We start from the raw sequence: 112,026 nt of genomic DNA, 5'->3' as shown, positions 1-112,026 counted from the left end.
GGCCTCGAAGGCGCCCTCGACGATCAGGGCGAACACGGCGACGAGGAGCGCGCCCGCGACCACCTGGGGTGTGCTGGCCAGGTTGAAGCCCGCGGTGATGATCCGGCCGAGGCCGCCGCCGCCCGCGAGCGCGGCGATGGTGGCGGTGGCGACGAGCTGGACGGCGGCGATCCGGACTCCGTTGAGCAGCAGGGGCAGCGCGAGGGGCAGTTCGACGCGGAACAGCAGCTGCCGGCCGGTCATGCCCATCCCCCGGGCGGCCTGGACGACGCTGCGGTCCACCTCGCGCATGCCGACGTAGGCGTTGGTGAGCAGGGGCGGTACGGCGAACAGGACCAGGGCGACCACCGTGGGGCCCTCGCCCCACTTCCCTACGGGGGTCAGCAGCAGGAGGACCAGGACGGCGAACGTGGGGACGGCGCGGCCGACGTTGGAGATGTTCACGGCGAGCGCGCCGCCCTTGCCGAGGTGGCCGAGGACGAGGGCGACGGGCAGGGCGATCAGACAGCTGAGGAACAGACAGACGACGGTGAGCAGGAGGTGCTGGAACAGGCGGTGCCGGATGCCGTCGTCGCCCGACCAGTGCGCGGGATCGGTGAGCCAGTCCCAGCTGGCGGCGAGGGTGCTCATACGCGGCCCGCCCTGGCCCAGGGCGTGATCAGCCGTTGCACGCCCAGCAGGAACAGGTCCGCGGCGACGGCGATCAGCACGCACAGCACGGACGCGGTGAGCACCTGGGCCTTGAAATAGGTGTTCATGCCGGCGTAGATGAGGTTGCCGAGCCCGCCGAAGCCGACGACCGCGCCGACCGTCACCAGGGAGACCGCCGAGACGGTGGCGATGCGCAGGCCGGCCATCGCGGCGGGCAGGGCGAGGGGCAGCTCCACGGTGAGCAGGAGACGGACGGGACCGTAGCCGAGGCCGCGCGCGGCCTGCCGGGTCTCCTGCGGGACCGCGCGCAGACCCGCGAGGATGTTCCGCACGAGCAGGGTGAGCGAGTACAGCACCAGCCCGGCGACGACCAGGGTGGCCGAGAGACCGTACAGGGGCAGGAGCAGGGAGAACATCGCCAGCGACGGGATCGTGTAGAGGATCGTCGTCACGGCCAGGACCGGGCCGGCCGCCCAGCCCCAGCGACGGGCCAGTACCGCGAGCGGCAGGGCGATGACCAGACCGATCAGGACCGACGGAAGAGTCAGCTGGAGGTGCTGGGCCACCGCGTCGAGCAGGATCTGCCGACGCGTGCTCAGATAGGCGCCGCAGATCCATTCGTTGCGCGCGAGGCAGTCGTCCAGAGGCGCGGTCACGGGTCCATTGCACCGGGCGGGCGAGCGCAACGGCGCGTTGTGGTGGCCCGTACGGGGGGGCGGCGGCACACGGCGGGTGGTGACCGGTGCCCCGGTACCCGAGGCGGCGCAGCCGGTGCCCCGGTCCGCGGCTAGCGCAGGCCGGCCGCGTCCAGCAGCGCGGTCACCGTCGCCGTGACCAGTCCGTCGTCCAGGCGCTCCACCCCGGCGCCGGCCCGGGCGCTGGCCCCGTCGAAGATCAGCACGAGCTGGCGGGCGAGCAGCCCGGGGTCGCGGGCGCCGCCCTGCTTCGCCTCGGCGTGGAAGCGTGCCGTCAGACGCTCCTTGACCTCGCGGGCGACCACGCTGGCCGGGTGCGCCGGGTCCTTCAGTTCGACCAGCGCGGCCAGGTAGGGGCAGCCGTGGTAGTCGGCGTCCCGGGAGGCGCGCGTCAGCCGGTCGAAGACGTACAGGATGCGCTCGCGCGGGGTCGAGGAGTCGGGGTCGGGGTGGGTGAGCTGGGCCTCGTACCAGGGGATGCGCCGTTCCAGGCTCGCGGCCAGCATCGCGTCCTTGCTGTCGAACAGCTGGTACATCGACCGCTTGGACACGCCCGCCGACCGGCACAGCGCCTCGATGCCGACGGAGACGCCGTCCCGGTAGGAAAGCCGGGCTGCGGCGTCGAGCAGCCGGTCGCGCGGGGACGCCTTCCCTGACGCCTGCTCTGTGGTGGCCATACAGCGAGGTTACCGCGGGACGGCCGAATGGAAACCGATCGGTGTCTACCGTGGCGCGGGTCCTGAACAAGCGCTTAGATAGAACCCCGGATCCGCTGCCCCTCAGGACTCTGCTCCCCGACCCGCCGGAGGCCCCGTTGTTCACATCCGTCGACGACGTCTCCGCCCGTCTCGCCGAGACCGGCTACCTCGCCTCCCCCGCCGTCGCCACGACCGTCTTCCTCGCCGCCCGGCTGGGCAAGCCGCTGCTGGTGGAGGGCCCCGCCGGAGTCGGCAAGACCGAGCTGGCCAAGGCCGTCGCCCAGGTGGCGGAGGCCCGGCTGGTGCGGCTCCAGTGCTACGAGGGCGTGGACGAGTCCCGGGCCCTGTACGAGTGGAACCACGCCAAGCAGTTGCTGCGCATCAGCGCCGGCCGCGACGAGAGCTGGGACGACACCCGCACCGACATCTTCAGCGAGGAGTTCCTGCTCCCCCGCCCGCTGCTGACCGCCATCCGCGGTGACGAGCCGACGGTGCTGCTCATCGACGAGACCGACAAGGCCGACGTCGAGATGGAGGGACTGCTGCTGGAGGTGCTCAGCGACTTCCAGGTCACGGTCCCCGAGCTGGGCACGATCACCGCCACCCGCCGCCCGTTCGTCGTGCTCACCTCCAACGCCGGCCGGGAGCTGTCCGAGGCACTGCGCCGCCGCTGTCTGTTCCTGCACATCGGGTTCCCGGACGCGGAGCTGGAGCGGCGCATCGTGGGGCTGAAGGTGCCGGGCCTCGGCCAGGCGCTGACCGAGTCGGTGGTCCGGGTGGCCGGGGCGCTGCGCGCGATGGACCTGCGCAAGGTGCCGTCCGTCGCCGAGACCATCGACTGGGCGCGCACGCTGCTGGCCCTGGGCGCCGACACCCTGGACGAGACCGTCGTCCGGGACACCCTCGGAGTGATCCTCAAGCACCAGGACGACATCCAGAAGGCGGCGGCCAAGCTCGACCTGGACGCGCTGTGACCGCCGTCGCCGACCGGGTCGCGGGTCTGGCCGGTGCGCTGCGCGCGCACGGCGTGCGGATCGGCACCGGCGAGACCGTGGACGCGGCCCGCGCGGTGGAGGCGCTGGGCCTCGCGGACCGGGAACTGCTGCGCGAGGGCCTGGCCGCGACGTTGCTGCACGGCCCCGGCCAACGTGCCCTGTTCGACTCCGTCTTCGACCTGTACTTCCCGCGCGGGGTGGGCGGCCCGCAGGACGCACCCCGGGACCGGGAGACCCTGCGCGACCGGCTCGCCGAGGCGCTCGCCGACGACGACCGGGCGCTGCTGGCCCGGTTGGCGGCGGAAGCGGTCGACGGTATGGGCGGATACGGGGACTCATCGGGCTCGGACGGCTGGTCGGCGTACCAGACCCTCGAACGGCTGCGTCCGCAGACCCTGTTGGCCCGGGTACGGGCCGACATGCGGGGCCGCGACGGCAGCGGCGCGGGGTTCGCGGACCGGCTGCTGGACGACGAGATCCGGGGCCGGATCGAGGCGTTCCGGCGGATGGTCGGGGCGGAGGCGCGGCGCCGGGTCGCGGAGCGGCGTGGCCGGGACGAGATCGCGCGGCGGGGTGTCCGGCCGACCGCCGACCGGGTCGACTTCCTGTTCGCGAACCGGGACCAGCTGGCCGAACTGCGCCGCACGGTGGCACCGCTGGCCCGCAAGCTGGCCACCCGGCTCGCCGCGCGCCGCCGCCGGGCCGCACGCGGCACGATCGACCTCCGCCGCACGCTTCGCTCCTCGCTGTCCACGGGCGGCGTGCCGATGCGGCCGGTGCTGCGCCGGCGGCGCCCGGTCCGCCCCGAACTCGTGCTGCTGTGCGATGTGTCCGGCTCGGTGTCCGGCTTCTCGGACTTCACCATGCTCCTCGTACAGGCCCTGCACGACCAGTTCAGCAAGGTCCGCGTGTTCGCCTTCGTCAACAGGCTCGACGAGGTGACCCGCCTGCTCGACCACGGCCGCGCCGACCCCGACGGGCTCAGCGCCCGGATCCGCGCCGAGGCCACGCTCACCGGCTGGCACGGCAGCAGCGACTACGGCGTGGCACTGGGCGAGTTCGCCGAGCGGTACGCCGGTGCGGTCGGCCCGCGAACGACGGTGTTCGTCCTCGGAGACGCGCGGACGAACATGAGCGACCCGAACCTCTCCGCCGTGCGCGAGGTCGCCGGGCGGGCCCGGCGCGTCTACTGGCTGAACCCCGAGCCACGCGACCGGTGGGGCACCGGCGACTCGGCCGCGCCCGCCTACGCCGACCTCGTCGAGATGCACGAGTGCCGCACGGCCCGCCAGCTCGGCGCACTGATCACCCGCCTGCTGCCGGTGTGACGCGGTGGCGTGGTGGCCGGGGTGGCGCGGGCACCCCGGTGGCGTGGATGGGACCTGAGGCCGTGGCACGGGGGTGCTTCGGTGGCGTGGATGGGGCAGGCCGTGGCGCGGGCTGCTCCGGTGGCGTAGGAGCCATGACCCGGTGGTGGGTGGCGCGGTGACGCGGGTGACGCCAGGCGCCCGGCCGTGATCGACTGGCCACAACGCCGGACACCCTCCCAGCCGTGCTCGACCGACCACAACGCGGGAGACCCGGCCGGCCGTGCTCGATCGGCCACGGCGCCGGACACCCGGTGGTGATCGGCCGGTCACAAAGCCGGACGCCTCAGGTCGGCCGCCACCACCGACCGCCGACCACCGACCACCGACCCTAGGACCTCGTCATGAGCCACTACCCGCCCGTGCCGCTGGGCACTTTCCCCACTCCCGTCGAACCGGCGCCCCGGCTGGCCACCGCGCTCGGGCTCGGACCGGACGACCTGTGGGTGAAACGGGATGACCTGACCGGCCTGGGCGGCGGCGGGAACAAGATCCGCAAGCTGGAGTGGACGGTGGGCGCGGCCCTCGCCGAGGGCGCGGACACGCTCGTGACGACCGGGGCGCCGCAGAGCAACCATGCCCGGCTCACCGCCGCTGCGGGCGCCCGGCTCGGGCTGGACGTCGTCCTCGTCCTGCGGGGCTCCCCGGGCGCCTCGCGCTCGGGGAACCTGGCCCTGGACGGGCTGTTCGGGGCCCGGCTCGCCTGGGCCGGCGAGGTGGACCAGGCCGGACTGGACCGGGCGGCGGCCGACGTCCGCGCGCGCCTGCGGGCGGCCGGTGCCCGTCCGGCGCCGATCCCATTCGGCGGTTCCAGCGTGCTGGGCGCCAGGGGCTACGCACGCTGCGGCACGGAACTGCGCGAGCAGCTTCCCGGCCTGCGTACGGCGGTGGTCGCGCTCGGTTCGGGCGGCACCATGGCCGGTCTGGTCGCGGCCCTGGGCAGCGGGTCGGTGCTCGGCGTCGACGTGGGCGCGCTGGCCGACCCGGCCGCGGCGGTGGCGGAGTTCGCCGCACCGCTCACGACGGAGGAGGTCGCGCCGGAGGGCCTGCGGGTCCGCCGGGACCAGGTGGGCGCCGGGTATGCGGCCCTGACCGGTCCGGTGAGGGAGGCGCTCCGCCTGGCCGCCCGCACCGAGGGCCTGGTCCTGGACCCGACCTACACGGGCCGGGCCCTGGCCGGTCTCCGCGCGGCGGTCCGGGACGGCGAGATCCGCCCGGGCGAGAAGACGGTCTTCGTCCACACCGGCGGACTGCCGGGCCTGTTCGGCCACCCGGACGCGATCGCGTTCGCGCAGGAGGGGGCGCGGGTCCTCGGCGAGTGAGGGGAGGCGGCGGCGTTCCCGGACGTCACCGGCCTTCGCCAACCGCTGCCGGATCGGCCCCAGCGAACCGCTGCCGGCCAGGGAGAGGCGCGGCCCCCGCGGGCCGCGCGACGAACCCCGGACGGGCCGTCGGGTCGCGGTCCGTACGGCCCGCGACCCTGTGAGGGGCCCGTGCGGCCCGGTGAGGGGACAGGCGGACCGGCCCGCCTTACATACGGCTAACCCCTTGCGTACTCGTTCGCCATGGTCCCGGCGAAGTCGTAGACCACGACCTGTTCGTCTCCGACCACCCAGGCGTCGTGGCCGGGCGAGCACACGAAGACGTCACCCGGGCCGACCTCGCTCTCTCCGCCGTCGTCCATACGGAGGTGCATGCGTCCCTGCGCGACGAAGCCGTTGTGGTGGACCATGCAGCTCGGGGTCCCCGCGATCGGTGCCACGGACTCCGACCAGCGCCAGCCCGGTTCGAACGTGGCCACCGCGAAGTCGAGCCCGGTCAGATGGAGCGCTTCGAGGTGGCCGCGGGGGAAGTCGCGCCGCTCATCCGGCTTCTCGACCGTCTTCACTTCCAGCATGACGGTGTTCTCCCTTCCGGCCGCCGACCGCGGCCGGGGCCGGTCTCCGTCCCCCGGCGGCCTCGGACGGCACCGGCGCTGCGGCGGCGGCCGTACCCCACGAGACCATCGTCAACCCCGCGCTCCTCTCCTGCCATCCAGCGGCGAGCGCGGACATCGATGTCAGTGACGGGCGGCCCGGCGTAGGGTCCACAGGGCGCACAGATAGGCGAGGTCGAGCACGAAGCAGCCGACGTAGAGGTAGCGCATGAGGGCACTGTCGTAGCGTGGCGCCGGGTCGGGGTCGGTGAGCATCGCGAGGGAGGCGCAGGCCGTGCCGAGCAGCTTGGCCAGCGCGATACCGAGGGACTGGCCGCGCGCGCCCCGGCGGGCCGCGAGCATCGCGAGGAACATCGCGGACATCGCCAGGTTGCTGCCGCAAGCGGTGATCGTACCGGCGCCCTCGTCGAATTGCTCGGAGGTGAAGTTCATGCCGGGGTACGCCAGGGCGAGCAGCGCGGTGAGCGCGGGCAGATACAACCGGCCGGACAGGTAGGGGAATTCGGACCGGCCGTGACGTACGACGGTGTAGCCGATGGCGAGATCGAAGCAGAACCAGACGATGTTGATGACATGCATGACACCGGACGCGGGGCGCACGAACGCGAACATGAACTCCCAGCTGATGTTGGTGGCGAAGGCGACGACGGGCATGCCGAAGGTGTGCTCCCGCAGCCCCGTGCGGATGAGCAGCACATAGGCAGCCGTCCAGAACACGCCCGTACCGAGCAGGAACACCGTGTTCACCGTCTGCATCCCTGCCCCCGCCCCGGTCAGCCCTCCCTCGGGTCCGCTCCGGTGCTTACTCTGGCACGGTGACCGCTGCAGACACACCGTCGATCGCGACGGACGACATCGAGGATCCGCCCCTGCGCCCCCTGCCCGAACGGGCCGCTCTGCTGCTGGGACAGGTCGAGGCCCCGCCCCGGCTGGTGGCCCACCTCAGGGCGGTGCACGACGTCGCGGCACAGCTCGTGGACTGGCTGCGCCGCCACTGCCCCGAGTTGGAGTTCGACGCCGAGGCGGTGCTGTTCGGTGCCGCCACGCACGACATCGGCAAGGCACTGCACCCGGCCGAGCTGTCCGGCCCCGGTGCGCAACACGAGGCCGCGGGCCGGGAGTTGCTGCTGGATCACGGCGTGCCGCCCTCACTCGCCCGTTTCGCCGGCACACACGCGTCCTGGGCGACGCCCGGGATCGGCGTGGAGGACCTGCTGGTGAGCCTCGCCGACAAGGTCTGGAAGAACAAACGGGTTCCGGAGCTGGAGGATCTGGTGGTCGCCCGGCTGGTCGGTGCCGGCGGGCGGCCGCCCTGGGAATGGTTCATGGAGCTGGACGAGGCCCTCACGGCCATCGGGGAGGGCGCCGACCGTAGGCTGGCGTACCAGGTGTCCCACCCCCTCACCCGAAGGTGACCGTCCGCGCGCCGTTGAGGAGGCGGCCGACACCGGACTCATCCGGCTATCCGTCTCGACAGCACCCTGGTGGGCGCGGTGGTCCGGCGCCGGCTGACGTGCCGCGGGTACGGCGGAGGCGGGCTGCCGGCCGGAACCGGCCGCGGTGGGCCGGGAGGGAGCAGATCACGCCGAGGTGGGAGCAGGGCCCTCAGCAAGGAAGCCGCTGGTGTGACAGAGTCACTGCTCTTTGGGGATCTATTGGGCGCGGTGGGTCTGATTCCGCGGCGCCGAGGAGAGAGAGTCGTATGGGCCACCCGGTGGATGTGAAGATCGATCTGGACCGTGACGTGTTCCTGCGGACGCTGGTGCGGGAGCTGGCGACGTCGTTGGAGTCGGTGATCGGCCTCGAAGAGGCGTCCGGCTACATCAGCCTGGTGGGCCAGGCGGTGGGTACGCAGATCGACGAGATGTATCTCGAGGCCCTCGGCGTGGACCGGCTGTCCCCGGAGCAGGTCGCGGCGACTCTGGTGGATCTCAAGCGGCGCATCAAGGGAGACTTCTTCGTCATCGAACAGGACGACACGAAGATCGTGCTCGGCAACCGGGCCTGCCCCTTCGCGGAGAAGGTGCTGGGTCGTGAGTCGATGTGCATGATGACGTCGAACGTCTTCGGGACGATCGCCGCCCGCCACCTCGGCTATGCCAGCGTCGAACTGCAGGAGACCATCGCCCGCGGTGATGCCGGCTGCCGTGTCGTGGTCCACCTGGTGCCCGGCGCCGGGCCGGTGACCGGCCGTGAGTACTTCGCCGACGCGGAACCGTCTGACGGCGGCGCGGCCACCGGTAGGGTTCCTGCGTGAACCTTGGCCTGTTCGAGGCCATCACCAGACCACTGCCGCACCCGGTCGTCCTGTGCGCCGGGGACGGCACGATCCTGGCGGCCAACCCCGCCGCTGCCACCTCGATCCCGCAGATGTGCGCGGGATCCAGCCTGTATGCCCTCATCCAGGACGATGCCGCTGTCCTGCGGACGCATCTGCGCAATTGGCTGCGTACCGGCAGTCCGCTGCCCGGCGCGCTCGCTCTGAAGGACGGTGACGGCAGCAGGGTGCGTTTCCGCTGCCACGGCGTCCGCGCCACCTGGTGGCAGGGCCCCGGAACGGCGGTGCAACTGCACCTGCACCGCTTGGACCACGCCGACCGGTTCACCGTCCTCAGCCGGCAAGTCCTCGCACTCAACCGGGAAGTCGCCATCCGGCGGACCGCGGAGGCCCAACGCGAGCAGCTGCTGCTCGCCGAGCAGGTCGCCCGCGCCCGCCTGCAGCGCCTGTACCAGCTGACGGCGGCTCTGGCGTCGTCGGCGACGCTGGCCCAGGTCGCCGAGGCCGTGACGGCCACCGCGGCGCGGGTGCTGGACGTCGAGGGCGTGACCTTGGAGCTGCACTCCCGGCGCCTGGTGCCCGCCCTGGGACCGGGCGAGGACCTCCGCGTCCTGTCGGACACCGCCTGGAAGGACCTCGACCGGCAAGAGTGCAGGGCACGCCCCGGTGATTCCGACACAACGGTACGCATCGCGCTGGAGGCCGACGGTGTGGTGCTGGGCGCCCTGGCGGTACGGCCCGGGGCGGCGGGAGCACCCGAGGCGGAACACCTGACCGCCGTGAGCCAGCAGATCGCCCAGGCGGTACGCCGCGCCGGACTGTACGAGCACGAACACCGGGTCGCCGAACGCCTCCAGCTCAGCCTCCTGCCCCGACTGCCGGACATCGCCGGGCTGAAAGTGGCGACCTGCTACGCGCCCGGCAGCGACATGGTCCTGGTCGGCGGCGACTGGTACGACCTCTACACCCTCGACGACGACCACATCGGCCTGTCGATCGGCGACGTCGCCGGCCACGGCCTGCCCCAGGCGGCCGTCATGGCCCAGGTCATCGCCGCTCTGCGCGGCATCGTCGTACGCTGCGGCGACCGACCGGCGGAGGTGCTCTCCGAACTGAATGAGTACCTGCACCGTTACCACCGCGGTCAGATGGCCACCGCCTGCTACCTGCTCTACCACCGGCCCACACGTACCCTGACCTACGTCAAAGCCGGACACCCGCCGCCGCTCGCCGTCTCCCCCGACGGCTCCAGTCGCTACCTCGACGGCCCTATCTCACCCCCGGTGGGGCCCATACCCGGCGCCGCATACCGCCAGGGCGAAACCACGCTGGCCCGGGACGAAGCGGTCCTGCTCTACACCGACGGCCTGATCGAACGGCGGGCAGAGAACCTGGACACCGGCCTGGCCCGTCTCACCGAGACGGCCCGCCGGGGCGCCGGCCTCAACGTGCACGACCTGTGCCGGCTGTTCCTCAACCATCAGCCCGGCGCCACCTACCTCGACGACCGCGCCCTGCTTCTCGTCCAGCCCGACTGACCGAACGTTCCAGGATGCCGCCGACGAATGCCGCCGACGAAGACGAGCCGCCCGTGCGGCGGTGGTCGACCGGTGCGGGCGGGGCGAGGGGCGCGTCGCGCGTTGACCAGCACAGGTCTCCAGCGCGCCCCGGTGGGTGCGGCCCCCCGGGTCGGACCAGGGCCGGAGTCAAGCGGCGGACGCGAAGGGCCGCATACGTGCGATGAGGATGGCGACATCGTCCGGGTCGGCGGGCCGCCGGAGTTCGCGAAGGAGCCGGTCGCAGGTTTCCTCCAGGGTGCGGTCGGGTGCGTCAAGCAGGTCCAGGAGGGTGTCGAGGCGTTCGTCGATGGGGTGATGACGGACCTCGACGAGTCCGTCGGTGTACAGGACCAGCCGATCGCCGGAGCAGACCGGGAAGGTCGTGGTCATGAAGGGGACGCCGCCGACCCCGAGCGGGGTGCCGGTCGGCAGGTCGAGCAGTTCCGGGTGCTTGCCGCAGCGGACCAGGACGGGGGGCAGATGACCGGCGACGGCGATGTGGCACTCCGCGCGGTGAGGGTCGTAGACGGCGTAGACGCAGGTGGCTATGTACTGCTCAAGCCCTGAGGTGATCTTGTCGAGGTGTCGCAGGACCTGGGCAGGGTCGAGGTCGAGGTCGGCGAAGTCACTGGTGCCGGTGCGCAGCCGGCCCATGGTGACCGCGGCGTCGATGCCACTGCCCATGACGTCGCCCACGACCAGTGCGGTCTTGTCGCCGTCGAGCGGCAGGACGTCGTACCAGTCGCCGCCGACCTCGTAGGCGGCCTGTGCGGGCCGGTAGCGGGAGGCGACCTCCAGGCCGGGGAGGTGGGGCGGGTGGTCCGGGAGCAGGCTGCGCTGAAGGATCTCGGAGGCGTTGCGCACGCTCTGGTGTGAGCGGGCGTTGTCGATGCACACGGCGGCGCGGGAGGCCAGCTCACCGGCGAGGGCGAGGTCGTCCTCGCTGAAGGGCTGCTGGTTGCGGGCGCGGCTCAGCCCCAGGAAGCCGAGGATCTGGCCGCGGGCGGTGAGCGGGAGCAGCATGTGGGAATGCACGCCGGCACGGGCCAGCAGCGTGGCGGCGCGGTCGTCGCGGCCGATGCGGGCCAGGTCGGTGTCATCGGTGTGGGAGATCAGGATCGGGCGGCCGGTGCGCACGCATTCGGTGGGCAGGCTGTCGGCGTCGTAGGCGGCGGTCCGGCCGGTCGGACCGGCGGCCTGGACGGCCTCGGTGGCATAGGCGGCCTGCACCGCGAGGGCGCGGAAGAGCGCGGGCCCGTCGCCCAGGGGCACGTGGTGCTCGTCGAGGACGGAGTCGAGGACGTCGACCGTCGCGATGTCGGCGAGTTCGGGAACGGTGACGCCGGCCAGCTCGCGGGCGGTCTGCTCGACCTCCAGGGTGGTGCCGATGCGCGCGGAGCCGTCGGCGATCAGCGCCAGACGCCGGCGGGCCTCGGCGGCCTCCGTGGCCGCCTGATAACGGTCGGTGACATCCACCACCAGGTCGGCCACCCCGAGGACACGCCCTTGGGGGTCCTCCAGCCGGTACAGCGAGATCGACCAGGCGTGCAGCTGCGGGTCGGCGGGACTGTGGCCGACGATGGTGTACTCGTCGACCATCGGAGTCCCCGTCTCGAGGACCTGGCGCATCCCGGCCTCCGGCCCCTCGAACTTCGCCGAGGTCATGATCTCGCGGTAGTGCCTACCCAGATGCTCTTCCGCGGGAATGCCGTGCATCCGCTCCAGGGCGGGGTTCACCGCCACGTACCGCAGATCGGTGTCGAGGGTCGCCAGCCCGATGGGCGACTGGGAGATCAGCCGGGTGGACAGGGCGAGGTCCCGTTCGACCTCCCGGAGCCGTGACCCGTCGGTGGCCAGGCCCAGGGCGTAGAAGTCGCCGCGGTCGTCCAGCAGCCGCATGTTGCGGAACTCCACCAGCCGGGCGCTGCCGTCCTTGTGCCGGATGGGGAACGCCCCGGCCCACCTCTCCCCGGTGCCCATGACCTCGGCGAACAGCTTGACGATCAGCTCCCAGTGCTGTTCGTGGACGAGCAGCGGCGCCGCGTACTGCCCGAGGGCCTCCTCAGCGGTATGGCCGAACAGGTCCTCGGCTTCCGGGCTCCACAAGACGATCCGCCCCTCGGCATCCAGCAGCACCGCGGCGACGCCGAGCAGGTCCATCAGCCCACTCGGCTGCGGCGACCGCTCCTCCGGCTGGCCGGGGTCAGCCGGACGCCCATCGGCTGCGCTCACACGGCACTCCTTCCATGTGCCGGACCACAGGGGCCTTCGTTCGGACCGGCCCGTGGCCTGCCGGGTACCTATGGAGTGCTTCGGCTCCCATGGTCCCCCTGGAGCGGCCTTCCGCGCACGTACAGGAGCAGAATGCCCCCCGCCGCCCCCAGGGAGACAGGCCCGCGGCATCGTGGCAGGACCGCTGCGGCCGGCGGCGATCGGCGCGGTCCGCGCGACCGGTTCACCGGTGCTCTCCGGCACTCTGCGGGTACGGCTTGACGCTGCACGCTCGTGCTGCCGGAGAGTTGATCCGCAGACCGGCGGGGTCGGTGGCGGTGCGGGGTGGCGCCACCGGTGGGCGTGTCAGGCGGGCAGGGCGGCGAGCCAGTCGGTCAGGAGGCGGTTGACTTCGGCGGGGCGTTCTTGCTGGATCCAGTGGCCGCAGCCGTCAAGGAGGTGGGAGGAGACCAGACCCGGCAGCGTGACCGGGTACGCCTTGATCGCGTCGGCCAGCCAGGTCGTGGAAGCGTCCATGCTGCCGCCGATGAACAGGGAGGGCTGGGTGATGGGGGCGCCGTCGAAGGCTGCGAGGTCCTCCCAGTCGCGATCCATGTTCCGGTAGCGGTTGAGCGCTCCGGTGAAGCCGGTACGTTCGAACTCCCCGGCGTGGACGTCAAGCTCTCGCTCGCTGAGCCAGGCGGGCAGCCGGCCGCTGGGGAACCTGTCACGCAGCGCCCCGGCCGGGCTGACGAAGTGCGGATCGGGAGCGCCGGGTCGGGGCATGCTGTCGCCGGACAGGGCCGCGTAGAAGCCGGCGAGCCAGCCGCGTACATCGGGTTCGATCTCGGCCTCGGCGCGGCCCGGCTCCTGGAAGTAGGAGACGTAGAACTCCTCGTCCCCGCCCATCCGGGCGAAGACGTCGCTGGGCCGGGGGCCGCCGGGCGGGGTGTAGGGGACGCTCAGCAGTCCGACCGCGCGGAAGACCTCCGGCCTGAGCAGGGCGGAGGTCGCGGCGATGGTCGCGCCCCAGTCGTGGCCGATGACCACCGCCGACTCCTCGCCCAGGGCCTGCACCACCGCGACGTTGTCCGCCACGAGGTCGAGCATCCGGTAGGCATCCGTCGCGGCCGGCTTGGAGGAGCGGCCGTAACCGCGGACGTCGACGGCGACCGCTCGGTGTCCCGCCGCCGCGAGTACCGGCAGCTGGTGACGCCAGGAGTACCAGGACTCCGGGAAGCCGTGGACGAGCAGCACCAGCGGCCCGGTCCCCTGCTCCACGAGGTGGATCCGGCCTCCGGGCGACGGGACAGACCGGTGTGTGGCTTCCGTGACGTGCTGCGACATGCGTGTCCTCCAGAACCGTCGGTCTGCCGGGCGCCGGAACGGACTGCCTGCCGCCGTTCCCCTGGCTCAACGCCGATCATGCGGAAAGTCCTGCCGCCGGACATGATTGTTTGCGGTTTCGGCAAGTTCGGTCCGAGGCCCTCACGGAACAGCCGACTGCACGTCTTCCGCAATCACGCCGCTCACCGAGCCCTTCCACGGTCAGGCGGCTCACCGAGCCGCCCGCACCGGTCACGGCCGGGCGCCCGTTCATCTGGGACGGGGTCGCGAGGGCCGCCGGCCGGTGGCGGAGGGCCGGCAGGGCGGCGCGGCGCCGCGACCGGTCCCCTGTTCCGGTCGCGGCCCCCGCCCTGGCGGGTGTCGAGGTCGGTCACGAGCCGCAGCAGCCGCCTGCCGGAGCCTCCTCGGCCTGGCCCCCGGCGGTCACGGTGGCCGGTGCGGCGAGCTGGAGGAGCCGGGGCGCCGGGGCGCAGCAGCCGTCGGTCTGTTCGGCTTCCGGGGTGTCGAAGAGGCCGGCGCCGCCGCACACTCCGGAGTCGGGGAGGGTGAGTTCGACACGGTCAGCGGATTCGAGGTCGCCGGCGATGGCGGCGGTGACGGAGCGGACCTGCTCGTATCCCGTCATCGCGAGGAACGTCGGGGCGCGGCCGTAGGACTTCATGCCGACCAGGTGGATGCCCTGTTCGGGGTGGGCGAGCTCCCGGTGGCCGTGCGGGGGGACGGTGCCGCAGGAGTGCTGGTTGGGGTCGATCAGCGGCGCGAGTTCGACCGGGGCCTGCAGGCGCTCGTCCAGGCCGAGGCGGATCTCGGAGAGGAAGGACAGGTCGGGGCGGAAGCCGGTCAGCACGATGACCTCGTCGACCGGGCCGAGGCGGCGGCCGTCCTCACCGGCCAGCAGCAGACAGCCGTCGCTGTCGCGCTCGGTCGCCTCGGTGCGGAACCCGGTGACCGCGTCCGCGTAGCCGTTGTCGACGGCGGCCTTGGCCGCGAGTCCGAGGGCGCCGCGGGCGGGCAGCTGATCGGCTTCGCCGCCGCCGAAGGTGGCGCCGGAGATGCCCCGGCGCAGGATCCACACGGCCTTCGTGCCGAGCCCGTCGTCGGACACCGCCAGGTCGGCGAGGCAGGCGAGGGCGGTGAAGGCGGAGGCGCCGGAGCCGACGACGGCGGTGCGCTTGCCCGCGTACCGGGCGCGGACGGCGGGGTCGTTCAGGTCCGGGACACGGTAGGCGATCCGGTCCGCAGCCGCCTTCTCGCCGAGACAGGGCAGGCCGCTGCCGCCGGCCGGGGACGGGGTGGTCCAGGTGCCGGAGGCGTCGATGACGGCACGGGCGAGGATCCGCTCCTCGCGGTCGTCGGCGTGGGTGATGTGCACGACGAACGGCTGGGTCTCGCGGCCGGCGTCGACGACCCGGTCCCGCCCTGCCCGGGAGACGCCGGTGACGGTGGCGCCGAGGCGGACGCGGTCGCCGAGGACGTCGGCCAGCGGCTGGAGGTAGAGCTCGGCCCAGTCGCCGCCGGAGGGACAGGTGGCCGGGTCGGGCCGGGTCCAGCCGGTGGGGGCGAGGAGTTTCTCGGCGGTCGGGTCGACGAGCTCGCCCCACGTGGAGAAGAGCCGTACGTGGGCCCACTCGCGCACCGCGGCGCCGGCGGTGAGCCCGGCCTCCAGGACCAGGGGTTCGATGCCCCGGTCGACCAGGTGGACGGCGGCGGCCAGGCCGATCGGTCCGGCCCCGATCACGATGACGGGCAGCTCGGTGGTGGCGGGCGCGTTCACGGCGGCTCCTAGCGGTGTTTCGACATCTGTCGATGGCTTGCGCGGCCAGCATGGCAGCTGTATTGATGAGCGTCAACATAGACATGCATCGAAGTCATAGCCGCGATCGCCGATGGAGCGGACCGCTCGTCGTCGTCATCGGCGGCGGCAGTCCGGGCTCACCACCGCTCACACCTTGCCGCGCCAGGGGCTGCGGCCGGTGACACTGGGGGCTGTGGCCGGTGGCACTGGAGGCGTCCGGCCACATGGCCGTGCCGTGGCCCCGGCACCACGACGGCCTCACGCTGCGGCCGGGGCGCGGATCGCGTCGCCCGATGCCTGGCGGCCGCGTCGCACGCCGGTGACGGGCCTCGCCGCACTGGTTCGACGTGTGTCAACATAGACGTATGTCGAACGCGAAGGTGCTGCCGCTGCTCGAACCCGCTGACAGCCAGGGTGCGGTGGCGTGCTGTCCGCCGTTGGCCGAGCGTCCGATGACCGCCGAGGAGGCCGAGACGGCCGCGCGGATGTTCAAGGCGCTCGGCGACCCGGTGCGGCTGCGGCTGTTCTCCGCCGTGGCCTCGCACGACGGCGGGGAGGCGTGCGTGTGCGACATCTCCGACGTCGGCGTCTCCCAGCCCACCGTCTCCCACCACCTGAAGAAGCTCAAGGAGGCCGGACTGCTCAGCTCCGAGCGGCGTGGCACCTGGGTCTACTACCGGGTCGAGCCATCCGTGCTCGGCGCGATGGGCAAGCTGCTGACGCCGCCCACCGCTGCCTGACGAGCAACGAACAGCGGGGGCGGCGGTGGCGAGCGGAGCGGTGGGCGCGGTGATCGTGCCGTTGACGGCGGAACACGCCGAACAGGTGCTGGCGATCTACCAGGCGGGCATCGACGAGGGCAACGCCACCTTCGAGACCAGCCCACCCTCCTGGGAGGCGTTCGACGCCGCGAAGCTGCCCGAGCACCGCTTCGCCGCGCTCGACCAGAGCGAGGCGGTGCTGGGCTGGGTAGCCGTGAGCGGCGTCTCCGAACGGTGCGCCTACGCGGGCGTGGTCGAGCACTCCGTCTACGTCCACCCCACGGCCCGTGGCCGAGGCGTCGCCTCCGCCCTGCTCAAGGCGCTGATCCACTCGACCGAGCGGGCCGGGATCTGGACCGTCCAGTCCGGGATCTTCCCCGAGAACACCGCAAGCCTCGCCGTCCACCGGCGTGCCGGGTTCCGGGTCATCGGCACGCGGGAGCGCATCGGGCGCCATCACGGCGTCTGGCGCGACGTCGTCCTCGTCGAGCGCCGCAGCCCCGTCATCAGCTGAGGGGCGACCTCTTGGCCGCCCTGGCCCACGGCTGATCCGGTCGCGCCCGACGACGCGGAGGGCTTGAGGCGCCCGCGGGCCGGCGCTCGGCGGCCGTGGCCGAGCAGGTGCGGGCACGGCCCGTCAAGGGCAGGGGTGCCGTCGGCAGGGATGCGCCTGTGCCGCGTCACGCGGCCGTCGTCACCGCGTCGGCGGCGAACTTCCTGCGCCAGGCAAGGGCGACGTGGACCAGGCCGATCAGCACCGGCACCTCGATGAGCGGGCCGACGACGCCGGACAGGGCCTGGCCGGAGGTGACGCCGAAGGTGGCGATGGCGACCGCGATGGCCAGTTCGAAGTTGTTGCCCGCCGCGGTGAAGGCGAGGGTCGCGGTGCGGTCGTATGCCAGCCCCAGGCCCTTGCCGAGGAGGAAGGTGCCGAAGAACATGACCGCGAAGTAGGCCAGCAGCGGCAGCGCGATCCGGGCGACGTCCAGCGGCTGGGAGGTGATGGTCTTCCCCTGGAGGGCGAAGAGGACGACGATCGTGAACAGCAGCCCGTACAGCGCCCACGGGCCGATCCTCGGCAGGAACCTCTGCTCGTAGCCGGCGCGGCCCAGCTTCCGCTCGCCGATGCGGCGGGTGAGGAAGCCGGCCAGCAGCGGGATGCCGAGGAAGACGACGACGTTCAGCGCGATGTGCCACACGGACACCTCCAGGCCCTGGCCGTCACCGAGGTTCATCCAGCGCGGCAGCAGGTCGAGGTAGAACCAGCCGAGCAGGCCGAACGCGAGCACCTGGAACACGGAGTTCAGGGCGACCAGGACGGCGGCCGCCTCACGGTCGCCGCAGGCCAGGTCGTTCCAGATGATGACCATGGCGATGCAGCGGGCCAGGCCGACGATGATCAGGCCGGTGCGGTACTCGGGCAGGTCCGGCAGGAAGATCCACGCCAGGGCGAACATCACCGCCGGACCGACGATCCAGTTGATGACCAGCGAGGAGACCATCAGCTTGCGGTCGCCGGTCACGCGGTCGAGCCTGTCGTAGCGGACCTTGGCGAGGACCGGATACATCATCACCAGCAGACCGAGCGCGATCGGCAGGGAGATCCCGCCGGTCTCGATCTTCGCCAGCACGTCGTTCATGCCCGGGACGATGCGCCCCAGGCCCAGGCCGACGGCCATGGCGAGGAGGATCCACAGCGCCAGGTAGCGGTCGAGAGTGGAGAGCTTCTTGACGATCGAGTCGTCCCCGGCCGGGTCGGCGCCCCGGGTGGCGGCGGGGGTGGGCTCGGTGGCGGTCACGGGCAGGCCCTCTTGTTCCCGGCGGCGGTGCGGGCGGAGGCGGCGAGCTCGGCGAACCGCTCGGACAGGCCGGCCAGCACGTCGGGCTTGAGCTTGTAGTACGTGAAGCGGCCGCACGGCTCGGTCTCCACGATCCCGGCCTCGCGCAGCACCTTCATGTGGTTGGAGAGGTTGGTCTGCTTGGCTCCGGTCTCCTCGACCAGGTGGGTCGTGCACAGCGTCTCGCGCGCCAGCAGGGTCACGATCTGGAGGCGGAGCGGATCGCCCAGCACCCGGATCACATCAGGATCGACTGAAGTCAGCATGCGCTGATATTGTCACACCCTTCCTCGCTGATACCAGCGGGAGCTGAAGTCATTGGCGGCCGGGGTCCGCAATGCGACGAGAAAGAGCGATCACCATGGCCGACAAGCCGTCCGTCCTGTTCGTCTGCGTCCACAACGCCGGCCGCTCCCAGATGGCCGCCGCCTGGCTGACCCACCTGGCCGGAGACCGCGTCGAGGTCCGCTCCGCCGGCTCCGACCCGGGCAGTGCCGTCAACCCGGCCGCCGTCCAGGCCATGGCCGAGGTCGGCATCGACATCTCCGCCGAGACGCCGAAGATCCTCACCGTCGACGCGGTCCGCGAGTCGGACGTCTGCATCACCATGGGCTGCGGCGACACCTGCCCCGTCTTCCCCGGCAAGCGCTACCTGGACTGGAAGCTGGAGGACCCGGCCGGCCAGGGCGTCGAGGCCGTGCGTCCGATCCGCGACGAGATCAAGACCCTGGTCGAGGGCCTGATCACCGAGATCGCCCCGGAGAGGACCGCGTAAGTTCACGGCCGCTCGCCGAGGCCGAGCCGACCCCATCTCAAGGAGCCACGCCGACTCGCCCCGATGGTGACACTCAGAGCGATCGCACTGTTACTTTACGTAGCCATGGGGTGGAGTTCTGGAGTCCGCGCTGAGGGTTGGCGGCTGCTCCGGCGCGTTACCTGTCCCTGCACATGTGGTCGCGATGAGCCCCGTGCCCGTCCAGTGGCACGGCCATGAGAAGTACCCGAGCGAAGGCGGTAGTCGTGGCGCAGGAAGCTCGCATCGATGTCGAGTTGACAGCGAAGCAGGAAGAAGGAAAGCCCCCGGCCGATGCGCGGGCGACGCTTGCCGGGGCGCTGGAGCCGGGCGTCTGGTTCGCAAGCCCGGCTCGGGCAGCCCGCACCGAGGACCGGAAGCCAAGGACCTGGGAGCTGCGGTCCTCGCGGCCCTACCGGGGTGAGGTGGCGACCGGCACGGCGGCGGTCTATCTGGCCGAGGGGCGCAAGAACCTGGAGCGGCCGTTCATCTTCGCGGACGGCTTCAACTACGGCCTCAGCGATCTGCCGGGCCTGTGGAACCACTTCAACGCCCCCTACAAGAAGGGCAAGCCGGGTCTTCTCGACCAGTTGCTCGCCGCGGGGCTTGATGTCGTTCTGGTCGGCTTCGAGCAGCGTCACACCTACATCCAGGCGAACGCCGGTGTGGTGATCAGCGCCATCCAGCAGGCCATCAGCGAGCGGCAGGGCGATGCCCCCCTCATCGTGGGCGGAGTGAGCATGGGCGGCATGATCACCCGCTATGCCCTCGCCGAGATGGAAGCCCACAGCATGGACCACCAGACCGAGACCTACCTCTCGTGGGACACCCCGCACAACGGGGCGTGGATCCCGCTGGTACTCCAGCAGATGGCCTACTTCTTCGAGTCCTTCCCCACCGGCAACCCCGACGCGCCCAAGCAGGCCGACCTCATCAGGAGCCCCGCAGCCCAGCAACTGCTGTGGGCCTGGGTCGAGGACGCCAAGTACTCCGGCGCGGTCGCCACCTCCAGCGAGCTGCGCAAGCAGTTCCTGGCGGAGTTGCAGGAGTACGGCCAGTTCCCGGTGCGCCCCCGCAAGCTCGGCGTGTCGAACGGCATGGGGAACGGCACAGGCCGTGACCTGCCGCCCGGTGAGACGGTGTTCGACTGGCGGCTGCCACTGGTCGCCGCCGCGTCGGCCCGCATCCAACCCGACAACGGCGAGCACCAGCCGATCGGCGAGATGAAGGCCCTGGGCCAGGTGCGCCGCGGCAGCACTTCCCACGTCCCGGCCCTTGACGGCGCTCCCGGTGGCAGCCTCGCCTCCTTCGGCATGATCGCGGACGCGCTCAAGGCGGAAATCCGGCAGGAGCACCGCAGCGGCTGCTTCGTCCCGGCGGTGAGCGCGGTCGCGCTGGACTTCGACCCCGTCGCATGGGACGTGAACCCCTACGAGGACATCGAGTCGCTGCCGGCCGAGAAGAGCATGCTCGACGAGTTCAAGTGCGACTCGAAGAACACCGAGCACAGCCAGGTCACCGAGACCCTGGCCGACTGGATCCTGGAGCGGATCACCCGCTGAACCGACGATCAGCCCCGCGGCCGGCGGCCCCTGAGAAGGGGGCACACCAGGTCCCGCCGGCCGCCCCCGTGCTCCTCACCGATCGGTAGGAGACGGTTCCGGCCGGCGCGGCACATCGGGTACGGGCTGCCGTTGCAGGAGTGAGCGAGTCCGAGGACGTGCTGTCAGGGTGTCGTCCCGCCGGACTTCCGTCCTCGCCCCGTGCCGGACTACGGTGCGGTGCGCCACGCGCTCGGAGTGCGGTCGGCGTCCCCGGCGTTCCAGTCCATCCGCAGGACAGCCAGATCGTCGGTGTGCCGGTCGGCGTTCAACGCGCGGGTACGGGCGATGAGCTGGTCGAGGTGCAGGCCGGGGTCGGGCGCGTGGCTGGTGTCGATGATGCGCAGCAGGCCGTCCGCCCCGAGCCGGGCGCCCGTGCCGTCCGCGAAGCCCTCGATGAGACCGTCCGTGTAGGCGATGAGCGCCCCACAGACAGGCAGGGCGACCGTGGTGGGCAGCCACTCGCCCCCTCCGGGAAGGATGCGGCAGGGCGTCTCCGTCGTCGTCCTCCACCAGCAGAACGCCGTACCGCTCGACGCGGCCCGGGACTGGGACGGTCACGGCCGGGCCTCTCTTTCCGGACTCACGGGCGAGGTCACGGCGACGGGAAGGGTGAAGACGACGCGGGTGCCGAGCTTGTAGTCGGCGTCGATCCCGATGGTGCCGCCGTGGAACTCCACGACCTTCTTGCACATCGCCAGGCCGATGCCGGTGCCCGGATAGGCGTCCTTGGTGTGCAGGCGCTGGAAGAGGACGAAGACCCTCTCCTGGAATTCGGACGCGATGCCGATGCCGTTGTCGGTCACGGAGAACTCGCACACTCCGCCGTCGGACACGGCACCGAAGTGGATGCGGGGCAGCCGGTCGGGACTGCGGAACTTGACGGCGTTCGACAACAGGTTCTGCCACAGCATCCCCAGTTGTGTGGTGTCGCCGACAACGGTGGGCAGCGGATCGTGGGTGATCTCCGCGCCGGCCTCTTCGACGACCACGCTGAGGTTGTCCAGGGCCGTTGCCATCACCGCGTTCAGGTCGACGGTCTGATGGTCGTTGTGGACGCGACCGACGCGGGAGAAGGCCAGCAGGTCGTTGATGAGGGTCTGCATGCGATTGGCGCCGTCGACGGCGAAGGCGATGTACTGGTCGGCCTTCGCGTCCAGCTGCCCCCCGTACCGCCGTTGCAGGAGCTGGGTGAAGCTGGACACCTTGCGCAGCGGTTCCTGCAGATCGTGCGAGGCGACGTAGGCGAACTGCTCCAGCTCGGTGTTCGAGCGCCTCAGGTCCTCCGCCTGTTCGTCCATCTGGTGGCGGGCGGCCTCGCTGAACTGCAGCTCCTCCACCAGACGCCGGCGCATCGACTCGACGTCCGAGGCGAGCTGCCGCAGGTCGGCGGGGCCCGTGCCGGTGAGGGAGCGGCCGAAACTGCCCTGGGCGACCTCACGTGCGTCCGAGCCGAGCCGGGTGAGGGGGCCGGTGACGCCACGGCGCAGTCCCTCGAAGACCAGCACCGCGACCGAGACGATGACGACGGCGATGACGGCGAACATCCAGTTGCGCAGAGTCTCCGACGCCCGCAGTTCCCGCGCGGACGCCGCGCGGACGCTCTGCAGATGAGCCTGCTGCCGCGCCATTGCCCGCCGTAGCGAGTCGAACGCGGACTTGCCCTCCGCGGCTCGTTGCGCGGAGAGCTTCATCGCCTCCTCGGGGGAGGCGGCCGAGATGGGGCGGGCTATGCGCTCCTGCCAGGTGCCGGCCAGTCGCTCGACATCGGCCAAGTCACCGGCGGCCCGGGGGTCGTCCCCGACCAGGGGCCGCAACTCCCGCAGGGAGGTCCTCTCGGCGGTCACGCCCTGGGCGTACGGCTGGAGGAAGTCCGATCGGCCGGAGAGACCGTACCCACGGATTCCGGTCTCCTGGTTGACCAGCGCCTGCTCCACCCGCATGGCGCCGATGAGGGCCGGGGAGCGTCGGTCCACCAGCGCGGCCGTGAGGTGCGATGTACGCCACATCGCCCAGCCACCCAGTGAGCCGAGCACGGCCAGGACGACCAGGGTGGTGGCCACCCCGGTTCGCAGCCAGCGCCGAGTGGTCCAGCCGGAGAGCGCGCTCTTGTGGGGCGGCTCGGTCGTGATCGCGGGCTGCATGTCTTTCCTCGCCGAGTGGGCAGCTGGGGTCGTGGGGTAAGCACACTGTACCCGCGCCCCGACAACGCATGTTGTCCGAGCCGAGATCGAAACCCCCGGCAGTAGACCGGGGCCCCCGGCGGCGATGAGAAGGGGAGCAGCCGCAGCCCGGGCGTCGCACGGATGAGTCGAGCCCGATGACATCTCCCTGCGGCTCACCGCCCACGGCCGGCCCAGTACCCGGGTGCCTCCGGTGTGCTGCAACTCGACGGCACCAACACACACCCGCCCGGCAAGGCCGTCTTCATCCGCGAGATCACCCAGCCGGACGGTGTCACCGCCATGCTGCTCAGCCGCGGCATACTGACCGACCGGCAAAACCCCGTGAAGTGGGGCATTCCGCCCGGCCCCTTTGCCTGCCCGCGGGACAGCGCCCGGTGATCACCGGGCGCCGGGCCCCCGGCCCCCTCACTTCGGGTGGAGATGCGAAAGGCCGACTAGCGCCCGAAGGCACCTTTCGAGCGTTCCTTGATGTGGCGGGCCCTGCCCCGGGCCTCGAGTGCGGCACCCTTGACTTCCGTCGTCCTGTCACCGAGCGCGTGGGCCACTTTCCGCACGGCCTTCCCGACCACCTGCTCGGCCTTGGCCTTGGCCTTCTCTCCGGCACTCATGTCGATCCCTTCGCCGGTCCTCACTGGATTCTCTGCCCGGCCCCCGGTGCGAAAAACTCGGGCGGTGCGACAGGCCGCGCGAGGAGGGTGCGGCAGCGTTGCCCTCAGCCGCCTCCGGTGCGGGCCCCTCGCCCGGGGCTGTGGCGGGCGCGCGCAGGTATGCGGCCAGGCTTCCGCGTGCCATGCTTGCTACTCGTCAGTAGCCCTCTGGATCCGCCCGTGGGAGGCCGCCCCGTGCCCCGCTCCTTCACCGTGTCCCGCAGCATCGTCATCGACGTGTCGCCGCAGACGGCTTATCAGGCGGTCAGCCGTCCCGCCGACATGGGCCGCTGGAGTCCCGAGAACCTGGGGACCACGGAGGCGACGTCGCAGGGCCCGGCGGCTGCGGGAACGACGTTCGTGGGGCGCAACAAGCGGGGGGCCTTCCGCTGGGTGACGCGGTGCACGGTCACCGCAACCGATCCCGGACGGCGCTTCGCCTTCCGCGTCCACGCGATCGGGGTCAAGCGTCCGCGCCTGCGGGGTCCGATCGCGAGCTGGGAGTACACCTTCGAGTCCGAAGGCGGGTCCACGAAGGTGACGGAGACATGGACCGACGACCGGCGGGCATGGCCCGCGTTCGCCGCCCACCTCTTCGACCGGGTCGTCACCGGGGGCAGGACCTTCGCCGAGTTCCAGGTCGGCAACATCGACGCCACACTGCGCAATCTCAAGCGGGAACTGGAGGCTGTGCGCCCGGATCAGGTCACCGACGGCACGACCCGGCCTTGAGGCGACCGACGCCCCGCTCCCCGGCCTTCCGGCCGAAGCTCGTCACGCGGCAGGGCTCAGTTCGGGTTGCGGTTCCGGTTGGCGCCCTGGTCCGGCCTTCGGATCCCACAGCCTGGTGGTCCGGACATAGCCGTAGACCACTGAGCTCATCGCCAGAAGGAGAAGGGGTCCGCATATCCACGGATGCTCGGCCATTTCCACCGGCAGGAAGCGGTAGGACACCAGGAGCGCGGTGAAGACCGCTGCGCCGTGAGCGACCAGCTGGGTCCCCGACCGGTCCCAGCCCCGGTCCAGCGAGCGCAGCGCTGCCTCGATCGTGAGCGCGAACACCACGCCGGCGACGAGATCCGCGCCGTAGTGGTAGCCGAAGCCCAGTGTGGCGCCGAGCGTGGCGATCAGCCAGAACGTGCCCGCGTATCGCAGAACCCGTGGTCCCTTGCGGGAGTGAACGAAGATCGCGGTGGCCCACGCCGTGTGCAGGCTGGGCATGCAGTTGCGGGGGGTGATCGCGTCGTACGGCACCGGGTGCGGCAGGTGGACCGGCGGTGGCGTGTTCGGCCACAGGTTGGCCACTGCCCACTGCACTCCGCCGGTGCCGGAGGCGCCCGGGCCGTAGGCGAAGACCGGTCCGACCACCGGGAAGATCATGTAGATGCCCGGCCCGAGGAGGCCGATCACCAGAAAGGTGCGCACCAGGTGGTGGCTCGGGAAGCGGCGCTCGACCGCCACGTTCCGCAGCTGGTACAGGGCGACGACGACCGCGGCCACCGCGAGCTGCGCGTAGACCAAGTGAAGGACATGGGGGCCGATCGGGTCCGTGGCCCTGAGGATCCGGCCTGCCAGCCATGACGGGTTGCCCAGCGCGTGATCGGCGGTCGCCACGTACGGGTCGAGCACGGTCGGGCGGGTCTTCGACGTGATGAGCAGCCAGGTGTCGCCGGTCTTGCGGCCGGCCACCAGCAGCAGGCCCAGGCCGACGCCCTTCAGCAGCAGGACACGTTCCTGGCCGGTGCGGCGCGTGACGGCGATGACCGCACATCCCAGCATCACCCACAACGCGCCGTTGCCGAAGAGATGACCGTCGGCCGTCCTCGCGTGGACCGCCCACCGCACCAGCACGAAGACGATGTCGATGCCGATCGCGACACCTGCCGCGATGAACCGTTGCCGCCAGGTGAGCACCACCATCATCAACGCCATGCCGGCGTACAGCGGCCCCGGTTTGGGGGCGAGCACCACCTCTGCCAGCTGGTTGGTCATCGGCCCCGGTACGCCGGCGCAGCGGCGCGCGGCGATCTCCAGCGTGATGAGGAAACCGAGGGTCGCCACACCCACGGTGGCCCACAGCATCGCACGCGGTTGACGCCACGCGGCGAACGTGATCCTGCTGAGCAATCGCGAAAACGCGAGCGAGACTATGGATTTCAACTTCTTGGCCGATTTGTTAGTTGTTGATCGGGAAAGTCGCCCGTCCCGCACCGGAGAGCCCATGCTCCGCGGTGCGGGACGCGCGACGAGAGGACTCGTCGAGAGTGTGATCCTGCCATTGGCGCCGCGCCGGTGGCTGCGCGGGTCACGGGCGGCACCGGACACGGCCGGGCCCGGCCGTGTCCGCGGGCCGGCGATGCACTGTCCTGACGCGGCCAGGGCGACCGACGGCCGGCGGCCGCCCTCGCTCGCCAGGTGCATGGTGGGTCGGCCCCGACGCCGCGTCGCCGGGGCGCGCACCCCCTTACAGGACGACGACGGCGTCCTCGTGGGCGTAGCTGAACCCGTCGTTGTCGAAGTAGAAGACGGTGACCTTGGTCTTGTCTCCCTTGACGAAGGACGAGCCCTGGGCCGGGCGCATGGTCACCTGGGCGATGTGGCTGCCGCTGTCACAGACGAGCTTGTCCCTTTTGATGGTGCCGGCGGCGATGTCCTCCTGATGAGTACCCGTGCCGATCTTGCTGGCGTTGGCCACGAGCTCGTGGTCCAGGCCGGGGTCACAGGAGTACGTGACCTTCACCTGGATGTTCGGCTTGTGGAGTTCCACCTTGTCGATGGTCAGCACGTTGGCCTTCGCCGTTGCCAAGGGAGCGGCCAGCAGGACGCCCGCGCCGGCCATCAGGGCGGCAGCCGCGACTCCGGCAAGGCGGCGTCGGGTACTGGTTGACTTCATCGTGTGTGTTCCTTCCCCCCTGCGCGGTCACCCTTGGTCGATGCCGGAGAGCCCTCCAGCGGGCGGATGACCGCAACAGATGATCGATTCGCAAGGTGAGACGTCAGTGACCAGGCCGGCGTTCCAGCCGGTGCGCGTGTTCTCCCGTACCGACCGGCGCCGTTTCCACCGGACACCTCCGGGCTGTGGCGGCACGTCGTCCGGCGGGCATTACCGTCCTGTCCGACGTGAACGTCCCGACCGTCCCGACCGACGTGACGTCCCGGGCGACGAGACCGTGCTGACCGACGTGCCCGACGTGCCCGTCCCGACCGACCGCGAGACCGGAACGCGCCACGGCCGCCCCGGCTCACCCGAACGCCGTAAGGGCCGGATGCCGCACGGAACGATTGACGAAGGGCCCGGGCCCCGGTTCCCGCGGAGGAAACCGGTTCGCGGCCCGGAGCGTTTGTTCTGCGGGAGCGGCCGGAGTACCGCATATTGAACGAGGTGACCGGCGTCTGGGCGACGTCGTCCGGTGTGCCATCTCCCCGTCGGCATCGACTTCCACGGCTGCTTGAGACAACACCAGCCCATGCGGGCCGCCGCACCGACGCTGCGCACAAAGGAGGCTGTATGTCGTTCCACGACCCCGCAGTGCCCCACTGCCCCTTCGACTTCGCCGACGAGCTGGAGTTCGACCCGTCACTGGCGTCGCTGGCGCAGCGCGGCCCGGTCAGCCGGATCCGGTTGCCCTACGGCGAGGCCGAGGCGTGGCTGGTGACCAGCTTCGCCGGGGTGCGCCAGGTGACGTGCGACCCGAAGTTCAGCCGGGCGGCGATCGTCGGACGCGACTATCCGAGGATGACGCCCGAGCCCATCGTGTCGCCGGAGTCGATCAACGTGACCGACCCGCCGCACGCCACCCGGCTGCGGCACGTCGCGGCCCAGGCGTTCACCCGGGAGCGGGTGGCAGGTATGCGGCCGGCGGTGGACAAGGTGGTGGCCGGGCTGCTCACGACGATGGCCGAGGCGGGGCCGCCGGCGGATCTGGTGACCCATCTGTCGGTTCCCCTTCCCCACCTGACGATCTGCGAGCTGCTCGCCGTCCCCGAGACCGACCGCGACCATCTGCGCACGCTCACCATGCGGCTCCTGGCCACCTCGCCGGACGCCCGGCAGGACGCTGCCGACGCCAAGGCCGACCTGCGGGCGTACTTCGCCAAGCTGGTCCCGGACCGGCGCAGCACGCCGGGCGAGGACCTCCTCAGCACGATGGCCACGGCGCCGGTACCGGCGGGCGAAGCTCCCCTGAGCGACGACGAGTTGGCGGTCCTCGCCGTGACGCTCATCCTCAGCGGCAACGACACGGCGACCTGCCAGATCAGCAACATCGCCTATCTGCTGCTCACCCGGCCCGAGGAGTGCGCCGCGCTCGCGCGCGAGCCCGGCCGGCTCCCCGGCGCGCTGGAGGAGCTGCTGCGCTTCATCCCCTTCCGCAAAGGGGTGGGCATCCCGCGGATCGCGCTGGAGGACACGGAGATCGAGGGCACCGCCATCAGCGCCGGCGACTACGTGCACGTGTCCTACCTGGCGGCCAACCGGGACCCGGACGTCTTCCCCGACCCGCACACGCTCGACCTGGAACGGCCGGTGCACCCGCACATGACGTTCGGCTGGGGCGGCCACCACTGCCTCGCCGCACCGCTCGCGCGGGCGGAGCTGGACAGCGCGGTCACCGGCTTGCTGACCCGCTTCCCCGACCTGCGCCTCGCCGTCGCCCCCGAGGACATCGAGTGGGACACCGGAACCATCCGCCGCTTCCCCCTTCGCCTGCCGGTCCTCTGGTGACTCCAGGGGCACCCATGTGCCGGACGGGACGTGCAGGTTCCCGTTCCCACCGCCGCACCGGCATGTGACGTACGCCACCGCCCACGGATGTCACACCGCCACGGGGACCGGCATCCCGTGGGTGTGGCAGGGTCGATGACGAACAGGCGGGAGCCGGATATGAGCGAGTGCGGGACGAACGTGGCCGAACCTCCCGGGAGCCTCGCGGACGCGGCCACCGAGGCGTTCGTCGCCCATCGCAACCTGCTGTTCACCGTGGCCTACGAGATGCTCGGTTCGGCCGCCGACGCCGAGGACGTCCTGCAGGAGACCTGGCTGCGGTGGGCGGACGTCGACCAGGAGACCGTGCGCAACCAGCGGGCGTACCTGGTCCGTGTCACCACGCGCCAGGCGCTGACCCGGCTGCGTACGCTCGCTCGGCGCAGGGAGTCCTACGTCGGCCCCTGGCTGCCGGAGCCGCTGCTGACCGCGCCCGACGTGGCCGAGGACATCGAGCTGGCCGACAGCGTCTCGATGGCGATGCTGCTGGTGCTGGAGACGCTCACGCCCACCGAGCGGGCGGTGTTCGTGCTGCGCGAGGTGTTCGGCCTCGAGTACGCGGAGATCGCGGAAGCCGTCGGCAAGAGCCGTGCCGCGGTCCGCCAGATCACCCACCGGGCCCGCGCCCACGTCGCCGCGCGCCGGCCGCGCGGCGCCGTCTCCGCCGCCGAGACCCGCGCCGTGCTGGGGGCGTTCCACGAGGCGGTCGAGACGGGCGACCTGCGGGGTCTGCTCGACATCCTCGCGCCCGACGTGGTCTTCCTGGGCGACGGCGGCGGGGTCGCCCAGGCCGCGCCGGAGCCCATCACGGGGGCCGGGCGCGTGGCCCCGCTGGCCGCCGGGCTGAGCAGGTTCGGCGCGGCGGCACTGCGGCCGGCCCAGGTCAACGGCTACCCGGCGCTGGTCCTCCGGCTCGACGGCAAGGTCGACACCGTCCTGGCGGTCCACATCGCCGACGGCCGGATCAGCGGCCTCTACGCCGTCCGCAACCCCGAGAAGCTGTCGCGCATGGAGCGCGTGACCGCCCTGCGCCGCTGAGTTCACCGCCACCCGCGATGCCGTCCCCGCCGGCCCGGGACACGGCACGGCGGCCGGGTCTTACGGAGTCGTGACGTCCGGGCGCGCCCTGCCGGCCCACCGTCGAGGCGGCCCTAGCGTGGGCGCATGCGTGTACTGGTCACCGGCGGTGCCGGGTTCATCGGCTCTCATGTCGTCGAGGCGCTGACGGCGCGCGGGCACGAGGCGATCGTGTTCGACGTGCGTGCCGATCCGGCCGCCGACGTACGCGATCCGGCCGCCGTCGCGCGGGCCGTGGCCGGCGTGGACGCCGTCTGCCATCAGGCCGCGATGGTCGGGCTCGGCGTGGGCTTCGGGGACGCGGCGGAGTACGTCTCCCGCAATGACCTGGGGACGGCCGTACTGCTCGCCGGCATGGCCGAGGCGGGCGTACGGAACCTCGTGCTGGCCGGGTCGATGGTCGTGTACGGGGAGGGCCGGTACACGTGTCCGCGCGACGGGGTCGTGCGGCCGGGGCCGCGGGCGGTCGCCGATCTGGAGGCGGGGCGGTTCGAGCCGAGGTGCCCCGCGTGCGGCGCCGAACTCACGCCCGGGCTGGTCGGCGAGGACGCGCCGGCCGATCCGCGCAACGTGTACGCCACGACCAAGCTCGCACAGGAGCACCTGGCCGCCGCCTGGGCCCGCTCGACGGGCGGCTCCGCCGTCTCGCTGCGCTACCACAACGTGTACGGACCCCGGATGCCCCGCGACACCCCCTACGCCGGCGTCGCCTCCTTCTTCCGGTCCGCGCTCGCCCGGGGTGAGGCGCCCCGCGTGTTCGAGGACGGGCGGCAGCGCCGGGACTTCGTGCATGTGCGGGACGTGGCCGCGGCCAACGTCGTGGCGCTTCAGGCGCGGTCCGAGCCGGGTGCGCTCACCACGTACAACACCGGCAGCGGCGAGCCGCACACGGTCGGGGAGATGGCGCACGCGCTGGCCGGCGCCCACGGCGGGCCCGCACCCGTCGTCACCGCGGAGTACCGGCTGGGGGACGTACGGCACATCACGGCCGACTCCTCGCGGCTGCGGGCGGAGCTGGGCTGGAAGCCGGAGGTCGGGTTCGCCGAGGGGATGCGGGAGTTCGCGGCCTGCCGCTGACCGGTCTACGGTGCCGCGGGCAGCGTGACCTCGAAGCGGCAGCCGCCGGGGATGTTGCGTACGCTCGCCCGGCCCTGGTGGGCCTCGACGATCCCGCGCACGATGGCGAGGCCCAGGCCCGCGCCGGCCGGCGGAGTCCGGGCGTCGGTGCCGCGCCAGCCGGTGTCGAAGACGCGGGGCAGATCCTCCTCCGGGATGCCGCCGCAGCCGTCCGTCACGGAGAGGACGACACCGTCGGGCGAGCACTCGGCGGCGACGGCGACCGTCCCGTCGGCGGGTGTCCGGCGGATCGCGTTGACCAGCAGGTTGCCCAGGACGCGGCTCATCTCCTTGGCGTCGACCTCGACCGGTACCGGCGCCACCCCGTCGCCGACCAGCCGCACGCCGTGGGCGTGGGCGAGCGGGCCGGCTCCGGCGAGGGCGTCGCCGACGAGGTCGTACAGGGAGATCCGGGACGGCGCCAGGGGGAGCGTGCCGGCGTGGATGCGGGAGAGTTCGAAGAGGTCCCCGACCATGTCGTTGAGGCGTTCCACCTCGGTGCGGATCTGTTTCAGATAGCGGGCGGGGTCGCCGGCGACGCCGTCCTCCAGGGCTTCGGACATCGCGCGCAGACCGGCGAGCGGGGTGCGCAGGTCGTGGGAGATCCAGGCGACGAGTTCCCGGCGCGAGGTCTCCAGCATGCGTTCCCGCTCCCGGGATTCGGCGAGCCTGGCGCTGGTGGCGGCCAACTCGCGGCTCACCGCGGCCAGTTCGGCGGTGGCCGGGGCCTCGGGTGCGGCGAAGTCGCCGCCCTCGCCGAACGAGCGCGCGGCCATGGCGAGGTCGCGGCTGCGCGCGACGACCCAGCGGCCCAGTACCGACGCGGTCACCAGCGAGACCACGGCCGCCATCGCGACGACCGTCGTCACCACTGTCAGGTCGTGCGGGGACAGGAACATCGCCCAGGCGACGGCGAGGGTGCCCGCGAGCACACCGCAGACACCGACGGCCGCGACCACGGCGAGGGACACGGTGAGCGAGCGGCGCCGCAGCAGTCGCAGCGCGGTGGCTCCCGCCAGGCCGGTGACGGCGGCCCCGGCGAAGGCGTAGAGGGCGATGAGCAGGGTGTCACGCATGTCGGTCCGTCTCTTCCCGGCCGCTCGGGTCGAAGCGGTAGCCGACGCCCCACACCGTCTGGATCAGGCGCGGCCGGGCCGGGTCGTCCTCGACCTTGCCGCGCAGCCGGCGGACGTGGACCGTGACGGTGGAGAGGTCGCCGAAGTCCCAGCCCCACACCTCGCGCATCAGGTCCTCCCGGCTGTACGCCCGCCCCGGGTGCCGCAGGAAGAAGGCGAGGAGGTCGAACTCGCGCAGGGTCAGGGCGAGTTCGGCGCCGTTCCGGGTGGCACGGCGGGCGGCGGGGTCGACGGTGAGTCCGGCCGCGGCCAGCCGGCGGGTGTCCACGGCAGGGAGCGTGCGGCGGAGCACCGACCGCACCCGCAGGATCAGTTCGCGGGGGCTGAACGGCTTGGTCACGTAGTCGTCGGCACCGACCTCCAGGCCCAGGATGCGGTCGTCCTCGTCACCGCGGGCGGTGAGCATGACCACGGGGACGGGGGCCCGGGCGCGCAGCCGACGGCACACCTCCAGGCCGTCCATGCCGGGCAGCATCAGGTCGAGCACCACCAGGTCCGGCCAGTGGGCGGCGGCGCGGGCCAGGGCGGTGGGGCCGTCGTCGGCCCGGTCGACGACATAGCCGGCGCGGCCGAGATACCCGGCGACGACCTCGGCGACCGTGACGTCGTCGTCGACGACCAGGACCCGGGCGCCCGCGGGGGCGGGCGGCTCACCGGGTTCCGCGGTGGCGGGCACGGTTGCGTCCATGGCTCTGCCCGGCGTGGGCACGTGCGGCTGCTGCATGGTTCCAGCCTCGCACCGGGCCGCCGCGGGTGTCGCACCCTGGACCGGGCCCCGGCACCGACGTCCGCGTTTCGTAAGGAGCGGGAGCCCGATATGCCCGCTTGTCGTTCGTAGGGTGAACGCCGTGATCCCCTCGACACCATCATCACCGACGAGCGTGGATGTGGTGCTGCCCTGCCTCGACGAGGCCGAGGCCCTGCCCTGGGTACTCGACCGGATCCCGGCGGGCTGGCGCGCTCTCGTGGTCGACAACGGCTCCACGGACGGCTCGGCCGACATCGCCCGGTCCCTGGGCGCGACCGTCGTCCACGAGCCGCACCGCGGTTTCGGTGCCGCCTGCCACGCCGGGCTGACCGCCGCCACCGCCGACGTCGTCTGCTTCTGCGACTGTGACGCCTCGCTCGACCCCGCGCTCCTCGTCCCCTTCGTCCGGGAAGTCCTCGACGGCCAGGCCGACTTGGTGCTGGGACGGCGGCGGGCCCGCGGCCTCGGGGCCTGGCCCGCGCACGCCCGGGCCGGCAACTTCGCGCTCGCGCGGCTGCTGCGCCGCCGTACCGGACTGCGCCTGCACGACCTCGGCCCGCTGCGCGCCGCCCGCCGGGAGCCGCTGCTCGCGCTCGGTCTCAGCGACCGGCGCAGCGGCTACCCGCTCCAGATGGTGGTGCGCGCGGCCGACGCCGGCTGGCGGATCACCGAGCACGACGTGCCGTATCTGCCGCGTACCGGCGCCTCCAAGGTGACGGGCACCTGGCGCGGCACCTGGCAGGCGGTGCGGGACATGAGCCACGTCCTGGCCGAGCCCCCGGCCGACGGGAGGGCCGTACGGTGACCACGCTGCTCGTCATCGCCAAGGAACCGCTGCCGGGGCGGGTCAAGACACGGCTCACCCCGCCGTTCACCCCCGCCGAGGCAGCCGCGCTCGCCGAGGCGGCGCTCGCCGACACCCTGCACGCCGTGGCCGCCGCCCCCGCCACCCGGCGCGTCCTGGTGCTCGACGGCACCCCCGGCCCCTGGCTGCCGCCCGGCTTCGAGGTCGTACCGCAGTGTGCGGGCGGTCTGGATCTGCGGCTGGCCGACGCGTTCGCGCGGTGCGACGGGCCCGCCCTGCTCATCGGCATGGACACCCCGCAGGTGACCCCGGAGCTGCTGACGGTGGATCTCACCGGGTACGACGCCTGTCTCGGCCAGGCGGAGGACGGCGGCTTCTGGGCGCTGGGGCTGGCCCGGCCCGACCCGGCGCTGCTGCGGGGCGTGCCCATGTCCACCCCCCGGACGGGCGCCGTCCAGCGGCGGCGGCTGGTGGCCGCGGGGCTGCGGGTGCGCGACCTGCCCCGGCTGCGGGACGTGGACACCGCGGCCGACGCGGCGGCGGTCGCGGCTCTGGCGCCGCACGGCCGGTTCGCCGCCCGGCTGGCCGAGTGCATCGCGCACAGCGGGAACGGGACCGGGCGATGAGCGTGTCGCCGGCCGTCGCCTGGGCCACGGCCGACCCGTACGCCACCGCGCTGCGCACCGGGCGGGGCCCGCTGTTCCTGCGCCGCAGCGACGGATGGCTGCTGCCCCTGGAGGTCGAGCGGTGGTGCGCGCGGGCGGACCCGGTCGACCAGGCGGTGCTGGACCGGTGCGAGGGCGCCGTGCTCGACGTCGGCTGCGGGCCGGGCCGGCTGGTGGCGGAACTCGCCGCCCGGGGCCGGCCGGTCCTCGGGATCGACGTCAGCGAGGCGGCCGTCGACCACACCGGACGGCTCGGTGGCCAGGCCCTGCGGCGCTCGGTGTTCGAGCCGCTGCCCGGCGAGGGGCGCTGGGGCACCGTCCTGCTCATGGACGGCAACGTCGGCATCGGCGGCGACCCGCGCGCCCTGCTGGACCGGGTGGCCCGGCTCCTGTGCCCGGGCGGCCTGTTGATCGCCGAGACGGCCGCGGTGGACGTCGACGAGTGGTCCGAGGTGCAGGTCGTCGACAGCGCCGACGGGCGGACGGACAGCGGCGGCGCCTTCCCGTGGGCGCGCCTGGGCACCCCGGCCCTGCTGCGGTACGCCCGGGGCTGGTACCGGGCCGGTCAGTGGACGGCCGACGGGCGCCGTTTCGTCGCCCTGCGCAGCCGCGGCGCCGGCCACGGCACCGAACCGCCGACGGGCAGCGCGGTGATCAGCAGCCAGCGGGCGAGGACGTCGGCCGCGGGCAGACCGGTGGCGGACCGGTAGCACCGGCCCACCATCCCGCTGCCCGAGGAAACCCCTGGACGAGCGCGCCGGCAGCCCGGAGCAGGCGCGCAAGGCGCGAGCGTGCCGGGAGAGGGTGGGCGACGCATGACGAAAGTCTGACGTGAGGCCGCTGATCCGTCCTTTCGCCCGGTCGCCGACCTAGCGTTCCGGTGTGACCCGCCGTAGTCGATATGCCGATCTCAGTGCCGCCTCGGCGGCCGCCCTCCTCGTCCTCACCGCCGTGCTCGTCGGCCGGCACATCCAGGACACCTATCGCACCCTGTTCGTCCACTGGCCACCGCTGTTCGCCGACTGGGACCCGCACCTGGGGCCGGGCACACCGGCCGCCGTGCTGGTGGCGGTCGCCGCGGTGGCCTACGGGCCGTCCGTCGCCGCCCGGCTGCCGTGGCGGCGCCTGCTGCTCGCCGCCTGGGCGACGGCACTGGCCTGGACGTGGTCCCTGGCGCTGGCCGACGGCTGGCAGCGGGGCGTGGCCGGCCGGCTCACCACCCGCAACGAGTACCTCTCCGTCATCGGCCGCTTCCACGACATCCCGGCCGCGCTGCGCGACTTCACCCACCACATCGTGAGCGGCACCCCCGCCCCCTGGCCCGCCCACATCGCCGGGCACCCGCCGGCGGCCACCGTCACCTTCGTGCTCCTGGACCGCATCGGTCTGCGCGGCGGCGGCTGGGCCGGTGCCTGGTGCGTCACCATCGGGGCGACCGCCTGCGTGGCGGTGCTGGTGGGGGTGCGGGCACTGGCCGACGAGGGTCTGGCCCGGCGGGCGGCGCCGTTCCTGGTGCTGGCCCCGGCCGCCGTGTGGGTGGGCGCCTCGGCCGACGGGTATTTCGCCGCGGTCGCCGCCTGGTCCGTGGCGCTGCTGGCTCTCGCGGTCACCGGGCGCTCCGTGGCCTGGGCCGCGGGCAGCGGGCTGCTGTTCGGCCTGACCTGCTACCTCTCGTACGGCCTCACGCTCTTCGCGCTGATCGGTGCGGCGGTGCTGGTGATCGGGCGGCGCCGGGTCCGCGAGCGACCGCTGCTGCCGGTCCTGTTCCTGGCCGGTGCGGCGGTCGTCCCGGTGGCGTTCACGCTCACCGGGTTCGACTGGTGGGAGGCGTACCGGCTGCTGGTCACGCGCTACTACCAGGGCGTCGGCGGCATCCGCCCCTACGGCTACTGGGTGTGGGCCAACCTGGCCTGCACGGTACTGATCACCGGCGTGGCCACGGCGGCGGGGCTGCGGCGGGCGGGCGCGGTGCTCGGCCGCCGCCGCACATCCCCCCCGGCCGACGCCCGGCTAGCCCTCCTCGTGACGGCGGCGCTGATCGCCCTGCTGGCCGCCGACCTGTCGGGGATGAGCAAGGCGGAGACGGAGCGCATCTGGCTGCCGTTCGCGATGTGGCTGCTCCCGGCGTGCGCGCTCCTGCCACGACCGCGAGCCTGGCTCGTCGCCCAGGCGACGCTGGCCCTGGCACTGAACCATCTGCTGTTCACCGGGTGGTGAGCCGCGCTCCCGGCCGGCCCGCCCCGCGGGGCCCCGCCGGTGGGCCGCGCCGTCCCGCGGGGCCCGGCCGGTGGTCTCTCGTCGAGACCCGGCCGGCCGGGCCGCCGTGCGCCGTTCCGGATCAGCGGTCCCGGCCGGCCGGCCGGGCGCGGAAGCGGCGGTACAGCACCGTTCCACCCATCAGCGACGCCAGGCTCGCGAGCGCCGCTGGCCAGGCGTTGTCCGGGCCGGTGTGGGCGAGTGTCCCGGTCGCGCGCTGCCGTACGACGACGGGTGACGGTTTCGGCGTGGGCCGGACCGCGGGCGGGCGGTGACGGACCGGTGGCGTGACCCGCGTGGGCGGTTCCGACACGGGGGGTTGCTTCACCGGGGGCGTGGTCCGGCCGGGCTCGGCGGGGTGGTCCGAGGTGTTCACGGACTCGTTGTCGATGACGGGGTTGCCCACGCCCACGACGTTCACGCTGTTGCCGCTGACGTTCACGGGCAGATCGACCGGAAGCTGGATCCCGTTGCCGGAGACGACGCCCGGCGAGTCCTGCGCGCTGCCCTCCGCCGTCGCCCCGCCCGGCGCCGTGGACGCTTCCTGCCCGGCGGCGGTGTCGCTCACGTTGGCGCAGCGGTTGCCCACGGCCGGATTGAGCAGCCCGGCCACGTTCGCGGTGTTCCCGCATGCGCTCACCGGCACGTGCACCGGCAACTGGATGCCGTTGCCGGAGATCAGCCCGGGCGAGCCGGCCGCGGAACCGCTCGCGGCGGAGTCGGCGTACACCGGCCCCGCGACTGCCATCGCCCCGGAGGCGGCGGCGATGGCGAACACACTGTTTCGGGTAGCCCGTTTCATGGGGTTCCCTGCCCTTCCAGACACGGTCGCGGGCACTCACCCGCGCCCGGTGAAACGCATGTGAAACCAAACAAGTTATGGCTTTTCAATCTTTTGCCAGCCAAGAAGGGTGCTTTCGTGCGCCGTATGGCGCCGATCCGGTCCGCGCAGATGGCCGAGCGTGCCGCAGCGGCGGAGCCGGGTAACTGGTAGCTCTCTGTAGGGCGATGCCGCCGGAACCGATCGATACGGAACCGACCGAGACGAGGAGCGATGGCAACCACCGTACGAGACACCGGGGCCGACGCCGCGCCCGCCAGTCTGCAACTGCCCGGGATCCTCCTGGGCGTGGGACTCGGCGGGTTCGTCGACGGCATCCTCCTGCACCAGCTCCTGCAGTGGCACCACATGCTCACCAGCACCGATCACGACCGCATCGGGGTGAAGTACTACGACCCGCACACCGTCTCCGGGCTGCGCATGAACACCGTGTGGGACGGCGTCTTCCACACCGTCTGCTGGCTCGCCGTCCTCACCGGACTCGCCGTTCTCTACGCCCGGGTGACCACGGGCCGGCGACGGGTGTGGGCCTCACGGGTGCTGTGGGGATGGATCCTGGCCGGCTGGGGCCTGTTCAACCTCGTGGAGGGCGTGCTGGACCATCACATCCTGGGCATCCACCACGTCCACGGCGGGCCGTACCAGCTCTGGTGGGACCTCGGCTTCCTCGTCCTCGGCGCGCTGTTGCTGGCCGGCGGCGGGCTCCTGCGGCGCGGCGGCCGCTTCCTCGACCCGGCGGCCCCCGGCGCCGGACGAGACGGACGCGGCGCCTGATGGGCCACCACATGCCGCACCACCCTCACCACGAGAGCGGCGGTGCGGCGGAGGTCGTGCTGCCCGCCCTGGTGCTGCTGGTGTGCGCGGGCGGCTACCTGCTGCTGGTGCACCGGGCGCGCCGCCGCAATCCGGTGCGGGCCTGGCAGCCCTGGCGGACCGTCGGTTTCTGCGCGGGGATCGCCCTGCTGGCGGCGGCGCTGCTGCCCCCGGTCGCGCCCTTCGCGCACCGCGACTTCCGCGGTCACATGGCCCAGCACATGCTCATCGGGATGTACGCCCCGCTCGCCCTCGTGCTCGGCGCCCCGGTCACCCTCCTGCTACGCGCCCTTCCCGTCCGCCGCGCCCGGCGGCTCACCGCCGTGCTGCACAGCGGCCCGGCCCGCCTGCTCGCGCACCCGGCCATCGCCCTGCTGCTGTCCGCCGGCAGCCTGCCGGTCCTGTACTTCACCCCGCTCTACGGCACCGCCGTGGACCGTCCGGCCGGACACTGGCTGCTGCACGTGCACTTCCTGCTGTCGGGATGCCTGTTCACGCACTCCGTCGCCGGCCCCGACCCCGCCCCGGGCCGGCCCGGAGTGCGAGCCAGGCTGGCCTGTCTGGGGTGCGCCATCGCGGTGCACGCGGTCACCGCGCAGCTGATGTACGGCGGATTCTGGGTGGACGTCCACGCTCCCGTCGCCGAGGTGCAGGGCGGCGCGGAGATCATGTACTACGGCGGCGACATCGCCGAACTCCTCCTGGCGGCAGCGCTCGTCGCCACCTGGCGTCCCGCACGCCGCGCGATGCCGGCACCCGCGGCGCAGCCGGGCCGGTGACCACCGGATAGGAGCCATGGATACGACAGCCACGTACCGCACCCGCCATGAGCAGGCTCTCCGAGGGAGCCACCCGGCCGACTCCCGCGCGGTGCAGCTCGCCCTCACCGAGCAGGGCCGTGAGACCACCCGGAAGGCGATCGTCGTCGTCCAGGGGATGCTGCGCCAGCTACTGACTCCTCTCGGCGGGCCCGACAGTCCGCGCGCCCAGGAGTTCACCCAGAATCTGACGGCCCTGCTCGGCGCACCGCTCGACCCGTTCGGCACCCCCGGTCCCGGAACGGAGCCGTCATGACCGCCGGCCCAGTAGTGGAATATTAAACAATCGCGTTCCGTTGTGCCCGTCGAAGGAGGTCACAGGTGGAGACGCAAGCGGAGACCACGACGTACTACGACCACGGCACCGCCGCCGAGCGCTGGGAGCGCGCGCGGCTGTTCTTCGACGCGAAGGACTACGCGGGTGCGGCACGGGTGCTGGCCGGGCTGGTCGAGGAGGTGCCGGAGCAGACCGGACCCCGGCTGCTGCTGGCGCGCGCCTACTACCACTCGGCCCAGCTGCGCCGCGCCGAGGCGGAGCTGCGGACCATCGTGCAGCGGGACCCGGTGGAGCACTACGCCCGGCTCATGCTGGGCCGCACACTCCAGCGGCAGGCCCGGCACGAGGAGGCGGAGCGGCACCTGCGGATCGCCTCGGCGCTCGCCGGTGACTTCCCCGAGGAGTGAGTCGTACGTCCCGGGCCCGGTGCCCCGTCAGGGGGCCGGGCCCGTGGCATGCCCGGGACCGCGGCGAATCCGGGGGCGTAGCGTGCCCAGGGCCATGGCGAATCCGGGGCCGTAGCGTGCCCAGGGCCGCGACGAATCCGGGGCCGTAGCGTGCCCGGGGCCGCGACGTGCCCGGGGCCGCGGGCGGCACCGTACGTGTGGCCGAAGGCCAGGCGCCCCGCGCTCGGCGGCCGGGCCGCGGGCATCTGTCTTGCGGATCACAGAGGCGTCGCCGCGTGCGGGATCTCGCAGGGGGTGGCGGGTGGGCGTGGCATGCTGACGCGATGGCACCTCCCCGTGATGACACACCGCTCGCCGAGCGGGTCGAGGAACTCCTCGCCGCCGGCGGCCCCTTGCCCATCGTCGCGGCCGGCCGGCCGGTGCTGCGACGCGGCACCGAGCCGTACGACGGTCAGCTCGGCCCCGCGCTGCTGGCCCGGTTCGTCGAGGCCCTGCGCGTCACCATGCGCGCGGCCCCCGGCGTGGGCCTGGCCGCGCCGCAGGTCGGGGTGTCACTCAGGATCGCGGTCATCGAGGACCCGGCGCCGGTGCCGCAGGAGGTGGCGGTGGTCCGGGGCCGGGTCCCGCAGCCGTTCCGGGTGCTGGTCAACCCGGTGTACGAGCCGGTGGGGACCGCCCGGGCCGCGTTCTTCGAGGGCTGCCTGAGCGTGCCGGGCTGGCAGGCGGTGGTGGCCCGGCACGCCGAGGTGCGGCTGCGCGGCGAGGACGAGCGGGGCCGCGCGCTGGACGAGGTGTTCACCGGCTGGCCCGCCCGGATCGTCCAGCACGAGACGGACCACCTCGACGGCACGCTGTACCTGGACCGTGCGGAGCCGCGCTCCCTGTCGACCAACGAGGCGGTGACGGCCTTGTGGGCCCAGCCGGCACCGGAGGCGGCGGCCGAGGCCCTCGGCTTCGAACTGCCTTAGCCTGTCGCTCAGTTGTCCCGGTAAGCCTCCAGCAGCCGCAGCCACACCTCGCTCAGCGTCGGGTACGACGGGACGGCGTGCCACAGCCGGCTGACGGGGACGCGGCCCGCGACCGCGATGGTCGCCGAGTGGATGAGTTCCCCGACGCCGGGGCCGACGAAGGTGACCCCGCGCAGGATCTCGTCCTCCAGGTCCACGACCATGCGGGCGCGGCCCTTGTGGCCGTCGCCGTACAGGCCGGCCCCGGCGACGGAGGAGAACTCGACGTCCACGGCGCGCACACGGTGGCCGGCCTGCTCCGCCTCGGCCAGGGAGAGACCGACCGCGGCGGCCTCCGGGTCGGTGAAGACGACCTGGGGTACGGCGTCGTGGTCGGCGGTGGCGGCATGGGCGCCCCAGGGCTCGTCCATCAGGGGGCTGCCGGCGGCGCGGGCGGCGATGGCGGCACCGGCGACACGGGCCTGGTACTTGCCCTGGTGGGTGAGGAGGGCCCGGTGGTTGACGTCGCCGACCGCGTACAGCCAGTCGGTGCCGGTGACCCGCAGGCTGTCGTCGACGTCCAGCCAGGAACCGGGTTCCAGGCCGACGGTCTCCAGGCCCAGGTCGTCGGTGTGCGGGACACGACCCGTGGCGAAGAGGATCTCGTCGGCCTCGATCCGGTCACCGGCGGAAGTGACGGCCACGACCGTGCCGTTCTCGCGGGTGACGGACTCCACGGAGGTGCCGGTGCGGACCTCGACGCCCGCCTCGGTGAGGGCCTCGGCGACCAGTTCCCCGGCGAACGGCTCCATACGGTTCAGCAGGCCCTTGCCGCGGACCAGCAGGGTGACCCGCGAGCCGAGGGCCTGCCAGGCGGTGGCCATCTCGGTGGCGACGACACCGCCGCCGACGACGATCAGCCGGCCGGGGGCCGCCTTGGCGCTGGTCGCCTCGCGGCTGGTCCAGGGCTTGACGTCGGCGAGGCCGGGCATCTCGGGCAGCTGGGCACGGGTGCCGGTGGAGACGGCGACGGCGTGCCGCGCGGTGAGGGTGGTGACCGTGCCGTCGGGGGCGGTCACGGTGACGGCGCGGGGGCCGGAGAGGCGGCCGTGGCCGCGGTACAGGTCGGCGCCGGTGCCCTCCAGCCAGGCGACCTGGCCGCCGTCCTGCCAGTGCGAGGTGAAGTCGTCCCGGCGGGCCAGGACGGCCGCGGTGTCGAGCGGGCCCTGGACCGCGTGGGCGACGCCGGGCAGGCGGCGGGCGTCGGCCTGCGCGATGACCGGCCTGAGCAGGGCCTTGCTGGGCATGCAGGCCCAGTACGAGCACTCGCCGCCGAGCAGCTCGCTCTCCACGACCGCGGTGGTGAGGCCGGCCGCGCGGGTGCGGTCGGCGACGTTCTCCCCCACCGGGCCGCCCCCGATCACCACGACGTCGTACGCGTTGGATTCCGTTTCCGTCATGGGGTCAGTCTGGTGGGTGGTGTGCTCCATGGCCACATGGGTACGCACGCGGGACACAGGCGTGCACGGGTGGAATAGCCGGACCGGCAGCCGTGTTTGCGCCGTCGGCACACCCCACACCAGGAAGAGGGAAACACGCCATGAGCAGCACCGTGGAGTTGACCAAGGAGAACTTCGACCAGCTGGTCTCCGAGAACGAGTTCGTTCTCATCGACTTCTGGGCGTCCTGGTGCGGACCGTGCCGGCAGTTCGCCCCCGTGTACGAGAAGGCCGCCGAGGAGAACCCGGACCTGGTGTTCGGCAAGGTGGACACCGAGGCGCAGCCGGAGCTGGCCTCGGCCTTCGGTATCTCGTCGATCCCGACGCTGATGATCGTCCGCGACCAGGTCGCGGTCTTCAGCCAGCCGGGCGCCCTGCCCGCGCCGGTCCTCGACGACCTCATCCGGCAGGCCCGCGAGCTCGACATGGACGAGGTGCGCAAGAGCATCGCCGCCCAGGAGGGCCAGACCCAGCAGTAACGCGCGGGAGACGGCGGGCGCGGGACCGGCTCAGCTGGACTCGCGCGGCACCACCGAGGCCCCGAGCACGGCGTGCACCTCGGGCTCGCCGCCGGGGTCGCGCACCGCACGGTCGACCAGTTCGGCGAGGTCGCGGCCCGCGGGCAGTTCGATGTGGACCGTGCTGAGCCGGGGGCGCAGCAGCCGGCCGAGCATCAGATCGTCGGCGCCGATCACGGCGACGTCCTCGGGGATGCGCAGGCCCTGGTCCTGAAGGGCGCGCATCAGCAGCATCGCGTACTCGTCGTTGTAGGCGAACACCGCGTCCAGACCCGAAGCGGGCCAGCGGGCGGCGAGTTCCGCGGCGGCTTCCTCGGTGTAGGCGAGCGGCAGCTCCGTCACGGTGGCGTCCGTGCCGCGCAGCGCCTCGCGCACCCCGGCGAGCCGGGGCAGTGCGTACTCCTCGAGCCCCGGCTCCCCGGGCAGGACGACACCGATGCGGCGGCGGCCCCGGGCGTACAGGTGGGCGGCCGCCGACTGGCCGACGGCGTCGTGGTCCATCAGCAGGGCGTGCGCGCCCTCGACCCGGCCGGGGCCGACGGTGACCACGGCCCGGGCGCCGGAGCGCTTGAGGACGGCGACGCCCCGCGGGCCGAGGCCGGCACCGGGTACCAGGACGGCGACCGGCCTCAGCTCGGCCCAGGCGCGGGCGGCCTCGTCACCGTGCAGGCCCACGCTGCCGTACTGGACGACGGTGTAGTCGAGACGGCCGAGCGCCCACTGCAGTTCGCTGAGGAACCTGCCGTAGAGGTGGCCCACCGGGATGGCCGGGGCGGGCATCAGGACCATGCGGCTGTGTCCGGCGCGCAGACTGCGGGCGGCGGCGTGCGGGACGTAGCCCAGTTCGCGGGCGGCCTCGTGCACGCGCTGCCGGGTCGCTTCGCTGATCCGTACCGCGCTGGTGTTGTTGAGGACGTAGGAGACGGTCGCGCGCGAGACGCCGGCCAGGCGGGCCACATCGGCACTCGTGGGCGTGTTCGGTATCTGCACCATGACGACCGCATCTTGGCAGAGGACCGGGGGCCGGTAGCGGGCGGGGCGTCGTGGTTCATCGTTCGACGAAATCGGCGTACTTGCCCCAGCCACGAACGAACCCGTTCGTGTCGAACTTGTTCGCAACGAACATGTTCGTTACGGTGGAGGCATGACCGCTGCCCCCCGCTCCCGCCGGGAGCGCCCCGCCAAGCCCGCCCTCACCCGGGAGGGCATCATCGCCGCCGCCGTCACGATCCTGCGCGCGGAGGGGCTCCGCAAGGTGACGATGCGACGGCTCGCGCAGGAACTCGACACCGGCCCGGCCTCGCTGTACGTGTACGTCCGCAACACCGACGAACTGCACGCGGCCGTCCTGGACGAGCTGCTCGGCACGGTCGGTCCCGCCCCGGCCGGGGGCGGCTGGCGGGAGCGGTTGGAGCGGGTGCTCACCGACTACACCGCGATGCTCCTGGAGCACCCCTCCCTGGCCCGCTCGGCGCTGACCGCCCGGCCGAGCGGCCCGCACTACCTGCGCCTGATCGAGACCCTGCTGGAGCTGCTCGCCGCGGGCGGGGTGCCGCGCGCCCAGGCGGCATGGGGCGTGGACCTGCTGCTCCAGCACGCCACCGCGACCGCCGCCGAGCACGCCGGGGAGGAGTCCCCGGGTGACTGGCAGGCGGTGACCCGGGCGTTGCGCGAGGCGCCCGCCACCACTCATCCGCACATCGCCGCCAACGTCGGCGCGCTGTTGTCCGGCACCCCTGAGGCCCGCCTGTCCTGGGCCTTCCGGACGCTGATCGACGGCATCGAGCGGACCGCCGTACCCACCGAAGGCCAGGAGGCCCCGTGATCCCCGCTTCCCTCCCCCACCACCCCGTCGCCATCGTCGGCGCGGGCCTCGGCGGGCTCACCCTCGCCCGGGTGCTGCACGTGCACGGCATCGAGGCCGCGCTGTTCGAACGGGAGGCGTCACCCGACACCCGGGCGCAGGGCGGCATGCTGGACATCCACGGCGACTCCGGCCAGGAGGCGCTACGGGCCGCCCGGCTGCACGAGGAGTTCCTGGCCCGCGTCCACGCCGGCGGACAGGCGGTGCGCGTCCTCGACCGGGAGGGCACCGTCCGGTTCGCGCGGTCCGACGACGGCGGCGGCGACCGCCCCGAGATAGACCGGGGAGAGCTGCGGCGGCTGCTGCTCGGGTCGCTGCCCGCGGGCACCGTCCGGTGGGGTGCCAGGATCACGGACGCCCGCCCGCTGGACGGCGGCCGGCACCGGGTGACCCTCGCGGACGGCACCGGGTTCACCACCGACGTACTGGTCGGCGCGGACGGCGCCTGGTCGCGGGTGCGCCCGCTGGTGTCCGCCGCCCGGCCCGCGTACACGGGCATGTCGTTCGTGGAGGCGGACCTGACCGCCGCGGACGTCCGGCACCCGGTGAGCGCGGAGGTGGTCGGCTCCGGCATGCTCTTCGCGCTCGGCCCGGGCCGCGGTTTCCTCGCGCACCGCGAGACCGACGGCAGCCTGCACGTGTACACCGCCGTGGCGGCGCCGGAGGACTGGCTGGACGGTATCGACTTCACCGACACCGAGGCGGCCGGGGCGGCCGTGCTGAAGGAGTTCGACGGCTGGGACGAGCGGCTGCGGGCGCTGGTCGCGGACGCGGACGGGGCGCTGGTGCCCCGCCGGATCCACGCGCTGCCGGTGGGCCACCGCTGGGACCGGGTGCCCGGGGTGACCCTGCTCGGTGACGCCGCCCACCTGATGTCCCCGTTCGCGGGCGAGGGCGCCAATCTGGCCCTGCTGGACGGCGCCGAACTGGGCCTCGCGCTGGCCGGGCACCCCGGGGACACGGAGGCGGCGCTGGCCGCCTACGAGGCCAGGATGTTCCCGCGCGCGGAGGCGTCCGCAGCGGACTCCGCCCGGGGCCAGGACCTGCTGTTCCGCGCGGACGCCCCGCTGGGGCTGGTGGAGATGTTCACCGGCCGGGGCGACTGACCGGGCACCGGGCGGACCGGGCGACGGAGCCGGTGCGGGCGGGTCCGGCTATCGCGGCGGCTCCGTACCGGTCACCCGGGCGACCAGGTCGAGCCAGCCGGCCTCCAGTCGCTCCATCGGCATCCCGCACTGCCGGGTCAGGTGATGGATCAGCGCCGGATCCAGCGAGGCCAGCAGGGTCTGGGCCAGCAGATCGCAGTCGGCGCCGGGCACGATCTGCCGGAGCAGCATCGTGACGTGCGTGCGCAGCGACCCGACCGCGGGGTGGGAGAACCGGCGGGTCGGCTCCGGCTGGGCGGCGAGTTGCAGATCCAGCTGCTCGGCCGAGCGGTACAGCACCGCCACACCGAACGCCCGCAGCCGCACCAGGGGCGGCGCACCGGGGCCGAGCGGCGGGGGTCCGCTCAGGAAGTCGCTCTGCAACTGCCTGGCCGAGTGGTCGAGCAGGGCCATCAGCAGCCCCGTGCGGTCGCCGAAGCGGCGGAAGACGGTGCCCTTGCCCACCTCGGCCGCCGCCGCCACCGCTTCCATCGTGACCCCGGCGACTCCGTGCTCCGCGATCAGCCGGGCCGCGGCCTCCAGCAGCCGGGCCCGGTTGCGGGCCGCGTCGGCACGCAGGCACGGCTCGTCGGAGGCCGAACCGGCCGTACCGACCTCCAGCAACCGGGGAACATCGAGGGGCTCTTGGGGCTTGGGGAAGGGCGGCAGAGCGCTGGACATGAAGACAGCGTAAAGCATCGGGAAGAAAACTGGACCACGGTCCGTTTAGGGTGATAGACATCTAACCGGACCTCGGTCCGGATCGTGCCAGTGAGTTTCATCCCTTGGAGAGTCCCCATGTCTGTTCGCATCCTCGCGCTCGTCGGCAGCCTTCGCGCCGGTTCGCACAACCGCCAGCTCGCCGAGGCCGCCGTGAAGCTCGCGCCGGAGGGCGCCGAGGTGGAGCTGTACGAGGGCCTGGCCGACATCCCCTTCTACAACGAGGACATCGACGTGGAGGGCGACGTCCCGGCCGCCGCCGCGAAGCTGCGCGAGGTCGCCCAGGCCGCCGACGCCTTCCTGCTCTTCTCCCCCGAGTACAACGGCACGATCCCGGCCGTGCTGAAGAACGCCATCGACTGGCTGTCCCGCCCGTACGGCGCCGGCGCCTTCGGCGGCAAGCCCGTCGCCGTGATCGGCACCGCCTTCGGCCAGTACGGCGGCGTGTGGGCCCACGACGACACCCGCAAGGCCGTGGGCATCGCCGGCGGCAAGGTCATCGAGGACATCAAGCTGTCCATCCCCGGCTCGCTGACCCGCTTCGCCGAGACCCACCCGGCCGACGACACCGAGGTCGCCGCCCAGCTGACCGAGGTCGTGGCCCGTCTGCACGGCAACGTGGGCGCGGCCGCCTGAGCCGTACCTCACCCGCGGGGGCCGGAGCCGTCATGGCTCCGGCCCCCGCCGCGCGTGCGCACCCCGTCCCGGTCCCGCGCGTGCGCACCCCGTCCCGGTCCGGCACGCGCGGCGCCGTGCGGGCGGCGCCGTGCGGGCGGCGCCACGAGTTCGGGACCGGGACGGCGGGCGAGTCCGGCCCCGGGCAGTGGTCCGGCGAGCAGCCGTGGCCGGCCGGGGCGCTTTGAGCGGGCGCGGAGGAGGATGCGGCGGTGGCGGGTCGCACTGGGGGCGGGACGGGGTAGTCGGGACGTGAACCGTACAGCCGTCCGGCATCGGCGCGGCGCCGCGACGGACCGCCGGTCGCGCGCCGCCGCGCGCGACCGGCACCGCCACGGCGCGCGCCCGGCCGCCGGACGACTCCTGGAAGGAGAAGCCATGCCCCTGCTGCCGCCGCCGCTCGATCAGGAACTCGCCGCCGCGCTGGAGCAGTTCGGGGATGCGATCGGGCCGGGTTTCACCCTGGCCGACCTCCCTGCGGCCCGGCGAAACGCGGCCGTCGAACTGCTCGACCTCACCATGGACGGCGCCTTCGAGACCGAGGACCGCACGGTTCCCGGCCCCGAGGGCGCGCCCGGTGTCTCCCTCCTCGTGTGCCGTCCGTCGGGCGCGTCCGCGACGGCGGCCCTGCCGGTGCTCTACCACACGCACGGTGGCGGACTGATGGCCGGCAGTAACCGGGCCGGCGTGACCGAACCCCTGACCTGGGCGCGCGAACTGGACGCGGTGGTGGTGTCGGTGGAGTACCGGCTCACGCCCGAACACCCGTACCCGGCGCCGGTCGAGGACGCGTACGCCGGGCTGCTGTGGACCGCGGAGCACGCGCGGGAGATCGGCGGCGACCCGGACCGCATCATCGTCACGGGCTCCAGCGCGGGCGGCGGTCTGGCCGCGGCGCTCACCCTGCTCAGCCGCGACCGGCAGGGCCCGCGCCCGCTCGGCCAGCTGCTGATGTGCCCGATGCTGGACGACCGCAACAACACCGTCTCCAGCCGCCAGATGGCCGGCCTGGGCCTGTGGGACCGCACCGCCAACGAGACCGCGTGGAAGGCCCTGCTCGGCGACCGCCGGGGTGGCCCCGGGGTCCCGCCGTACGCCGCCCCGGCCCGCGCCACCGACCTGTCCGGTCTGCCCCCGGCCTTCCTGGACGTCGGTTCGGTGGAGACCTTCCGGGACGAGGTGGTCGGCTACGCGTCCCGCATCTGGCAGGCGGGCGGTGTGGCCGAACTCCACGTCTGGCCGGGCGGCTGCCACGGCTTCGACGCCCTGGCGCCGGAGGCGGCCCTGTCCCGCACGGCCCGCGCGGCACGCGTCGCCTGGCTCCGGCGGCTGCTGGCGGGGTGAGGCCACGGGTTCCCGTACCGCCTCCCGCACGACACCTGTGCGAAAACCGTACGCGGAGCCCCGCTCGGACGTTACCGTTCGGTAGACATCGTGCCCGGAGCCTCCCGGAGGTGCTCGCCCATGACGCCCGACCGTGCCGCGGGGCTCGCGGAGACCCGACGCGCCCTCGCCGACGGAGAGGTGACCTCACGCGCGCTGGTGGCGGAGACCCTGGCCCGGATCGAGGCCACACAACCGACCCTGAACGCCTTCCGGATCGTGCGCGCCGAGGCGGCCCTCGCCGAAGCAGACGCCGCCGACCGGGAGTTGGCCGCCGGTGTGCGGCGCCCGCTGCTCGGGGTGCCGGTGGCGGTGAAGGACGACATGGACGTGGCGGGCGAGCCGACGGCGTTCGGCTGCGCGGGGGACTTCCAGCCGGTGGCCGCCGACGGAGAGGCGGTACGCCGGCTGCGCGCGGCCGGCGCGGTGATCGTCGGCAAGACCAACACCTGCGAGCTGGGACAGTGGCCGTTCACCGAGGGGCCGGCGTTCGGCGAGACCCGCAACCCCTGGGACACCGGGCACACACCCGGCGGCTCCTCCGGCGGTTCGGCCGCCGCCGTCGCCGCCGGGCTCGTCCCGGCCGCGCTCGGCTCCGACGGCGCCGGTTCGGTGCGCATTCCGGCCTCCTGGACCCATCTGATCGGCATCAAGCCGCAGCGCGGCCGGATCTCGACCTGGCCGCGCGGCGAGTCCTTCCACGGCATCACGGTGAACGGCACCCTCGCCCGCACGGTCGCCGACGCGGCTCTGCTGCTGGACGCGGCGAGCGGCAACCACGACCGGGACCCGCACCGGCCGGCCGCCCTGACCGTGGCGGACGCGGTCGGCCGCGACCCGGGCCGGCTGCGCGTCGCACTGTCCCTGAAGCCGCCGTTCACCCCCGTGTCCGCCCGGCTGCACCCGGAGATCCGCGCCAGGGTCGTCGAACTCGCCGAGCACCTGGCCGGGTTGGGCCATGTCGTCGAGGAGGCGGATCCGCCGTACGGGCAGATCGGGCTGACCTTCGTGCCACGGGCCACCGCCGGGATCGCCGAGCGCGCCCGCGAGGCCCCCGACGCGGCGCTGCTCGACCCGCGCACCCGGGAAGCGGCCCGGCTCGGCCGACTGCTGGGCGGAGTCCCGCTCCGGGCCGCCCGGCGCGCGGAGGCGGTGCTGCACCGGCGGATCGGCGCGTTCTTCCGGTCGTACGACGTGATCCTCGCGCCGACCACGGCCATGCCCCCGCCCCGGATCGGGGCCTTCGCCAAGCTCGGGGGGCTGGCCACGGACCGTGCCATCATCGCCGCCTGCCCGTACGCCTGGCCGTGGAACGTGCTGGGCTGGCCGGGGGTGAACGTGCCCGCCGGGTTCGCCGGGTCCGGGCTCCCGGTGGGCGCCCAGCTGCTCGGTCCGGCCGAGAGCGAGCCGCTCCTGGTGTCGCTGGCCGCGCAGTTGGAGGCGGAGCTGCGCTGGTACGAGCGGTGGCCGCCGCGGCAGGCGGCCTCGGCCAGTCCGGCCGTGTGACGGCGTTCCGCCCGTACGCTGGGGCCATGGACGACGCGTCGATGGTCGGGCTGATGGGGCGGGTGACGGGGACGGTCGGGCCCGGTCTGGTCGGTGAGGTGATCGTGCGGGTGCGCGGTGGCGCGGAGCACTTCCTCGCCCACCCGGCCGACGGCACGTCCCGGCTCACCACCGGCACGGTGGTGATGGTGGTGGAGCACCTGCCGCCGCGGACCGTCTACGTCACGGCCGCGTACGACAGTTGAGCCCCCGCGTCCCGACCGTCCACGTCACGGCCGCACACGGCAGTTGAGCCCGCCGCGTCCCAGGTGAAAGCGGCGTGCGTCAAGATTGCAACAAGGATCCGTCAGAGCCTTCACCCGGGACCCCGGCAGGCGCACACTCCCTTCGTTCGGTGCCGAACGGGCACCATTCAAAGGGGGCGTATGCCGATGATGGTCGGCGTCGTTGCGGGGGCGGTCGTCGTTGCCGTTCTCGTGCTGATCGGTCTGTTCAAGTTGATGTGGCGGGTCGCCGAGCCGAACGAGGCGCTTGTCATCTCCGGATCCAAGCACCGCACCGAGGGCCTCGGGGACGGCATGGGCTTTCGCATCGTCACCGGGCGCGGCACGCTGGTGCTGCCCGGCGTGCAGGCGGTGCGCAAGCTCTCGCTGGACCTGAACGAGACCGAGTTGCAGGTGGACTGCGTGACGCACCAGGGCATCCCGCTGAAGGTGCGGGGCGTGGTGATCTTCAAGGTGGGCGACGACTTCGTGTCGATCGCGAACGCCGCCCGCCGGTTCCTGGACCAGCAGAGGCTGATGTCGGAGCGGGTGCACAACGTCTTCGCCGGTCATCTGCGGTCCATCGTGGGCGGGTTGACGGTCGAGGACATGATCCGCGACCGGGAGAAGCTGACCGGGCAGACCCGGGCGGCCTGCGGTACGGAGATGGAGAAGCTCGGCCTGATCGTGGACTCGTTGCAGATCCACGAGATCGAGGATCCGACCGGCTACATCCAGAACCTGGCGATGCCGCACGCCGCCGCCGTGCAGCGCGACGCGCGCATCGCGCAGGCGGAGGCGAACCGGCTCGCCACCGAGGCCGAACAGCAGGCGGCGGCCCGGATGTCGGAGGCCACCCGGGACAGCGAGATCCTGCAGGCCGGGTACCAGGCCGAGCGGGACAAGGCGGCGGCCAAGGCCCAGCAGGCCGGTCCGCTCGCGGCTGCCGCGTCCCGGCAGGAGGTCGTCGTGCAGGAGACGCGGGTCGCCGAGCTGGAGGCGCACCGGCGTGAGCAGCAGCTCCAGGCGGACGTGCGCAAGCCGGCGGACGCCACGGCGTACGAGAAGCGGACACTGGCCGAGGCCGAGCGCGACGCGCGGATCTCGGCGGCCCAGGCCAAGGCGAAGGAGACGGAGCTGGCGGCCGTGGCCGAGGCGACCCGGGTGAAGGCCGCCGCGGCGGCCGAGGCCGAGTCGACCAAGACCCGCGGTGCGGCGAGCGCCGCCGCCACCCGGGCCACCGGTGAGGCGGAGGCCGCCGCCGCGCAGGCGAAGGGCCTGGCGGAGGCCGAGGCGACCCGGGCCCGGGGTCTGGCGGAGGCGGAGGCCATCAAGGCCCGGGCCGCGGCCCTCGCGGAGAACCAGGAGGCGGTCGTCGCCCAGCAACTGGCCGAGAGGTGGCCGGAGATCGTCCAGGCGGGTGCCTCCGCGTTCGGCAACGTCGACAACATGGTGCTCCTCAACGGTGCGGAGGGCATGGGCGAGTTGTTCGCCAAGGCGCTGACCATGGGCGGTACGGGGCTGGGCCTCGCCCGAAAGCTGCTCGCCTCGATGGGCGATGACGGGCAGGTCCGAAACGGCGCTTCAGCCTCGCTCAACGGAGTGGCCGCTCCCCCGCCGCAGAAGGTGCCGGTGGATCAGGAAGGCTGAGCCGGACCGTCTTCCACCCGGCCAGGGTCCCTCACCACGGGCCCCGGCCCTGCGTGCGTACCAGCCGGGGTCCCTCACCACGGGCCCCGGCCGTGCGTGCGTACCAGCCGGTCGACGGTCTCCCGCTCCAGCGCCGGGTTCGCGGCGGCGGCGTGGGCGAGTTCCGGGTCGGCGAGGAGTTCCGCGAGCCGGTGCGCCGGCAGGTTCGGGTGACGGGCCAGGGCCGCCCGTACCCCGGGGTCGGGGTCCCGGGTGAGCCGCTCCACCACGGCCGGCGCGGTCCGCGGGTCACGTGCCGCCAGGACGCGCACCTCCGGGTCCGCGTGTCCGGCGAGACGGGCCAGTCCGGTGCGCGGGAAGTTCGGCCGGGCGGGCAGGCGCTCGCGTTCCTCGCCGGTGTACTCCAGGAAGCTGCGCAGGAGGAGTGCCGCGGGGGCGTCCGGGTGGTTCTGGGCCAGCAGGACGCGGACGCCCAGGTCGTCGTCCTCGGCCAGACGGGCCACCAGGTCGGCCGGCAGGGTGTGCTCCCGCGCGGCTCTCCTGCGCAGCATCGGATGCCCGGAGAGCGCGTCTCGGCGCAGGACGGCGGGCTCGCGGGGTTCCCGGGACGCCGGGTGGAAGCCGAACCGGCGGTCCAGCGGCGCCCGGTAGTCGATGCCCGCGCGTTCCTCCTCGCTGAGGGCGGGGTGGACGGACACGGCCAGCCGTACCTCCGGGTCGGGGTCCGCCGCGAGCGCACGGAGTTCGTCCGGGCCGAGCCGCGGGTGCCGGGCCGCGGCCCTTCGCACCTGCGGGTCGGGGTCGGCGACGAGGGCTCGGCGCTCGGCCGGCCGCAGCTCGGCGCGGCCCGCGATCCGCTCGCGCACCTTCGGGTCCGGGTCGGCGGCCAGGCGGACCACCGCGTCGGGCGGGAGCGTGGGGTTGAGGGCGATCGTCGCCCTCTCGTCCGGGTCGGCCGGTGCCGTGAGGACCCCCTCCACCACGGCCGCGCTGAGGGCACGGTTGAGCAGGATGTCGGCACGGCCGTGGCAGGGTCGCGGGGGCAGCACGCTCTCCACCCACGCCGGGTCCTGCCATCGCGCCAGTTCCTGAGCCCGCTCGCGCACCGTGTCGTCCGGGTCGGCCAGCAGCGCGGCCCTGCGCTCGGCGGACAGCGACCCCCAGGGGCCGACGCCCCAGCGGCGGACCGCGGCGACCGGGTGCGCGGGCATGGACCGGATCAGCTCCTGGGACATCTGCTGCCAGAAGCCGGTCGAGCCCAACGGCTCCTCGCCGTCATAGGTGGTGATCATGCGTACGACGGTGTCGTCGGGCAGGGGCCTCGGCCGGTCCGGGTAGTGCACCCGGGGGCCCTCGGTGAGGTGGGCGCGGACGGTCCAGTCCGGATCGTCGACCAGCCGGGCCCGCTGGGCGGGGTCGGCATGGGGGTTGACGGCGAAGAAGCCACGGGTGCGCGCATCGGGGTGCGCGACCACGGCGTCCACCACGGCGGCGGGCAGATCGCGGTCCCGGCACAGCACCATGCGTACGGCGAGCGGAGCGTCGGCCAGCAGCCGCACCAGGATGTCCGGCGACACGGCCGGGTTGAGCGCGAGTCCGGCCAGCCGACGGGTCGGCAGGTCTGCTTCCTCCCAGATCTCCGCGGGTGTCGGCATGTCCGGTGTCCCCCCTGTGCGTGCACCGCCCTCGCGGCCCCCGGGCGCCGACCCTACGGGATCACGCCACGAACAGGCGGTGCGCGGGGCGATGAGGGTGCTGCCTTGAGGACCTCCAGCGCTGTGTCCCGCAGGTGGCTGTGCGAACCGAGCAGCTCCTCGTCCGCGCGAAGCCCGGTCCGTCCAGCAGGGCGCGAACCCGGCCGCCGACCGCTCGGTACAGTGGCTCGGCAGCGTGCGCAGGCAACGCTGGAGCCGAGGGAGACACCAGATGACACCGCCGTCCGCGACCGGCACCGGATCGGCCGGCCGCCCGGTGCCGGAACCGCGCGTCCTGTGCGAAACCCGCACGCTGGCCGAGGCGGCGCCGGTGCCGTCCGGTGTGCTGTGGAAGCTGACCGAGAGCGAACGGCAGCTCGACGCGAACGTGGTCCGGCTGGCCCCGGGCGGGCAGGTCTCGGCCCACACGGAGACGCAACTGGACGTGCTGGTCCTGGTCCTCGCCGGGGACGGCGTGCTCGGCAAGGGGTCCGGGGACGCGACGGAACCGCTCACCGCGGGCACCCTCGTCTGGCTGCCGCACGGCGCCGCGCGCAGTATCGCCGCCGGCGAGGCGGGACTGACGTACCTGACCGCGCACAGCAGGCGCCCCGGCATGCGGATCGGTACGCGCCCCGGCAGCGCACCGTCCGGACACCCCGGCGCCGCACCGGAGTAACGCTGCGGCGGCGGAGGCGAGTTGCGCGGCCCACTAGGGTGCCTCCGTGAGCACGTTTACCGAAGAGAACGTTCCCGGTCGGCGCGGCCCCCACGCCACCACCGAGGCGGACCCGCGCGAGGTCGGCCGGGTGCGCACCGAGTACTCCCCGGCCCATGACGGGGACCCGGACCCCGGCGAGATCGTGTGGACCTGGGTGCCGTTCGAGGAGAACGACGGCCGGGGCAAGGACCGTCCGGTGCTGGTCGTGGCCCGGGAGGCGGCCGGCACCTTCCTCGCCGTACAGCTGACGAGCAAGCGGCATGACGGCGCGGCAGGGGACGGGGCGAACCCGCTCCGGGGGAGCCGGGACTCGCACCGATGGGTGGCGATCGGCAGCGGGCCCTGGGACCGGTCGGGCCGGGACTCATGGGTGGACGTGGACCGGGTGCTGCGGCTGCACGAGCAGGGCATGCGCCGGGAGGCGTGTGCGCTGGACCGCATGCGCTTCGGCCTGGTCCGACAGCGACTGCACGGACGGTACGGCTGGACCTGACCGCCCCGCACCCCGCGAACCCGGCCGGGCGCCCGAGCGTTCCGCCCCGACGGGACCGTCCCGCGTTCCCCGGCCCCGGCCGGCCGCACGAACGCTACGTCTGGAGCTGGACGACGCGCTGGGCAGGGTCAGCCCCTCGGGACTCCGGGAACGCCCGAGCGAACGCCTCCCGTACCGCCGCTCCCCGGGTTCGGTCCAGCACCCCGAACACCACCCGCTCGAACGTGCGCGCGAACCGGCCCTCCGGCCCCAGCGCCGACCGGAAGGCTTCCGCGACCCGCGCCGGGTCGTTCTGGAAGACTCCGCAGCCCCAGGCGCCGAGCACCAGCCGCCGGTAGCCGTGGGCCGCGGCCGTCTCCAGCACGCGTGCGGCCCGGACCGACAGGGCGCCGGGCAACTCGGCCGCCCGCTCCGGCGCCGTACGCCGTACCACGCCCGCGTTGGGGGCGGCGGCCGTCAGGAAGCCCGCGGGAAACGGTTCGGGCAGCAGCCGGCCCCGGTCGTCGCGGAAGACGGGGACGGCCGGGGAGTGGATCACCCGGTCCGAGTAGAACGGGTCGCGGTCGGTGCGGTGGTGGTCGTAGAAGGCGCGGGCCGTCAGCAGGCAGGTGTGCAGCGCGGAGGCGCGGCACAGGGCCTCTTCCTGGGCCTGCGCGCCGTTGAGATAGCCGCCGCCCGGGTTCCGGGCCGAGGCGAAGTTCAGGACCGCGACGGGGGCGCCGGCCAGCCGGCGGGCCGCCTCCAGGCTGCTCTCCCCGGTGACCTCGAAGACCGTGCCGCTCCCGTGCGCCGGCGCCGGCGGCACGGGCACCGGAGCCGGACCGAACACACGGGTGCCGGACCGTGCGGCCCGGACCGCTTCGGCGATCGCCACCTCCCGGCCGTCCGGCGCCCGGTACCGGCCCGCGGCCACGATCTGTTCCGTCTCCGCGGCGATCCCGCGCAGGCGCGCGCTCACGGCGCCACCCCCGTGGACGCCGCGACCACACCCTGCGCGGTCTCCCCCGTCGTGCTCATGTACGCATCGTGGGTGATGCTGGTGATGCGGTGCAACGGAGTTTCCCGCGCCCGGAACGCTCCGGGAAACACGCAAGGAAGCGGATGTGACGGATCCTGAACGTCCGCAGGGGCACCCTTGTGCGATTCCCGGGAAAGGTCTTGGGTAGGACGAGTGCCCGGCCCGGCGGACACGGCGGGCCGGTGGCATGGTGGAACCTCAGGAGGAGATCCCGACATGTCAGATACCCACAGCGACGGTGGTGACTGTACGCGGCACCGCACCGCCGTCACCGAGGCCGAGGTGGAGGCCCTGGTCCGGGGCATCTGCTTCAAGACCGGCCCGCCGCGCACACTCGGTGTCGAGCTGGAGTGGCTCGTCCACTCGCTGGAGCTGCCGCAGCTCCCGGTCACACCCGAACGACTCGAAGCGGTCTACGCCACGTTGCGGACCGTGCCCCTGGGATCGGCGCTCACCGTCGAACCCGGTGGCCAGCTGGAGCTGAGCTCGCCGCCCGCAGCCTCCCTGATGGAGTGCGTCGACACCGTCTCCGCCGATCTGGACACCGTCCGGGCCCTCCTGGCCGAGGACGGTCTGCGCCTCACCGGCATCGGTCACGACCCGTGGCACACGCCCCGCAGATTCCTGCACGAGCCGCGATACGACGCCATGGAGACCTGCCTGGACCGCACCGGTCCGGCCGGCCGCCACATGATGTGCGCCTCGGCCTCCGTCCAGGTCTGCGTGGACGCCGGCCAGGAGGAGCCCGGCCCGCTGGGGCACGCCCGGCGCTGGTGGCTGGCGCACCAGCTGGGGGCGGTCCTGGTGGCCGCGTTCGCCAACTCGCCGCTGCTCGGTCGGCGGCCCACGGGCTGGCAGTCCACCCGCCAGCTGATGTGGATGGAGATAGGGGCCGGCCGGGCGGGCGGTCCGTCGCTGCACGGCGAACCACGGGCCGCCTGGACCCGGCACGTGCTGGACTCGCCGGTGATGTGCGTCCGCCGCGACAGCGGCCCGTGGGAGGTGCCCGAGGGGCTCACCTTCCGGGAGTGGACCCGTTCCCGGTCGCCCAGGCCGCCCACCCGGACGGACCTGGACTACCACCTGACCACGCTGTTCCCGCCGGTGCGGCCGCGCGGCCATCTGGAGCTGCGGATGATCGACGCGCAGCCCGGCGAGGACGGCTGGCTCGTGCCGCTCGCGGTGACGGCGGCGCTGTTCGACGACCCGGAGGCCGCCGAGACCGCGTACCGGACCGTGAAACCGCTCGCCGAGCGGGCCCTGAACCTGCCCGCCCCGCACAACCCGCTGTGGGTCGACGCGGCCCGGCACGGGCTCGCCGACCCGGAGCTGCGGGAGGCCGCCGACACCTGCTTCGCGGCGGCCCTGGAGGCGCTGCCCCGGCTCGGCGCCACCACCCGGGTCACCGACGCGGTGGCCGCTTTCCGGGACCGCTACGTCGCCCGGGGCCGCTGCCCGGCCGACGACCTGCTCGAGCGGCTGCCCGCGAGGGAACAGCACCGGCCTCGGCCGGCCATGTCCGGGGGCTTGCCCACCGCCGACGGGAGGAAGGACATCCGCACATGACCGCCCCGGAGACCGACCCCACGACCCCCGAGACGGACACCGAGGCCCTGCGCGACCGCGCGCTGGCCTCCCTCACCACCGCCCGTGACCGCACCACGCTGCTGACCAGCTGTGTCGAGGGGCCCGACCTCACCGCCCAGCACTCCCCGTTGATGTCCCCGCTGGTGTGGGACCTGGCGCACATCGGCAACCAGGAGGAGCTGTGGCTGCTCCGGGCGGTCGGCGGCCGGGAGGCGATGCGGCCCGATATCGACGGCCTGTACGACGCCTTCGAGCACCCGCGTGCGGAACGGCCCTCGCTGCCGCTGCTGCCGCCCGAGGAGGCCCGCCGGTACGCGGCCGAGGTGCGCGGCCGGGTGGTGGATCTGCTGGCGGGTGCGGACCTCCACGGCAGCCGGCTGACCGAGGCCGGTTTCGCCTTCGGAATGATCGCCCAGCACGAACAGCAGCACGACGAGACGATGCTGATCACCCATCAGCTCAGGCGGGGCCCGCGGGCCCTGACCGCTCCGGACCCGGATCCGGCCCCGCCGTTCACCGGACCGGCCGAAGTCCTCGTCCCCGGCGGCCCGTTCACGATGGGAACCTCCGACGAGCCCTGGGCGCTGGACAACGAACGCCCGGCGCACCCGCGGGACGTGGAGCCGTTCTGGATCGACACGACACCGGTGACGAACGCGGCGTACCAGGCGTTCATCGAGGACGGCGGCTACGACACCGAGCGCTGGTGGGCGCCGGAGGGCTGGGCGCACATCAGGCAGCACGCCGTGAGCGCCCCGATGTTCTGGCGGCGGGAGGGCGGGCAGTGGCTGCGGCGCCGGTTCGGGATCACGGAGCCGGTACCGCCCGACGAGCCGGTGCTGCACGTGTGCTGGTACGAGGCGGACGCCTACGCCCGCTGGGCCGGGCGGCGGCTGCCCACCGAGACGGAGTGGGAGAAGGCCGCCCGCTTCGACCCGGCCACCGGCCGCTCCCGGCGCTACCCCTGGGGTGACGCCGACCCGGCGCCCGAACACGCCAACCTGGGTCAGCGGCACCTCGGGCCCGCACCGGCCGGCAGTTACCCGGCCGGCGAGTCGCCTCTGGGCGTACGGCAGTTGATCGGTGACGTGTGGGAGTGGACGGCGAGCGACTTCCTGCCCTACCCGGGCTTCCGGGCCTTCCCGTACAAGGAGTACTCGGAGGTCTTCTTCGGTCCCGAGTACAAGGTGCTGCGCGGCGGCTCGTTCGCCGTGGACCCGGTGGCCTGCCGGGGCACGTTCCGCAACTGGGACTACCCGATCCGCCGGCAGATCTTCTGCGGGTTCCGCACCGCCCGCCCGGAGGTCCCCTGATGTGCCGTCACCTCGCCTACCTGGGGCCGAAGGAGCCGCTCGGCCGGCTCCTCGTGGAGCCCCCGCACAGCCTGTTCCGCCAGTCGTGGGCGCCGCGCCGGCAGCGGTACGGCACGGTCAACGCCGACGGCTTCGGGGTGGGCTGGTACGCGCCGGAGGATCCGGTGCCGGCCCGCTACCGGCGGGCCGGGCCGATCTGGGCCGACCTGTCCTTCGCCGACCTGGCGCGGGTGGTACACGCGGGCGCCGTGCTCGCGGCCGTCCGGGACGCCACCCTCGCGGGGGCGGACGCCGAGGCCGCGGCGGCACCGTTCGCGGCCGGGCGGTGGCTGTTCAGCCACAACGGCGCGGTCGCGGGCTGGCCGGACTCGGCGGCGCCCCTGGTGTCCGCACTGCCCCCGGTCGACCTGCTGTCGCTCCAGGCCCGCAACGACTCGGCGTTGATCTGGGCGCTGGTGCTGCACCGGCTGCGCAAGGGCGACGCACCGGAGCAGGCCCTGGGCGAACCGGTTCGCCTGCTGGCCCGGGCGGCGCCCGCCTCCCGTCTCAACCTGTTGCTGACCGACGGGGACACGATCGCCGCCACCGCCTGGGGCGACTCCCTCTGGTACCGCACGGAGCCCGGCCGGAGCACGGTCGTCGCCTCCGAGCCGTACGACGACGACCCGCTCTGGCAGGAGGTTCCCGACCGCACCGTGCTCACCGCGAGCCGCGCCGGCGTGCTGCTCGCCCCGCTGGAGTATCCGGCGCCCTCCCCCACTCTCGGCTCCGCTCGAGCGGGGGAGCCCCCATCACCGAAGGAGCCCTGCCGTTGAGCCCCCTGCACGTCACCCGCACGCTCCCCGAGGACGCGACGGACGCCGCGCTGCGCGCCGACGTCCGCGGCGGCCTCACCGACACGCCCAAGTGGCTGCCGCCCAAGTGGTTCTACGACGCCCGCGGCAGCGAGTTGTTCGAGCAGATCACCGAGTTGCCCGAGTACTACCCCACACGCGCCGAGCGGGAGATCCTCGCCGCCCGGTCCGGTGAGATCGCCGCCGCCAGCGGCGCCCGCACCCTGGTGGAACTCGGCTCGGGCTCCTCGGAGAAGACCCGCTACCTCATCGAGGCGCTCCCCTCGCTCGCCGCCTACATCCCCGTGGACGTCAGCGAGAGCGCCCTCGTCCAGGCCGGTGAGGCCCTCGTCGCGGAGCGCCCGGACCTCGACGTACACGCCCTGATCGCCGACTTCACCGCCCCGATGACCCTGCCCGCCACGCCCGGCCCCCGGCTGGTGGCGTTCCTCGGCGGCACGCTCGGCAACCTGCTGCCCGCCGAGCGCGCTCGGTTCCTGGCCTCCGTGCGCTCGCTGCTCGCCCCGGGCGACGGGCTCCTGCTCGGCACGGACCTGGTCAAGGACGAGCGGGTGCTGGTCCGGGCGTACGACGACGCGGCCGGGGTGACGGCCGCGTTCAACAAGAACGTGCTGGCCGTGGTCGACCGCGAACTGGGTGCCGACTTCGACCTGGACGGGTTCGACCATGTGGCCCTGTGGGACGCGGAGCGGGAGTGGATCGAGATGCGGCTGCGCTCTCGTACCGCCCAGACCGTGAAGGTGCCCGCGCTGGACCTCGCCGTGGAATTCGCGGCCGGCGAGGAGCTGCGCACCGAGGTGTCGGCCAAGTTCCGGCGGGAGGGGGTGACCTCCGAACTGGCCGCGGCCGGCCTGGGTCTGTCCCACTGGTGGACGGACGAGCAGGGCCGCTTCGCGCTGTCGTTGAGCGTGGCGCGGTGACCCGGGCACGGGGGGTCAGCCACCGTCGGGGGCGAGCGCCTCGGTGATCTTCCGCGAGGCGCGGCGCGCCTCGGTCGCCGCGTCCGCGCCGCCCAGCACCCGGGTCATGTACTCCTTGATCGGGTTGTCGGCCTCCACGTCGGCCCACTGAGGGGTGTTGGGGGTCGCCCGGCCGTGTGCCGCGCCCGCGGCCATGGCGGCGACCCCCTCCTCGCTCGCGACCGCGCCGGCCAGCGTGGTCTTGTTGGGCACGTAGTTCATGGTGCGGGCCAGTTCGGTGTCCCACTTGGCGTCGGTGAGCGCCCCGACGACGGTGGTGGCGGCGAACTGGTCGCCGGTGTTCTGCGGGACGACCAGGTCGGAGCCGCCCGTGAAGACGGCACCGGGCCGCCCGGCCCTGCGGCCGGGCACGGGGAAGTAGCCGAGCTTGTCCTTCAGGCCCGGGTTCTTCTGGACGATCGACTGGGCGAGCCCGGGTACGGCGATGATCTGGGCGACCTTGCCGCCGGCGAACACCCCTGCCTGGGGAGGGTGTTCCTCGTCGGCGCCCACGGGCCCCCTGCCCAGGGCCTGGAGCCGCCGGTAGAAGTCCATGCCGCGCAGCGCGGCCGGGGTGTCCAGGCTGCCCTGCCACTCGTGGTCCTTCTCCTCGGCGAGGTCACCGCCCTCCTCCCAGACGAAGCCGGCGAGCGTGTACCAGTCCTGTCCGGCGAGGTAGATGCCCTGGCCGCCGCCCGAGTTGAACTTCTCGGTGTCGGCGAGCCATTCCTCGCGGGTCTTCGGCGGGCGAGCGATGCCGGCCTGCTCGAACAGGTCCTTGCGGTAGATGACGACCCGGCTCGCCGCGTACCAGGGGACGCCGTACTGCTTGTTGCCGTCCTTGCCGGGCTGGGCGAGGCCGGGCAGCCACTTCTCCTTGCCCCAGTCCCGCATGGACTCCAGCGTGAGGTCGGCGAGCCGGCCGCCGTCGGCGTACAGCGGCACCTGGGTGTTGCCGACCTCGATGACGTCCGGGCCGTCGCCGGAGTCCGCCTTGAGCGCGGTGCGGACCTTCTCCACGATGCCGGTCCACTCCTGGATGCGGATGTCGAGGCGCAGGTCCTTGTGGGTGCGCTCGAAGTCCTCGGTGAACCGCTCCAGGAACTCCTGGGAGGCGCTGTCTTTCATCAGCCACACGGTGACGGTCTGGCGTTCGTGGTCGCCGGGAAGCATCCCGCAGCCGCTGACGAGTGAGCCGGTGACACAGATGAGGGCGAGCAGACGACGTCTCACGAGGGGTCCTGTTCTGTCTGGCAGGGGCGCTGGGACAGGGGTGGGGGCCCGACGTGGGGGGACGAGCGCGCGGGCTCGTACGGGTGTGCTGGGATTTTGGTATGGACCAATGCGGAGGTCAAGCGCTCCTGGCCGCGGACCCGTGACGCCGTGCGAACGGAGCGCGGATACGGCACGGTGGAGTACGGCGTGACACGAGAGGAGCACCCGAATGTCGAACCACACCTACCGGGTCACCGAGATCGTCGGCACCTCGCACGAGGGCGTCGACCAGGCCATCCGCAACGGCATCGCCCGCGCCGACCAGACGCTGCGCAACCTGGACTGGTTCGAGGTGATCCAGGTCCGCGGCCAGATCGAGAACGGGCGGATCGAGCACTACCAGGTAGGACTGAAGGTCGGCTTCCGCCTGGAGGACGAGGGCTGAGCGGGCCGCCGCGAAGCGGATCCCCGGCCGGGGTCAGGTGCGCCCCTCCCGCTCCTGCGCCTCCTCCAGCGCGGCCGACTTCGCGGCCCAGCGGGCCCGCACCACCGTGAACCCGGCGCGCTCGGCGTCGTCGCACACCAGCTCGTCGTCGTCCACCAGCACCCTGACCTCGCGGTCCTGGGCGAGCCGGCGCAGGATCTCCAGCTTGGTGAACCGGGCCGGCCTGCGGTCGGCGTTGCTCCGCATGTACACCCGCCCCTCGGGCAGCCCATGGGCCGCGAGCCAGTCCAGCGTGTCCCGGCGGCACCGCTCGGGACGGCCGGTGAGGTAGACGACCTCGCACGCGCGGGCGCTCTCCACGGCCAGCGTCACGCCCTCGGCGATCGGCGGGTCCTCGGGCGCGGCGGCGAAGAACGCGGCCCAGTTCCGCGGCCGGCCCTCCAGGAAGTGCTGCCGGTGGGCGGTGTCGGCGAGCGTGTTGTCGAGGTCGAACACGGCGAGCGGGCGCCTGCTGCTGTCGGTCACACCGGCCACCCTAGCCAGCGCCCGGACGCAGGCCCCGGGAATCCCGGGCCCCGGTGGGCGTTGAACCCTTCGTGAGCAGCTCAGTGATCGCCCCGACCCGGTTCTCCGTCCTCGACCGCTCCCGGACCCGCGAGGGCCACCCGCCCGGCGAGGCGCTGCGGGACACCGTCGCGCTGGCCCGGGAGGCCGAGGCGCTCGGCTACCACCGGTTCTGGGTGTCCGAGCACCACGGGGTGCCCGGCGTCGCCGGCTCCGCCCCGACCGTGCTGGCCGCCGCGGTCGCCTCGGCCACCCGCACCATCCGGGTCGGCACCGGCGGAGTCATGCTTCCCAATCACCAGCCCCTCGTCGTCGCCGAGCAGTTCGGGGTGCTGGAGGCGCTGTTCCCGGGGCGTGTCGACATGGGACTCGGCCGCTCCGTGGGCTTCACGGACGGGGTGCGCAGGGCGCTCGGCCGGGACAAGGGAGACGCCGAGGACTTCGCGGCGCAGCTCGGGGAACTGCTGGGCTGGTTCAGGGGCGGCTCGCCGACCGGGGTGCACGCGCGCCCCTCGGAGGGGCTGACGGTTCCGCCGTTCGTGCTGGCCATGGGCGAGGGCGCGCGGATCGCCGCCCGCGCCGGCCTGCCCATGGTCATCGGTGACCTGCGCAACCGCGAGAAGATGCTCCGCGGCATCGACCAGTACCGCGCCCTGTTCCGCCCGTCACCCTGGGCGGCCGAGCCGTATGTCGTGATCTCCGGCACGATCGCCGTCGCCGGCAGCCAGGCCGAGGCCCGCCGGCTGCTGGTCCCCGAGTCCTGGTCCACGGCGTACTCCCGCACCCACGGCACCTTTCCGCCGCTCGCCCCCGCGGAGTCGGTCGAGGCCCGCACGATGACCGCGAAGGAACGCGGCTTCTACGAGTCGGGACTCGCCGGGCACATCGCGGGGACCGAGGACCAGGTCGCCCACGAGCTGGTGACGGTGCTGAAGGAGACCGGCGCCGAGGAGGTGCTCGTCACCACCAGCAGCTACGACCGTACGGCCCTGCTGGACTCCTACCGGCGGCTGGCCGCGCTCTTCGCGCCCGGCCGGTGATCTGATCCACATGCGAACCCGGTCCCGGCCGGTGACCCTGGGAGGGCAAGTCTCAAGCGACGAGGAGGGCTGCCATGTCCTTCATGGACAAGATCAAGGGCATGCTCAAGGGCCATGAGGGCATGGCCGACAAGGGCATCGACAAGGGCGGCGACTACGCCGACCAGCGCACCGGGAACAAGTACCGGTCGCAGGTCGACACCGGCCAGGACAAGCTGAGGGACGAGTTCGGCACCCGGCAGGACCGGGGCAACCCTCCGCAGGCGTAACGCACGGGGGCAGCTAGAGTTTTCCCCCGATGCACAGCCCCCATGACCCGTACGTCCGCGTCCGCGGCGCCCGAGAGCACAACCTCAAGGGCGTCGACGTGGACATCCCCCGCGACGTGCTGGCCGTGTTCACCGGCGTCTCCGGCTCGGGCAAGTCGTCCCTGGCGTTCGGCACCGTCTACGCCGAGGCCCAGCGGCGGTACTTCGAGTCCGTCGCCCCGTACGCGCGCAGGCTGATCCACCAGGTCGGGGCGCCGAAGGTCGGCGAGATCACCGGGCTGCCGCCCGCGGTCTCGCTTCAGCAGCGCCGTTCGGCCCCCACCTCGCGCTCCTCGGTGGGCACGGTCACCAACCTCTCCAACTCCCTGCGCATGCTGTTCTCGCGCGCCGGCACGTACCCGCCCGGCGCCGAGCGGCTCGACTCGGACGCGTTCTCGCCCAACACGGCGGCCGGCGCCTGCCCCGGGTGCCACGGCCTCGGACAGGTGCACCGGACCACCGAGGAGCTGCTGGTGCCGGACCCCTCGCTGTCCGTCCGCGAGGGCGCCGTCGCGGCTTGGCCGGGCGCCTGGCAGGGCAAGAACCTGCGGGACATCCTGGACGCGCTCGGCTACGACGTGGACCGGCCCTGGCGCGAGCTGCCCGCCGAACAGCGCGAGTGGATCCTGTTCACCGACGAGCAGCCGGTCGTCACCGTCCACCCGGTCCGGGACGCGGACCGCATCCAACGGCCGTACCAGGGCACCTACATGAGCGCCCGCCGGTATGTGCTGAAGACGTTCGCCGACACCAAGTCGGCCACTCTGCGGGCGAAGGCGGAACGGTTCCTGACCAGCGCGCCCTGCCCGGTGTGCGGGGGCAGCCGTTTGCGTCCCGAGGCACTCGCCGTGACCTACGGCGGCCGGACCATCGCCGAGCTGGCCGCGCTGCCGCTGACCGACCTCGCGGGGCTGCCCGACGGCGGCACCGAGACCGCCCGGGTACTCACCGCCGACCTGAAGTCCCGGATCGCGCCCGTGGTCGAGCTGGGACTCGGCTATCTGAGCCTGGACCGGGCCACCCCGACGCTCTCCGCGGGCGAGCTGCAACGGCTCCGGCTCGCCACCCAGTTGCGCTCCGGGCTGTTCGGGGTGGTGTACGTACTGGACGAGCCGTCCGCCGGGCTGCACCCGGCGGACACCGAGGCGCTGCTGACCGTGCTGGACCGGCTGAAGACCGCGGGCAACTCGGTGTTCGTCGTGGAGCATCATCTGGAGGTGGTGCGCGGGGCGGACTGGCTGGTGGAGGTGGGTCCGGGCGCCGGCGAGCACGGCGGGCGGGTGCTGTACAGCGGGCCGGTGGCCGAGCTGGCCTCGGTGGAGGAGTCGGCGACGGCCGCGTACCTCTTCGACGAGTCGCCCGGCCCGGCACGTGCCGTCCGGGAGCCGCGCGGCTGGCTGACGGTCGGTCCGGTGAACCGGCACAACCTGCGTGCGGTGACGGCCGGGTTCCCGCTCGGCGTGTTCACCGCCGTCACCGGGGTCTCCGGCTCCGGAAAGTCCACGCTCATCGGCGAGCTGACCCAGGAGGTGGCGGGGGTCGGACGGCTGGTGCGAGTCGACCAGAAGCCCATCGGACGCACCCCGCGCTCCAACCTGGCCACCTACACGGGCCTGTTCGACGTCGTACGGAGGGTGTTCGCCGGCACGGAGGAGGCGCGGGCGCGCGGGTACGGGGTCGGGCGGTTCTCCTTCAACGTGGCGGGAGGGCGCTGCGAGACCTGCCAGGGTGAGGGGTTCGTGAGTGTGGAACTGCTGTTCCTGCCGAGCACCTACGCGCCCTGCCCGGACTGCGCGGGCGCCCGCTACCAGCCCGAGACGTTGCAAGTGGCCTACCGGGGACGGAACATCGCCGAGGTGCTGGACCTGACCGTGGAGGCCGCCGCGGAGTTCTTCGCGGACACCCCGGCCGCCGCCCGGAGCCTGGGCACCCTGCTCGACGTGGGCCTCGGCTATCTGCGACTCGGCCAGCCCGCGACCGAGCTGTCCGGCGGGGAGGCTCAGCGGATCAAGCTGGCGACCGAACTCCAGCGCGGGCGCCGCGGCCACACCCTCTACCTGCTGGACGAGCCGACGACCGGACTGCACCCGGCCGACGTGGAGGTGCTGATGGACCGGCTGCACGGGCTCGTCGACGCCGGGCACACGGTCGTCGTGGTCGAGCACGACATGACGGTGGTCGCGGGCGCCGACTGGGTGATCGACCTCGGCCCGGGCGGCGGCGACCGGGGCGGCCGGATCGTGGCGGCCGGCCCGCCGGAGCGGGTGGCCCGGGCGGACGGCAGCACCACCGCGCCGTACCTGGCGCGGGTCATGCCCTGAGCCTCGGGCGGCCCACCGGTACGCACCATGCGGGGCGGACGGCAGCACCACCGCGCCGTACCTGGCGCGCATCATGCCCTGAGCGTCGGGCGGCTCGACGGTGCGCACGGCGTCGTCGGTCCCGCCGCGGCGGGACCGACCATGAGGTCCACCGGATCCGGCGCGTCCGGCCCGGCCGGAGGGTGCGGGTCCCGTTCGACACCGTGCCGCGGTCAGCGTGCCGGGAGCTGAAGGACCTGTGCACGCCCGCCATGGGCGGGCGCCGGCGGCCGGCCGGGCCGGTCGTGCGGGCCTTCGAGCGCGCTCACGACCAGGGCCGCGTGGGTCCAGGCGGGCTCGGGGGCGGTCGGCTGGGCCGCGTGGGCCAGGCCACGGCGGTCGGGGTGGGCGCCCGGCGGGATCACCGGCCGGACCTGCACCTCGGCGACCAGACCCCGGGCCCGGGCCACCCGCCACAGCGAGGCCAGCAGGCTGTCCTCGCCGACGAAGGCCGCCGCGGTACCGGGCCCGCCGTCCTGCTGCCGGTAGCGCAGGCTGACCGGCTGGACGGGCACGCCCGCGTCGAGCGCGGCCTGGAAGACGGCCCGGCGGAACCGGCCGTGCGCGCGCCCGCACCAGGTGCTGCCCTCGGGGAAGGCGGTCACGGCCGCGCCCTCGCGCAGGGCACCGGCGATCCGGGCGACCGTGCCGGGCAGGGCACGCAGCCGGTCCCGTTCGATGAACAGGACCCCGCCATGCGCGGCCAGCGCGCCCGCCACCGGCCACTGCCGGACCTCGGTCTTAGCGAGCATACGGGCGGGGCGTACGGCCGTGAGCAGCGGGATGTCGAGCCACGACACATGGTTGGCGACCAGCAGCACCCCGCCCGCCGGAGCGGCGGCACCGGTGATGCGGACCTGGACCCCGATGGCCCGGACGATCGTCCGGCACCACCACCTGACCCACTCGGCGGGGATCCTCCCCCGCAGGGGCGGACACCCCCGGACGAGCACCGCCGGCACGATCCCGGCCAGCACCAGGACCGTGACCACGGTCAACCGCAGCACGGCACGGGGTACGGCCGCGGCGGCCCGGGCCGGGGCCACACAGGCGCCCGGGGTGCAGGGCGCGGTGGGCAGCCAGACGCTCATCAGGCCGGGACGAGGGAGAGGAAGTGCCGCAGATAGCGCTGGTTGACCCGGCGCATCGACAGCAGGACGTACAGGTCGGCGACACCGAAGTCGGGGTCGTGCGCGGGTTCGCCGCAGACCCAGGCGCCGAGCCGGAGGTAGCCGCGCAGCAGGGCGGGAAGCTCGGTGCGGCCGGCCGGGACCTCGGTCTGCGGGACCCACGGCAGCCGCGGCCGGACCCGGAACTCCGCGGGCGCCAGGTGCTTGGCACGGACCCGCTCCCAGGTGCCGGCGGCGAGGGCGCCGCCGTCGGCGAGCGGCACGGAGCAGCAGCCCGCCAGCCACTCGTGGCCCCGGTCGGTCATGTAGCGGGCTATGCCGGCCCAGATCAGGCCGATGACGGCGCCGTCGCGGTGGTCGGGGTGGACGCAGGAGCGGCCGACCTCGACCAGGCCGGGCCGGATGGCGTCGAGCGCGGCGAGATCGAACTCGCCCTCGGAGTAGAGGCGCCCGGCGATCTCGGCCCGCTCCGGCGGGAGCAGCCGGTAGGTGCCGACGACCTGCCCGGTCACCGTGTCGCGGACGAGGAGGTGGTCGCAGTACGCGTCGAAGGCGTCGACGTCGTGTCCCGGCTCGGCGGTGGCCAGCAGGGCGCCCATCTCCCCGGCGAAGACGTCGTGCCGCAGCCGCTGCGCGGCACGCACGTCGGCCTCGTCGCGGGCGAGGGTGACGGTGTAGCGAGTGGGTGCCGCGGGCTGCGGTGGACGGTCGAGGGTCGAAACGCCGGTCATGGCTCTCTCCTGGTCACGGGCCGGTTCGGCGAGGGCGGCGGGCCTGTGCGTACGGCCCGCCGTTCCAGTTCTTCCGATGCCGGTTGGCCGGTGCGTGACCGGTGCCAGGAGAGCGGATGTGGGGATGCTGAACGACGGGGTCAGCCGTCCTCGGTCACGAAGATCATGGCCGCGGCGGCCGAGACCCCGGGAACCAGACGGGGCCGGGGATGAGCACCACTCCCGGCCCCGCCCGCCCGCCCCTTGCCGGGCGAACGCTCAGTGCAACGCCCCTCGCAGGGCGCGGGGAGCCGCGCGGGCAACCGCGAAGCTCCCGCGCTCCCGCACGGCGATCAGTGCTTTCCCGCCTTCCGGGTGGCCCTCAGCCACTCCTTGTTCATGCGGGTGATCGACACCAGGGGGATCCCCTTGGGACAGGCGGTGGCGCACTCGCCGGCGAGCGTGCACCCGCCGAACCCCTCCGCGTCCATCTGCGTGACCATGTCCAGCACCCGGCTCTCCCGCTCGGGCGCCCCCTGGGGCAGCACGTTGAGGTGGTTGACCTTGGCGGAGGTGAACAGCATGGCCGCCCCGTTGGGACACGCGGCCACGCACGCCCCGCACCCGATGCACTCCGCGTGTTCGAACGCGAAATCGGCGTCGGCCTTCGGCACCGGCGTGGCGTGCGCCTCCGGCGCGGACCCGGTCGGGGCGGTGACGTAGCCGCCGGCCTGGATGATCCGGTCGAACGCCGACCGGTCCACCACCAGGTCCTTGATCACCGGGAACGCGGAGGCCCGCCACGGCTCGATGTCGATCGTGTCGCCGTCCCGGAAGGACCGCATGTGCAGCTGGCAGGTGGTGGTGCGCTCCGGCCCGTGCGCGTCGCCGTTGATGACCAGCGAGCACGCGCCGCAGATGCCCTCGCGGCAGTCGTGGTCGAAGGCGACCGGCTCCTCGCCGGAGAGGATGAGCTGTTCGTTGAGGACGTCCAGCATCTCCAGGAAGGACATGTCGGGCGAGATGTCGTCCACCTCGTAGGTGGACATCGCTCCTTCGGCGCCGGCGTTCTGCTGCCGCCAGACGCGCAGGGTGAGCTTCATGCGTAGCTCCGCTGGGTGGGGTGGACGTACTCGAAGACCAGGTCTTCCTTGTGCAGGACGGGGGACTCGCCGGTGCCGGTGAACTCCCAGGCCGCCGCGTAGGCGAACGTGTCGTCCCGGCGGGCCGCTTCGCCGTCCGGGGTCTGCGACTCCTCGCGGAAGTGGCCGCCGCAGGACTCGTCGCGGTGCAGCGCGTCGAGGCACATCAGCTCGGCGAGCTCCAGGTAGTCGACGATGCGGTTGGCCTTCTCCAGCGACTGGTTGAACTCCTCGCCGGTTCCGGGCACCTTGATCCGGCGCCAGAACTCCTCGCGGATCTGCGGGATGCGCTCCAGGGCCTTGCGCAGGCCGGAGTCGGTGCGGGCCATGCCGCAGAACTCCCACATCAGTTCGCCGAGTTCACGGTGGAAGGAGTCCGGGGTACGGTCGCCGTCCACCGCCAGCAGGAGGTTGATCCGGTCCTCGGTCTCGGCCAGCACCTCCTGGACGGCCGGATGTCCGGTGGTGACCGGGTCCTGGTGCGGGTTGCGGGCCAGGTAGTCGTTGATGGTGGCCGGCAGCACGAAGTACCCGTCGGCCAGGCCCTGCATCAGCGCGGAGGCGCCGAGCCGATTGGCGCCGTGGTCGGAGAAGTTGGCCTCGCCGATCGCGAACAGCCCGGGGACGGTGGTCTGGAGGTCGTAGTCGACCCACAGCCCGCCCATCGTGTAGTGCACGGCCGGGTAGATCCGCATCGGCACCTCGTACGGATCCTCGTCGGTGATCCGCTGGTACATGTCGAAGAGGTTGCCGTACTTGGCCTCGACGGCCTTGCGTCCCATCCGCTGGATCGCGTCGGCGAAGTCGAGGTAGACGCCCTGTCCGCCGGGGCCCACTCCCCTGCCCTCGTCGCAGACGTTCTTCGCGGCGCGGGAGGCGATGTCACGCGGGACCAGGTTGCCGAAGGAGGGGTAGATGCGCTCCAGGTAGTAGTCGCGCTCGTCCTCGGGGATCTGGTTCGGCGACCGGGTGTCGCCCTGCGCCTTGGGCACCCAGATCCGGCCGTCGTTGCGCAGCGACTCGCTCATCAGCGTCAGCTTCGACTGGTGGTCGCCGGTGCGCGGGATGCAGGTCGGGTGGATCTGGGTGAAGCAGGGGTTGGCGAAATAGGCGCCGCGCCGGTGCGCCCGCCAGACGGCGGTCGCGTTGGAGTTCATGGCGTTCGTCGACAGGTAGAAGACGTTGCCGTAGCCGCCGGAGGCGAGGACGACGGCGTCCGCGAAGTAGGTGTCGATCCGCCCGGTGATCAGATCCCGCGCGACGATGCCGCGCGCCCGCCCGTCGACGACGATCAGGTCGAGCATCTCGGTGCGCGGATGCATCTCCACGTTCCCGGCGGCGATCTGCCGGGACAGCGCCTGGTAGGCGCCCAGCAGCAGCTGCTGGCCCGTCTGGCCGCGGGCGTAGAACGTGCGGGAGACCTGGACGCCGCCGAAGGAGCGGGTGTCGAGCAGGCCGCCGTACTCGCGGGCGAAGGGCACGCCCTGGGCCACGCACTGGTCGATGATCTCGACGGAGATCTGCGCGAGCCGGTGCACGTTGGGCTCACGGGCGCGGAAGTCGCCGCCCTTGACGGTGTCGTAGAACAGCCGGTGGACGGAGTCGCCGTCGTTGCGGTAGTTCTTCGCCGCGTTGATGCCACCTTGCGCGGCGATGGAGTGGGCGCGGCGCGGGGAGTCCTGGTAGCAGAACTGGACGACGTGGTAGCCCTGTTCGGCGAGGGTGGCGCCGGCGGATCCGCCCGCGAGGCCCGTGCCCACCACGATCACCGTGTGCTTGCGCCGGTTGGCCGGGTTGACGAGCTTGGCCTCGAAACGGCGCTTGTCCCAGCGCTCGTGGATCGGGCCGGACGGGGCCTTGGAGTCGGTGACCGGCGCGCCGGTCGCGTAGTCGGTGTACGTCATGTCAGCTCACCACTCCGGTCATGACGCCCACGGGTACGGCGATGAAGCCGGCCGTGAGCAGCAGCGCGAGGACGTCGGCGATGGTCTTCAGGGCGCGGTCGCGGGTGCGGCTGCCGACGCCGAGGGTCTGGGCGGCGCTCCAGAAGCCGTGCCGGATGTGCAGGCCGAGCGCGAACATCGCGACGATGTAGATCAGGTTGCCGTACCAGGTGGAGAAGGTGTCCACGACGTTCTGGTAGGGGTGCCCCTCCTGGAAGCCGCCGGAGTGCACCGTGCCGGTGGTCAGGTCCAGGATGTGCCAGACGATGAAGAGCCCGAGGATGATGCCGCCCCAGCGCATGGTGCGGGTCGCGTAGCTCGCCCTCGGCTTCTTGTGCACGTACTTGCTGGGGCGCGCCCTGATGTCACGGCGGCTGAGCTGGTAGGCGGACGTGGCGTGGGCGACCACAGCGGCGACGAGGACGATCCGGACGAGCCAGAGCGTCCACTCGTAGTGCATGAAGGGTTCGCCGACCGTGCGCAGCCAGTGCGCGTAGTGGTTGAACTCCCCCGCGCCGAAGAAGATCTTCAGGTTGCCGATGACGTGCGCGACCAGGTACAGCAGCATGATCACGCCGCTGACGGCCATGACCGTCTTCTTGCCGACGGAGCTGTCCCACACGGTGCGTGCCATGGACGGCCGTCGGTCCGTCCGCGTTGCCAGAGCCATGGAACAGCACGCTAGGGCCGAGGCACCCGATCGGTCCAAGACATGGTCCAGCTTGTTTCCATAGACCGAAGCTATGATGGTGGGGTGCAGTTCCAACAGCTCCAGTACTTCGTGGCCGTCGCCGAGACCCGGCACTTCACCCGCGCCGCCGAGCTGGTCCATGTCGCTCAGCCCTCGCTGTCCCAGCAGATCAAGGCGTTGGAGCGGGAACTGGGCGCGGATCTGTTCCTGCGCGCCCGGGGCAACATCACGCTCACCGACGCCGGCGAGGCGCTGCTGCCGCTGGCCCGGCGCATCCTGGCCGACGCCGACACCGCCCGGCACGAGGTGCAGGAGCTGGTCCAGCTGCGGCGGGGGCGGGTGCGGCTGGGGGCGACGCCGAGTCTGTGCACGGGGCTGCTGCCGGATGTGCTGCGCGCCTTCCACGACCGCTATCCCGGCATCCAGCTGCTGATCGAGGAGGGCGGCTCGCACGACCTGGTGCGGGAGCTGGCCCGGGGGGCGCTCGACCTGGCGCTGGTCGTGCTGCCGCTGCCGACACCGGCGCCCGCGCTGACGACCGTGGAGCTGCTGCGGGAAGACCTGGTGGTCGTGTCCTCTCCGGAGTCACCGGTACCCGGCCGGGGCGGACGGACCGTCGAGATCGGCGATCTGGAGGGGGAACGGCTGGTGATGTTCCGGCACGGGTACGACCTGCGTGAGCTGACCGTCGCCGCGTGCCGCTCCGCCGGGTTCGAGCCGGACTTCGCCGTGGAGGGCGGCGAGATGGACGCGGTGCTGGGGTTCGCGCGGGCGGGGCTCGGGGTCGCCGTGGTGCCGCGGATGGTGGCCGCCCGCGCCGGGCGGGGGTTGCGGGTCACGCCGTTGACCCGGCCGGGCCTGCACCGGACCATCGCGCTGGCCCACCGCAGTGACGTCGCTCCGCCCCGGGCAGCCCGGGAGCTCCAGCGGATGCTGCTCGAGCGATGAGGGCGGCCGGGAGCGGCTTCGTCCGCCGGGTGCGCCGCGTTCCGGGCTTGGCGTCCCCGGTGGCTGGGCGCGCGGTTCCCGCGCCCCTGTGGGGGCTGCGCCCCCACCCCCGCTTCACCCCGTCGCGTCCACCAGTGCCAGGTCGTGGAGTCTTTCCGGAGGGCCCGGGCGGGCGTAGTACCAGCCCTGGGCCGTGTCACAGCCCAGTATCCGCAGCTGTTCGGCCTGGGCGCCGGTTTCCACGCCCTCGACCGTGACCGCGAGGTCGAGGCTGTGGGCCAGGGAGACGATTCCCTCCACGATCTTCAGGTCGACGGGGTCGGCGGGGAACTGCTGCATGCCCTGGGTGAAGGAACGGTCGAGCTTGAGGACGCTCACCGGCAGGCGGCGCAGGTTGGCCAGGTTCGAGTAGCCGGTGCCGAAGTCGTCCAGGGCGATGTCGACACCCATCTCCGCCAGCCGGCGCAGGGGTTTGAGCAGGTCGTCGTCGGCGCCGATGAGCGCGGACTCGGTGACCTCCAGGCACAGGGCGTCCGGGGTGACACCCGCGCGTTCGAGGATGTCGACCGTGTCCTGGACCAGCCTGGGGTGACTGAGCTGGCAGGGCGAGAGGTTGACGTTGATGCGCAGTGGGCCGGCGGTGCTCCGGTCGCCGTGCCGTTCTCGCCAGTCGCGGGCCTGGCGGATCGACTCCTCCAGCACCCAGCGGCCGAGCGGGACGATCAGGCCGGTGTGCTCGGCGAGCGGGATGAAGCGGTCCGGACCGAGGACGCCGTGCTGCGGATGCAGCCAGCGCACCAGGGCCTCGGCGCCGCGGACGCTGCCGTCGCCGAGGTGGACCAGGGGCTGGTACTCGATGAAGAACTCGCCGCGCTCCAGGGCGGTCGGCAGGGCCGTGGTCAGTCCGTGCCGGGTGATGGCGCGGGCGTCGGCCTCGGGGTCGGCGAGTTCGAAGCGGTTGCCGCCCGCCGACTTGGCCCGGTACATGGTGATGTCGGCGCTGCGCAGCACCTCGGCGGCGGTGCGTTCGCCCGCCGGGCCCTCGACGATGCCGAGGCTGCCGCGGACCAGCAGGTCGCGGCCGTCGATGCTGACGGGGGTGACGAGCGCGTTCATGATGCGCTCGGCCAGTTCGTCGACCTCGCGCTCGGTGCCGGGGCCGGTGGTGAGGGCCACGAACTCGTCGCCGCCGAGCCGGGCGACCATCTCGCCCGGCGCGGTCGCGCAGGACTGAAGCCGGTCGGCGACCTCCACCAGCAGCCGGTCGCCGGCCGCGTGGCCCAGGCTGTCGTTGATGGTCTTGAAGCCGTCCAGGTCCAGATAGCACAGGCCGAAGCGCTGTCCGTCGACCGCGTTCAGTGCCTTCTCCAGCCGCTCGAAGAACAGGGTGCGGTTGGGCAGGCCGGTGAGGGCGTCGTGCGTGGCCTCGTAGCGCAGCCGGAGGTTGAGCAGCCGGCGCTCGGTGGTGTCCTCCATGAGCGCGAGCTGGTACTGCGGAACCCCGTCGGCGTCGCGCAGCAGGGAGACCGTCAGGTTGGTCCACAGGACCGTGCCGTCGGGGCGGTTGAACGCCTTCTCCAGGTGGTAGTGCTCGCGCTCGCCGCGCACGAGTTCGTCGTAGAGCCGCCAGGTCTGCGGGGCGTCCTCGGGGTGGACCCAGTCCTGGACCCGCCGGCCGCGCAGGGTGTGTTCGGTGAGACCGAACATGCGCAGCAGGGCCTCGTTGACCTGGAGGACGTTGCCGTCGAGGTCGGCGATGCCGATCCCTATGGCGGCGCCCTCGAACACCGCACGGAAGCGGGCCTCGCTCGCGTGCAGCGCCTGAGCGACCACGCCCTGCGCCTCCAACGCGGCCTGGGCGATGGCCTCCTGCTCGGTGCGGGTGCGCTCGCGCAGCGCCTGGGCGTAGCCGGCGGCCATCGCGTGCTGCATGCGCGAGGAGCGCATGCGCAGTTCGTCCTGGGCGCCGTCCTCGCCGCAGTACAGGACGAGATAGGCGTCGACGCAGTCCAGGGTGCGGGCCAGCGCCTCCGGTTCGGTGCAGTGCGCATCGACCAGGGCGGCGCCGACCGCTTTCGCCGCCTCCGCGTCGAAACTGCGGGCGCGCAGCAGCTCGCTCAAGCGGTTGGCGAGGGGCAGGAGTTGTTCCTCGAACTCGGCGCGGGTCAACGACGTCGAGGTCACCGGGAAGAGCGCCCGGCTCCAGATCGTCGTCAGGCGGCGCAGTCTTCCCTCCGGCCCGTCCGGCTCCGCGATCACGCCGTACGCCCCACGCCGGCGAATCCGGAGAAGGCATAGGGATCCTCGTCCTCCGGCGCCGAAGCCGGGCGCCAGTGCGGCATCTGCACCAGTCCGGGTTCCACCATGTCGTACCCCTCGAAGAACCGCGCGATCTCGTCGCGCGAGCGCATGATCAGCGGGTTGCGAATGTCCTTGTACACGTCCACCGCGCCCTCGGCCCGCTCGGCGGGCAGCGGGATCCCCTCGTAGGAGGCATGCGTGAGGATCAGCAGGCTGCCGGGCGCGAGCGCCTCGCGCAGTTCGGCCACCGCACCGTACGGGTCGTCCGCGTCTTCCACGAAGTGCAGTATGGCAACGAGCAGGAGGGCGACTGGCCGATTCAGGTCGATCAGCCGCTCCAGCTGCGGAGCGGCGAAGATCTCCTGGGGCTTGCGGAGGTCGGCGGCGACCACGTCCGCGTCGTCGTTGCCCGCCAGCACCGCCTGGCAGTGGGCGACGGCCACCGGGTCGTGGTCGACGTAGACCACGCGAGCGCCCGGTACGGCCGCCTGCGCCACCTCGTGGACGTTCCCGAACGTCGGGATGCCGGAGCCGATGTCCAGGAACTGGGTGATGCCCTCCCCGGCCGCGAACCGTACGGCCCGGCGCATGAACGCCCGGTTGGCCTGCATGATCTTCGGCAGGCCCGGCAGGAACTCCATGGCCTTGCGCGCCGCTTCGCGGTCGACCTCGAAGTTGTGCGAACCGCCCAGGTAGTAGTCGTAGATCCGCGAGACGCTCGGCACCGAGATGTCGATGCTCCGTGGGGCCCAGGCGGGACGCTCCATGTATCTCTCCAAGGCGTGGACAGGTGTAGGCGATCCGGTGTTCGAGCTGAGGCTACTGATCGCCGCCCAAAGGAGCGACCTGAACCGGAAATTGACCATCCGTTCCCGGTCACTGCCTGCGGCAAGTGTCCGTACGACCCCGCTGTGTGACGACTGCGCGGCCCCACGGACGCCCACCGCACACAACGATCCGCCCCCTCCGTGCGGTGCGGAGGGGGCGGATCTTCGGTGGCGCGCCGGGCCGGGCGGGGCGATCGACCCTGGGGAGGTGATCTAGTTGCCCGGCGCGCCGACCGGCTTGCCGTCGGGCGAGACGGCGTACCACGTGCCGCCCACGCCCTGACCGTTGGTGTCGCCCGGGGCCTTGTCCCCGGAAAAGGTGTAGATGGGCCAGCAGTTGACGGTCATCTGCTTGACTCCGTCGGACCGGGTGAAGGGCATGAGGCCCTTCTTCTTCACGCCGTCGGTGTTGTCGGCGCTGACCGGACCGACGGCCGGCCACTTCTCCAGGCAGGCCCCGGTGCAGTTGGAGACGGACTTGGGCCACGCCTGGTCCTTCATGAAGCGGTAGACCGTCATGCCGTTGCGGTCCACCACGATGTCGCCGAGCTTGGGATCCTTGTGGACGGACAGGCCGGGCAGGTCGGACAGCTTGGCCTTCTTGCCGGTCGGGGCGAGCGCGAACCACTTGCCGCCCACGCCCTGGCCGTTGACGTCACCGGCGTTGACGTCCTTGGCGTAGCGGTAGGCCGGCCAGCCGCCGACGGTGAGCTGCTTGGAGCCGTCGGCGCGGGTGACCTCGCCGAGCAGCGCCTTGTCGATGCCGGCACCGGCGGTGGCGTCGTCGGCGGGGACCGGAGGCCAGGTGGTCGCGCAGTCGCCGGCACAGTTCGACTTGGGCGGGTTGGCGGTGTCCTTGTCGAACCGGTAGAGGGTGAGGCCGGAGCCGTCGGTCAGCACGTTGCCCAGATCGGGATTGCTCGCCACGGAGAGCTTGCCCGCGGGGGTGACCGGGGCCGGGGAGGCGGAGCTCTGACTGCCGTCGGCGCCGTATCCGTTGCCCGCGGCCGCCGCGGTCCCGGCGCCCGGGTTGCCGTAGTCGCCGGCCGCGGCCGTGGCCCCGACATTCTGGGCCGCCGACGCGGGAGTGGCGGCGTTGTCCTGACCGCACGCCGTCGTCAGCGCCAGCACCGAGGCGGCTGTGGCCACCAGTGAGGCGGTCCGCCAGGAGGTCTTCATCGTCAACTCCACATTTTCGCCCGGATATTGCAGCGCCCTGCTGCGCCGCCGCACGGCCATGGGTACGCGCCGCAGGGGTCGGCGTGTTCAACGGCGGGCGATTTTTCTTTCCGGATCCTGTGACCCGCCCCCCGCCAGGGAGGCCATGGACATCTGGACGAATTGCGCCGATCCGGACTCTTGGGCTTGTCAAACCATTGATCGTCGCATCTCCCTCTTTCGGAGCAATCTCGGCTCACCGGGGCGTGCGGCGGCGCTGCGCGCCTCATGATCTGCGTCGTGCATGGACCCGAAGTGACCCGACGTGCGCCTGCCACCAGAGCGTTGGCCCTGTTGGCGCTGACCTGGGCTCTGGTGGGCTGTCCGGCCGGCAGCGCGTCGGCCGACGCCTGCGCGTACGCCTCGACGGGCCCGGACGGCACGGTGGCGGTGGCCTACGCCGGCGGCCACCACTGGCCTACGTTCCCGCCCTGCCCGAAGCCGACCCCGCCACCCTGTCCGCCCGAGCCGACACCGACGCCGACACCCACTCCCCCGCCGAAGCCGCCGCCTCCGCCCAAGCCGACACCCGAGCCGACGCCGACGCCCACCCCTGAGCCGACCCCGAAGCCGGCCCCCCGGCCGAAGCCGCCCGCCCGACCCGCTCCGGCGCCTCCGGCACGGCCGGCACCCCCACCGCCCCCGGCCCCCCGGCCGGCGCCCACGCCGAAGCCGAAACCCACGCCGAAGCCGGCACCCAAGCCCACCCCGCGGCCCTCCGTGACCCCGGTGAGCTACCCGGCGTACCACCCCCACGCCATCAGCCACACCAAGCGCGGCCACACCACGCCCGTCACCTACGTCCTGCTCATCACCGTCCCCGCGATCGTCGCCGTCGCGGCGCTGCGCCCGCGTTGACGCGCCGGCCCTCACTTCTGGAGGCAGTAGTTGTCGGATTGGCTTGTTCTCGTCCTCGCGATGCTGGGGGCCTGTGCCGTGGTGGTCGTCATCACGATGGTGCGCCACCGCACGGCCTCCGACGACGAGGATCCCAGCGAGACGCCGGACGTCATCGAGTACATGACGATGTGGATCGGTGTCGTCTACGCCATCGTCCTGGGCCTGGCCATCGCGGGCGTGTGGGAGGCCCGCAGCGCCGCCCAGGACTACGTGCAGTCCGAGGCCCAGGCGCTGCACGAGATCTCGGAGCGGGTGCGGGTCTACCCGCCGGACGTCCGTGACCGCATCCGCGGGGACGTGGACGCCTACGTCAGTTACGTCGTCCACACCGAGTGGCGGCGGATGGCGGACGACGGGCAGGTCACCGACCGCGGCGGCGAGTTGTTGCAACAGGTCCGGGCGGACGTCACGGACTACCGGGCGAAGAACGAGTTCGAGGCCCAGGCGTACCAGCCGCTGCTGGACCAGCTGACCGCCGCCGACCAGGCGCGCAACTCACGCGCCGACTCCACGGGGGCCACCATGCCGCCGGTCGTGTGGTGGGGGCTGCTCACCGGCGCGCTGATCACCGTAGGCATGGTGTTCGCCCTGCAGATCCGGCGTACCGGGCGGGAACTGATCCTGGCCGGGCTGTTCTCGGCGACCATCGCCTTCATGTTGTTCCTCATCTGGGACTTCGACGCCCCCTACAGCCGGGGCATCGCGGTCACGGCGGAGCCGTTCCTCAGTATGTTCCCGGGCGTCACGGGATAGCCCGCCGGCACCGGAGCGCAGCCCTCCACCTGGCCCGTAGGGCCGCCACGACAGGCCCTCGCCCCCGCTTCCGCGAGGAATCGGGGCGAGGGCCTGTCGAGGTGCGGGTGCTCGGTGACGGGGACGGGTCCGGTGGGCCCGGCGGCCGGCCGGGGGCTCAGACGCGCTTCTCGTGCCGGCGGCGCAGCCAGAAGACACCACCACCGATCACCGCCGTGGCCACCAGACCGCTGCCGATGGCCGTGTCGGTGGGCGTGGCGCCACTGATCCTGCTGCCGCCGATACCGCCGTTGACACCACCGATCACGGTGAAGGCCCCCCGCCGGGTCAGGGTGCGGCCGTCGCAGCGGACGGTGACGTCGTACCGGCCGCGGCGGACGTCACGGTCGACGGTGGCGACACCCCGCGCGGTGTCGTCGCGGAACGGCTCCAGCGGGATGGTTCCGAAGGCGTCGGAACTCGCCGTGCCGGACCGGCAGCCGTTCACGATGACGGTGAGGCGGCCTCCGGCGGAGAGGACGTCGGGCGTGACGAAGATGTCGCGCGAGTTGCCGAAGTCGTCACCGTGCCCCCCGAAACCGTTCCCTCCTTCCCCGCGGCCGTTGCCGAAGCCCTCGTTGCCACGACCGTTGCCGAAGCCCTCGTTGCCACGACCGTTGCCGAAGCCCTCGTTGCCACGACCGTTCCCGAAGCCCTCGTTCCCGCGGCCGTTCCCGAAGCCCTCGTTGCCACGGCCGTTCCCGAAGCCCTCGTTGCCACGGCCGTTGCCGACGCCCTCGTTGCCACGGCCGTTGCCGACGCCCTCGTTGCCACGGCCGTTCCCGTTGAAGTTCCCGTTCCCGGGAACGGGAACGGGCACGGGAACGCGGCCCCCTCCGCCGATGACGCCGGTGCCGGGGAGAACGCCGGTGCCGTTCAAGGTGCCGACGTTGCCGGTACCGGGGACGATGACCGCACTGTTGTTGTCGGTGCCGCTCGGCCCGCCCCCGTTGCCCATGCCGTCCGCGACAGCCGCGGGGGCGGCGAGCCCGAGCACGGCGACCGTGGTGCACGCCGCCGCCAGGGCACGTTGGTTGCGCATGTGATCCTCCGCGGGAGGTCACCGGGTCCCGTCCCCGGTGGTTCGGCGAGAAACACCTCCCGGGACGACCCTCAGACGCGCGGAACACGCCCGCATGTCGAGAATGGTCCGTCCTGGTGAGCCGACACGCCGACAGAAAACCACACAATCGGATATTGCCGCAGGTCACGGACCGTCAGAAAATTCCTGAGAACGGCAACTCGGATGGCGCACGGAGCGGGTGGCCGGCCACCCGTTCGCCGATCGTCCCGTCGCCCTTCGCTCGCGCGGGATTTAGCGTTTTCCCATGCTCGATGGACGTGGCGCGACCGCGTCGAGAGGGGATGGCGAATGTCTGCGTCCAAGCTGTGGCTTGCCGAGGAGGAGCGGCGGAGGAAGCGCGCTCCGTGGGGCGTGATAGCGCTTGTTCTGCTGACCGGCCTGGCACTTATCAGGAACGGTTCCGGGGAGTTCGACGTCGGCCCGCCGCAGCCCGCCTCGGCGGCGGCGCCGGACAGCCACGCCACTCTGGGCACCTTCGCTCCGGCGCCGGCCTCGCTGGCGTTCTCCGCCGTGGACCGGGTCCGGATCCCCGCGATCCACGTGGACGCGCCCGTCGTGCCGGTGGGCCTCGACGCGGACGGCTGGGTCGCCGCGCCGCCACCGGACAACCCCAACCTGGCCGGCTGGTTCACCGGTGCCGTCTCCCCGGGGGAGAAAGGCACCGCGGTCGTCGTCGGCCATGTCGACAACAAGCAGGGCCCCGCCGTGTTCTACGGCCTGGGGGCGCTGAAGAAGGGAAACCAGGTCGAGGTCGCGCGCCAGGACGGAAAGACCGCCGTGTTCGAGGTCTACGGAGTCGAGGTCTTCGAGAAGAACAACTTTCCCGGTGACCGCGTGTACGCCTCGAAGGGGACACCGGAACTGCGGGTCATCACCTGCGGCGGCGGTTTCTCGAAGCAGAACGGCTATGAAGGGAACGTCGTCGTCTTCGCCCGCCTGGCCACGGTCATCTGAACCGCCGCGGCCGGCGGGCGACAGGACGGTGACGGCCGCGCCGGGCCGGGTGTCCGTCACATCCGGCGGCTCGGCACGGTGAGCCGGTATCCGGAGTCGATCAGGTAGGGAAGCCATTCCCGGATCGCCTGGACGGTCTGCGAACGGTCGCCCCCGGCATCGTGGGAGAGCACCACGACGCCGGGGGCGGCTCCGCTCTCCACCTGGTCGATGATGGTGTCGATGCCGGGCTCCATCCAGTCGGTGGTGTCCACCGTCCAGGCCATCGGTTCCATGCCCATGTCGGCGCCCAGCTGGAAGGCGGCCCGGTTCCAGGCGCCGTAGGGTGCGCGGAACCACTGGGGGCGCTCGCCGTAGGTGTCCTCGATGACGTCGCTGGTGCGCTCCATCTCGGAGCGGATCTCCTTGCGGCCCAGCGTCGTCAGCAGGGGGTGGGTCCAGGTGTGGTTGCCGACGACATGGCCCTCATCGGCCATCCGGGCCAGCAGTTCCCTGTTCTCGACGACACACTCCCCGCACACGAAGAACATCGCCCGGACGTCGTACTTGGCGAGGGTGTCCAGGATGTGCGGGGTGTAGTTCGGGTTGGGGCCGTCGTCGAACGTCAGCATCATGAACCGGCCGCGTCCGGAGATCTCCATGATCGGTTTCTTGCGCACTTTGAGCTTGCGGGGCGCGGTACGCGGTGGTCCGAATCCGGTCAGCGGCTGCAGCCGGAAGGCGGAGGGCTTGAGTACCTGACGGGCCTGCGGGCCTGCCACGGGGGCCGCGGCGCTCCGGGCGGACTCATCGCCCTCGGCCGCCAGGACGATGCCGGCGGTGCCCGCCGTCCCCAGGGCGGCAGCCCCCGCGAGGAGCATCCGGCGCCGTGTGAACAACTGATCCTTCTGCATGACTCATCAGTCGCCCCGTGAGACTCCGGCGCACCGCAACACCACCGGTGCGGCGGCGGGAATGCACCCGGACAGCCGCGTGACGGCCCCGTCCCCGCGGTGTCGCGGGGACCGGGCGCGGCGGCACCCTTCAGCGGCGGCGCACCAGCGGGAACGGGAGCGTCTCGCGGATCGTCAGGCCGGTGAGGAACATGACGATCCGGTCGACGCCGAGGCCGAGACCGCCGGTCGGGGGCATGGCGTGGGCGAGGGCCTGGAGAAAGTCCTCGTCCAGTTCCATGGCCTCCGGATCGCCGCCGGCGGCCAGCAGTGACTGCTCGGTGAGCCGGCGGCGCTGTTCGACGGGGTCCGTCAGCTCCGAGTAGGCGGTGCCGAGTTCGGTGCCGAAGGCGACGAGGTCCCAGCGTTCGGCGAGCCGCGGGTCGGTGCGGTGCTGCCGGGTCAGCGGGGAGACGTCGGTCGGGAAGTCCTTGTAGAAGGTGGGCAGTGCGGTCCGGTGTTCGACCAGCCGCTCGTACATCTCCAGCACGACGTCACCGGGCCCGTCGTCGGCGGTGTAGGGCACTTCGGCGCGGTCGCACAGCCGGTGCAGCCGCAGCAGTTCGGTGCCGGGGCCGATCTCCTCCCCGAGCGCCTCGGAGATCGCCCCGTACACCGTCTTGACGGGCCAGGTCCCGGAGATGTCGTACTCCTGTCCGTCCTTGCGGGCCACCGGGCAGCCGAAGGCGGCGGTCGCGGCGCCCTGGATCAGCTCGCGGGCGAGGTCCAGCATGACGTCGTAGTCGGCGTGGGCCTGGTACGCCTCCAGCATCGTGAACTCGGGGTTGTGCTTGTAGGAGACGCCCTCGTTGCGGAAGGTCCGGCCCAGCTCGAAGACCTTCTCCAGGCCGCCGACGCACAGCCGCTTCAGATACAGCTCGGGGGCGATGCGCAGGTAGAGGTCGAGGTCGTAGGCGTTGATGTGGGTGGTGAAGGGACGGGCGTTGGCGCCGCCGTGGACCTGCTGGAGCATCGGTGTCTCGACCTCCAGGTAGCCGCGGTCCAGCAGGCCCTGGCGCAGGCCCTGTACGGCGGCGGAGCGGGCGCGGACGACGGCGCGGGCGTCGGGGCTGGTGATCAGGTCCAGGTAGCGGCGGCGGACCTTGGCCTCGGCGTCGGCGAGACCGCGGCGCTTGTCGGGCAGCGGGTGCAGGCACTTGCCGGTGAGCTGCCAGGAGGTGACGAAGACGGTGGGTTCGCCCCGGTCGCTCGGCCGGGCGTGGCCGGTGACGGTGACGTGGTCGCCGATGTCGGTGTCCGCGGTGAAGCGGTCGAGTGCCGGTCCGCAGCCGTCGCGGGTGAGGGCGATCTGGTGGTCGCCGGACCAGTCGCGCAGCACGGCGAAGACGATGCCGCCGAAGTCGCGGACCAGCATGACGCGTCCGGCCACGGTGACGTCCTCGCCGGGCGGTACGTCGGCGAGGGCGTGGGTGGGTGCGGGGACACCCACCGGATAGGGGTCGGTGCCGGTGGCGCGCAGCCGGTCGAGGGTGCGGTACCGGACGCGGACCTGGTCGGGCAGGCCCGCGTCCGGGGCGGCGGGCCCGGTCCCGTCCCCTCCGTCGGGACCGAGCGCCGGCCGGGACGGCAGGCCCGCCGGGGCGGCGGGCCGCTGTCCTGTCCTCGGGTGCCCCTTTCCCCAGAGTTTGTGCAGGGACGGTACGGAGACGAAGCCCTCGGCGATGCCGGAGGCGAGGCCGATGCGGGCGAGGGCGGCGGTGTCGCCGTAGCAGATGAAGCGCGGATACCACTCGGGGTGGTACTTGGCGTTGGAGCGGTACAGGGCCTCCAGTTGCCACCAGCGGGAGAAGAACAGCAGCAGGCGCCGCCAGAGCCGGAGGACCGGTCCCGCACCGATGCGGGCGCCCTCCTCGAAGACCGACCGGAAGACGGCGAAGTTCAGGGAGATCCGGTGCACGCCCAGTTTGGGGGCGGCGGCGCACAGTTCGGCGACCATGAACTCCATCACGCCGTTGGGCGCGGCCCGGTCACGGCGCATCAGGTCCAGGGAGACGCCGTCGCGGCCCCAGGGGACGAAGGAGAGCAGCGCCAGCAGTCGGCCGTCCTCGCCGAGGGCCTCCACGAGGAGGCAGTCGCCGTCGGCGGGGTCGCCGAGCCGGTCCAGGGCCATGGAGAAGCCACGCTCGGTCTCGGTGTCCCGCCAGGCGTCGGCCTTGGCGACGATCTCCTGCATCTCCCGTTCGGTGAGGTGCGCGTGCCGGCGGATGCGGCAGACGGCTCCGGTGCGGCGGACCCGGTGCACGGCCTGCCGGGTGACGCGCATGTCCCGGCCGTTCAGGTCGAACCCCGGGATGTGCAGGATCGCCTCGTCGCCGAGCTGGAGGGCGCCGAGGCCGGCCCGGGCGTAGGCGCGGGCGCCGCTCTCCGAGGCGCCCATCACGGCGGGCGCCCAGGCGTGCCGGCGGGCTCCGTCCAGCCAGGCGTCGATGGCGCGCGGCCATGCCTCCGGGTCGCCGACGGGGTCCCCACTGGCCAGGCACACGCCGGCCTCGACGCGGTAGGTGACGGCGGCCTTGCCGCTGGGCGAGAAGACGACGGCCTTGTCGCGCCGGGTGGCGAAGTAGCCGAGGGAGTCCCGCTCGCCCCACGCCGCCAGCAGGGCCCTGATGCGGGCCTCCTCGTCGCCGTGCAGGGCGGCTTCCAGGCGCTGGGAGCGGAACAGGGTGACGGCGGCGTTGAGCAGGGCGAGCGCGCCGAACAGGCCGAGGACGAAGGTGACCTCACGCGGTGGGCGGCCGTCGAAGGAACTGCTGGAGACCAGCCCGCCGCACACCCGGTCGGCCGCCCAGCCCAGGTGCTGGCCCGTCGGGAGGCTGCCGGGGAAGAGCTGCAGCAGACCCCAGCCGAGCACGATGGACACGGCCAGCCCGGCCAGCAGCACGGCGAGCGCCCGCCACACGGCACCACGGCGGGAGGCGGCGTAGAACTCCCCGCGGGCCACCACCAGCAGGAGCAGCAGCAGGCCGCACAGCACCAGGGACGGCAGCGACTCGCCGTACAGGCCGACGGCCGCGCCGAGCGCGTCGGTCAGGACGAGCAGGCCGAGGTAGACGACGACCAGCCACCAGGCGACCTTCTTGCGCGCGGCGGTGGCGCCGGCCAGCAGGAACAGGAAGACGGCGTAGGCGAGGTTGGCGCTGATCGGGACCAGCAGCAGGTCGAGGGTGCGGACGACCGGGCGGAGCGGGCGGCGCAGCGGGGCGATGATCGCGAGCAGGGCACACAGCAGGCCGAGCGCGGCGAAGAGGGCGGCGAAGCCCTCCGGGACCCAGCCGAGGCGTCCGCCGGGCGGCCATGCCGGGCCGCCGGCGCCCCTGCGGGCGGCCGGTTCCGCGGTGGCAGTCATGATTCCGACTGTAGGAAGGGCCCGGATGCCTCGCCCGTCGAGCGGGCCCCGCGCATGGGCTGGAACCGCCGATTCCGATAGCCTCGGGCCGTGACGGAACAGCACGAACAGCGCTCGCACTCGTTCGAGCGGGGCACGGACGGCCCGAAGGTCATCGTCGTCGGTGTCGACGGCTCCGACTCCTCGCTGCGGGCCGCGGCGTACGCGGGCGGTCTGGCCCGGCGGCAGCACGCGCTGCTGGCCGTGGTGTACGTGCAGCCGGTGCTGGCGGCCGGGGCGGCGCTGGGGGCGCCGGTGGCGGAGACGACCGACGAGATCGCCGAGGACCTGATCACGCAGATCCGGGAGGCGGCCGAGCGGCTCAAGGGGATATTCGAGGTGCGCTGGGAGTTCCACACCTTCCGCGGCGATCCCTACAACGGGCTGGTGAAGGCGGCCGACGAGCTGAAGGCGGACGCGGTGGTCGTGGGCGCCTCGGAGCAGGCCGGGCACCGGATCGTCGGCTCGGTGGCGGTCCGGCTGGTGAAGGCGGGGCGCTGGCCGGTGACGGTCGTGCCGTAGGGCGCCGTGGCGGCAGCGGGCTCGCGAGAAGCACCCGCGCGGGGACAGCGGCCGGGGCAGTGCGTGGCGCCTTCCCTGCGCGCCGCCGCTGAGACATCATGATCCGCCGTCAGCCGTTGCCGTCGGCGAAGAGGTGAGGCGCATGGCCAGGATCCGCGCGGGTGAGGGGATTCTCCGCCGCAAACCCATCGAGCACATCGAGGAGACCGAGGTCGGCGAGGGCACCCGCCTGGACAGGTCGCTGGGCCTGTGGCAGCTCACCGCGATCGGGGTGGGCGGCATCATCGGCGCGGGCATCTTCACGCTGGCCGGCACGGTGGCCAACGGCACGGCCGGTCCCGCGGTGCTGGTGTCCTTCCTGATCGCCGGTGTGGCGAGTGCCTGCGCGGCGCTGTCGTACGCCGAGTTCGCCGGGATGATCCCGAAGGCGGGGTCGGCCTACACGTACGGGTACGCGGTGCTCGGCGAGTTCGCGGGCTGGTTCATCGGCTGGGACCTGCTGCTGGAGTACACGGCGATCGTGGCCGTGGTGGCCATCGGCATCTCCGGGTACTTCAGCTTCCTGGTCGAGCAGATGGGCGCCGACCTGCCGGACTGGCTGCTGGGGGCTCCCGGCACCGGCGCCGGGCACCGGGTCGACCTGTTCGCGGCCGTCCTGTGCCTGCTGATCGCCTGGCTGCTCAACCTGGGCATCCGCAGCGCGGCCCGCTTCGAGACGATCGTGGTCGCCCTGAAGGTGCTGGTGGTGCTGATGGTGATCGCGGTGGGCGTGTTCCACATCAACAGCGGGAACTACCGCCCGTTCTTCCCGTTCGGCATCAGCGGGGCGTTCACGGGCGCGGCGACGGTGTTCTTCGCGGTGTTCGGTTACGACGCGATGTCGACGGCGGCCGAGGAGTCGAAGGACGCCCAGCGGCACATGCCGAAGGCGATCATCTACTCGCTGGTGATCTCCATGGTCCTGTACGTGGCGGCCTGTCTGGTGCTGACCGGCATGCAGAACTACAAGGACATCGACCCGGAGAGCGGCTTCTCCACGGCGTTCAAGTCGGTGGGTCTGGACGCGCTGGCGGACGTGATCGCGGTCGGCGCGATCATCGGCATCCTCACGGTGATGTTCACCTTCATGCTGGGCGTGACCCGGGTGTGGTTCTCGATGTCCCGGGACGGGCTGCTCCCCAGGTGGTTCGCGAAGACGCACCCGAGGCGGCACGTGCCGACCCGGGTGACGTGGATCGTCGGCGCGGCGTCCGCGGTCTTCGCCGGGTTCATCCCGATCGCCGAGGCGGCCGAGCTGACCAACATCGGCATCCTGCTGGCGTTCGTGGTGGTGTGCGTGGCGGTGATCGTGCTGCGCTACCGGCAGCCGGAGCTGCCGCGCACCTTCCGCACGCCGGGGATGCCGGTCGTGCCCGCGCTGGGTGTCGTCTTCTCGGTCTGGCTGATCACGTTCCTCCAGTGGCAGACCTGGGTGCGGTTCGCGGTGTGGTTCGCGATCGGTTGCGTGATCTACTTCGCCTACTCCTACCGGCGCTCGGCGCTCGCCACCGGGCAGCCCGCCGACTGATCACTCCGCCATGGCCAGGCCGTCCTGGGCGGCCCCGCGGCTGAGGACCACGTCCCTGATGCGGTCGCGCACCACCTCCAGCTCGGCGCCCTGGGCGATGGCCCGGTTGAGGTCGACGACCCGGCCGGCGTCGAGGTCGTACAGCTGCGGGACGAACTCGGCCCTGGTGACCCGCCAGGGGCCGCCCGGCCGGACCGGCGGGGCGAAGGTGAAGCGGCCGAGAGTGGACTCGTTGCCCCGCGCGTCCTGGGCGCCGGCGCGGTTGTACATCTCGCCGGCGATCTGGTCGCCCATTCCGTAGATCACCCAGGTGCCGTTGACCTTCTCGTACGCCTGCGGGACGTGGGCGTGGGTGCCGAGGATCAGGTCGATGTCCGGGCGGCCGTTCGTGGCCGAGGCGGTGAGCCGCTGGGCGAGGGTGACCTGGAGCCGGTCGGGCTCCTCCTGCCACTCGGTGCCCCAGTCCACGGAGACCACGACCACGTCGGCGCCGCCCTGCCGGGCGGCACGGGCGTCGGCGATGATCCGGTCGGCGTCGATCAGGTTGACCGCCCAGGGCTGTCCGGGTGGCAGCGGGTAGTTGGTGCCGAAGGTGTACGACAGATGGGCGACCTTGGCCCGGCCCGCCCGGAGGATGCCGACCGAGCGGGCCTCGGCCTCGCTGCGGGCCGTCCCGGCGTGCCGCAGGCCGGCCTTGTCCATCGCGTCGAGGGTGCGCGCGATGCCGGCGGTGCCGTCGTCCAGGGCGTGCCCGGAGGCGGTGGAGCAGCTGTCGTAGCCGGTCGCCGCGAGGGCCTCGGCGATCTGCGGCGGGGACTTGAACACGGGGTAGCCGGTGTAGTCGCCGTCGGCGCCGTAGACGGTCTCCATGTGACACAGCGCCAGGTCGGCCCGGGACACGACCGGTTGGACACCGGAGAGCATGGGGCGGAAGTCGTGGCCGTTGCGGCCGGCGTCGTAGGCGGCCCGCTCGATGACGGAGGTGTGCGGCAGCACGTCGCCGGAGGCGACCAGGGTGAAGTCGCCGCCGCTCCTGGGCGGCGCCGGCTGTCCACGCGTGCCGGACTCCTGGTGCTGGTTCTGGCAAGCCGCCCCGGCCGCGAGGACGGCGGTCAGGACCAGCGCCACCTGCTGTCTGCGTCCGATCATCACTCACCCCAGGGTTGTCGTATATACAGACGAAGCCGTGACGGGCATATGGGTATGAATCTGATGTCCCGGATAAACAGCTCGGGTGGCGTCCTTAGCCCGTCCGGGGCACTGATGTACCGCTCGTCCGACCGTTCGCCGACGCGATCGACCGTCCGGCGCAGCGCCGGGCCCACGCCCTGTCCGCCGGCCGCGGCCTGCGCTGCCATACGGCCATGACGGCCGGAACCTCACTCACCCCCGGGACCACGACCGCCGAGCACGAGCTGGCCGCGCTCCAGCGCGAGCACGGCGGCCCGCTGTTCGCGCTGCTGCTCAGGCTGTGCGACGGAGACCGCCAGCGCGCCGAGGATCTCGTCCAGGAGACTCTGGTGCGTGCCTGGCAGCACCCGGAGGCACTGCACGCCGACGACTTCGACTCCGTACGGCCCTGGCTGCTCACCGTGGCCCGGCGGCTCGCGATCGACGCCCGGCGGGCCCGGCGGGCACGGCCGGCCGAGATCGGCGACGAGGTGCCCGAGAACGCGCGGGTGACCGCCGATCACGCCGAGCGGGCCGCGGCGGTGCTCGATGTCCGGGAGGCTGTGAAGACACTCACTCCGGAGCACCGTGACGTCCTGATACTGGTGTACTTCGTCGGGGCCAGTGTGGCGGAGGCGGCGCGGACCCTGGGGATTCCACCCGGTACCGTGAAATCCCGCGCGTACTACGCGTTGCGCGCCCTGCGCCGGGTCCTTCCGGGTTACGCGGCCGACCTGCGATGAAACCGGAAGCCTGGTCAAACCTCGGTAAAGCGCCTTGCTGTAGTCCCCGTTAGGGCAATGGGCTGTCCTCATCCGCGTTTCGGGTGGCGGCGGGGACCGCGGTCCCGACGGGGCCCGGGCGACGCGCACGCACCGGAGGAAGGGCAGGAAGGGATGCTGCACAGAGGGCACGAGAGCACGGACGGCACCGACGGCGATGAACTGGCCGTCCCCATGGCCTGGTTGTACGCCGAGTACATCGCCGACGAACTGCTGCGCACCGGCGATCTGATGCCGCCGACGTCCTTCGAGTTCCGGGCCGGCCGGGACGCGCTGGCGCTGACCGTCTTCCTGTCCGACACCGACGGGGAGCTCTCCGGCATCCGGGTGATCTCCCAGCTGGAGAACTGGCTGGCGCTGACCGCCTACGACCAGCCGTGGCAGGACTGGGTGCAGGCACGCATGGCCGAGCTGACCGAGCGGGCGGCCGGCTCCCGCGCCCCCTGCCCCGACCTGGCGCTGGCGGCGGACGCCTGGCGCTGGCTGGAGGAGACCGAACTGCTCGCGCCGGACCTGGACGCGGTGCCGGGCGGCGGCGCCGTGTTCGGGGAGGACGACGGGCCGAAGGTGTGGACACCGGCCTGGCGGCTCGGGCTGCCCCTGGGACACCTCGCGATCCACCTCTTCTGAATCTTCTGGAATTCACACCAATCCACGGGCCGGGCCGCTCCGAATCTCTCGTCCGAGATTCTGTATGTGGCTTGAGTGATTCGGCGGCCGGCTGCGTACGGATGGGAGCAAGGAGTAACCCCACCCACACCCATCGGCACGAGGATTCGGCATGAGGTCCCTGGAAAGGCATCGCGACGTCGGCGCGTACGCGCTCGGCGTGCTGGACGAGGCGGAGACCTTCCGCTTCGAGGACCACCTCATGGAGTGCCCCCGGTGTGCGGCACACGTGACCGAGTTCGGGCCCGCGACCCGGCAGCTGATGCTGTACCGCCGGGCCACGCCGCGTTTCGTGCCCTCCATGGCGCAGCCCGGCCCCCGGCTGCTGGACCGGCTGCTCGGTGAGCTGGCGCACCGGCGGCGGGCGCGGCGCCGCCGGCTGCTGTACGGCCTGGCCGCCTCGGTGGTGCTGGCCGTGGCAGGTCCCGGTGTCGTGGCCTTCACCGGCCACACGGGGCCGGCCGCACGGGTCACCGCGGCGACCGATCCGCACACCGGGGTGTGGGCGCAGGTCACCTCCGAGGACGCGGACTGGGGCAGCGACCTGCGGCTGGAGGTCAAGGACGGCGCCGGGCCGCACACCTGCCGCCTGGTCGCGGTCGGCCGCGACGGCACGGAGCAGGTCGTCGCCGGCTGGACCAACGCGGGCGACGGCACCCGGCCCACCACCGCGATGGGCGCCACCGCGCTGCACCCGGACCAGGTCCTGCGCTACGAGGTCCGCACGGACGAGGGAAAGCGGCTGGTCACGCTGGAGCAGAGGTGACGGCGCCAGGGCGCGCCGGGGCTCACTTCAGCAGCCGGGACAGGCGGCGGTCGGCCAGCGGCTTGCCGCCCGTCTGGCAGGTCGGGCAGTACTGGAGCGAGGAGTCGGCGAAGGAGACCTCCCGGATGGTGTCGCCGCACACCGGGCAGGGGTCGCCGGTACGGCCGTGGACGCGCAACCCGCTCTTCTTCTCCGCCTTCAGCCGGCCGGCCGCCATTCCGCGGGACCGCTCGACCGCCTGGGTGAGCGTGTCGCGCAGCGCCGCGTACAGGCGGTGGGTCTCTTCCGGTGTGAGGGAGGCGGCGAGCTTGAACGGGGACATCTTCGCGGCGTGCAGGATCTCGTCGCTGTAGGCGTTGCCGACGCCCGCGATCAGCGACTGGTCGCGCAGGGCACCCTTCAGCTGCCGCCGTTCGTCCTTCAGCAGGGCGGCGAAGCGGTCCTCGTCGAAGTCGTCGGCGAGCGGGTCGGGGCCGAGCCGGGCGATGCCCGGCACCTCCTGCGGGTCGCGGACGACGTACACGGCAAGGCGTTTTTGGGTGCCGGCCTCGGTCAGGTCGAAGCCCTCGCCGGTCTCCAGGGCCACCCGCAGCGCGAGCGGGCCCTTGCCGGGCTTCGGCGGGCCGTCCGGCAGCCGGTCCTTCCAGTGCAGCCAGCCCGCGCGGGCCAGGTGGGTCACCAGGTGCGGCCCGCCGTCCGTTTCGATGTCCAGGAACTTCCCGTGCCGGCGCACGGCCGTCACCGCGGCCCCCTCAAGGGCCGTGACCGGCGGTTCGTACGTCTTCAGGACGCTGACGGCCACCGGCAGCACCCGCACCATCCGCAGCCCGACCAGGTGCTCGGTGAGGAAGTCCGTCAGCGCTTGTACCTCGGGCAGTTCCGGCATACGTCCAGAGTGCCATCCGGCACCGGCAACGCCCCGCGGTCCCGCCCGGGGCGGCCGCCCCCTACGGCAGCCGGAACTCGCACCACACCGCCTTGCCGCCGCCCCGCGCCTCCACGCCCCAGCTGTCGGCGAGCCGCTCCACGAGCAGCAGACCGCGGCCGGAGACGCCGTCCTCGCCCGCGTCCCGGCGCCGGGGCAGGGCGCTGGAGCAGTCCTCGACCTCGATGCGCAGCCTGTGCTCGGCGGCCTCCATGGCGCGCAGGGTGACGATCGCGGAGCCCTCGGTGTGCATCAGGACGTTGGTGATCAGCTCGTCGGCGGCCAGCTCGATCTCGTCGGCCTGGACGGAGGCGCCCCAGGCACGGACCGCGGCGCGGATCATGTGCCGGGCCTGGGTGAGGGCCTCCGGGTCGCCGGGCGCCACATGCTGCTGGAGCCGGCCGCCGGGCCGTGTGGTCTCCGGGGCCCGGCGGCGCAGCAGGAGCAGGGCCACGTCGTCGTCGCCGCCCCGCTCCTGGGCCACCTGGATCAGCCGGTCGGCGAGGGCGCGCACCTCACCGGGTCCCTCGCAGATCAGCGCCGCCAGAGCGCGCATGCCGTCGTCCAGATCGGTGCCGGGCAGCTCGACCAGCCCGTCGGTGCACAGCAGCAGGATGTGGCCCGGGTCGAGTTCGAGGGTGGCGACGGGGTACTCCAGCCGGCCGAACTCGGCTGACAGACCGAGCGGCAGCCCGCCCTGGACGGGTACCCGGAAGCAGCTGCCGTCGCCGCGCCGGATCAGCGGGTCGATGTGCCCGGCGCGCACCATCTGGACGACTCCGGTGGACAGGTCGGCCTCGGCGTACAGGCAGGTGGCGAACCGGTCGGTGTCGAGTTCGTGCAGGAAGACGGAGGCGCGGGCCATCACGGTGGCCGGGGTGTGGCCCTCGGCGGCGTAGGCGCGCAGTACGATCCGCAGCTGGCCCATGACGGCCGCCGCGTGCGTGTCGTGGCCCTGGACGTCCCCGATGACCGCGCCGACCCGGCCCCCGGGCAGCGGGATCAGGTCGTACCAGTCGCCGCCGATGTCCCGGCCCAGGGCGGCCGAGCGGTACCGGACCGCGATGTCGGCGCCGCGGACGCTCGGAATGGTGCGGGGCAGCATGGCCTGCTGGAGGCCCTCGGCGAGGTCCTTGTCCTGTTCGTAGAGCATGGCCCGCATGAGGCTCTGCGCGATGCTGCCGCCCAGCGCGATCAGGACGGCGCGTTCCTCGTCGGAGAAGCCGTGCCGGTCGTCGTAGAGCAGGCCCATCGCGCCGATCGGACGGGCCTGGGCGATCAGCGGGAGGTAGGCGGCCGAGGTGATGTGCAGGTCGGTGATGCGCGGCCAGAGGATCGGGTAGTGGGACGCGAACTCCTCCGCCGACTCGATGAACCGGGGGCTGAGGGTGCGGACGACCTCGCTCATCGGGTACGGCTCGTCGATCCGGGTGACGCGGGTGCCGGGGACGAAGCTGCCCGCGGGGCCCTCGGCGACCAGCCGGATCCGGCCCGCCTCGACCAGGCCCATCACCAGGCTGGCCGCACCCAGATGGCGCACCCCGTGGGTGTCCTTGAGGACGTCGATGACGTCCTGGATGCTGCGGGCGTGCGCCAGGGCGGCGGAGATGACCTGGACGACGCTGGTCTGCTGGCGGAACGCCTCGTCCTGGGCGGCCCTCAGGCTGCGCGCGGCGCTGTCGGCCAGCTCCTGGGTGGCGTCACGGACGATGCCGACGACCCGGCGCGGGCGGCCGGACTCGTCACGCCGGATGTAGCCCTGGGTGTGCGTCCAGCGCAGGGTGCCGTCGCGACAGCGGATGCGGAAGTAGGCGCCGTAGTTCTCGCTGCCGTCCTTGATCGCCAAGGCGATCGCCGCGTCGAGCCGGGCGGCCTCCGGCGGCGGCACACGCACGGTCAGGGACTCGGGGCGCCCGTCGTACTCCTCGGGCAGCAGGTCGAACACCTCGAATGCCTGGGCGTCCATGTCCATCAGACCGGCGTCCAGGTCCCAGTCGAAGCTGCCCATGTGGTTTAGCGCGAGGATCGGGTCCGGGTGTGCGGGCCAGTCCTCCGGGAGTGACAGGGCGCTCGCTCCCCGATCGGCCATGGGCCCACCTTGCCAGTATCCGGACGATTCTTCGACCTGATCGGCGGGCACCGGCGCGGGCCCGCCCGGCGTCCCGCGTGACGCCGGTCCCGCGCTCAGCCGCCCGGCTCGGCGTCGGGGCGGGCCAGGGTGCCGGGCAAGGTGGGCGGCCCGGTCGCGCCGGGCGTGGCCAGAGGCCGGTCGGAGGGCTCCGGTGAGGGGGCGGAGAGGCCCGGCGAGGGGGCGGAGAGGCCCGGCGAGGGGGCGGACAGGCCCGGGGAGGGGACGGAGAGGCCCGGGGAGAGGCCGCTGAGGCCCGGGGAGGGGACGGGGGGCGGTGATTCCTCCGCGGGCGTCAGAGGGTCCCGGTCCGCTGGGCCGGTGACGCCCGCGGGGGGATCGGTGCGGCCGGGATCGGTGCGGCCGGGATCGGTGCGGACGTCCGGCGCCGTGGGCCCGGCCGGGGAGGACGGCGTGCCGGTCCGCGCCGGGGCGGCGGCCGGGCCGCTTTCGTGCGCGCCGGGCTGCCCGCTGCCCTGCGGCCCGGTGTCCGCCGGGGCGGGCTGGGACGGGTCGGCGCCGGCCCGCGCGGGCGGGGACACCACGTGGTCCTGGCGGACGTCCTGGCCGACCCGGCGCTCGGTCCAGGTACGGGTCTCGGTGTCGACGATCGTGAGGCTGGCGACGGCGCGGGGCGCCGGGGCCACCACGATCACCTTGTTCGGCCGGTAGCCGGCCCAGGGGGTACCGCGGGCACCGGCCCCGCCGCGCGTCGGCGCGGGCGGTCCGAGCGGGTTGCCGCAGGCGCAGCGCACCCGGGGCACGCCCCGGTCGTCGACGAGGACGGCGGTGCCGGCCTGGAGCACGGCCTGGTAACCGTCCGCCCGGCGGTTGCGGTAGGAGTGATTGGTGACGCGTGTGTCGGTGCCGAGTACGACCGGGGTCAGACCGCGCAGATAGTCCGGGAGCGCCGGCCGAGTGACACCGGCCACCCGGGCGAAGGCGTCGGCCTTGGCCGGGTCCGCCGCGAGATAGCCGATGTGCCGCTCGACGTCACAACCGGCGACGTGCGGGGTCCCGTGGTACAGGCCGGGAGTCGCGCCGGACAGGGTGCGTGTCGCGCGCAGGGGCGCCGCGAGTTCGGCGGCCGAGACCGGGACGGTGCCGCGGGGCGACGCCGGGCCGGGGACGTCGGTGGCCATGGAGGCGGTGAAGGGCTCGGGGCCCCGGTCGGTGGCGGCCTGCAGGAAGACCAACTCGCCCGTCCGGGCCTGTTTGACGCCGGAGCCGGCGCAGCCGGCGGCGAGGAGCACCGCCGACATGACGCAGACCGTGACGATGGTTCCGGTGGGTATCCGCACCGCACACTCCACATCACTTCGGGTGATTACGCCCTATTGTTGGCATCGCACGGGATTGGCTGGCAACTCGGGGAACGCCGTGCCGGGAGCTGCGCCGGTACGGAAGAGCGCGCGGCGCCGGTGCACCCGGGCACGGCGCCGGTGCAGCCGCACAGGAGGGCGTGCACAACCGTGGACTGGTTCACCGCACCCGGCGACTGGCTGAGCCGGCTGGTCTTCCAGCGGGCCCTGGCCGCCGTGTACCTGGTCGCCTTCCTGACGGCGGCCCTGCAGTTCCGGGCCCTGCTGGGTGAACGCGGCATGCTGCCGATCCCCCGCTTCACGGCCCGGGTGCCCTTCCGGCGCGCCCCGAGCCTGTTCCAACTGCACTACTCCGACCGGTTCTTCGCCGCCTGCGCCGGGGCGGGCTGCGCGGTGTCGGCGGCCCTGCTGGCCGGGGCGGACTCCGCGCTGCCGCTGTGGGCGGCGATCCTGCTGTGGCTGGTGCCGTGGGCGCTGTACCTGTCGATCGTCAACGTGGGCCAGACGTGGTACGCGTTCGGCTGGGAGTCACTGCTGCTGGAGACCGGTTTTCTCGCCGCGTTCCTCGGCAACGACGAGGTGGCGCCGCCGGTCGTCGTCCTGTTCCTGCTGCGCTGGATCCTGTTCCGGGTGGAGTTCGGCGCCGGGCTGATCAAACTGCGGGGCGACACCTGCTGGCGGAAGCTGACCTGTCTGGACTACCACCACGAGACCCAGCCGATGCCGGGCCCGCTGAGCTGGTTCTTCCACCATCTGCCGAAGCCGCTGCACCGGGTGGAGGTTGCCGCCAACCACGTCACCCAGCTGGTCGTACCGGTCCTGCTGTTCGCCCCGCAGCCGATCGCCTCGGCCGCCGCGGCCCTGATGATCGTCACCCAGCTGTGGCTGGTGCTCTCCGGCAACTTCTCCTGGCTGAACTGGATCACCATCGTGCTGGCCCTGTCCGCGCTCCGGCTGCCCACGACGGCGCCGCCGGTGCCACCGGCACCGCTGTGGTACGAGGTGCTGGTGCTCGCGGTCGCCGCGCTGCTGGTCTTCCTGAGTTACCGCCCGGTGGTGAACATGGTCTCCCGCCGCCAGGTGATGAACCGCTCCTTCGACCCGCTGCACCTGGTGAACACCTACGGCGCGTTCGGCAGCGTCAGCCGGGTGCGCTACGAGGTGGTGGTCGAGGGCACGCTGGACGACACCCCGCGGGAGGACTCGGACTGGCGGGAGTACGCGTTCAGGGGCAAGCCCGGGGACCCCCGGCGCTGGCCGCGCCAGTTCGCGCCCTACCATCTGCGCCTCGACTGGCTGATGTGGTTCGCGGCGCTGTCACCCGGTTACGCCGGGGAGTGGTTCGGCGGTCTGGTGGAACGTCTGCTGGAGAACGACCGGGACACCCTCAGGCTGCTCCGCCGCTCCCCGTTCCCGCCGGGCACCCCGCCCCGCTATGTGCGGGCCCGGCTGTTCCGGTACCGGTACACCAGCTGGCGGGAGTTGCGGGAGACGGGGGCGTGCTGGGAGCGGACGTACGTGCGGGAGTATCTGCCGCCGACGCGGCTGGCGGCGTCGGTTCACAGGTCGTAGACGCGCTCGGCGGTGGCTGCGGACAGCGCGGTGCGCTCCGCCTCGCCGAGTCCCGCGGTCAACTCTTCGTGAAGGGCGTGGACTTCGGCGTACGTCATGGCCAGGGTGCACACCGGCCAGTCGGATCCGGCCATCAGCCGGCCGGGGCCGAAGGCGTCCAGGGCCGTGTCGACGTACGGGCGCAGGCCGGCGGGGGTCCGGGTGGCCGGGGCGGCCTCGGTGACCAGGCCGGAGAGTTTGGCGACGGTGTTGGGCAGGGCGGCCAGGGCACGCAGGTCGGCGGCCCATGGTTCGCGGTCCCCTGAGGCGACGGGCGGCTTGCCCAGATGGTCGAGGACGAAAGTGAGCTGCGGCAGGGCCCGGGCCGCCTCGGCGCAGGCCGGAAGCTGGTGGGGCAGGACGACGAGGTCGTAGGCCAGGCCGGCGGCGGCCACCGCGGCCAGGCCGCGCCGGACGTCGGGCCGCAGCAGCCATCCGGGGTCGGGTTCGCTCTGCACCTGGTGGCGGATGCCCTTCAGGCGCAAGCCGCCGGGGAGTGCGCGCAGCCGGGCCAGTTCGCCGGCGATGTCGGGGCGGGTGAGGTCGGTCCAGCCGACCACGCCGGCGATCAGTTCGTGAGCGGCGGCCAGGGCGAGGAGTTCCGGGGTCTCCTCCGGCACCGTGACGGTCTGGACGAGGACGGTGCGGTCGACTCCGGCGGCCCGGGCCTGGGGTTCCAGGTCGGCGAGGGTGAAGTTGCGCCGCAGCGGCCGGAGTTCGTTCCCCCGGAGCCAGTCCTGGTCGCGGACGGTCAGGTCCCAGACGTGGTGGTGGGCGTCGACGGTCACGGCAGCTCCCACGGGGGCAGCAGGCCGGTGTCGCGCAGCTCGTGCCAGCAGGCATCCGGCACGTGCTTGGCGAACTGCTCGGCGCAGTCCAGGACCTCGGCCGCGGAGCGGGCGCCGGCCAGGACGCTCGCCACGGCCGGGTGGGCGGAGGCGAAGGCCAGAGCCGCCGCGCGCAGGGTCGTGCCGTGGCGCTCGGCGACCTCCTTGATGCGCAGTGCCCGGTCCACCAACCGGCGGGGCGCCGGAGTGTAGTTGTACGTCGCACCCGGCGTCGGGTCGGCCAGCAGGCCGGAGTTGAAGGCACCGCCGACGACGACCGACACGCCCCGCTTCCGGGCCTCGGGCAGCAGCTCGGTCGCCGCGCTCCGGTCGAGCAGGGTGTACCGGCCCGCGCAGAGCACCACGTCGACGTCCGTCTCGCGGACGAACCGGGTGAGCATCGCGGCCTGGTTCATGCCGGCCCCTATCGCGCCCACCACGCCCTCCGAGCGGAGCCTCTCCAGCGCCGGGTAGCCCTCGCGGAATGCCTGCTCGGCGTGGTCGTCGGGGTCGTGGAGGTAGACGACGTCGACACGGTCGAGGCCGAGGCGGTCCAGGCTCGCCTCCAGGGTGCGGCGGATGCCGTCGGCCGTGAAGTCCCACACGCGGCGGTGGGTGGCGGGTACGGCGAACCCGTCGGCGAGGTCGTCGCCGGTGCCGTCGGCCGGGACCAGGCGGCGGCCGGCCTTGGTGGAGACCGTGTACTGGGAGCGGTCGTACGCGCGCAGGGCCGCGCCCAGACGCCGTTCGGACAGACCGAGACCGTAGTGCGGCGCGGTGTCGAAGTAGCGGATGCCGCTGCTCCAGGCGGCCCGGACCGCGGCGTGCGCCTGCTCGTCGCTCACCGGCGCGTACAGGTTGCCGAGTGCTGCGGCGCCGAAGCCGAGCGGGGTCACCACGACGCCGCTGCGGCCCAGCGGGGTCACCTCGCCGCCGCCGCGGCCCAGCGGGGTCACCGGTCCGCCGCCGGGCGCAGCCGCAGGCCCTGCATACCGCCGTCGACGGCGAGCGCGGTGCCGGTGGTGGCGCCGCAGAGGGGGCTTGCCAGGTAGGCGATGGCGCCCGCGACCTCGGCGGCGGAGACGAGCCGTCCGGTGGGCTGGCGGGCCTCCAGGGCGGCGCGCTCGGCGGCCGGGTCCGGGGCCGCGTCCAGCAGTCGGCCGATCCACGGGGTGTCCGCCGTGCCGGGGTTGACGCAGTTGACGCGGATGCCCTCGCGGACGTGGTCGGCGGCCATGGCGAGGGTCAGGGAGTACACGGCGCCTTTGGTGGCGCTGTACAGGGCGCGCCGTGGCAGGCCCGCGGTGGCCGCGATGGAGCAGGTGTTGACGATCGCCGCGTGGTCCGAGCGACGCAGGTGCGGCAGGGCGGCGCGGGCCGTGCGGACCATACCGAGGACGTTGACGTCGAAGACGTGCCGCCATTCGGCGTCGAGGTTGTCCTCGACGGTGCCCTGGGCGCCGATTCCCGCGTTGTTCACCAGGATGTCCAGCCCGCCGAGTGCCTCGGCGGCCTCGTGTACGGCCGTGCGCACCGAGGCGTCGTCGGTCACGTCGGCGCGCAGTGCGAGGAGCGGTTGCCGCACGGTGGACGGGTCCAGGTCGAGTACGGCGACCCGGGCGCCGCGGGCGGCGAGGAGGTCGGCGGTGGCCCGGCCGATGCCGGAGGCGCCGCCGGTGACCAGGGCCCTCAGGCCCGTGAAGTCGCTCATGCCGGCTGTCCCTTCCGGGGGTCGGGGTGGGCGGCCCAGTAGGTGCCGCCGGGGAAGGTGTACCGCGCGATGGACTCCGGGCGCATCGCCGCGGAGAAACCGGGCGTGGTGGGTGCCGTGTAGTGGCCGTCGCGGATGACGACCGGGGTGACGAAGTGCTCGTGGAGGTGGTCGACGTACTCGATGACCCGGTCCTCGGTGCTGCCGGAGACGGCCAGGTAGTCGAACATCGACAGGTGCTGGACGAGTTCGCACAGGCCGACGCCGCCCGCGTGCGGGCAGACGGGGACGCCGAACTTGGCGGCGAGCAGCAGGATGGCCAGGTTCTCGTTGACCCCGCCGACGCGGGCGGCGTCGATCTGCACGATGTCGAGGGCTCCGGCCTGGAGCATCTGCTTGAACATGACGCGGTTGTGCACGTGTTCGCCGGCGGCGACCTTCACGGGGCGGACCGCGCGCCGGATCGCGGCGTGGCCGAGGACGTCGTCGGGGCTGGTGGGCTCCTCGATCCAGTACGGGCCGAACTCGGCCAGGGCCCGCGTCCAGCGGATCGCCTCGTCCACGCTCCAGCGCTGGTTGGCGTCGATCGCCAGGCGCACGTCCGGTCCGACGACCGCGCGGGCCACCCGGCAGCGGCGGACGTCGTCGGCGAGGTCGGCGCCGACCTTCAGTTTGATCTGCCGGAAGCCGTCGGCGACGGCCTGGGCGGCGAGCCGGCCGAGCTTGTCGTCGTCGTAGCCGAGCCAGCCCGGGGAGGTGGTGTAGGCGGGGAAGCCGTGCTCCAGCAGCCGGGCCCGGCGTTCCCCGGTGCCGTCCCTCCCCCGTCTCAGCAGGCCGAGGGCCTCCTCGGGGGTGAGCGCGTCGGTGAGGTAACGGAAGTCGATCTGCCGGACCAGCCACTCGGGTTCGGCGTCGGCGAGCAGCTGCCACAGCGGTTTGCCGGCCCGCCGGGCGGCGAGGTCCCAGACGGCGTTGACGACGGCCCCGATCGCCATGTGCATCACGCCCTTCTCCGGGCCGAGCCAGCGCAGCTGGCTGTCGGCGATCAGGTCCCGGAAGAGCGAGCCGGGGTCGGCGCAGAGCTCCTTGACGTCACGGCCCAGCACATGGCCGCGCAGGGCCTCGATCGCGGCGACCTGGACGTCGTTGCCCCGTCCGATGGTGAAGGTGAACCCGTGTCCCTCCAGCCCGTCGGCGGCGTCGCTGCGCAGGACGGCATAGGCCGCCGAGTAGTCGGGGTCCGGGTTCATCGCGTCGGAGCCGTCCAGCTCGCGCGAGGTGGGGAAGCGGATGTCGTGGGTGTCGAGAGCGGTGATGCGGGCGGGAGCCTGGGACACGGAAGTCCTTTCCGTCGTGGGGCGGTCGGTGGCCCGCGTCAGTCCTGGGCACGGCCCGTCGTGACCCGGGCGATCATGAGGGCGACGAGGATGATGCCGCCGTAGATGGCCTGGATCCAGAACGACGGCACCTGGGCGAGGGTGAGCAGGTTCTGTACGACACCCAGGAGGAGGACGCCGGTCAGGGCGCCGGACATGGTGCCCTTGCCGCCGTCCAGGCTGATGCCGCCGATCACCGCCGCGGCGAACACGGTGAAGATCATGTTCTGGCCCTGGTTGGCGCTGATCGCGCCCACGTACCCCGTCTGCAGGAGTCCGCCCAGAGAGGCGAGGACACCGGCCGCCACGAACACTCCGAGCATCACGCGCTCCACCCGGATGCCCGCGGCGCGGGCGGCGTCCGCGTTGCCGCCGATGGCGTACAGGGCACGGCCGACGCGGTGGTACTTGAGCATGCCCCCGGCGACGGCGAAGGCGACGGCGGCGAGCCACACCGACATCGGGACGGCCAGGAAGGTGGTGGTGGCAAGCGCGGAGAAGCTGTCCGGCATGCCGAACAGGGTCCTGCCCTTGGTCGCGCCGACCAGCAGCCCGCGCAGCACGATCAGCATGGCCAGCGTCACGATGAACGCGTTGAGCTTGAACTTCACGACCAGGACGCCGTTGAGGGCGCCGACGGCCGCGCCGGCGACGAGGATCGTGAACAGGGCGACCGGCGCCGGGAGCTCGGTGCCCCAGCCGGACTGCGCCGAGGGCAGCACGAGGAGTGCTCCCACGGCGGGCGCGATACCGACGACCGACTCCAGGGACAGGTCGAACTTGCCGGTGAGGAGCACCAGCGACTCGGCGAGCACGACCATGGCCAGAGCGGCGGAGGCGCCCAGGATCGAGATGAGGTTCCGCTCGGTGAGGAACGAGTCGTTGACCATCGCACCCAGCACCATGAGCAACAGCAAGGCCGGCAGCAGCGCGAGTTCACGGGCCCTGCGGAGCAGGAGGGCCCTGGATCCATGGGCGCCCCGGGCGTCCCGGGCGGGCCTGGCGCCCGGGTTCGCGGCGGTCTTCGCCTCACTCACCCGGGCTCCCCGCGGTCCGGCCGGGGGTCCGGGGGCCGCCCCCCGGGGAGATGCTGTGGCCATGGTCCACTCCTTCGATGGAGGCGATCAGCTCGTGGTCGCGCCAGCCCGCCGGATGCTCGGCGACGATCCGGCCGCGGAAGAGGACGAGGACGCGGTCGCAGCGGCGCAGATCGTCGAGTTCGTCGGAGACGACGAGCACGGCGGTGCCGTCCTGCCCCGCGCTGTCCATGCGGGCCAGCAGGGACTCCTTGGACTTCACGTCGACGCCCGCGGTGGGGTTGATCAGGACGAGCAGGCGGGGGTCGCGGGCGAGGGCACGGGCCATGACGACCTTCTGCGCGTTGCCGCCGGACAGGTCGCAGACGGGCTGTCCGGGGCCCTCGGTGTGGATGTCGAGGCGGTCGATCAGTTCGGCGGCGAGGCCGCGTCCGCGGTCGGTGCCGACGAAGCCGAAGCGGCCGAGCCGGTCCAGGACGCCCAGGGTGACGTTGTCGCCGACGGTCATGGCGGGGATCAGGCCCTGTTCGTGGCGGTCGCGGGGTACGCAGCCGACGCCGGCGTCCAGCGCGGCCCGCACGTCGCCGAACGGCAGCCGCCGCCCTTCGAGCCGGGCCGATCCGCCGGTGGGGGTGTGCAGGCCGGCGAAGGTCTCGGCGAGCTCGACCTTGCCGCTGCCACTGATCCCGGCGAGGCCGACGACCTCACCGCGGCGGACGGTGAGGCCGATGTCCTGGTACGCGGACGAGGTGAGCCCGCGGACGTCGAGGACGACGGGCGACTCGGCGGCCACCGTGGCGCGGGTGTGCGCGTGCTCGGTGACCGACTCGCCCGCCATGGCCTCCACCAGGGCCGCCCTGGGCAGCTCCGCGACGGCGGCCGTGGTGATCCAGCGGGCGTCGCGCAGCACGGTGACGGTCTGGCAGACCTCGTAGACCTCCTGAAGATGGTGCGAGATGAACAGGAAGGTCACACCGGAGTCCTGGAGCGCCCGCATCCGGCTGAACAGCCGCTCGATCTCGCGGTTGTCGAGCTGGGCGGTCGGCTCGTCCAGGACGATGAACCGGGCGCCGAAGCTGAGCGACCGGGCGATCTCCACCATCTGCCGGTCCTCGACGGTGAGGTCGGCGGTCCGGGCGTCGGGGTCGACGCGGATGTCCCAGGCGTCGAGGAGTCCGGCGGCCCGGCTGCGCAGCCGGCCCCAGGAGATGAACCCGCGGTGCACCGGCCGGCGTTCGGGGTCGCGTTCTGGCGTGGGGTGTCCCCCGGGCCCCCGGCCGCCCCCGCGTCCCGGCCTGGCCGGCTCGGCGGCGTGGATCTGCGCCATGAAGAGGTTCTCGGCGACGGTCAGTTCCGGGACGAGGGCCGGTTTCTGGTAGACGCAGGCGACCCTGCGACGCCAGGCGTCCCGGTCGGCGAGCGGGGGCGCGGGCTCGCCGTCGAAGCGGACGGTGCCCGCGTCCGGGGCCTGCAGGCCGGTGAGGATGTTGACCAGGGTGGACTTGCCTGCGCCGTTGCGGCCGACGAGGGCGTGGGACTCGCCGGGCAGCACGGTGAGCTGTCCGTCGGCGAGGGCGACCGTGGGGCCGTACCGTTTGACGATCCCCTGTGCTTCCACGAGTGGTGTCCTCATTCGACCGTGTTGCCCCACAGCTTCGGGTCGTCGACGTTGTCCTTGGTGACGAGGGGCGCGGGGAGTTGGTCCTCGAGAATTTTGCCGGGCAGCTCGACGATGGTGGAGTCGTGGTCGGTGGGGCCGGGCTTGAACGTCTTTCCTTCCATCGCCGCCTTGATGTAGTACATGCCGTACTTGGCGTAGGCGTCCGCGGGCTGGGAGACGGTGGCGTCGATCCGGCCCGTGCGGATGGCGTCGAGCTCCTGCGGGATGCCGTCGTTGGAGACGATGACGATGTGGCCTTTCCGTCCCGCCGTCTCGAGCATGTTCTTCGACTTGAGGGTCTGCAGGGTGGGGGCGAGGTAGACGCCGCCGGCCTGTAGGTAGATGCCCTTGATGTCGGGGTTGGCGTTGAGGAGCGTGTCGAGCCGGGAGGCCGCGGTGTCCGACTCCCATTTGGCGGGGATCTCCAGGACCTTCAGTCCCGGATACTTCTTCTTGACGCAGGACCGGAAGGCCCCGGACCGGTCGCGGCCGTTGACCGAGGCGAGGTCGCCCATGATCTGCACGACCTTGCCGCCGGTGACGTGCTGCCCGAGGTAGTCGCACGCCTTCTCGCCGTACGCGACGTTGTCCGCCCGTACGACCATCGCGACCTTCCCCTTCTCGGGCGCGACGTCGACGGCGACGACCGGGACGCCCTTGCGTTCGGCCTGGTCCAGGCCCGCCTCGATGGCGGCGCTGTCCAGCGGGGCGACGACGAGGCCCTTCACGCCCTGGTTCAGCTCGTTGTTGATGTCGGTGATCTGCTGCGAGGGGTCGCTGTTGGAGTTGACCGTCTTCAGCGCCTCGACGCCCTCCGACTTGGCCGTCCTGGGCACGTAGTCGTTGTACGACTGCCAGAACGGCGAGGTGAGCAGCGGCAGGATCACCCCGACCTTGCCGGTGCCACCGCTGCCCGCGGCCGCCGTGTCCTTGGTGCTGCCGCAGGCGGCGAGCACGAGCGAGGCGCCGACGGCCAGGGCCGCCGCGCCGGTGATCCGGGACCTGCTGCGTTTCCTCACTGCGCTGGCGGGCATCTCGCGGCTCCTCGTCGAGGGTGGTCGAGCGGTCGCCGCATACTTATCAGACCACTGAGCCGCCACGACACCCTCGTGCCGCGATATTTCTGGGTTCCGACGCATAGTGGTCGGACCACTGGGCTGGCTAGACTGCGACGCACCCGGTGACTGGAGGAGTGGCGTGGACGAGGCAGCCCCACAGAAGGGCACGGTGACCCAGCGCGCCATCGAGCAGATCAAGGCCATGATCGCCGAGGGCCGGCTGGAGCCGGGCCAGCGGCTGCCCACCGAACGGGAACTCGCCGTCCAGCTCGGCATCTCGCGCAGCTCGATGCGGGAGGCGATACGCGCGCTGACGGTTCTCGGCGCCCTGGAGGCCCGGCACGGCTCAGGGATCTACGTCACCGCGCTGGAGGCCGGCGACCTGCTGGAGACCTTCGGGGTGGTCGCCGACCTGTCCCGGGGGCCGCGGCTGGTGGAACTACTGGAGGTGCGCCGGATCCTGGAGTCGACGGCGACCGCGCTGGCCGCCGCGCGCATCACGGACGACCAACTCGCCGCTGTGGAGAAGCACTTGGCGGCGATGAACGCCACCGACGACCCCGAGGAGATCCTCGCCCACGACCTCGCCTTCCACCACGAGATCGCGTCCGCCGCCGGCAACGAGACCATGGCCGCCATCCTGGACGGCCTGTCCTCGCGCACGTTCCGTGCCCGCGTCTGGCGCGGCTACCAGGAGGAGGGCGCCTTCGCCCGCACCCGCCGCGAACACGCCGCCATCCACCGCGCCCTCGCCGCCCGCGACCCGGAAGCGGCCCGGGCGGCGGCAGCCGCGCACGTGGGCGAGGTGGAGGAATGGCTGCGGGCACAGCTCGGCGGCTAGCGGCCGGCCCATGGGCCGGCCGCGGTCGCGAGAACCGGAGTGCAGGACGGCCCTGTTCAAGGGCCGTCGAGGACCGGAGCCGGGGCGACGGCCCTGTTCCCAGGGCCGTCGGAGGCCGGACGGGTCAGGGCTTGTACCAACAGACCGTCACGCCGGATCGCGCGCCACAGCCCATCTTGGTGAAGCGACTCTGGATCATGTTCCAGTAGTGGCCCCACTGCCGGTAGCCAGGGCTGTTGGAGTCCTTGTTGGGATCGGCCTCGTACTTGCTCTTCTCGGCGGCCCATTGCCCGGTGGCCGCGGTCGGCCCGGCGCTCGACATGTTCTCGGCACCGTTGAACGACGGGGAGTGTTGCAGCCCGCCCGCCGTGGACTGCGGGTTGTCAGCCCATGCCTGTGCGTCCTTGGCGATGCTGTCGTCCCACGTCACCGGGGGTGCACCGGCGTCCTGGCGCACGGAGTTGGTCTCGCTGACGATGGCTTGTTGATCGCCGCCGCTGATGTCGGAGACAGCTGCGGAAGCACTCGTCGCGAACATGGTGCTTCCGGCCATCAGCCCCGCCGCTATGACGGCCACGGCCTGATGGCGTACCCAAGTGGGCTTGTTCATGGCGACCCCCTGGTCGCAGAGAGAGAGTGGCAGAGACTGCCGGCGGGCATCACCCGTCACGCGAGCGGACCGTGCGGCCGGCCCTTGAGGTGGCCGAGCCGTACCCGCTTCTGCGGCGGCACGGGAAGCAACCGTCGGCAAAGCGGCCTGGTCGGGCGGCCGTACGACCGCCCCCTTCGCCCCACCAGCCTAAGCCGAGGGTGTCCGCGCGTCGACCCGGGGAGGCGGCCATGCGGCGAGCAACGCGCCTGCCCCGCCCGGGCGCCCGGGCGGGGCAGGCGGGGTCAGCGCCGGCGGAGCCGCAGTGTCGGCACAGGCGAGGTCAGCGCCGGCGGAGCCGCAGTGTCATCAGCTCGAACGGCCGTAGGCGCACGGTGACGCGCTCGGCGTCGCGCGCGGGCGGCTCCCGGTGGGCGGCCGGCCGCTCCAGCAGGTCGGTGGCCGTGACGCCGGCGACCGGGAAGCCGGCCGTCAGCGTCGCCCGGGCCCGGCCGCCGTGGGCCTCGTGGAAGCGGACCACCACGTCCCCGCTGCCGTCGTCGGCGAGCTTCACCGCCGTCACCACCACCGCGTCGTTGTCCACCGCGACCAGCGGGGCGACCTCCTGCGCCCCGGTCGTGGGCCGTTCCGGCAGGTTGATCCGCCAGCCCTCGCGGACCGCGTCGGCGACCGACGCGCCGGGCACCAGGGCGTGCCGGAACCGGTGGACGCCCTGGTCCGTCTCCGGGTCGGGGAAGCGCGGCGCGCGCAGCAACGACACCCGCACCGTGGTGGTCGTACCGGGCTCGCCCGCACCGCGTACCGTGCGGGTCACGTCGTGACCGTACGTCGAGTCGTTGACGACGGCCACGCCCCAGCCCGGCTCCTCCAGGTGCACGAACCGGTGGTTGCACGCCTCGAACTTGGCGGCCTCCCACGAGGTGTTGGTGTGGGTGGGGCGGTGGACGTGCCCGAACTGGGTCTCGGAGGCGTACCGTTCGGCGTGCACGTCGAGCGGGAAGGCCAGTTTCAGGAACTTCTCCGTCTCGTGCCAGTCCACATCGGTGTCGATGACGAGACGGCGCTCGCCCGGCGGCAGCGACAGGACCTGGGTGACCCGGGAGGCGCCGAAGGCGCGCACGATCCGCACCGAGGCACCGTCCTCACCGGCCGTCACCGACTCGGCGTCGGTGAGATCGGTGACGGTGTTGCGGTAGAAGGAGTCGACGTCCCAGGCGTCCCACATGTTCGGGAAGTCGGGGTGGAGCTGGAGGAGGTTCGCGGCCTCGCCGGGGGCGACGGTCTCGCGGTCGGCGGCGGGGTCGTAGGCGGAGACGACCAGGCCACGGGCGTCGACGGTGATCCGCAGCAGGCCGTTGTCCAGCGTGAACCCGCCGTCCTCGCGGGACGCGAGCGCGGTGCCGCCGGCCGTGGCCGGGGTGGCGGCACCGCCCGCCGGGACGCCGTGGCGGGCGTGCGGGGCGGCGTTGAAGAGCAGCGGGGTGGTGCCCTCTCCGGCGAGCGCGCGCTGGGCGTCCTCGATGATCGTGGTCAGTTCGGCGGCCAGCCGCTCGTACGTCGCCCGGGCCTCCCGGTGCACCCAGGCGATGGACGAGCCCGGCAGGATGTCGTGGAACTGGTGCAGCAGGACCGTCTTCCAGATGCGGTCCAACTCCGCGTAGGGGTAGGGGAATCCGGCGCGTACGGCCGCGGTGGCCGCCCACAGTTCGGCCTCGCGCAGCAGGTGTTCGCTGCGCCGGTTGCCCTGCTTGGTCTTCGCCTGGCTGGTGAGGGTGGCGCGGTGCAGTTCGAGGTACAGCTCGCCCACCCACACCGGCGGCGCGGGGTACTCGGCCTCGGCCTTCTCGAAGAACGCGCGCGGGGTTTCCCATTCGACGGTGGCCGAGCCCTCCAGGTCGCGCAGCCGGGCCGCCTTGGCGACCATCTCACGCGTGGTACCGCCGCCTCCGTCGCCCCAGCCGGTGGGCGCGAGTGAGTGCCGGGCCCTGCCCTTGTCCCGGAAGTTGCGGACCGCGTGGGCGATCTCGCTGCCCTTCATCGAGCAGTTGTAGGTGTCGACGGGTGGGAAGTGCGTGAAGATCCGGGTGCCGTCGATGCCCTCCCAGTGGAAGGTGTGGTGCGGGAACTTGTTCGTCCGGGACCAGGAGATCTTCTGTGTCAGCAGCCACTTGGAGCCGGCCGCCTTGATGATCTGCGGGAGGCCGGCGGCGAAGCCGAAGGTGTCCGGCAGCCACGCCTCCTCGTTCTCGATGCCGAACTCGTCGAGGAAGAACCGCTTGCCGTGCACGAACTGCCGGGCCATCGCCTCCGAGCCGGGCATGTTGGTGTCCGACTCCACCCACATCCCGCCGGCCGGCACGAACCGCCCTTGCGCCACGGCCTTCTTCACCCCCGCCCACACCTCGGGCCGGTGTTCCTTCACCCACGCCCACTGCTGCGCCTGGGACATGGCGAACACGAACTCCGGCTCGTCCTCGATGAGCGCGGTCATGTTGGACGTCGTCCGGGCCACCTTGCGCACGGTCTCGCGCAGCGGCCACAGCCACGCCGAGTCGATGTGCGCGTGTCCGACGGCGCTGATCCGGTGCGCGGACGGCACGGCGGGGGCCGCCAGCACGCCGGTGAGCCGCTCCCGGGCCCGGTCCGCCGTACCGTTCACGTTCTGCAGGTCGACGGCGTCCAGGGCGCGCTCGACCGCGTGCAGGATGTCCCAGCGGCGCGGTGAGTCGACGGGCAGCTCGGCCATCAGTTCGCCGAGCACCTCCAGGTCCAGCACCAGGTGCCACACGGTCTCGTCCAGGACGGCGAGGTCCATACGGGCGAGCGTGTACTGCGGCTCCCGCCCAGCGGTGTCCTTGTCGCCGAGCCGGGTGGGCCGGAAGGGGTGGTAGTCCAGGATGACGGGGTTGGAGGCGGCCTCGATGTGCAGGCGGACCTCCTCGCCGCCCGCGACGGGCGCGCCGATCCGCACCCACTGGTTGCGCGGGTTCAGGCCCTTCACCGGCGTGCCGTCGGGCCGGTAGACCAGGCCCTCGCACTGGAAGCCGGGCATGTTCTCGTCGAAGCCCAGGTCCAGCAGGGCTTCGACGGTCTTCCCGGCCCACGCCTCGGGCACGGTCCCGGTCACCCGGAACCAGCTGGTGCCCCAGGGAGCACCCCACCTGGCGCCCACCTCGATCGGCTCGGGCTCGGCGGCGAGTCCCTCGGCGACCGGCACGGGCTCCCCGGGCGCGTGCCACACCGCGACGTGGAGCGGTACGGACTCGGGATACACGGCAGGGCGGATACGTTCGTCGAGGACGCGCCCGAGGCGGGCTTCCACCAGAGTGCGGTCGTCATGCATGCGGGGTGCTCCCTGCGGGGTCCGGGTGATTACCAGGGGTGGGTGACGGTCACGGGCGTCGAGGCGTTGTAGAGCTCCCCCACGGTGCGCACTTCGAACCGTGCCGCGCTCTCCCCTTGTTCGGGGCGCAGGCCGGCGAGATGGTAGGCGCGCTGGCCGGTGGCGCCGAGGAAGCGACGGGTGCCGTCGGGGAGGAGGCGGTGGAGGGTGTGGTGGCGGACGGCGTCGGGGGCGGCGTCCCAGGCGAGGCGGAGGTCGCCGCCGTTGGCGGCGGTGACGCGGGCACCGGAGGGTGCGGCGGGAGTCGGCGGGGGGCCGGCGGGACGGACGGCGAGGCCGCCCAGCCGCCAGCGCACCGGGCCCTCGGTGGCCGTGAGCCGGACGCCGAGGGCGTGGACGGTGCCGGACAGCCCTGTGAGCGGGACGGTCACGGTCTGCCAGCCGTTGACCGAGTTCACACGTACACCTGCGTCGACCGTGAAAAACCTGTACGGCGGTGTCGCCCCCGCCTCATGCGGCTCGGCCGTCGCCACCGCCGGCTCGACGTCCACCTCCCCGGACTCGCTCCGGTAGGTCAGGTCGACAACCGTGTTCACACCGACCGGCAGCCGGGTCGCGTACAGATCCAGCACCGCCGGTTGATCCAGTTCACCCGCCACCAGCACACTGCTCCCGCCCCGCCAGGCGTCGGTGAAGTCGAACGAGACCACCGGCCGCTCCCCCGGCGTCCGGACCACCCACCGCCGCGACGGCAGCCGGTCCTGGAGCCCGAGGTGGTTCCAGGGCGCGTCCGAGGTGACGGCCCCCTCCTCGTACCACCGCAGTCCGTGTCCGGTGTTGAACACGCTCGCGAACGGCACCGAGGTCACCGTCGACCGGTCCGCCACGGACACCGCGGGCGCACGCCACGGATCGCTCGCGTCGGGCCGGGACGGGTCCAGCGACCGCCCGGTCCAGAACCGGTCGTCCGCCGCGTGGAAGTCCTCGGGCGCACGCTGCTCGGCGGGCAGGTGGTTGCGGGTCCACTCGGGCCGGTAGAAGCCGATCGAGGTGACGTGCGGCTTCCCGGCCGGCACGATCGCGTCCCAGTCCACGGACGAACCGGACCCGTTCGACTCGACGTCCACGCCGGCCCACAGCTCGTAGCGGCTGCGGCCCAGCTGCCGGGCCTTCGTGCCGGACGAGGCGAGCGTGGCCGCGCTCCACCGGAAGTCCACGAACATGGCGTCGGCGGCCTGGAAGAACGCCTGGTTCTGGCTGTCCAGGGCGCCCTGCCAGCTGACGGTGCCGTTCACGGTCATCGCGTCGTACCAGGTCACCCGCTGTCCCTTGGCCGCCGCGAGGGCCTTCAGCTCCTTCACGAAGCCCAGCATGGCCGTGCCGAGCGCGGTGTTCCCGCCGCCCGTCTCGGCGTTCACGAACCAGCCGTCGAAGCCGTACGCCGCCGCCACGGCGACGAGTTGCGCGGCGAGCGGGTAGTGCCCGGTGGCGTCCTTCCGCACCAGGTCCCGGGTCCACTCCAGCCGGCCGCCATAGGCCACCGGGGGCAGGAAGACGTTCCCGAGGACGGGGACGCCGTGCCGGTGGGCCGCGTCCACCACGGGGGCGTTCGGCGCGAGGATCAGGCCCTCACCGGCCGAGCCGCCCCAGAACACCAGCTCGTCGAGGTAGGCCCAGTGGGAGAGGGCGTAGTAGTCGGCGGTGGCCGAGCCCTGGGAAGGGTTGCCGGACGTCGGCCCGAAGGAGACGAGCGCCTGGACGCGGGCCTGTCCACAGCGGGCGGTGGTGTTCGCCGGTGTCGGGGTGAAGCGGGAGGCGAGCGGTACGGCGGCGGCGTTGCAGGCGAGGTCGGGGTCGTCGGCCGCGCGCCAGCTCGTCAGGCTGCGCCAGGTGATGCCGGGGCCGGGACTGCCGGCGGGCAGCGAGTCCGGGTACCAGTACGAGGCGTACGGCGGGGTCGCGGCGGCTGCTCGCGGGGCCGCCGCCGCGGGCAGCGAGGGGGCCAGGGCGGCGCCGGCGCCGGCGGTGGCGGCGATCAGCACGGTGCGTCTGGTGGGGTTCACGAGCGGGTGCCTCCTTGGGGGGTGGGGAGTACCTGGTCGGGAGTGACGACGTCGGTGATGCCGCGCGCGGCGAGGTGGTCCTTGTCGTCGGCGCGCGTGTCGAGCACGGTGGTCGGGCGGGCGCCGTCGGTGACGAGCCGGAAGAAGGCGCCGAAGACATCGCCGCCGGGGGCGCAGCGGGAGCGGCGTGCCGGGTCGGCGGGTACGACGAGGGCCGTGCCGCGCACCGGTGGGGTGCGGCGGGGCCGGGCCGCCGCGTCGGAAAGCGCCCGGGCGATGTCCTTCGGCCGCCGCTCGTTGGTCAACAGGCCCAGGGAGTACTCGAGTTCGGGGAAGTCGGCGAGGGTGCGCGCGACGTCGTGGGAGCACCACCAGGTGACGCCCCACAGGTCGGGGCAGTCCAGGACGTTCGCGATCGTGGCCTCGGCGAAGGCGGCGGCGTGCTCGGCGGGTACCAGGGGCGCGGGGGCGCCGACTTCCTGGAGCCACACCGGCCGGTGCGGCTCGTCCGCCCATGCCTTGCTCAGCTCGACCAGGTAGGCGGCGTGGTGCTCGGCCGGCACGGAGGTACGGCCGTGGCGCTGGGCGGTGCCGTTGAACACCCAGGAGTGCACGGCGGTGACGGCACCGAGGCGGGCCGAGTGGCCCGCGGTGAAGGGCTGGTCGTCCTGGAACCAGGCGGCGTCGTAGGAGGCGTGCAGATGGAGGCGGCCCGGGGCGCCCTCGGCGCAGGCGCCCAGCATCCGGGTGAGCCACCGCTCGGCCTCCTCGGCCGTGATCCGGTCGGGGTCCGGATGCGGCCCCGCGGCGAACTGGTTGACCTCGTTGCCGACGGTCATGCCGAGGAAATTGGGGCGGTCGGCGAGGGCGGCGGCGAGGGTGCGCAGATAGGCGGCCTGGCCGTCGGTCACGTCCGGGTCGGTGAACAGGTTGCGGCGGTGCCAGGTGCGGGTCCAGGCAGGCAGGAAGTCGAAGCTGCTCAAGTGGCCCTGCAAGCCGTCCACGTTGACGTCCAGACCGCGTTCGGCGGCGGCGTCGGCCAGGGCCAGGAGCTGGTCGACCGCGCGCGGCCGGATCAGGGCGCGGTTGGGCTGGAAGTACGGCCAGAGCGGGAAGACCCGGATGTGGTCCAGGCCGAGCGCGGCGACCGCGTCGAGATCGGCCCGAACGGAGTCGAGGTCGAAGTCGAGCCAGTGGTGGAACCATCCTTCGCTGGGCGTGTAGTTGACGCCGAAGCGCA

The 112,026-nt window shown here is 72.8% G+C and carries 103 protein-coding genes and 1 pseudogene (2 of these 104 cut by a window edge); 53 read left to right on the top strand and 51 right to left on the bottom strand.

From position 1 onward, the window contains the following. The 3 genes from ACIGYR_RS04545 to ACIGYR_RS04535 all read right to left on the bottom strand — a co-directional run. Nucleotides 1-630 carry the 5' portion of an ABC transporter permease gene (locus ACIGYR_RS04545; protein ID WP_391837810.1) on the bottom strand. 42 nt of this gene lie to the left of the window's left edge, so 630 of the gene's 672 nt are visible here — the first part of the coding sequence; its start codon is at nt 628-630; the stop codon falls past the left edge of the window. Next, nucleotides 627-1,307 (bottom strand): ABC transporter permease, encoded by a 681-nt coding sequence (locus tag ACIGYR_RS04540; protein ID WP_399602950.1) that lies wholly within the window; start codon nt 1,305-1,307, stop codon nt 627-629. The genes ACIGYR_RS04545 and ACIGYR_RS04540 overlap by 4 nt, the downstream gene beginning before the upstream one ends. Nucleotides 1,308-1,438: 131 nt before the next feature. Then, complete coding sequence (locus ACIGYR_RS04535; RefSeq protein ID WP_391837814.1) at nt 1,439-2,023, bottom strand: TetR/AcrR family transcriptional regulator; 585 nt, start codon at nt 2,021-2,023, stop codon at nt 1,439-1,441. A gap of 137 nt (nt 2,024-2,160) precedes the next feature. On the opposite strand from ACIGYR_RS04535, the gene ACIGYR_RS04530 reads away from it, so the two are divergent. The 3 genes from ACIGYR_RS04530 (at nt 2,161) to ACIGYR_RS04520 (ending at nt 5,728) form a co-directional block, all read left to right on the top strand. Beyond that, on the top strand, nt 2,161-3,018 hold the full coding sequence (locus tag ACIGYR_RS04530) for an AAA family ATPase (protein ID WP_391837816.1): 858 nt from the start codon (nt 2,161-2,163) through the stop codon (nt 3,016-3,018). Continuing rightward, nucleotides 3,015-4,367 carry a VWA domain-containing protein gene (locus ACIGYR_RS04525; RefSeq protein ID WP_391837818.1) on the top strand — a complete coding sequence of 451 codons (1,353 nt, stop codon included), beginning with the start codon at nt 3,015-3,017 and terminating at the stop codon, nt 4,365-4,367. Before ACIGYR_RS04530 ends, ACIGYR_RS04525 begins: the two co-directional genes overlap by 4 nt. 383 nt (nt 4,368-4,750) lie before the next feature. Further along, nucleotides 4,751-5,728: a pyridoxal-phosphate dependent enzyme gene (locus ACIGYR_RS04520; RefSeq protein WP_399602945.1), complete on the top strand. Its 978-nt coding sequence runs from the start codon at nt 4,751-4,753 to the stop codon at nt 5,726-5,728. A gap of 218 nt (nt 5,729-5,946) precedes the next feature. Here the strand turns inward: ACIGYR_RS04520 and ACIGYR_RS04515 are convergent, their stop codons facing one another. Both ACIGYR_RS04515 and ACIGYR_RS04510 read right to left on the bottom strand, forming a co-directional pair. Next, nucleotides 5,947-6,303 (bottom strand): cupin domain-containing protein, encoded by a 357-nt coding sequence (locus tag ACIGYR_RS04515; protein ID WP_391837822.1) that lies wholly within the window; start codon nt 6,301-6,303, stop codon nt 5,947-5,949. A gap of 162 nt (nt 6,304-6,465) precedes the next feature. Beyond that, complete coding sequence (locus tag ACIGYR_RS04510; RefSeq protein WP_399602942.1) at nt 6,466-7,089, bottom strand: hypothetical protein; 624 nt, start codon at nt 7,087-7,089, stop codon at nt 6,466-6,468. A gap of 68 nt (nt 7,090-7,157) precedes the next feature. Here ACIGYR_RS04510 and ACIGYR_RS04505 point away from each other — a divergent pair, with 68 nt between their 5' ends. The 3 genes from ACIGYR_RS04505 (at nt 7,158) to ACIGYR_RS04495 (ending at nt 10,158) form a co-directional block, all read left to right on the top strand. Continuing rightward, nucleotides 7,158-7,757: an HD domain-containing protein gene (locus ACIGYR_RS04505; RefSeq protein ID WP_399602940.1), complete on the top strand. Its 600-nt coding sequence runs from the start codon at nt 7,158-7,160 to the stop codon at nt 7,755-7,757. A gap of 287 nt (nt 7,758-8,044) precedes the next feature. Next, the gene (locus ACIGYR_RS04500) at nt 8,045-8,599 is read left to right on the top strand and encodes a methanogen output domain 1-containing protein (protein ID WP_391837828.1); all 555 of its coding nucleotides are present in this window, start codon (nt 8,045-8,047) and stop codon (nt 8,597-8,599) included. Beyond that, nucleotides 8,596-10,158, top strand: coding sequence for a SpoIIE family protein phosphatase (locus tag ACIGYR_RS04495; RefSeq protein ID WP_399602938.1), 1,563 nt, complete (start codon nt 8,596-8,598; stop codon nt 10,156-10,158). The genes ACIGYR_RS04500 and ACIGYR_RS04495 overlap by 4 nt, the downstream gene beginning before the upstream one ends. Before the next feature lie 168 nt (nt 10,159-10,326). Here the strand turns inward: ACIGYR_RS04495 and ACIGYR_RS04490 are convergent, their stop codons facing one another. The 3 genes from ACIGYR_RS04490 to ACIGYR_RS04480 all read right to left on the bottom strand — a co-directional run bounded on the left by ACIGYR_RS04490 (nt 10,327) and on the right by ACIGYR_RS04480 (nt 15,511). After that, entirely contained in the window at nt 10,327-12,411 is a 2,085-nt protein-coding gene (locus ACIGYR_RS04490) for a SpoIIE family protein phosphatase (RefSeq protein WP_399602936.1), read from the bottom strand. Between the two features lie 345 nt (nt 12,412-12,756). Then, complete coding sequence (locus ACIGYR_RS04485; RefSeq protein ID WP_399602933.1) at nt 12,757-13,737, bottom strand: alpha/beta fold hydrolase; 981 nt, start codon at nt 13,735-13,737, stop codon at nt 12,757-12,759. A gap of 370 nt (nt 13,738-14,107) precedes the next feature. Continuing rightward, nucleotides 14,108-15,511, bottom strand: a complete 1,404-nt coding sequence (locus tag ACIGYR_RS04480) for an NAD(P)-binding domain-containing protein (protein WP_399602929.1) — start codon at nt 15,509-15,511, stop codon at nt 14,108-14,110. Between the two features lie 386 nt (nt 15,512-15,897). Between ACIGYR_RS04480 and ACIGYR_RS04475 the strand changes: the two genes are divergently transcribed. Both ACIGYR_RS04475 and ACIGYR_RS04470 read left to right on the top strand, forming a co-directional pair. Further along, nucleotides 15,898-16,272, top strand: coding sequence for an ArsR/SmtB family transcription factor (locus tag ACIGYR_RS04475; protein WP_399602926.1), 375 nt, complete (start codon nt 15,898-15,900; stop codon nt 16,270-16,272). A 25-nt stretch (nt 16,273-16,297) separates the two neighbouring features. Beyond that, a complete protein-coding gene (locus tag ACIGYR_RS04470; protein ID WP_399602923.1) occupies nt 16,298-16,807 on the top strand; it encodes a GNAT family N-acetyltransferase in 510 nt (169 codons plus the stop codon). Nucleotides 16,808-16,973: 166 nt separating this feature from the next. Here the strand turns inward: ACIGYR_RS04470 and arsB are convergent, their stop codons facing one another. Together arsB and ACIGYR_RS04460 are read right to left on the bottom strand one after the other, a co-directional pair. Continuing rightward, nucleotides 16,974-18,092: an ACR3 family arsenite efflux transporter gene (gene arsB / locus ACIGYR_RS04465; protein ID WP_399602920.1), complete on the bottom strand. Its 1,119-nt coding sequence runs from the start codon at nt 18,090-18,092 to the stop codon at nt 16,974-16,976. Further along, entirely contained in the window at nt 18,089-18,397 is a 309-nt protein-coding gene (locus tag ACIGYR_RS04460; RefSeq protein ID WP_391837843.1) for an ArsR/SmtB family transcription factor, read from the bottom strand. Before ACIGYR_RS04460 ends, arsB begins: the two co-directional genes overlap by 4 nt. Nucleotides 18,398-18,492: 95 nt before the next feature. On the opposite strand from ACIGYR_RS04460, the gene ACIGYR_RS04455 reads away from it, so the two are divergent. Then, nucleotides 18,493-18,906, top strand: a complete 414-nt coding sequence (locus ACIGYR_RS04455; RefSeq protein WP_399602917.1) for an arsenate reductase ArsC — start codon at nt 18,493-18,495, stop codon at nt 18,904-18,906. Nucleotides 18,907-19,151: 245 nt separating this feature from the next. Then, complete coding sequence (locus ACIGYR_RS04450) at nt 19,152-20,486, top strand: hypothetical protein (RefSeq protein WP_399602914.1); 1,335 nt, start codon at nt 19,152-19,154, stop codon at nt 20,484-20,486. Between the two features lie 209 nt (nt 20,487-20,695). Here ACIGYR_RS04450 and ACIGYR_RS04445 read toward each other — a convergent pair whose 3' ends face one another. Next, a complete protein-coding gene (locus ACIGYR_RS04445; RefSeq protein ID WP_399603234.1) occupies nt 20,696-20,983 on the bottom strand; it encodes a SpoIIE family protein phosphatase in 288 nt (95 codons plus the stop codon). A 99-nt stretch (nt 20,984-21,082) separates the two neighbouring features. Continuing rightward, nucleotides 21,083-22,669, bottom strand: coding sequence for an ATP-binding protein (locus tag ACIGYR_RS04440; protein WP_399602911.1), 1,587 nt, complete (start codon nt 22,667-22,669; stop codon nt 21,083-21,085). Nucleotides 22,670-22,903: 234 nt separating this feature from the next. Here ACIGYR_RS04440 and ACIGYR_RS04435 point away from each other — a divergent pair, with 234 nt between their 5' ends. Next, the gene (locus tag ACIGYR_RS04435; protein ID WP_399602908.1) at nt 22,904-23,089 is read left to right on the top strand and encodes a hypothetical protein; all 186 of its coding nucleotides are present in this window, start codon (nt 22,904-22,906) and stop codon (nt 23,087-23,089) included. A 56-nt stretch (nt 23,090-23,145) separates the two neighbouring features. Here ACIGYR_RS04435 and ACIGYR_RS04430 read toward each other — a convergent pair whose 3' ends face one another. Then, entirely contained in the window at nt 23,146-23,319 is a 174-nt protein-coding gene (locus tag ACIGYR_RS04430) for a hypothetical protein (protein WP_391837853.1), read from the bottom strand. A gap of 234 nt (nt 23,320-23,553) precedes the next feature. Between ACIGYR_RS04430 and ACIGYR_RS04425 the strand changes: the two genes are divergently transcribed. Continuing rightward, complete coding sequence (locus ACIGYR_RS04425; protein WP_399602904.1) at nt 23,554-24,090, top strand: SRPBCC family protein; 537 nt, start codon at nt 23,554-23,556, stop codon at nt 24,088-24,090. 42 nt (nt 24,091-24,132) lie between these two features. On the opposite strand, the gene ACIGYR_RS04420 is transcribed toward ACIGYR_RS04425, so the two are convergent. After that, nucleotides 24,133-25,440: a phosphatase PAP2 family protein gene (locus tag ACIGYR_RS04420; RefSeq protein ID WP_399602901.1), complete on the bottom strand. Its 1,308-nt coding sequence runs from the start codon at nt 25,438-25,440 to the stop codon at nt 24,133-24,135. Nucleotides 25,441-25,822: 382 nt separating this feature from the next. After that, a complete protein-coding gene (locus ACIGYR_RS04415; RefSeq protein WP_399602897.1) occupies nt 25,823-26,251 on the bottom strand; it encodes a hypothetical protein in 429 nt (142 codons plus the stop codon). 615 nt (nt 26,252-26,866) lie between these two features. Between ACIGYR_RS04415 and ACIGYR_RS04410 the strand changes: the two genes are divergently transcribed. From ACIGYR_RS04410 to ACIGYR_RS04400, 3 genes are all read left to right on the top strand, one after another. Next, on the top strand, nt 26,867-28,081 hold the full coding sequence (locus ACIGYR_RS04410) for a cytochrome P450 (RefSeq protein ID WP_399602894.1): 1,215 nt from the start codon (nt 26,867-26,869) through the stop codon (nt 28,079-28,081). 159 nt (nt 28,082-28,240) lie between these two features. Further along, the gene (locus ACIGYR_RS04405) at nt 28,241-29,158 is read left to right on the top strand and encodes an RNA polymerase sigma-70 factor (RefSeq protein WP_399602891.1); all 918 of its coding nucleotides are present in this window, start codon (nt 28,241-28,243) and stop codon (nt 29,156-29,158) included. Nucleotides 29,159-29,284: 126 nt separating this feature from the next. Next, nucleotides 29,285-30,274, top strand: a complete 990-nt coding sequence (locus tag ACIGYR_RS04400) for an NAD-dependent epimerase/dehydratase family protein (RefSeq protein ID WP_399602889.1) — start codon at nt 29,285-29,287, stop codon at nt 30,272-30,274. Between the two features lie 5 nt (nt 30,275-30,279). Here ACIGYR_RS04400 and ACIGYR_RS04395 read toward each other — a convergent pair whose 3' ends face one another. Continuing rightward, nucleotides 30,280-31,389, bottom strand: a complete 1,110-nt coding sequence (locus ACIGYR_RS04395) for a sensor histidine kinase (protein WP_399602886.1) — start codon at nt 31,387-31,389, stop codon at nt 30,280-30,282. Further along, nucleotides 31,382-32,173, bottom strand: coding sequence for a response regulator transcription factor (locus ACIGYR_RS04390; protein WP_399602883.1), 792 nt, complete (start codon nt 32,171-32,173; stop codon nt 31,382-31,384). Before ACIGYR_RS04390 ends, ACIGYR_RS04395 begins: the two co-directional genes overlap by 8 nt. 115 nt (nt 32,174-32,288) lie before the next feature. Between ACIGYR_RS04390 and ACIGYR_RS04385 the strand changes: the two genes are divergently transcribed. The 4 genes from ACIGYR_RS04385 (at nt 32,289) to ACIGYR_RS04370 (ending at nt 35,884) form a co-directional block, all read left to right on the top strand. Next, on the top strand, nt 32,289-33,002 hold the full coding sequence (locus ACIGYR_RS04385) for a glycosyltransferase family 2 protein (RefSeq protein WP_399602880.1): 714 nt from the start codon (nt 32,289-32,291) through the stop codon (nt 33,000-33,002). Then, nucleotides 32,999-33,628 (top strand): DUF2064 domain-containing protein, encoded by a 630-nt coding sequence (locus ACIGYR_RS04380; RefSeq protein WP_399602877.1) that lies wholly within the window; start codon nt 32,999-33,001, stop codon nt 33,626-33,628. The genes ACIGYR_RS04385 and ACIGYR_RS04380 overlap by 4 nt, the downstream gene beginning before the upstream one ends. Further along, nucleotides 33,625-34,377, top strand: a complete 753-nt coding sequence (locus ACIGYR_RS04375; protein WP_399602874.1) for a class I SAM-dependent methyltransferase — start codon at nt 33,625-33,627, stop codon at nt 34,375-34,377. Before ACIGYR_RS04380 ends, ACIGYR_RS04375 begins: the two co-directional genes overlap by 4 nt. 172 nt (nt 34,378-34,549) lie before the next feature. Continuing rightward, entirely contained in the window at nt 34,550-35,884 is a 1,335-nt protein-coding gene (locus ACIGYR_RS04370) for a hypothetical protein (RefSeq protein WP_399602872.1), read from the top strand. A gap of 121 nt (nt 35,885-36,005) precedes the next feature. Here the strand turns inward: ACIGYR_RS04370 and ACIGYR_RS04365 are convergent, their stop codons facing one another. Beyond that, nucleotides 36,006-36,701, bottom strand: a complete 696-nt coding sequence (locus ACIGYR_RS04365; RefSeq protein ID WP_399602869.1) for a chaplin family protein — start codon at nt 36,699-36,701, stop codon at nt 36,006-36,008. Nucleotides 36,702-36,977: 276 nt separating this feature from the next. On the opposite strand from ACIGYR_RS04365, the gene ACIGYR_RS04360 reads away from it, so the two are divergent. The 5 genes and pseudogenes from ACIGYR_RS04360 to ACIGYR_RS04340 all read left to right on the top strand — a co-directional run bounded on the left by ACIGYR_RS04360 (nt 36,978) and on the right by ACIGYR_RS04340 (nt 40,047). Beyond that, complete coding sequence (locus ACIGYR_RS04360; protein ID WP_399602867.1) at nt 36,978-37,538, top strand: DUF2243 domain-containing protein; 561 nt, start codon at nt 36,978-36,980, stop codon at nt 37,536-37,538. 11 nt (nt 37,539-37,549) lie between these two features. Continuing rightward, nucleotides 37,550-38,356 carry a cytochrome c oxidase assembly protein gene (locus tag ACIGYR_RS04355; protein WP_399602864.1) on the top strand — a complete coding sequence of 269 codons (807 nt, stop codon included), beginning with the start codon at nt 37,550-37,552 and terminating at the stop codon, nt 38,354-38,356. Between the two features lie 61 nt (nt 38,357-38,417). Further along, nucleotides 38,418-38,651: pseudogene (locus ACIGYR_RS04350) on the top strand (MarR family transcriptional regulator); the annotation flags it as partial. Nucleotides 38,652-38,716: 65 nt separating this feature from the next. Continuing rightward, the gene (locus tag ACIGYR_RS04345) at nt 38,717-39,079 is read left to right on the top strand and encodes a tetratricopeptide repeat protein (RefSeq protein WP_399602861.1); all 363 of its coding nucleotides are present in this window, start codon (nt 38,717-38,719) and stop codon (nt 39,077-39,079) included. Between the two features lie 323 nt (nt 39,080-39,402). After that, nucleotides 39,403-40,047 carry a peptide deformylase gene (locus tag ACIGYR_RS04340; RefSeq protein ID WP_399602859.1) on the top strand — a complete coding sequence of 215 codons (645 nt, stop codon included), beginning with the start codon at nt 39,403-39,405 and terminating at the stop codon, nt 40,045-40,047. Nucleotides 40,048-40,055: 8 nt separating this feature from the next. Here ACIGYR_RS04340 and ACIGYR_RS04335 read toward each other — a convergent pair whose 3' ends face one another. Next, complete coding sequence (locus ACIGYR_RS04335) at nt 40,056-41,486, bottom strand: dihydrolipoyl dehydrogenase family protein (RefSeq protein ID WP_399602856.1); 1,431 nt, start codon at nt 41,484-41,486, stop codon at nt 40,056-40,058. Between the two features lie 140 nt (nt 41,487-41,626). Here ACIGYR_RS04335 and trxA point away from each other — a divergent pair, with 140 nt between their 5' ends. Beyond that, nucleotides 41,627-42,004, top strand: a complete 378-nt coding sequence (gene trxA / locus ACIGYR_RS04330) for a thioredoxin (protein ID WP_399602853.1) — start codon at nt 41,627-41,629, stop codon at nt 42,002-42,004. 30 nt (nt 42,005-42,034) lie between these two features. On the opposite strand, the gene ACIGYR_RS04325 is transcribed toward trxA, so the two are convergent. Then, on the bottom strand, nt 42,035-43,036 hold the full coding sequence (locus ACIGYR_RS04325; RefSeq protein WP_399602850.1) for a LacI family DNA-binding transcriptional regulator: 1,002 nt from the start codon (nt 43,034-43,036) through the stop codon (nt 42,035-42,037). 151 nt (nt 43,037-43,187) lie between these two features. On the opposite strand from ACIGYR_RS04325, the gene ACIGYR_RS04320 reads away from it, so the two are divergent. Beyond that, nucleotides 43,188-43,868 (top strand): TetR/AcrR family transcriptional regulator, encoded by a 681-nt coding sequence (locus ACIGYR_RS04320; RefSeq protein ID WP_399602847.1) that lies wholly within the window; start codon nt 43,188-43,190, stop codon nt 43,866-43,868. Then, nucleotides 43,865-45,013, top strand: a complete 1,149-nt coding sequence (locus ACIGYR_RS04315) for an FAD-dependent oxidoreductase (protein ID WP_399602844.1) — start codon at nt 43,865-43,867, stop codon at nt 45,011-45,013. The genes ACIGYR_RS04320 and ACIGYR_RS04315 overlap by 4 nt, the downstream gene beginning before the upstream one ends. 48 nt (nt 45,014-45,061) lie before the next feature. Here ACIGYR_RS04315 and ACIGYR_RS04310 read toward each other — a convergent pair whose 3' ends face one another. Next, entirely contained in the window at nt 45,062-45,751 is a 690-nt protein-coding gene (locus ACIGYR_RS04310; protein WP_399602841.1) for a TetR/AcrR family transcriptional regulator, read from the bottom strand. A gap of 99 nt (nt 45,752-45,850) precedes the next feature. On the opposite strand from ACIGYR_RS04310, the gene ACIGYR_RS04305 reads away from it, so the two are divergent. From ACIGYR_RS04305 to ACIGYR_RS04285, 5 genes are all read left to right on the top strand, one after another. Further along, entirely contained in the window at nt 45,851-46,408 is a 558-nt protein-coding gene (locus ACIGYR_RS04305; protein WP_391837893.1) for an NAD(P)H-dependent oxidoreductase, read from the top strand. Nucleotides 46,409-46,825: 417 nt separating this feature from the next. Then, a complete protein-coding gene (locus ACIGYR_RS04300) occupies nt 46,826-47,791 on the top strand; it encodes an alpha/beta hydrolase (protein ID WP_399602836.1) in 966 nt (321 codons plus the stop codon). Between the two features lie 120 nt (nt 47,792-47,911). Beyond that, a complete protein-coding gene (locus tag ACIGYR_RS04295; RefSeq protein WP_399602833.1) occupies nt 47,912-49,336 on the top strand; it encodes an amidase in 1,425 nt (474 codons plus the stop codon). A 26-nt stretch (nt 49,337-49,362) separates the two neighbouring features. Next, entirely contained in the window at nt 49,363-49,581 is a 219-nt protein-coding gene (locus ACIGYR_RS04290; RefSeq protein ID WP_391837898.1) for a hypothetical protein, read from the top strand. Nucleotides 49,582-49,761: 180 nt separating this feature from the next. Then, nucleotides 49,762-51,249, top strand: a complete 1,488-nt coding sequence (locus tag ACIGYR_RS04285; RefSeq protein ID WP_399602828.1) for an SPFH domain-containing protein — start codon at nt 49,762-49,764, stop codon at nt 51,247-51,249. A 74-nt stretch (nt 51,250-51,323) separates the two neighbouring features. Here the strand turns inward: ACIGYR_RS04285 and ACIGYR_RS04280 are convergent, their stop codons facing one another. After that, on the bottom strand, nt 51,324-52,904 hold the full coding sequence (locus tag ACIGYR_RS04280) for a hypothetical protein (RefSeq protein ID WP_399602825.1): 1,581 nt from the start codon (nt 52,902-52,904) through the stop codon (nt 51,324-51,326). 271 nt (nt 52,905-53,175) lie between these two features. Between ACIGYR_RS04280 and ACIGYR_RS04275 the strand changes: the two genes are divergently transcribed. Further along, a complete protein-coding gene (locus tag ACIGYR_RS04275) occupies nt 53,176-53,622 on the top strand; it encodes a hypothetical protein (protein ID WP_399602822.1) in 447 nt (148 codons plus the stop codon). A gap of 46 nt (nt 53,623-53,668) precedes the next feature. Beyond that, entirely contained in the window at nt 53,669-54,157 is a 489-nt protein-coding gene (locus ACIGYR_RS04270) for a type II toxin-antitoxin system PemK/MazF family toxin (protein ID WP_399602819.1), read from the top strand. A gap of 94 nt (nt 54,158-54,251) precedes the next feature. Here ACIGYR_RS04270 and ACIGYR_RS04265 read toward each other — a convergent pair whose 3' ends face one another. Continuing rightward, nucleotides 54,252-55,115 (bottom strand): TIGR02452 family protein, encoded by an 864-nt coding sequence (locus ACIGYR_RS04265; RefSeq protein WP_391837908.1) that lies wholly within the window; start codon nt 55,113-55,115, stop codon nt 54,252-54,254. 276 nt (nt 55,116-55,391) lie between these two features. Here ACIGYR_RS04265 and egtA point away from each other — a divergent pair, with 276 nt between their 5' ends. From egtA to egtD, 4 genes are read left to right on the top strand one after another with little or no spacing between them, the layout of a single operon-like run. Continuing rightward, entirely contained in the window at nt 55,392-56,741 is a 1,350-nt protein-coding gene (gene egtA / locus ACIGYR_RS04260; protein ID WP_399602815.1) for an ergothioneine biosynthesis glutamate--cysteine ligase EgtA, read from the top strand. Beyond that, nucleotides 56,738-58,075 carry an ergothioneine biosynthesis protein EgtB gene (egtB, locus tag ACIGYR_RS04255; RefSeq protein ID WP_391837912.1) on the top strand — a complete coding sequence of 446 codons (1,338 nt, stop codon included), beginning with the start codon at nt 56,738-56,740 and terminating at the stop codon, nt 58,073-58,075. Before egtA ends, egtB begins: the two co-directional genes overlap by 4 nt. Next, nucleotides 58,075-58,890: an ergothioneine biosynthesis protein EgtC gene (gene egtC, locus ACIGYR_RS04250; RefSeq protein WP_391837914.1), complete on the top strand. Its 816-nt coding sequence runs from the start codon at nt 58,075-58,077 to the stop codon at nt 58,888-58,890. Before egtB ends, egtC begins: the two co-directional genes overlap by 1 nt. Beyond that, complete coding sequence (gene egtD, locus ACIGYR_RS04245; RefSeq protein WP_391837916.1) at nt 58,887-59,849, top strand: L-histidine N(alpha)-methyltransferase; 963 nt, start codon at nt 58,887-58,889, stop codon at nt 59,847-59,849. The genes egtC and egtD overlap by 4 nt, the downstream gene beginning before the upstream one ends. Nucleotides 59,850-59,864: 15 nt before the next feature. Here egtD and ACIGYR_RS04240 read toward each other — a convergent pair whose 3' ends face one another. Then, nucleotides 59,865-61,121, bottom strand: coding sequence for an extracellular solute-binding protein (locus ACIGYR_RS04240; protein ID WP_399602810.1), 1,257 nt, complete (start codon nt 61,119-61,121; stop codon nt 59,865-59,867). A 211-nt stretch (nt 61,122-61,332) separates the two neighbouring features. Here ACIGYR_RS04240 and ACIGYR_RS04235 point away from each other — a divergent pair, with 211 nt between their 5' ends. Further along, a complete protein-coding gene (locus tag ACIGYR_RS04235) occupies nt 61,333-61,548 on the top strand; it encodes a dodecin (protein WP_391837920.1) in 216 nt (71 codons plus the stop codon). A gap of 33 nt (nt 61,549-61,581) precedes the next feature. Here the strand turns inward: ACIGYR_RS04235 and ACIGYR_RS04230 are convergent, their stop codons facing one another. Further along, on the bottom strand, nt 61,582-62,073 hold the full coding sequence (locus ACIGYR_RS04230; protein WP_391837922.1) for a hypothetical protein: 492 nt from the start codon (nt 62,071-62,073) through the stop codon (nt 61,582-61,584). A gap of 71 nt (nt 62,074-62,144) precedes the next feature. On the opposite strand from ACIGYR_RS04230, the gene ACIGYR_RS04225 reads away from it, so the two are divergent. From ACIGYR_RS04225 to ACIGYR_RS04215, 3 genes are all read left to right on the top strand, one after another. Beyond that, nucleotides 62,145-63,152 (top strand): LLM class flavin-dependent oxidoreductase, encoded by a 1,008-nt coding sequence (locus ACIGYR_RS04225; protein WP_399602805.1) that lies wholly within the window; start codon nt 62,145-62,147, stop codon nt 63,150-63,152. A 74-nt stretch (nt 63,153-63,226) separates the two neighbouring features. Further along, nucleotides 63,227-63,421, top strand: coding sequence for an antitoxin (locus tag ACIGYR_RS04220; protein ID WP_391837926.1), 195 nt, complete (start codon nt 63,227-63,229; stop codon nt 63,419-63,421). Nucleotides 63,422-63,450: 29 nt separating this feature from the next. Beyond that, on the top strand, nt 63,451-65,781 hold the full coding sequence (locus ACIGYR_RS04215; RefSeq protein ID WP_399602802.1) for an ATP-binding cassette domain-containing protein: 2,331 nt from the start codon (nt 63,451-63,453) through the stop codon (nt 65,779-65,781). A gap of 212 nt (nt 65,782-65,993) precedes the next feature. Here the strand turns inward: ACIGYR_RS04215 and ACIGYR_RS04210 are convergent, their stop codons facing one another. The 5 genes from ACIGYR_RS04210 to ACIGYR_RS04190 form a co-directional block, all read right to left on the bottom strand. Beyond that, nucleotides 65,994-66,911: a lysophospholipid acyltransferase family protein gene (locus ACIGYR_RS04210; RefSeq protein ID WP_399602799.1), complete on the bottom strand. Its 918-nt coding sequence runs from the start codon at nt 66,909-66,911 to the stop codon at nt 65,994-65,996. Beyond that, nucleotides 66,911-67,681, bottom strand: a complete 771-nt coding sequence (locus ACIGYR_RS04205) for a GNAT family N-acetyltransferase (RefSeq protein ID WP_399602796.1) — start codon at nt 67,679-67,681, stop codon at nt 66,911-66,913. The genes ACIGYR_RS04210 and ACIGYR_RS04205 overlap by 1 nt, the downstream gene beginning before the upstream one ends. 332 nt (nt 67,682-68,013) lie before the next feature. Next, entirely contained in the window at nt 68,014-68,763 is a 750-nt protein-coding gene (locus ACIGYR_RS04200) for a succinate dehydrogenase/fumarate reductase iron-sulfur subunit (RefSeq protein ID WP_391837934.1), read from the bottom strand. Further along, nucleotides 68,760-70,706 (bottom strand): fumarate reductase/succinate dehydrogenase flavoprotein subunit, encoded by a 1,947-nt coding sequence (locus ACIGYR_RS04195; RefSeq protein ID WP_399602792.1) that lies wholly within the window; start codon nt 70,704-70,706, stop codon nt 68,760-68,762. The genes ACIGYR_RS04200 and ACIGYR_RS04195 overlap by 4 nt, the downstream gene beginning before the upstream one ends. A 1-nt stretch (nt 70,707) precedes the next feature. Beyond that, nucleotides 70,708-71,379, bottom strand: a complete 672-nt coding sequence (locus ACIGYR_RS04190; protein ID WP_399602789.1) for a succinate dehydrogenase — start codon at nt 71,377-71,379, stop codon at nt 70,708-70,710. 120 nt (nt 71,380-71,499) lie between these two features. On the opposite strand from ACIGYR_RS04190, the gene ACIGYR_RS04185 reads away from it, so the two are divergent. Beyond that, nucleotides 71,500-72,384: a LysR family transcriptional regulator gene (locus ACIGYR_RS04185; protein WP_391837940.1), complete on the top strand. Its 885-nt coding sequence runs from the start codon at nt 71,500-71,502 to the stop codon at nt 72,382-72,384. A gap of 114 nt (nt 72,385-72,498) precedes the next feature. Here ACIGYR_RS04185 and ACIGYR_RS04180 read toward each other — a convergent pair whose 3' ends face one another. The 3 genes from ACIGYR_RS04180 to ACIGYR_RS04170 all read right to left on the bottom strand — a co-directional run bounded on the left by ACIGYR_RS04180 (nt 72,499) and on the right by ACIGYR_RS04170 (nt 76,691). Further along, nucleotides 72,499-74,643, bottom strand: coding sequence for a putative bifunctional diguanylate cyclase/phosphodiesterase (locus ACIGYR_RS04180; protein WP_391837942.1), 2,145 nt, complete (start codon nt 74,641-74,643; stop codon nt 72,499-72,501). Further along, on the bottom strand, nt 74,640-75,452 hold the full coding sequence (locus tag ACIGYR_RS04175) for an SAM-dependent methyltransferase (RefSeq protein WP_399602785.1): 813 nt from the start codon (nt 75,450-75,452) through the stop codon (nt 74,640-74,642). Before ACIGYR_RS04175 ends, ACIGYR_RS04180 begins: the two co-directional genes overlap by 4 nt. A gap of 273 nt (nt 75,453-75,725) precedes the next feature. Then, a complete protein-coding gene (locus ACIGYR_RS04170; protein WP_399603232.1) occupies nt 75,726-76,691 on the bottom strand; it encodes an SCO0930 family lipoprotein in 966 nt (321 codons plus the stop codon). A 768-nt stretch (nt 76,692-77,459) separates the two neighbouring features. On the opposite strand from ACIGYR_RS04170, the gene ACIGYR_RS04165 reads away from it, so the two are divergent. Both ACIGYR_RS04165 and ACIGYR_RS04160 read left to right on the top strand, forming a co-directional pair. Continuing rightward, a complete protein-coding gene (locus ACIGYR_RS04165) occupies nt 77,460-77,588 on the top strand; it encodes a hypothetical protein (protein ID WP_391837946.1) in 129 nt (42 codons plus the stop codon). 30 nt (nt 77,589-77,618) lie between these two features. Further along, on the top strand, nt 77,619-78,383 hold the full coding sequence (locus ACIGYR_RS04160; RefSeq protein ID WP_391837948.1) for a hypothetical protein: 765 nt from the start codon (nt 77,619-77,621) through the stop codon (nt 78,381-78,383). Between the two features lie 157 nt (nt 78,384-78,540). Here ACIGYR_RS04160 and ACIGYR_RS04155 read toward each other — a convergent pair whose 3' ends face one another. Beyond that, nucleotides 78,541-79,464 carry a hypothetical protein gene (locus ACIGYR_RS04155; protein WP_399602781.1) on the bottom strand — a complete coding sequence of 308 codons (924 nt, stop codon included), beginning with the start codon at nt 79,462-79,464 and terminating at the stop codon, nt 78,541-78,543. Nucleotides 79,465-79,794: 330 nt separating this feature from the next. On the opposite strand from ACIGYR_RS04155, the gene ACIGYR_RS04150 reads away from it, so the two are divergent. Next, nucleotides 79,795-80,460 (top strand): class F sortase, encoded by a 666-nt coding sequence (locus ACIGYR_RS04150; protein ID WP_391837952.1) that lies wholly within the window; start codon nt 79,795-79,797, stop codon nt 80,458-80,460. A gap of 56 nt (nt 80,461-80,516) precedes the next feature. Here ACIGYR_RS04150 and ACIGYR_RS04145 read toward each other — a convergent pair whose 3' ends face one another. Together ACIGYR_RS04145 and lysX are read right to left on the bottom strand one after the other, a co-directional pair. Next, nucleotides 80,517-81,353, bottom strand: a complete 837-nt coding sequence (locus tag ACIGYR_RS04145) for a polysaccharide deacetylase family protein (protein ID WP_399602777.1) — start codon at nt 81,351-81,353, stop codon at nt 80,517-80,519. Between the two features lie 130 nt (nt 81,354-81,483). Continuing rightward, entirely contained in the window at nt 81,484-84,759 is a 3,276-nt protein-coding gene (gene lysX / locus ACIGYR_RS04140; RefSeq protein ID WP_399602774.1) for a bifunctional lysylphosphatidylglycerol synthetase/lysine--tRNA ligase LysX, read from the bottom strand. Between the two features lie 90 nt (nt 84,760-84,849). On the opposite strand from lysX, the gene ACIGYR_RS04135 reads away from it, so the two are divergent. Both ACIGYR_RS04135 and ACIGYR_RS04130 read left to right on the top strand, forming a co-directional pair. Then, a complete protein-coding gene (locus ACIGYR_RS04135) occupies nt 84,850-85,320 on the top strand; it encodes a universal stress protein (protein ID WP_399602771.1) in 471 nt (156 codons plus the stop codon). Nucleotides 85,321-85,462: 142 nt separating this feature from the next. Beyond that, nucleotides 85,463-86,887: an amino acid permease gene (locus ACIGYR_RS04130; protein WP_399602768.1), complete on the top strand. Its 1,425-nt coding sequence runs from the start codon at nt 85,463-85,465 to the stop codon at nt 86,885-86,887. On the opposite strand, the gene ACIGYR_RS04125 is transcribed toward ACIGYR_RS04130, so the two are convergent. After that, nucleotides 86,888-88,036, bottom strand: a complete 1,149-nt coding sequence (locus tag ACIGYR_RS04125) for a CapA family protein (RefSeq protein WP_391837961.1) — start codon at nt 88,034-88,036, stop codon at nt 86,888-86,890. 215 nt (nt 88,037-88,251) lie between these two features. Between ACIGYR_RS04125 and ACIGYR_RS04120 the strand changes: the two genes are divergently transcribed. The 3 genes from ACIGYR_RS04120 (at nt 88,252) to ACIGYR_RS04110 (ending at nt 90,274) form a co-directional block, all read left to right on the top strand. Next, nucleotides 88,252-88,800 (top strand): sigma-70 family RNA polymerase sigma factor, encoded by a 549-nt coding sequence (locus ACIGYR_RS04120; protein WP_399602765.1) that lies wholly within the window; start codon nt 88,252-88,254, stop codon nt 88,798-88,800. Between the two features lie 153 nt (nt 88,801-88,953). Continuing rightward, nucleotides 88,954-89,469 carry a hypothetical protein gene (locus tag ACIGYR_RS04115; protein ID WP_391837964.1) on the top strand — a complete coding sequence of 172 codons (516 nt, stop codon included), beginning with the start codon at nt 88,954-88,956 and terminating at the stop codon, nt 89,467-89,469. Between the two features lie 151 nt (nt 89,470-89,620). After that, entirely contained in the window at nt 89,621-90,274 is a 654-nt protein-coding gene (locus ACIGYR_RS04110) for a zf-HC2 domain-containing protein (RefSeq protein ID WP_399602762.1), read from the top strand. Between the two features lie 22 nt (nt 90,275-90,296). On the opposite strand, the gene ACIGYR_RS04105 is transcribed toward ACIGYR_RS04110, so the two are convergent. From ACIGYR_RS04105 to ACIGYR_RS04095, 3 genes are all read right to left on the bottom strand, one after another. Next, entirely contained in the window at nt 90,297-91,160 is an 864-nt protein-coding gene (locus tag ACIGYR_RS04105) for an Fpg/Nei family DNA glycosylase (RefSeq protein WP_391837968.1), read from the bottom strand. Nucleotides 91,161-91,221: 61 nt separating this feature from the next. Next, complete coding sequence (locus ACIGYR_RS04100; RefSeq protein ID WP_399602758.1) at nt 91,222-93,288, bottom strand: SpoIIE family protein phosphatase; 2,067 nt, start codon at nt 93,286-93,288, stop codon at nt 91,222-91,224. Between the two features lie 95 nt (nt 93,289-93,383). Next, on the bottom strand, nt 93,384-94,628 hold the full coding sequence (locus ACIGYR_RS04095) for a DUF6777 domain-containing protein (protein ID WP_399602755.1): 1,245 nt from the start codon (nt 94,626-94,628) through the stop codon (nt 93,384-93,386). Between the two features lie 171 nt (nt 94,629-94,799). On the opposite strand from ACIGYR_RS04095, the gene ACIGYR_RS04090 reads away from it, so the two are divergent. Continuing rightward, on the top strand, nt 94,800-96,221 hold the full coding sequence (locus tag ACIGYR_RS04090) for a lipase maturation factor family protein (RefSeq protein ID WP_399602752.1): 1,422 nt from the start codon (nt 94,800-94,802) through the stop codon (nt 96,219-96,221). On the opposite strand, the gene ACIGYR_RS04085 is transcribed toward ACIGYR_RS04090, so the two are convergent. Genes ACIGYR_RS04085 through ACIGYR_RS04055 form a run of 7 tightly spaced genes read right to left on the bottom strand, consistent with a single transcriptional unit; the run spans nt 96,209 to nt 103,905 of the window. Then, a complete protein-coding gene (locus ACIGYR_RS04085) occupies nt 96,209-97,048 on the bottom strand; it encodes an amidohydrolase family protein (protein ID WP_399602749.1) in 840 nt (279 codons plus the stop codon). The two genes, ACIGYR_RS04090 and ACIGYR_RS04085, sit on opposite strands and share 13 nt — an antisense overlap. After that, nucleotides 97,045-98,013, bottom strand: coding sequence for an aldo/keto reductase (locus ACIGYR_RS04080; RefSeq protein WP_399603229.1), 969 nt, complete (start codon nt 98,011-98,013; stop codon nt 97,045-97,047). The genes ACIGYR_RS04085 and ACIGYR_RS04080 overlap by 4 nt, the downstream gene beginning before the upstream one ends. Before the next feature lie 26 nt (nt 98,014-98,039). Further along, nucleotides 98,040-98,798, bottom strand: coding sequence for an SDR family NAD(P)-dependent oxidoreductase (locus ACIGYR_RS04075; RefSeq protein ID WP_399602746.1), 759 nt, complete (start codon nt 98,796-98,798; stop codon nt 98,040-98,042). Continuing rightward, the gene (locus tag ACIGYR_RS04070; protein ID WP_399602743.1) at nt 98,795-100,135 is read right to left on the bottom strand and encodes an L-fuconate dehydratase; all 1,341 of its coding nucleotides are present in this window, start codon (nt 100,133-100,135) and stop codon (nt 98,795-98,797) included. The genes ACIGYR_RS04075 and ACIGYR_RS04070 overlap by 4 nt, the downstream gene beginning before the upstream one ends. 38 nt (nt 100,136-100,173) lie before the next feature. Further along, on the bottom strand, nt 100,174-101,211 hold the full coding sequence (locus ACIGYR_RS04065) for an ABC transporter permease (protein ID WP_399602740.1): 1,038 nt from the start codon (nt 101,209-101,211) through the stop codon (nt 100,174-100,176). Continuing rightward, entirely contained in the window at nt 101,204-102,844 is a 1,641-nt protein-coding gene (locus tag ACIGYR_RS04060) for a sugar ABC transporter ATP-binding protein (protein ID WP_399602737.1), read from the bottom strand. Before ACIGYR_RS04060 ends, ACIGYR_RS04065 begins: the two co-directional genes overlap by 8 nt. Then, a complete protein-coding gene (locus ACIGYR_RS04055) occupies nt 102,841-103,905 on the bottom strand; it encodes a sugar ABC transporter substrate-binding protein (protein ID WP_399602734.1) in 1,065 nt (354 codons plus the stop codon). Before ACIGYR_RS04055 ends, ACIGYR_RS04060 begins: the two co-directional genes overlap by 4 nt. Nucleotides 103,906-104,068: 163 nt before the next feature. On the opposite strand from ACIGYR_RS04055, the gene ACIGYR_RS04050 reads away from it, so the two are divergent. Then, a complete protein-coding gene (locus tag ACIGYR_RS04050; protein ID WP_399602731.1) occupies nt 104,069-104,770 on the top strand; it encodes a FadR/GntR family transcriptional regulator in 702 nt (233 codons plus the stop codon). A 124-nt stretch (nt 104,771-104,894) separates the two neighbouring features. Here ACIGYR_RS04050 and ACIGYR_RS04045 read toward each other — a convergent pair whose 3' ends face one another. The 4 genes from ACIGYR_RS04045 to ACIGYR_RS04030 form a co-directional block, all read right to left on the bottom strand. After that, a complete protein-coding gene (locus ACIGYR_RS04045; protein ID WP_391837990.1) occupies nt 104,895-105,380 on the bottom strand; it encodes a CAP domain-containing protein in 486 nt (161 codons plus the stop codon). A gap of 322 nt (nt 105,381-105,702) precedes the next feature. Next, nucleotides 105,703-108,723, bottom strand: a complete 3,021-nt coding sequence (locus tag ACIGYR_RS04040; protein WP_399602727.1) for an alpha-mannosidase — start codon at nt 108,721-108,723, stop codon at nt 105,703-105,705. A 29-nt stretch (nt 108,724-108,752) separates the two neighbouring features. Next, on the bottom strand, nt 108,753-110,786 hold the full coding sequence (locus ACIGYR_RS04035) for an endo-beta-N-acetylglucosaminidase (RefSeq protein WP_399602724.1): 2,034 nt from the start codon (nt 110,784-110,786) through the stop codon (nt 108,753-108,755). Beyond that, on the bottom strand, nt 110,783-112,026 hold the 3' portion of the coding sequence (locus ACIGYR_RS04030; protein ID WP_399602721.1) for a glycosyl hydrolase. The gene runs 13 nt beyond the window's last position; 1,244 of the gene's 1,257 nt are visible here — the last part of the coding sequence; the start codon falls outside the window, past its right edge; the stop codon is at nt 110,783-110,785. The genes ACIGYR_RS04035 and ACIGYR_RS04030 overlap by 4 nt, the downstream gene beginning before the upstream one ends.

The sequence above is a fragment of the Streptomyces sp. NPDC053076 genome, assembly GCF_044546845.1.
Lineage (GTDB): Bacteria > Actinomycetota > Actinomycetes > Streptomycetales > Streptomycetaceae > Streptomyces.
Note: the sequence above shows the minus strand (reverse complement) of the source record. Positions and strands in the feature narration are given on the sequence as shown.

Bases quoted from the DNA above. Each gene is read 5' to 3' on its own strand.
- ACIGYR_RS04535 (WP_391837814.1), bottom strand. From the start codon at position 2,023: ATGGCCACCACAGAGCAGGCGTCAGGGAAGGCGTCCCCGCGCGACCGG.
- ACIGYR_RS04520 (WP_399602945.1), top strand. From the start codon at position 4,751: ATGAGCCACTACCCGCCCGTGCCGCTGGGCACTTTCCCCACTCCCGTC.
- ACIGYR_RS04515 (WP_391837822.1), bottom strand. From the start codon at position 6,303: ATGCTGGAAGTGAAGACGGTCGAGAAGCCGGATGAGCGGCGCGACTTC.
- ACIGYR_RS04500 (WP_391837828.1), top strand. From the start codon at position 8,045: ATGGGCCACCCGGTGGATGTGAAGATCGATCTGGACCGTGACGTGTTC.
- ACIGYR_RS04485 (WP_399602933.1), bottom strand. From the start codon at position 13,737: ATGTCGCAGCACGTCACGGAAGCCACACACCGGTCTGTCCCGTCGCCC.
- ACIGYR_RS04475 (WP_399602926.1), top strand. From the start codon at position 15,898: ATGTCGAACGCGAAGGTGCTGCCGCTGCTCGAACCCGCTGACAGCCAG.
- ACIGYR_RS04460 (WP_391837843.1), bottom strand. From the start codon at position 18,397: ATGCTGACTTCAGTCGATCCTGATGTGATCCGGGTGCTGGGCGATCCG.
- ACIGYR_RS04455 (WP_399602917.1), top strand. From the start codon at position 18,493: ATGGCCGACAAGCCGTCCGTCCTGTTCGTCTGCGTCCACAACGCCGGC.
- ACIGYR_RS04440 (WP_399602911.1), bottom strand. From the start codon at position 22,669: ATGCAGCCCGCGATCACGACCGAGCCGCCCCACAAGAGCGCGCTCTCC.
- ACIGYR_RS04430 (WP_391837853.1), bottom strand. From the start codon at position 23,319: ATGAGTGCCGGAGAGAAGGCCAAGGCCAAGGCCGAGCAGGTGGTCGGG.
- ACIGYR_RS04420 (WP_399602901.1), bottom strand. From the start codon at position 25,440: ATGCTGTGGGCCACCGTGGGTGTGGCGACCCTCGGTTTCCTCATCACG.
- ACIGYR_RS04415 (WP_399602897.1), bottom strand. From the start codon at position 26,251: ATGAAGTCAACCAGTACCCGACGCCGCCTTGCCGGAGTCGCGGCTGCC.
- ACIGYR_RS04410 (WP_399602894.1), top strand. From the start codon at position 26,867: ATGTCGTTCCACGACCCCGCAGTGCCCCACTGCCCCTTCGACTTCGCC.
- ACIGYR_RS04405 (WP_399602891.1), top strand. From the start codon at position 28,241: ATGAGCGAGTGCGGGACGAACGTGGCCGAACCTCCCGGGAGCCTCGCG.
- ACIGYR_RS04400 (WP_399602889.1), top strand. From the start codon at position 29,285: ATGCGTGTACTGGTCACCGGCGGTGCCGGGTTCATCGGCTCTCATGTC.
- ACIGYR_RS04395 (WP_399602886.1), bottom strand. From the start codon at position 31,389: ATGCGTGACACCCTGCTCATCGCCCTCTACGCCTTCGCCGGGGCCGCC.
- ACIGYR_RS04390 (WP_399602883.1), bottom strand. From the start codon at position 32,173: ATGCAGCAGCCGCACGTGCCCACGCCGGGCAGAGCCATGGACGCAACC.
- ACIGYR_RS04375 (WP_399602874.1), top strand. From the start codon at position 33,625: ATGAGCGTGTCGCCGGCCGTCGCCTGGGCCACGGCCGACCCGTACGCC.
- ACIGYR_RS04360 (WP_399602867.1), top strand. From the start codon at position 36,978: ATGGCAACCACCGTACGAGACACCGGGGCCGACGCCGCGCCCGCCAGT.
- ACIGYR_RS04355 (WP_399602864.1), top strand. From the start codon at position 37,550: ATGCCGCACCACCCTCACCACGAGAGCGGCGGTGCGGCGGAGGTCGTG.
- ACIGYR_RS04340 (WP_399602859.1), top strand. From the start codon at position 39,403: ATGGCACCTCCCCGTGATGACACACCGCTCGCCGAGCGGGTCGAGGAA.
- ACIGYR_RS04335 (WP_399602856.1), bottom strand. From the start codon at position 41,486: ATGACGGAAACGGAATCCAACGCGTACGACGTCGTGGTGATCGGGGGC.
- trxA (WP_399602853.1), top strand. From the start codon at position 41,627: ATGAGCAGCACCGTGGAGTTGACCAAGGAGAACTTCGACCAGCTGGTC.
- ACIGYR_RS04325 (WP_399602850.1), bottom strand. From the start codon at position 43,036: ATGGTGCAGATACCGAACACGCCCACGAGTGCCGATGTGGCCCGCCTG.
- ACIGYR_RS04320 (WP_399602847.1), top strand. From the start codon at position 43,188: ATGACCGCTGCCCCCCGCTCCCGCCGGGAGCGCCCCGCCAAGCCCGCC.
- ACIGYR_RS04310 (WP_399602841.1), bottom strand. From the start codon at position 45,751: ATGCTTTACGCTGTCTTCATGTCCAGCGCTCTGCCGCCCTTCCCCAAG.
- ACIGYR_RS04305 (WP_391837893.1), top strand. From the start codon at position 45,851: ATGTCTGTTCGCATCCTCGCGCTCGTCGGCAGCCTTCGCGCCGGTTCG.
- ACIGYR_RS04300 (WP_399602836.1), top strand. From the start codon at position 46,826: ATGCCCCTGCTGCCGCCGCCGCTCGATCAGGAACTCGCCGCCGCGCTG.
- ACIGYR_RS04295 (WP_399602833.1), top strand. From the start codon at position 47,912: ATGACGCCCGACCGTGCCGCGGGGCTCGCGGAGACCCGACGCGCCCTC.
- ACIGYR_RS04290 (WP_391837898.1), top strand. From the start codon at position 49,363: ATGGACGACGCGTCGATGGTCGGGCTGATGGGGCGGGTGACGGGGACG.
- ACIGYR_RS04285 (WP_399602828.1), top strand. From the start codon at position 49,762: ATGCCGATGATGGTCGGCGTCGTTGCGGGGGCGGTCGTCGTTGCCGTT.
- ACIGYR_RS04280 (WP_399602825.1), bottom strand. From the start codon at position 52,904: ATGCCGACACCCGCGGAGATCTGGGAGGAAGCAGACCTGCCGACCCGT.
- ACIGYR_RS04275 (WP_399602822.1), top strand. From the start codon at position 53,176: ATGACACCGCCGTCCGCGACCGGCACCGGATCGGCCGGCCGCCCGGTG.
- egtA (WP_399602815.1), top strand. From the start codon at position 55,392: ATGTCAGATACCCACAGCGACGGTGGTGACTGTACGCGGCACCGCACC.
- egtB (WP_391837912.1), top strand. From the start codon at position 56,738: ATGACCGCCCCGGAGACCGACCCCACGACCCCCGAGACGGACACCGAG.
- egtC (WP_391837914.1), top strand. From the start codon at position 58,075: ATGTGCCGTCACCTCGCCTACCTGGGGCCGAAGGAGCCGCTCGGCCGG.
- ACIGYR_RS04235 (WP_391837920.1), top strand. From the start codon at position 61,333: ATGTCGAACCACACCTACCGGGTCACCGAGATCGTCGGCACCTCGCAC.
- ACIGYR_RS04220 (WP_391837926.1), top strand. From the start codon at position 63,227: ATGTCCTTCATGGACAAGATCAAGGGCATGCTCAAGGGCCATGAGGGC.
- ACIGYR_RS04215 (WP_399602802.1), top strand. From the start codon at position 63,451: ATGCACAGCCCCCATGACCCGTACGTCCGCGTCCGCGGCGCCCGAGAG.
- ACIGYR_RS04210 (WP_399602799.1), bottom strand. From the start codon at position 66,911: ATGAGCGTCTGGCTGCCCACCGCGCCCTGCACCCCGGGCGCCTGTGTG.
- ACIGYR_RS04205 (WP_399602796.1), bottom strand. From the start codon at position 67,681: ATGACCGGCGTTTCGACCCTCGACCGTCCACCGCAGCCCGCGGCACCC.
- ACIGYR_RS04200 (WP_391837934.1), bottom strand. From the start codon at position 68,763: ATGAAGCTCACCCTGCGCGTCTGGCGGCAGCAGAACGCCGGCGCCGAA.
- ACIGYR_RS04195 (WP_399602792.1), bottom strand. From the start codon at position 70,706: ATGACGTACACCGACTACGCGACCGGCGCGCCGGTCACCGACTCCAAG.
- ACIGYR_RS04190 (WP_399602789.1), bottom strand. From the start codon at position 71,379: ATGGCACGCACCGTGTGGGACAGCTCCGTCGGCAAGAAGACGGTCATG.
- ACIGYR_RS04175 (WP_399602785.1), bottom strand. From the start codon at position 75,452: ATGGAGCGTCCCGCCTGGGCCCCACGGAGCATCGACATCTCGGTGCCG.
- ACIGYR_RS04170 (WP_399603232.1), bottom strand. From the start codon at position 76,691: ATGAAGACCTCCTGGCGGACCGCCTCACTGGTGGCCACAGCCGCCTCG.
- ACIGYR_RS04155 (WP_399602781.1), bottom strand. From the start codon at position 79,464: ATGCGCAACCAACGTGCCCTGGCGGCGGCGTGCACCACGGTCGCCGTG.
- ACIGYR_RS04150 (WP_391837952.1), top strand. From the start codon at position 79,795: ATGTCTGCGTCCAAGCTGTGGCTTGCCGAGGAGGAGCGGCGGAGGAAG.
- ACIGYR_RS04145 (WP_399602777.1), bottom strand. From the start codon at position 81,353: ATGCAGAAGGATCAGTTGTTCACACGGCGCCGGATGCTCCTCGCGGGG.
- lysX (WP_399602774.1), bottom strand. From the start codon at position 84,759: ATGACTGCCACCGCGGAACCGGCCGCCCGCAGGGGCGCCGGCGGCCCG.
- ACIGYR_RS04130 (WP_399602768.1), top strand. From the start codon at position 85,463: ATGGCCAGGATCCGCGCGGGTGAGGGGATTCTCCGCCGCAAACCCATC.
- ACIGYR_RS04125 (WP_391837961.1), bottom strand. From the start codon at position 88,036: ATGATCGGACGCAGACAGCAGGTGGCGCTGGTCCTGACCGCCGTCCTC.
- ACIGYR_RS04120 (WP_399602765.1), top strand. From the start codon at position 88,252: ATGACGGCCGGAACCTCACTCACCCCCGGGACCACGACCGCCGAGCAC.
- ACIGYR_RS04115 (WP_391837964.1), top strand. From the start codon at position 88,954: ATGCTGCACAGAGGGCACGAGAGCACGGACGGCACCGACGGCGATGAA.
- ACIGYR_RS04110 (WP_399602762.1), top strand. From the start codon at position 89,621: ATGAGGTCCCTGGAAAGGCATCGCGACGTCGGCGCGTACGCGCTCGGC.
- ACIGYR_RS04105 (WP_391837968.1), bottom strand. From the start codon at position 91,160: ATGCCGGAACTGCCCGAGGTACAAGCGCTGACGGACTTCCTCACCGAG.
- ACIGYR_RS04100 (WP_399602758.1), bottom strand. From the start codon at position 93,288: ATGGCCGATCGGGGAGCGAGCGCCCTGTCACTCCCGGAGGACTGGCCC.
- ACIGYR_RS04075 (WP_399602746.1), bottom strand. From the start codon at position 98,798: ATGAGCGACTTCACGGGCCTGAGGGCCCTGGTCACCGGCGGCGCCTCC.
- ACIGYR_RS04060 (WP_399602737.1), bottom strand. From the start codon at position 102,844: ATGAGGACACCACTCGTGGAAGCACAGGGGATCGTCAAACGGTACGGC.
- ACIGYR_RS04055 (WP_399602734.1), bottom strand. From the start codon at position 103,905: ATGCCCGCCAGCGCAGTGAGGAAACGCAGCAGGTCCCGGATCACCGGC.
- ACIGYR_RS04045 (WP_391837990.1), bottom strand. From the start codon at position 105,380: ATGAACAAGCCCACTTGGGTACGCCATCAGGCCGTGGCCGTCATAGCG.
- ACIGYR_RS04040 (WP_399602727.1), bottom strand. From the start codon at position 108,723: ATGCATGACGACCGCACTCTGGTGGAAGCCCGCCTCGGGCGCGTCCTC.